The sequence below is a fragment of the Streptomyces goshikiensis genome (genome assembly GCF_014650555.1).
Taxonomy (GTDB): Bacteria; Actinomycetota; Actinomycetes; order Streptomycetales; family Streptomycetaceae; genus Streptomyces; species Streptomyces goshikiensis.
Map to the genome: position 1 here is coordinate 1 of NZ_BMVE01000019.1, position 113,212 is coordinate 113,212.

At 70.7% G+C, this 113,212-nt stretch carries 103 protein-coding genes and 5 pseudogenes (1 of these 108 cut by a window edge); 45 read left to right on the plus strand and 63 right to left on the minus strand.

Annotated features, from left to right (window positions below):
* From IE248_RS33980 to IE248_RS38335, 4 genes and pseudogenes are all read left to right on the plus strand, one after another.
* A partial coding sequence (locus IE248_RS33980; RefSeq protein WP_190032695.1) for a hypothetical protein occupies nt 1–324 on the plus strand: 324 nt, incomplete at its 5' end.
* A gap of 1,104 nt (nt 325–1,428) precedes the next feature.
* Nucleotides 1,429–1,785, plus strand: a complete 357-nt coding sequence (locus IE248_RS33990) for an STAS domain-containing protein (RefSeq protein ID WP_190032697.1) — start codon at nt 1,429–1,431, stop codon at nt 1,783–1,785.
* A gap of 112 nt (nt 1,786–1,897) precedes the next feature.
* Nucleotides 1,898–3,064 (plus strand): annotated as a pseudogene (locus IE248_RS38650) (PP2C family protein-serine/threonine phosphatase); the annotation flags it as partial.
* Between the two features lie 142 nt (nt 3,065–3,206).
* Nucleotides 3,207–3,539 (plus strand): PP2C family protein-serine/threonine phosphatase, encoded by a 333-nt coding sequence (locus IE248_RS38335; protein WP_268254116.1) that lies wholly within the window; start codon nt 3,207–3,209, stop codon nt 3,537–3,539.
* Between the two features lie 612 nt (nt 3,540–4,151).
* Here the strand turns inward: IE248_RS38335 and IE248_RS34000 are convergent.
* Complete coding sequence (locus IE248_RS34000; RefSeq protein ID WP_190032699.1) at nt 4,152–4,505, minus strand: PRC-barrel domain-containing protein; 354 nt, start codon at nt 4,503–4,505, stop codon at nt 4,152–4,154.
* 350 nt (nt 4,506–4,855) lie between these two features.
* Nucleotides 4,856–5,041, minus strand: a complete 186-nt coding sequence (locus IE248_RS37920) for a hydrophobic protein (protein ID WP_229895724.1) — start codon at nt 5,039–5,041, stop codon at nt 4,856–4,858.
* Nucleotides 5,042–5,926: 885 nt separating this feature from the next.
* On the opposite strand from IE248_RS37920, the gene IE248_RS34005 reads away from it, so the two are divergent.
* Nucleotides 5,927–6,103 carry a hypothetical protein gene (locus IE248_RS34005; RefSeq protein WP_190032700.1) on the plus strand — a complete coding sequence of 59 codons (177 nt, stop codon included), beginning with the start codon at nt 5,927–5,929 and terminating at the stop codon, nt 6,101–6,103.
* Between the two features lie 603 nt (nt 6,104–6,706).
* Here IE248_RS34005 and IE248_RS34010 read toward each other — a convergent pair.
* Nucleotides 6,707–6,982 carry an isoamylase early set domain-containing protein gene (locus IE248_RS34010; RefSeq protein WP_190032701.1) on the minus strand — a complete coding sequence of 92 codons (276 nt, stop codon included), beginning with the start codon at nt 6,980–6,982 and terminating at the stop codon, nt 6,707–6,709.
* Between the two features lie 196 nt (nt 6,983–7,178).
* On the opposite strand from IE248_RS34010, the gene IE248_RS34015 reads away from it, so the two are divergent.
* Nucleotides 7,179–7,382, plus strand: a complete 204-nt coding sequence (locus tag IE248_RS34015; protein ID WP_190032702.1) for a hypothetical protein — start codon at nt 7,179–7,181, stop codon at nt 7,380–7,382.
* Nucleotides 7,383–7,536: 154 nt separating this feature from the next.
* Here IE248_RS34015 and IE248_RS34020 read toward each other — a convergent pair whose 3' ends face one another.
* A complete protein-coding gene (locus tag IE248_RS34020) occupies nt 7,537–7,809 on the minus strand; it encodes a hypothetical protein (protein ID WP_190032703.1) in 273 nt (90 codons plus the stop codon).
* On the opposite strand from IE248_RS34020, the gene IE248_RS38655 reads away from it, so the two are divergent.
* A complete protein-coding gene (locus IE248_RS38655; RefSeq protein WP_350874826.1) occupies nt 7,711–7,917 on the plus strand; it encodes an STAS domain-containing protein in 207 nt (68 codons plus the stop codon). The genes IE248_RS34020 and IE248_RS38655 overlap by 99 nt on opposite strands.
* Here IE248_RS38655 and IE248_RS34025 read toward each other — a convergent pair.
* The 10 genes and pseudogenes from IE248_RS34025 to IE248_RS34070 all read right to left on the minus strand — a co-directional run bounded on the left by IE248_RS34025 (nt 7,914) and on the right by IE248_RS34070 (nt 18,560).
* Nucleotides 7,914–8,321 carry an STAS domain-containing protein gene (locus tag IE248_RS34025; RefSeq protein WP_190032704.1) on the minus strand — a complete coding sequence of 136 codons (408 nt, stop codon included), beginning with the start codon at nt 8,319–8,321 and terminating at the stop codon, nt 7,914–7,916. The genes IE248_RS38655 and IE248_RS34025 overlap by 4 nt on opposite strands.
* Before the next feature lie 622 nt (nt 8,322–8,943).
* Nucleotides 8,944–10,440 (minus strand): RICIN domain-containing protein, encoded by a 1,497-nt coding sequence (locus tag IE248_RS34030; RefSeq protein ID WP_190032705.1) that lies wholly within the window; start codon nt 10,438–10,440, stop codon nt 8,944–8,946.
* An 814-nt stretch (nt 10,441–11,254) separates the two neighbouring features.
* On the minus strand, nt 11,255–11,560 hold the full coding sequence (locus IE248_RS34035; RefSeq protein WP_229895725.1) for a hypothetical protein: 306 nt from the start codon (nt 11,558–11,560) through the stop codon (nt 11,255–11,257).
* Between the two features lie 197 nt (nt 11,561–11,757).
* On the minus strand, nt 11,758–13,494 hold the full coding sequence (locus IE248_RS34040) for a relaxase/mobilization nuclease domain-containing protein (RefSeq protein WP_190032707.1): 1,737 nt from the start codon (nt 13,492–13,494) through the stop codon (nt 11,758–11,760).
* Nucleotides 13,491–14,108, minus strand: coding sequence for a plasmid mobilization protein (locus IE248_RS37925; RefSeq protein ID WP_229895726.1), 618 nt, complete (start codon nt 14,106–14,108; stop codon nt 13,491–13,493). Before IE248_RS37925 ends, IE248_RS34040 begins: the two co-directional genes overlap by 4 nt.
* Before the next feature lie 126 nt (nt 14,109–14,234).
* A complete protein-coding gene (locus tag IE248_RS34050) occupies nt 14,235–14,426 on the minus strand; it encodes a hypothetical protein (RefSeq protein ID WP_190032708.1) in 192 nt (63 codons plus the stop codon).
* A gap of 986 nt (nt 14,427–15,412) precedes the next feature.
* Nucleotides 15,413–15,865, minus strand: a pseudogene (locus tag IE248_RS34055) (DUF2637 domain-containing protein); the annotation flags it as partial.
* Nucleotides 15,862–16,578, minus strand: coding sequence for a WhiB family transcriptional regulator (locus IE248_RS34060; RefSeq protein ID WP_190032709.1), 717 nt, complete (start codon nt 16,576–16,578; stop codon nt 15,862–15,864). The gene IE248_RS34060 and the pseudogene IE248_RS34055, both read right to left, overlap by 4 nt.
* 150 nt (nt 16,579–16,728) lie before the next feature.
* A complete protein-coding gene (locus IE248_RS34065) occupies nt 16,729–17,484 on the minus strand; it encodes an ATP-binding protein (protein ID WP_229895727.1) in 756 nt (251 codons plus the stop codon).
* Nucleotides 17,481–18,560 (minus strand): hypothetical protein, encoded by a 1,080-nt coding sequence (locus tag IE248_RS34070; protein ID WP_190032711.1) that lies wholly within the window; start codon nt 18,558–18,560, stop codon nt 17,481–17,483. Before IE248_RS34070 ends, IE248_RS34065 begins: the two co-directional genes overlap by 4 nt.
* A 557-nt stretch (nt 18,561–19,117) precedes the next feature.
* On the opposite strand from IE248_RS34070, the gene IE248_RS34075 reads away from it, so the two are divergent.
* Nucleotides 19,118–19,972, plus strand: a complete 855-nt coding sequence (locus IE248_RS34075) for a helix-turn-helix domain-containing protein (protein WP_190032712.1) — start codon at nt 19,118–19,120, stop codon at nt 19,970–19,972.
* Nucleotides 19,973–20,009: 37 nt separating this feature from the next.
* Here the strand turns inward: IE248_RS34075 and IE248_RS34080 are convergent, their stop codons facing one another.
* From IE248_RS34080 to IE248_RS34090, 3 genes are read right to left on the minus strand one after another with little or no spacing between them, the layout of a single operon-like run.
* Complete coding sequence (locus IE248_RS34080) at nt 20,010–21,185, minus strand: amidohydrolase family protein (RefSeq protein WP_190032713.1); 1,176 nt, start codon at nt 21,183–21,185, stop codon at nt 20,010–20,012.
* 25 nt (nt 21,186–21,210) lie between these two features.
* Nucleotides 21,211–22,320, minus strand: coding sequence for an MAB_1171c family putative transporter (locus IE248_RS34085; protein ID WP_190032714.1), 1,110 nt, complete (start codon nt 22,318–22,320; stop codon nt 21,211–21,213).
* A complete protein-coding gene (locus tag IE248_RS34090; protein ID WP_229895728.1) occupies nt 22,320–22,655 on the minus strand; it encodes a hypothetical protein in 336 nt (111 codons plus the stop codon). The genes IE248_RS34085 and IE248_RS34090 overlap by 1 nt, the downstream gene beginning before the upstream one ends.
* 911 nt (nt 22,656–23,566) lie before the next feature.
* Between IE248_RS34090 and IE248_RS34095 the strand changes: the two genes are divergently transcribed.
* Entirely contained in the window at nt 23,567–23,986 is a 420-nt protein-coding gene (locus IE248_RS34095; protein ID WP_190032715.1) for a pyridoxamine 5'-phosphate oxidase family protein, read from the plus strand.
* A 996-nt stretch (nt 23,987–24,982) separates the two neighbouring features.
* Here the strand turns inward: IE248_RS34095 and IE248_RS34100 are convergent.
* On the minus strand, nt 24,983–25,768 hold the full coding sequence (locus tag IE248_RS34100) for a class I SAM-dependent methyltransferase (protein ID WP_190032716.1): 786 nt from the start codon (nt 25,766–25,768) through the stop codon (nt 24,983–24,985).
* 168 nt (nt 25,769–25,936) lie between these two features.
* On the opposite strand from IE248_RS34100, the gene gltX reads away from it, so the two are divergent.
* Nucleotides 25,937–27,328 carry a glutamate--tRNA ligase gene (gene gltX, locus IE248_RS34105; RefSeq protein ID WP_229895738.1) on the plus strand — a complete coding sequence of 464 codons (1,392 nt, stop codon included), beginning with the start codon at nt 25,937–25,939 and terminating at the stop codon, nt 27,326–27,328.
* Here the strand turns inward: gltX and IE248_RS34110 are convergent.
* The 12 genes from IE248_RS34110 to IE248_RS38660 all read right to left on the minus strand — a co-directional run bounded on the left by IE248_RS34110 (nt 27,321) and on the right by IE248_RS38660 (nt 41,134).
* A complete protein-coding gene (locus tag IE248_RS34110) occupies nt 27,321–28,232 on the minus strand; it encodes a glycosyltransferase (protein WP_229895729.1) in 912 nt (303 codons plus the stop codon). The genes gltX and IE248_RS34110 overlap by 8 nt on opposite strands.
* Nucleotides 28,222–28,914 carry an HD domain-containing protein gene (locus IE248_RS34115; RefSeq protein WP_190032719.1) on the minus strand — a complete coding sequence of 231 codons (693 nt, stop codon included), beginning with the start codon at nt 28,912–28,914 and terminating at the stop codon, nt 28,222–28,224. Before IE248_RS34115 ends, IE248_RS34110 begins: the two co-directional genes overlap by 11 nt.
* Nucleotides 28,911–30,632, minus strand: coding sequence for a carbamoyltransferase C-terminal domain-containing protein (locus IE248_RS34120; protein WP_190032720.1), 1,722 nt, complete (start codon nt 30,630–30,632; stop codon nt 28,911–28,913). The genes IE248_RS34115 and IE248_RS34120 overlap by 4 nt, the downstream gene beginning before the upstream one ends.
* Nucleotides 30,632–31,429 (minus strand): radical SAM protein, encoded by a 798-nt coding sequence (locus IE248_RS34125; protein WP_190032721.1) that lies wholly within the window; start codon nt 31,427–31,429, stop codon nt 30,632–30,634. Before IE248_RS34125 ends, IE248_RS34120 begins: the two co-directional genes overlap by 1 nt.
* Nucleotides 31,426–32,547 (minus strand): hypothetical protein, encoded by a 1,122-nt coding sequence (locus tag IE248_RS34130; RefSeq protein ID WP_190032722.1) that lies wholly within the window; start codon nt 32,545–32,547, stop codon nt 31,426–31,428. Before IE248_RS34130 ends, IE248_RS34125 begins: the two co-directional genes overlap by 4 nt.
* Nucleotides 32,544–33,656 carry a radical SAM protein gene (locus IE248_RS34135; RefSeq protein WP_190032723.1) on the minus strand — a complete coding sequence of 371 codons (1,113 nt, stop codon included), beginning with the start codon at nt 33,654–33,656 and terminating at the stop codon, nt 32,544–32,546. Before IE248_RS34135 ends, IE248_RS34130 begins: the two co-directional genes overlap by 4 nt.
* Complete coding sequence (locus tag IE248_RS34140; RefSeq protein ID WP_190032724.1) at nt 33,656–34,651, minus strand: D-2-hydroxyacid dehydrogenase; 996 nt, start codon at nt 34,649–34,651, stop codon at nt 33,656–33,658. Before IE248_RS34140 ends, IE248_RS34135 begins: the two co-directional genes overlap by 1 nt.
* Nucleotides 34,648–35,946: a glycosyltransferase family 4 protein gene (locus IE248_RS34145; protein ID WP_190032725.1), complete on the minus strand. Its 1,299-nt coding sequence runs from the start codon at nt 35,944–35,946 to the stop codon at nt 34,648–34,650. The genes IE248_RS34140 and IE248_RS34145 overlap by 4 nt, the downstream gene beginning before the upstream one ends.
* Before the next feature lie 226 nt (nt 35,947–36,172).
* Nucleotides 36,173–36,544, minus strand: a complete 372-nt coding sequence (locus IE248_RS34150) for a hypothetical protein (protein ID WP_190032726.1) — start codon at nt 36,542–36,544, stop codon at nt 36,173–36,175.
* Nucleotides 36,541–37,746 carry an ATP-binding protein gene (locus IE248_RS34155; protein ID WP_190032727.1) on the minus strand — a complete coding sequence of 402 codons (1,206 nt, stop codon included), beginning with the start codon at nt 37,744–37,746 and terminating at the stop codon, nt 36,541–36,543. Before IE248_RS34155 ends, IE248_RS34150 begins: the two co-directional genes overlap by 4 nt.
* Before the next feature lie 572 nt (nt 37,747–38,318).
* A complete protein-coding gene (locus IE248_RS34160) occupies nt 38,319–40,292 on the minus strand; it encodes a Scr1 family TA system antitoxin-like transcriptional regulator (protein WP_190032728.1) in 1,974 nt (657 codons plus the stop codon).
* A 200-nt stretch (nt 40,293–40,492) separates the two neighbouring features.
* Nucleotides 40,493–41,134, minus strand: a complete 642-nt coding sequence (locus tag IE248_RS38660; RefSeq protein WP_190032729.1) for an ATP-binding protein — start codon at nt 41,132–41,134, stop codon at nt 40,493–40,495.
* Between the two features lie 202 nt (nt 41,135–41,336).
* Between IE248_RS38660 and IE248_RS34170 the strand changes: the two genes are divergently transcribed.
* A complete protein-coding gene (locus IE248_RS34170; RefSeq protein ID WP_190032730.1) occupies nt 41,337–42,737 on the plus strand; it encodes an NsdA family TPR-like regulatory protein in 1,401 nt (466 codons plus the stop codon).
* Between the two features lie 72 nt (nt 42,738–42,809).
* Entirely contained in the window at nt 42,810–43,298 is a 489-nt protein-coding gene (locus IE248_RS34175) for an SAM-dependent methyltransferase (RefSeq protein ID WP_190032731.1), read from the plus strand.
* 250 nt (nt 43,299–43,548) lie between these two features.
* Here the strand turns inward: IE248_RS34175 and IE248_RS34180 are convergent, their stop codons facing one another.
* The gene (locus IE248_RS34180; RefSeq protein ID WP_229895730.1) at nt 43,549–44,454 is read right to left on the minus strand and encodes a tyrosine-type recombinase/integrase; all 906 of its coding nucleotides are present in this window, start codon (nt 44,452–44,454) and stop codon (nt 43,549–43,551) included.
* Between the two features lie 119 nt (nt 44,455–44,573).
* Between IE248_RS34180 and IE248_RS34185 the strand changes: the two genes are divergently transcribed.
* Both IE248_RS34185 and IE248_RS34190 read left to right on the plus strand, forming a co-directional pair.
* Nucleotides 44,574–45,026 carry a DegT/DnrJ/EryC1/StrS family aminotransferase gene (locus IE248_RS34185; protein WP_229895731.1) on the plus strand — a complete coding sequence of 151 codons (453 nt, stop codon included), beginning with the start codon at nt 44,574–44,576 and terminating at the stop codon, nt 45,024–45,026.
* Nucleotides 45,023–45,466: an arsenate reductase/protein-tyrosine-phosphatase family protein gene (locus tag IE248_RS34190; RefSeq protein WP_229895732.1), complete on the plus strand. Its 444-nt coding sequence runs from the start codon at nt 45,023–45,025 to the stop codon at nt 45,464–45,466. The genes IE248_RS34185 and IE248_RS34190 overlap by 4 nt, the downstream gene beginning before the upstream one ends.
* Before the next feature lie 10 nt (nt 45,467–45,476).
* Here IE248_RS34190 and IE248_RS34195 read toward each other — a convergent pair whose 3' ends face one another.
* The 4 genes from IE248_RS34195 to IE248_RS34210 form a co-directional block, all read right to left on the minus strand.
* A complete protein-coding gene (locus IE248_RS34195; protein WP_190032733.1) occupies nt 45,477–46,652 on the minus strand; it encodes a UDP-N-acetylglucosamine--N-acetylmuramyl-(pentapeptide) pyrophosphoryl-undecaprenol N-acetylglucosamine transferase in 1,176 nt (391 codons plus the stop codon).
* Between the two features lie 426 nt (nt 46,653–47,078).
* Entirely contained in the window at nt 47,079–47,411 is a 333-nt protein-coding gene (locus tag IE248_RS34200; protein WP_190032734.1) for an STAS domain-containing protein, read from the minus strand.
* On the minus strand, nt 47,411–47,683 hold the full coding sequence (locus tag IE248_RS34205; RefSeq protein ID WP_190032735.1) for a hypothetical protein: 273 nt from the start codon (nt 47,681–47,683) through the stop codon (nt 47,411–47,413). Before IE248_RS34205 ends, IE248_RS34200 begins: the two co-directional genes overlap by 1 nt.
* Nucleotides 47,684–47,981: 298 nt before the next feature.
* Nucleotides 47,982–48,179, minus strand: coding sequence for a hypothetical protein (locus IE248_RS34210; RefSeq protein WP_229895734.1), 198 nt, complete (start codon nt 48,177–48,179; stop codon nt 47,982–47,984).
* A 205-nt stretch (nt 48,180–48,384) separates the two neighbouring features.
* On the opposite strand from IE248_RS34210, the gene IE248_RS34215 reads away from it, so the two are divergent.
* The 3 genes from IE248_RS34215 (at nt 48,385) to IE248_RS34225 (ending at nt 49,835) form a co-directional block, all read left to right on the plus strand.
* A complete protein-coding gene (locus tag IE248_RS34215) occupies nt 48,385–48,660 on the plus strand; it encodes an isoamylase early set domain-containing protein (RefSeq protein WP_190032737.1) in 276 nt (91 codons plus the stop codon).
* 340 nt (nt 48,661–49,000) lie between these two features.
* Nucleotides 49,001–49,420: an SRPBCC family protein gene (locus IE248_RS34220; protein WP_268254117.1), complete on the plus strand. Its 420-nt coding sequence runs from the start codon at nt 49,001–49,003 to the stop codon at nt 49,418–49,420.
* A 175-nt stretch (nt 49,421–49,595) separates the two neighbouring features.
* The gene (locus IE248_RS34225) at nt 49,596–49,835 is read left to right on the plus strand and encodes a hypothetical protein (protein WP_190032739.1); all 240 of its coding nucleotides are present in this window, start codon (nt 49,596–49,598) and stop codon (nt 49,833–49,835) included.
* Nucleotides 49,836–49,998: 163 nt separating this feature from the next.
* Here the strand turns inward: IE248_RS34225 and IE248_RS34230 are convergent, their stop codons facing one another.
* Nucleotides 49,999–50,448, minus strand: a complete 450-nt coding sequence (locus IE248_RS34230; protein WP_190032740.1) for an SRPBCC family protein — start codon at nt 50,446–50,448, stop codon at nt 49,999–50,001.
* 255 nt (nt 50,449–50,703) lie between these two features.
* Here IE248_RS34230 and IE248_RS34235 point away from each other — a divergent pair.
* The 3 genes and pseudogenes from IE248_RS34235 to IE248_RS34245 form a co-directional block, all read left to right on the plus strand.
* Nucleotides 50,704–51,355 (plus strand): annotated as a pseudogene (locus IE248_RS34235) (transposase); the annotation flags it as partial.
* Nucleotides 51,356–51,419: 64 nt separating this feature from the next.
* Nucleotides 51,420–51,782 carry a hypothetical protein gene (locus tag IE248_RS34240; protein ID WP_190032741.1) on the plus strand — a complete coding sequence of 121 codons (363 nt, stop codon included), beginning with the start codon at nt 51,420–51,422 and terminating at the stop codon, nt 51,780–51,782.
* 783 nt (nt 51,783–52,565) lie between these two features.
* On the plus strand, nt 52,566–53,486 hold the full coding sequence (locus IE248_RS34245; protein WP_190032742.1) for a SigB/SigF/SigG family RNA polymerase sigma factor: 921 nt from the start codon (nt 52,566–52,568) through the stop codon (nt 53,484–53,486).
* Nucleotides 53,487–54,180: 694 nt separating this feature from the next.
* Here the strand turns inward: IE248_RS34245 and IE248_RS34250 are convergent.
* Both IE248_RS34250 and IE248_RS34255 read right to left on the minus strand, forming a co-directional pair.
* A pseudogene (locus tag IE248_RS34250) lies at nt 54,181–55,140 on the minus strand (ABC transporter transmembrane domain-containing protein); the annotation flags it as partial.
* A gap of 75 nt (nt 55,141–55,215) precedes the next feature.
* Entirely contained in the window at nt 55,216–56,724 is a 1,509-nt protein-coding gene (locus IE248_RS34255) for an immunity 49 family protein (RefSeq protein ID WP_190032743.1), read from the minus strand.
* A 97-nt stretch (nt 56,725–56,821) separates the two neighbouring features.
* On the opposite strand from IE248_RS34255, the gene IE248_RS34260 reads away from it, so the two are divergent.
* Nucleotides 56,822–57,475: a M15 family metallopeptidase gene (locus IE248_RS34260; RefSeq protein WP_190032744.1), complete on the plus strand. Its 654-nt coding sequence runs from the start codon at nt 56,822–56,824 to the stop codon at nt 57,473–57,475.
* Nucleotides 57,476–57,506: 31 nt separating this feature from the next.
* Here the strand turns inward: IE248_RS34260 and IE248_RS34265 are convergent, their stop codons facing one another.
* Complete coding sequence (locus IE248_RS34265; protein ID WP_073794298.1) at nt 57,507–58,982, minus strand: MFS transporter; 1,476 nt, start codon at nt 58,980–58,982, stop codon at nt 57,507–57,509.
* A gap of 99 nt (nt 58,983–59,081) precedes the next feature.
* On the minus strand, nt 59,082–59,357 hold the full coding sequence (locus tag IE248_RS34270) for an isoamylase early set domain-containing protein (RefSeq protein ID WP_190032745.1): 276 nt from the start codon (nt 59,355–59,357) through the stop codon (nt 59,082–59,084).
* Nucleotides 59,358–59,622: 265 nt separating this feature from the next.
* Here IE248_RS34270 and IE248_RS34275 point away from each other — a divergent pair, with 265 nt between their 5' ends.
* The gene (locus IE248_RS34275) at nt 59,623–59,814 is read left to right on the plus strand and encodes a CsbD family protein (protein WP_073794299.1); all 192 of its coding nucleotides are present in this window, start codon (nt 59,623–59,625) and stop codon (nt 59,812–59,814) included.
* 415 nt (nt 59,815–60,229) lie between these two features.
* On the opposite strand, the gene IE248_RS34280 is transcribed toward IE248_RS34275, so the two are convergent.
* Nucleotides 60,230–60,637, minus strand: coding sequence for a PPOX class F420-dependent oxidoreductase (locus tag IE248_RS34280; RefSeq protein WP_037792536.1), 408 nt, complete (start codon nt 60,635–60,637; stop codon nt 60,230–60,232).
* A 259-nt stretch (nt 60,638–60,896) separates the two neighbouring features.
* Between IE248_RS34280 and IE248_RS34285 the strand changes: the two genes are divergently transcribed.
* Nucleotides 60,897–61,214 carry a hypothetical protein gene (locus IE248_RS34285; protein WP_047960405.1) on the plus strand — a complete coding sequence of 106 codons (318 nt, stop codon included), beginning with the start codon at nt 60,897–60,899 and terminating at the stop codon, nt 61,212–61,214.
* 120 nt (nt 61,215–61,334) lie between these two features.
* On the opposite strand, the gene katG is transcribed toward IE248_RS34285, so the two are convergent.
* From katG to IE248_RS34305, 4 genes are all read right to left on the minus strand, one after another.
* On the minus strand, nt 61,335–63,530 hold the full coding sequence (gene katG, locus IE248_RS34290) for a catalase/peroxidase HPI (protein WP_190032746.1): 2,196 nt from the start codon (nt 63,528–63,530) through the stop codon (nt 61,335–61,337).
* Nucleotides 63,531–63,674: 144 nt separating this feature from the next.
* Nucleotides 63,675–65,387: a glycerol-3-phosphate dehydrogenase/oxidase gene (locus IE248_RS34295; RefSeq protein WP_190032747.1), complete on the minus strand. Its 1,713-nt coding sequence runs from the start codon at nt 65,385–65,387 to the stop codon at nt 63,675–63,677.
* Between the two features lie 70 nt (nt 65,388–65,457).
* Nucleotides 65,458–66,975, minus strand: coding sequence for a glycerol kinase GlpK (gene glpK, locus IE248_RS34300; protein ID WP_190032748.1), 1,518 nt, complete (start codon nt 66,973–66,975; stop codon nt 65,458–65,460).
* A gap of 51 nt (nt 66,976–67,026) precedes the next feature.
* On the minus strand, nt 67,027–67,872 hold the full coding sequence (locus tag IE248_RS34305) for an MIP/aquaporin family protein (RefSeq protein WP_100581702.1): 846 nt from the start codon (nt 67,870–67,872) through the stop codon (nt 67,027–67,029).
* A gap of 236 nt (nt 67,873–68,108) precedes the next feature.
* On the opposite strand from IE248_RS34305, the gene dhaK reads away from it, so the two are divergent.
* The 3 genes from dhaK to IE248_RS34320 all read left to right on the plus strand — a co-directional run bounded on the left by dhaK (nt 68,109) and on the right by IE248_RS34320 (nt 70,588).
* Nucleotides 68,109–69,113 (plus strand): dihydroxyacetone kinase subunit DhaK, encoded by a 1,005-nt coding sequence (gene dhaK, locus IE248_RS34310; protein WP_190032749.1) that lies wholly within the window; start codon nt 68,109–68,111, stop codon nt 69,111–69,113.
* A gap of 185 nt (nt 69,114–69,298) precedes the next feature.
* Nucleotides 69,299–70,033: a GbsR/MarR family transcriptional regulator gene (locus IE248_RS34315; protein ID WP_190032750.1), complete on the plus strand. Its 735-nt coding sequence runs from the start codon at nt 69,299–69,301 to the stop codon at nt 70,031–70,033.
* Between the two features lie 90 nt (nt 70,034–70,123).
* A complete protein-coding gene (locus tag IE248_RS34320) occupies nt 70,124–70,588 on the plus strand; it encodes a hypothetical protein (RefSeq protein ID WP_190032751.1) in 465 nt (154 codons plus the stop codon).
* A 12-nt stretch (nt 70,589–70,600) separates the two neighbouring features.
* Here IE248_RS34320 and IE248_RS37935 read toward each other — a convergent pair.
* Nucleotides 70,601–70,920, minus strand: a pseudogene (locus IE248_RS37935) (hypothetical protein); the annotation flags it as partial.
* Between the two features lie 155 nt (nt 70,921–71,075).
* Between IE248_RS37935 and IE248_RS34330 the strand changes: the two are divergent.
* Nucleotides 71,076–72,143 carry a chitinase gene (locus IE248_RS34330; protein ID WP_190032752.1) on the plus strand — a complete coding sequence of 356 codons (1,068 nt, stop codon included), beginning with the start codon at nt 71,076–71,078 and terminating at the stop codon, nt 72,141–72,143.
* 35 nt (nt 72,144–72,178) lie between these two features.
* On the opposite strand, the gene IE248_RS34335 is transcribed toward IE248_RS34330, so the two are convergent.
* Together IE248_RS34335 and IE248_RS34340 are read right to left on the minus strand one after the other, a co-directional pair.
* On the minus strand, nt 72,179–72,613 hold the full coding sequence (locus IE248_RS34335) for a hypothetical protein (protein ID WP_073780323.1): 435 nt from the start codon (nt 72,611–72,613) through the stop codon (nt 72,179–72,181).
* A gap of 170 nt (nt 72,614–72,783) precedes the next feature.
* On the minus strand, nt 72,784–73,344 hold the full coding sequence (locus IE248_RS34340; RefSeq protein WP_100581697.1) for a DinB family protein: 561 nt from the start codon (nt 73,342–73,344) through the stop codon (nt 72,784–72,786).
* A 425-nt stretch (nt 73,345–73,769) separates the two neighbouring features.
* Between IE248_RS34340 and IE248_RS34345 the strand changes: the two genes are divergently transcribed.
* Both IE248_RS34345 and IE248_RS34350 read left to right on the plus strand, forming a co-directional pair.
* Entirely contained in the window at nt 73,770–76,103 is a 2,334-nt protein-coding gene (locus tag IE248_RS34345; RefSeq protein ID WP_190032753.1) for a bifunctional serine/threonine-protein kinase/ABC transporter substrate-binding protein, read from the plus strand.
* 164 nt (nt 76,104–76,267) lie between these two features.
* A complete protein-coding gene (locus tag IE248_RS34350; protein ID WP_190032754.1) occupies nt 76,268–77,110 on the plus strand; it encodes an SDR family oxidoreductase in 843 nt (280 codons plus the stop codon).
* Nucleotides 77,111–77,153: 43 nt separating this feature from the next.
* Here IE248_RS34350 and IE248_RS34355 read toward each other — a convergent pair whose 3' ends face one another.
* Nucleotides 77,154–80,258, minus strand: a complete 3,105-nt coding sequence (locus IE248_RS34355) for an ATP-binding protein (protein ID WP_190032755.1) — start codon at nt 80,256–80,258, stop codon at nt 77,154–77,156.
* 191 nt (nt 80,259–80,449) lie between these two features.
* Here IE248_RS34355 and IE248_RS34360 point away from each other — a divergent pair, with 191 nt between their 5' ends.
* Together IE248_RS34360 and IE248_RS34365 are read left to right on the plus strand one after the other, a co-directional pair.
* The gene (locus IE248_RS34360; RefSeq protein ID WP_190032756.1) at nt 80,450–80,587 is read left to right on the plus strand and encodes a hypothetical protein; all 138 of its coding nucleotides are present in this window, start codon (nt 80,450–80,452) and stop codon (nt 80,585–80,587) included.
* Between the two features lie 64 nt (nt 80,588–80,651).
* Complete coding sequence (locus tag IE248_RS34365) at nt 80,652–81,257, plus strand: hypothetical protein (RefSeq protein ID WP_190032757.1); 606 nt, start codon at nt 80,652–80,654, stop codon at nt 81,255–81,257.
* Nucleotides 81,258–81,313: 56 nt separating this feature from the next.
* On the opposite strand, the gene IE248_RS34370 is transcribed toward IE248_RS34365, so the two are convergent.
* The gene (locus tag IE248_RS34370) at nt 81,314–81,667 is read right to left on the minus strand and encodes a hypothetical protein (protein ID WP_073794514.1); all 354 of its coding nucleotides are present in this window, start codon (nt 81,665–81,667) and stop codon (nt 81,314–81,316) included.
* A 169-nt stretch (nt 81,668–81,836) separates the two neighbouring features.
* On the opposite strand from IE248_RS34370, the gene IE248_RS34375 reads away from it, so the two are divergent.
* A complete protein-coding gene (locus IE248_RS34375; RefSeq protein WP_190032759.1) occupies nt 81,837–83,144 on the plus strand; it encodes a hypothetical protein in 1,308 nt (435 codons plus the stop codon).
* A 14-nt stretch (nt 83,145–83,158) separates the two neighbouring features.
* On the opposite strand, the gene IE248_RS34380 is transcribed toward IE248_RS34375, so the two are convergent.
* Nucleotides 83,159–84,052, minus strand: coding sequence for a LysR family transcriptional regulator (locus IE248_RS34380; RefSeq protein ID WP_229895739.1), 894 nt, complete (start codon nt 84,050–84,052; stop codon nt 83,159–83,161).
* Nucleotides 84,053–84,100: 48 nt separating this feature from the next.
* The gene (locus IE248_RS34385; protein ID WP_073794319.1) at nt 84,101–84,718 is read right to left on the minus strand and encodes a TetR/AcrR family transcriptional regulator; all 618 of its coding nucleotides are present in this window, start codon (nt 84,716–84,718) and stop codon (nt 84,101–84,103) included.
* Between the two features lie 56 nt (nt 84,719–84,774).
* On the opposite strand from IE248_RS34385, the gene IE248_RS34390 reads away from it, so the two are divergent.
* From IE248_RS34390 to IE248_RS34400, 3 genes are all read left to right on the plus strand, one after another.
* Complete coding sequence (locus IE248_RS34390; RefSeq protein ID WP_190032761.1) at nt 84,775–85,455, plus strand: SGNH/GDSL hydrolase family protein; 681 nt, start codon at nt 84,775–84,777, stop codon at nt 85,453–85,455.
* Nucleotides 85,456–85,538: 83 nt separating this feature from the next.
* Nucleotides 85,539–85,733 (plus strand): antitoxin, encoded by a 195-nt coding sequence (locus IE248_RS34395; protein WP_190032762.1) that lies wholly within the window; start codon nt 85,539–85,541, stop codon nt 85,731–85,733.
* Between the two features lie 260 nt (nt 85,734–85,993).
* Nucleotides 85,994–86,971 (plus strand): virginiamycin B lyase family protein, encoded by a 978-nt coding sequence (locus tag IE248_RS34400; RefSeq protein ID WP_308438206.1) that lies wholly within the window; start codon nt 85,994–85,996, stop codon nt 86,969–86,971.
* On the opposite strand, the gene ligA is transcribed toward IE248_RS34400, so the two are convergent.
* Nucleotides 86,959–89,049 (minus strand): NAD-dependent DNA ligase LigA, encoded by a 2,091-nt coding sequence (gene ligA / locus IE248_RS34405; protein WP_190032764.1) that lies wholly within the window; start codon nt 89,047–89,049, stop codon nt 86,959–86,961. The two genes, IE248_RS34400 and ligA, sit on opposite strands and share 13 nt — an antisense overlap.
* Nucleotides 89,050–89,107: 58 nt before the next feature.
* Nucleotides 89,108–89,689: a TetR/AcrR family transcriptional regulator gene (locus IE248_RS34410; protein ID WP_190032765.1), complete on the minus strand. Its 582-nt coding sequence runs from the start codon at nt 89,687–89,689 to the stop codon at nt 89,108–89,110.
* Between the two features lie 107 nt (nt 89,690–89,796).
* Here IE248_RS34410 and IE248_RS34415 point away from each other — a divergent pair, with 107 nt between their 5' ends.
* From IE248_RS34415 to IE248_RS34430, 4 genes are all read left to right on the plus strand, one after another.
* Entirely contained in the window at nt 89,797–90,225 is a 429-nt protein-coding gene (locus IE248_RS34415; RefSeq protein WP_190032766.1) for a winged helix DNA-binding protein, read from the plus strand.
* A gap of 144 nt (nt 90,226–90,369) precedes the next feature.
* The gene (locus IE248_RS34420) at nt 90,370–90,798 is read left to right on the plus strand and encodes a pyridoxamine 5'-phosphate oxidase family protein (protein ID WP_008740740.1); all 429 of its coding nucleotides are present in this window, start codon (nt 90,370–90,372) and stop codon (nt 90,796–90,798) included.
* 66 nt (nt 90,799–90,864) lie between these two features.
* Complete coding sequence (locus IE248_RS34425; protein WP_190032767.1) at nt 90,865–91,521, plus strand: class I SAM-dependent methyltransferase; 657 nt, start codon at nt 90,865–90,867, stop codon at nt 91,519–91,521.
* A 54-nt stretch (nt 91,522–91,575) separates the two neighbouring features.
* On the plus strand, nt 91,576–92,460 hold the full coding sequence (locus IE248_RS34430; RefSeq protein ID WP_190032768.1) for a DUF3626 domain-containing protein: 885 nt from the start codon (nt 91,576–91,578) through the stop codon (nt 92,458–92,460).
* Between the two features lies 1 nt (nt 92,461).
* On the opposite strand, the gene IE248_RS34435 is transcribed toward IE248_RS34430, so the two are convergent.
* The 6 genes from IE248_RS34435 to puuE all read right to left on the minus strand — a co-directional run bounded on the left by IE248_RS34435 (nt 92,462) and on the right by puuE (nt 101,499).
* Entirely contained in the window at nt 92,462–93,949 is a 1,488-nt protein-coding gene (locus IE248_RS34435) for an alpha/beta fold hydrolase (protein WP_190032769.1), read from the minus strand.
* 76 nt (nt 93,950–94,025) lie between these two features.
* On the minus strand, nt 94,026–95,393 hold the full coding sequence (locus IE248_RS34440) for a carotenoid oxygenase family protein (RefSeq protein ID WP_190032770.1): 1,368 nt from the start codon (nt 95,391–95,393) through the stop codon (nt 94,026–94,028).
* A 44-nt stretch (nt 95,394–95,437) separates the two neighbouring features.
* Nucleotides 95,438–96,931, minus strand: a complete 1,494-nt coding sequence (locus tag IE248_RS34445; protein WP_190032771.1) for an MFS transporter — start codon at nt 96,929–96,931, stop codon at nt 95,438–95,440.
* A 116-nt stretch (nt 96,932–97,047) separates the two neighbouring features.
* Nucleotides 97,048–99,039, minus strand: a complete 1,992-nt coding sequence (locus IE248_RS34450) for a P-loop NTPase family protein (protein WP_199848683.1) — start codon at nt 99,037–99,039, stop codon at nt 97,048–97,050.
* A gap of 132 nt (nt 99,040–99,171) precedes the next feature.
* Complete coding sequence (locus tag IE248_RS34455; protein WP_190032772.1) at nt 99,172–100,392, minus strand: cytochrome P450, cyclodipeptide synthase-associated; 1,221 nt, start codon at nt 100,390–100,392, stop codon at nt 99,172–99,174.
* 198 nt (nt 100,393–100,590) lie between these two features.
* The gene (gene puuE, locus IE248_RS34460) at nt 100,591–101,499 is read right to left on the minus strand and encodes an allantoinase PuuE (RefSeq protein ID WP_190032773.1); all 909 of its coding nucleotides are present in this window, start codon (nt 101,497–101,499) and stop codon (nt 100,591–100,593) included.
* 367 nt (nt 101,500–101,866) lie between these two features.
* Here puuE and IE248_RS34465 point away from each other — a divergent pair, with 367 nt between their 5' ends.
* Genes IE248_RS34465 through IE248_RS34485 form a run of 5 tightly spaced genes read left to right on the plus strand, consistent with a single transcriptional unit; the run spans nt 101,867 to nt 106,285 of the window.
* On the plus strand, nt 101,867–103,495 hold the full coding sequence (locus tag IE248_RS34465) for a sensor histidine kinase (RefSeq protein ID WP_190032774.1): 1,629 nt from the start codon (nt 101,867–101,869) through the stop codon (nt 103,493–103,495).
* 28 nt (nt 103,496–103,523) lie between these two features.
* Nucleotides 103,524–103,910, plus strand: a complete 387-nt coding sequence (locus tag IE248_RS34470) for a roadblock/LC7 domain-containing protein (protein ID WP_174261790.1) — start codon at nt 103,524–103,526, stop codon at nt 103,908–103,910.
* Nucleotides 103,907–104,266 carry a DUF742 domain-containing protein gene (locus tag IE248_RS34475; RefSeq protein ID WP_008735527.1) on the plus strand — a complete coding sequence of 120 codons (360 nt, stop codon included), beginning with the start codon at nt 103,907–103,909 and terminating at the stop codon, nt 104,264–104,266. The genes IE248_RS34470 and IE248_RS34475 overlap by 4 nt, the downstream gene beginning before the upstream one ends.
* Nucleotides 104,247–104,867 carry a GTP-binding protein gene (locus IE248_RS34480; RefSeq protein ID WP_190032775.1) on the plus strand — a complete coding sequence of 207 codons (621 nt, stop codon included), beginning with the start codon at nt 104,247–104,249 and terminating at the stop codon, nt 104,865–104,867. The genes IE248_RS34475 and IE248_RS34480 overlap by 20 nt, the downstream gene beginning before the upstream one ends.
* Nucleotides 104,864–106,285, plus strand: coding sequence for a cytochrome P450 (locus IE248_RS34485; protein WP_229895736.1), 1,422 nt, complete (start codon nt 104,864–104,866; stop codon nt 106,283–106,285). Before IE248_RS34480 ends, IE248_RS34485 begins: the two co-directional genes overlap by 4 nt.
* Nucleotides 106,286–106,344: 59 nt before the next feature.
* Here IE248_RS34485 and IE248_RS34490 read toward each other — a convergent pair whose 3' ends face one another.
* The 3 genes from IE248_RS34490 to IE248_RS34500 form a co-directional block, all read right to left on the minus strand.
* The gene (locus IE248_RS34490; protein ID WP_229895737.1) at nt 106,345–107,448 is read right to left on the minus strand and encodes a terpene synthase family protein; all 1,104 of its coding nucleotides are present in this window, start codon (nt 107,446–107,448) and stop codon (nt 106,345–106,347) included.
* On the minus strand, nt 107,448–108,296 hold the full coding sequence (locus IE248_RS34495; RefSeq protein WP_190032777.1) for an SAM-dependent methyltransferase: 849 nt from the start codon (nt 108,294–108,296) through the stop codon (nt 107,448–107,450). Before IE248_RS34495 ends, IE248_RS34490 begins: the two co-directional genes overlap by 1 nt.
* 293 nt (nt 108,297–108,589) lie before the next feature.
* Nucleotides 108,590–110,056, minus strand: a complete 1,467-nt coding sequence (locus tag IE248_RS34500) for an APC family permease (protein ID WP_190032778.1) — start codon at nt 110,054–110,056, stop codon at nt 108,590–108,592.
* Between the two features lie 741 nt (nt 110,057–110,797).
* Here IE248_RS34500 and lanKC point away from each other — a divergent pair.
* A protein-coding gene (gene lanKC / locus IE248_RS34505) for a class III lanthionine synthetase LanKC (RefSeq protein ID WP_190032779.1) crosses the window boundary here: on the plus strand, nt 110,798–113,212 show its 5' portion. 198 nt of this gene lie beyond the right edge of the window; 2,415 of the gene's 2,613 nt are visible here — the first part of the coding sequence; the start codon lies at nt 110,798–110,800; the stop codon falls past the right edge of the window.

The following is a 113,212-nucleotide window of genomic DNA, read 5'->3' on the forward strand; positions in this document are numbered from 1 at the left end:
CACCTCTACGGCTTCCACCAGCTGACCGGGACGGCGGACTTCGAGCTCGGTGACGCGGTCCGGCTGCTGCGCGAAGCCGGGCACGAGGAGCAGGCGGCGCGGGTGGAGTACGAGATCGTGGGCCGCAACGTCATCCCGGGCCACTGGACCTTCCAGATCATCGAGGCCTACAACGACACCTACTACCGGCCTTTCGCCGCGATGGAGCGTGACATCGTCGACGAGCTGGCCGATGGACGCGACCACCTCTTGGAGGCCGCACTCAAGACGGCCCGCCGAACCAGCCATCACCCAGACCACACGCCGACGCCCACCGACACCTGAGGGACGCTCCGCCGTGACTTTGGGCTCACCCCATGTCTTCTGTTTGCCTCCACTTTGTATATACATCCTGTTTTTCGCGTTTTTGTTGACGTAGGTCATGTGGGTGTCGACGATGCTGCTAGGCAGCAGCGATAGCCCCAGAACGTGGGGAGGCCGCCATGACCGTCATTGTGTCGGCCGTCGCCTACGCCCCCCGGAGGCAGCGAACCTAGAGGCCGGGGTGGTCCTCGGCTCCCGGCCCGGGACGGTCCGGGTGGTGGTGAGTGGCGAGATCGACTTCGACAACCCCGCGTCCCTGAGTGAGGTTCTCCTGACCGCGCTTGTCTCCCATCGCGCCATGCTCCTCGTGGATCTGGAGCGTGTGACCTTCTGTGACTGCGCCGGCCTCAACAGGCCGCCCGCCACGCGTCCCTGCGGGCTGGCCGCGGCCTGCGCGTCACGGGGCCGGCCGCCAGGTGGAGCGGCTCTTGAACCTCACGGCCACCCGCTCCCTCTTCGTGTGAAGACGTGTGCTGAAAGCAGGTGATCCTCATGACTGCGTCCGTCTCCCTTGCCGGGGGCGACCAAGCCAGCCACCGCACCGCCGCGACCGGCACCGCACAGGTGCCGTCCGATCGGGTAGTGCTGTCGGCGGTGGGTAGGCTGATGGCGACGCCCCCGGCTACGGCCCGCGAGGCCGAGCGCATGCTCTCCACAGCGACCTTACGGACCGGCCTGCCCGAGACTGTCCTGGCCGCCGCCTCCCGCGGCATACCCGTCCTGGCCCGTGCTGAGCGGGCACTGCGCCAAGCCGTCCGCACAGTGCGCACCTCGGATCACGCCCCGTCTTTGGGTCCGTACCTGCTGCCAGTGCAGGAGGACGCCGAGAAGGCGCTCGGCCGGTTCTTCGAGGCCCGCCTGCGCCTGACGGCAGCTCCTGCGGACCCGAAGGTACGCCGTGCGTTCGAAGGCTCCCTGTTCGCCCTGTGCGTCCGCATGGGCAGGCCCTGCCCCGCCAACCCAGCCCCGTCCGGAAGCCGAGCAGGTGCAGGTCCTGCATGGCACTGGTACTCGCCGTGCTGGATGGGTGGGATGATCGGGATATTCAGGTAAGGAGGGGCCACCATGCTGGTTCCGGTGTCAGGTGTGGAGCGTTCCTCCGATGCCGGGGTATGGGCGGTGCTGACCTTGTCCGGGGAGATCGACCTGGATGTGGTGCCGCAGGTCCGCGAGGCAGTTGACGAGCTCGTCGCCGAGGGACGGGTGAACCTGGTGTGGGACCTGGCGGACGTGAGCTTCATGGACTCCGCCGGGCTGGGAGTTCTGGTCTACACGACGCGGTCGGTGGAAGCCCGGCAGGGCCGGGTGCGGCTGGCGGGAGCGCACGTGCAGGTATGCCGACTGCTGGAGCTGACTGGGTTGGACGCGGTGGTCGAGCGGTATCCCGATGTCGCGTCCGCGGCGGAGCAGGCGCCCGCGTGAAGGGTTGCCGGTCCCTCCTGGCAGCCATGGTCCCGGATTGGGCAGAATACGGCGGGTGGAGAGCTTCCTTGACAAGGACATCCCCGCTGTCCCGCTGGCTGGTGACGCGCTGATGTCCACGCTTTTCGACGCCGCGGGCGCCGGCGTCTACGCCGTGGACGCCCAGGGCGCTGTGATCGCCTGCAACCGATGGGCGGAGCAGCTGCTTGGCTACCAACCGGGAACCTTAATCGGGGTCAACGCCCACCACGCCCTCAACCCCCAGGTCGCGAACACGGCCGGACTGCGTGAGCAGCGGCCGATCCTCACCGACGTCGCCCAGGGTAAACGGATCAGCGGCGATCGCGCCGTACTGCTCCGCGCCGACGGCACCGCGCTGCCGGTGTGGTGGTCAGCGGCCCCTCTGCCGCCCGAGTCCGGGCACGGTATCGGCGCGGTGGTCGTCTTCCACGACGCGTCCGCGCAGCGTGAGCGTGCGAACCGGCGGGCGGACCGCTACGCGCACAGCGAGACTATGCGCGAGCAGGCCGAGTACGACCTCGCGGAAATCACCTGGCTCGGCGAGATCACCCTGGCCATGGTCAGCACCCTCGACGCCCAGCAGGCCTTGGGGCGCCTGGTGCGCCAACTGGTCCCGCGTCTCGCGGACACCGCCGTCATCGATCTCGCCGAGGGCCACGCCATGCGCCGGGCCGCCTGGGCGCACCATCTGCCCGGCATACTGCCGGTTTCCCCCGAGTACACCCACGTCCCGGACAACACCGCGCACCGCGAGGCGCTGGGGCAGATCCGGCGAGGCGCCGCAATGCGCCATCTGCCCACGCCCGCCGCCGGAACGGGACCGGATCTGCTGAGTCTGGTGGAGGCCGAGGACGTTTTGGTCGTGCCCCTGCGGCTATGTGCCAGCACGCTGGGCGCCCTCACTCTGATCCGGACAGCGGGCAGCCCCCCGTTCAACGAGGGCGACCGGGTCCTGGCCGAAGAAGTTGCCCGTCGTACCGCGCTCGGGCTGGAGAACACCCACCTCCATGCCGCCCAGGCCGACATCGCCGCCACCCTCCAGCGCGCCCTGCTCACCGCCCTGCCGAGCGTGCACGGTGTGGAGCTGGCCGCCCACTACCAGCCGGCCCAGCGGGCCGCCGAGATCGGAGGCGACTGGTACGACGCCTTCACCCTCCCCGGCGGAGACCTTGCACTCGTCATCGGGGACGTCACCGGCCACGACATCCAGGCCGCCTCCCGCATGAGCGAACTGCGCAACATGCTCCGCGCCCTCGCGGTAGACCGCCCCGAGGAGACCCCTGGCCAGATCCTCAAGCGCCTGGACACCGCACAGGCCCGCCTCACCCTTACCGATTCCGACCGTCATCCTCGCCCGCCTGCACCCCCAGCCCGACGGCAGCTGGGAACTGTCCTGGTCAGTGGCTGGCCACCCCCCACCCCTCCTGCTGGCCACCGGACACACCAGCACCTACCTCGAAGGACCCCACGCCCTGCTTCTGGGAGTACGGCCCACCATCGACCGGCCCACTGCCCGCATCCCCCTGCCCGCCGGAGCCACCCTCGTCCTCTACACCGACGGGCTGATCGAATCCCGGACCCAGAGCATGGACACTGGCATGACCCGCCTACGCCAGCACCTCGACACCCACCAGCACCTGCCGCTTCCCCGCCTGTGCGCACAACTGGCCACCGAACTCGGCGACACCCGCGACGACATCACCCTCATCGCCATCCGCACTCCAACACCCTGAAGCAGCAGACCGGACCCGCCCCGGCCCCGCGTATTCCTCATCCCCCTCGCCGCGTACAGGCGTGTCCGATCGCATCGGCGCGTGGTGGAGTCCAACGACCGCCCATATCCGGGTGCCGAGGACGGGGCGCTTCAAGATCATCCCTGCATCTTCTGGGCGCACCTGGGCTGGGCCCCAAGCACGACGGGAGGGACGGGGCACGTGGCAGCGGACGCTTTACTCCTCATCGACCGTGTCCTCAAGGCCGCCGCAGCATCCTGTGCCCCGCGCTCGATACTGACCTCCAACAGCAGGGGCTGAAACAGACACACGCGGGTACCGCAGCGGGCAGGCGCCCGCCTGTCCCTGGGGGGCACGCCGGGGGGCGCGGTGCCGGCCCTGGTGTGTGCTCCCCAGGGGGCGCCCCGCTATGCCCATCCCTCAGGCCAGCAACTGCCTAGCTGACGCCGGAGGTGTCGCCAGTGGCTGTGTGCAAGGTGAGGAGCCCGCTGTCGGCAGGACGGGCTGATCCTTCAGATGAATGGCGAAGACCAGCTCAAAGGCACAGCAACGGGGTGGGCCGGCAGCCACATGGCTGCCGGCCCACCCCGGGGTGCTGTTGTCCGCGTGTGTTCAGGCGCGGTGCTGGCCGCCGTAGTAGCCGCCGACCTGGTTGTGGTATTCGGCGTTGCCGAGGTGCTTGTCCTTGTCGAACTCGGGAGCGTTCTTGATTTGCTCCTTGGTCCGGTCCACGAAGATCTTCTTGTCGTCGGGGTCGACGCGGCTGACGGTGCCGGCGGGCAGGAGTACTTCCTTGCCGAAGATCCAGGGCCCGGTGTCGACCACGATGTACGCGGAGCCGACGTCGTCGGAGTGCTTGTCGACCTTGCCGATGGAGCCGTCTGTCGCCTCGACCTTGTACCCGGTCAGATCCGCACCGGCCAGATGGCCGGACGTCTCACGGTAACCCCACACATTTACAGTCATGCGAAAACAACTCCTTCGGTAAAGCAGGAACGCAGCGGGAATTCAGGTTCCCCGCTGGTCTTCCGTTTTCCGTATTGCGTACATGGTGGAACTTGCGTTCCGTTCTGACCTCCGCGTGCCCCACATTTATGCCGCTACACAGCCGAGATCGGATTCGGGCCGGGATGGCCGCCGATCTTGGAGGTGAGCAGGTCCCCTGCTGCGTCACGGCAGCCACCCCGGCACCCTGCGGGTACCCCCGGTAGCCGATTTCACCCGAAAAACGCGACATGACGGTGGCCTGCCACCCCCGCGACCGGGGGTGGCAGGCCACCGTCGGACCGTGCCTGAGCTGCGTCAGGTCCGGCTGTCTACCAGCGGTACCAGCGGCCGCTCCCGCCCTTCGGACGGGCGACGAATCCGATGAGCCACAGAACCAGGACCGCGGTAGCGACCCACCACAGAATTTTCACCGCGAAACCCGCGCCGAAAAGGATCAGAACCAGCAGAAGAACGAGAAGCAGGGGAACCATAGTTATCAACCTCCGACGCACCATCTGCCCGACCGCGTTCCGAACATGCGCATGGAATTTAGGTGTTTCTTATCGGTGCAGGCGGGCAGCAGTGCTGGCCGCTTCTATGGCGGGAGCTGGATCATTCACAGGGGCCTTGATCCCATGGCCAGACCGCTGGGGTCGCCAGGCTGTGATGTTCCGGCTGAGGGCCGTGGCGATGCTGGGCAGACGGCGGTGCAGGCGGGCTGAGAAGACGCTCTTCGCGGTGGCGACGACGTTCTCGCCGTCGGGTCAGCGCGGTGGTGACGTTGCCAGCGCGCAGTACTTTGCGGGGCGCACCCCTCCGCATCGGTCCAGGACTCGCAGGACAGTCAGAAGCCGGTGGCGGGACGGCTCGGCGGATGCATATGGGGCGCTGATCAGTCGGTCGGCTCCTGGGGTTTGGCGTTTCCCGGGCCGGATGCGGGCTGCTCGCCCTCCTTACTTCCGCCCATCGCTGAGCCCTCGCGCCGCGGCTGTTCGCCTGCGGAGCCCGGGACGTCGGGTGCGTCCGGGCCAAGTGGCGGCAGGTCAGGGGTATGGGCGTCGCGCTTCTCCGGCACGCGTGCCGGAAGTTCAGGCTCTGGTGGGGCGTTGTGCATGACGGGTCTCCTTGCGCACGGGCTGGGACGGAGACGGCCGGCGGCGCCAGCGAGGGTGTTGCCTGCCGTCCTTCATTTGCGCCTGCCCCGCTTTCGACACCGCAGTCAGTCGAGCGAGGAGAAACCAACCTTGGACGGTGACGGAGCTCGGTGAGTCCACGAGGACGGCCCTCGCCGGGGGCACTCGACCGTACCGGCCATAAGGAGGAGCCGGGGCGGTTGGACCTGCGCCTGGACTCGCCTGTGTACGCCAGACCGAGCCTCTGGTGCGCTTCGTCCTCTCCCCGTGCTCCGCGAGGAATTGGAGATCCCGTCCCGCCCGACCGTGGCCCCGACCGCGCGTTGTGGCAGCGGCACCGACCCGGAGCTGATGGAGCGGCTCACCCGGCAGGTGCTCGACCCGGCGAGTGACGAGGTGATGGAGTCGTCGCGCGCTCAGCAGGAGCATGGAGACGTCGAGTGATCCCGGTGCCGCCGCACCGCAGGCAAGGCCGGCACCGAGTAGATCCTGCATGCGGTCCGTGTCGGTGACGGCGTCCGCATCCGCGCGCTGATGGCCGACCTGGCCGCCGTCGCGGACACCGACGTCCTGCTGTACCTGCGCGAGCGGCTGTACGTACCACGGTGACCGGAGGGGTGCGCCCTACGCCCGGAGCAACAGGTCGTCGGTGCTCGCTGCGCCCCGCATGCTCCAGGACTCCGGGGCGCGGGGCACTGCGCGGCCTCGGGCCAGCCACTCGCGCTCGACGGCGTCATAGATGGGCGTGTCGGTGATGTTCCTGGCCCCCCAACAAAGGTCTGAAGGTCGCGGCTGGCTACGGAGGCGAAACGGTTTCCTGCTCCATGCCGGGCCAACGATGCCCGGGCGGCCGATGTGGCGGCTCGTGACCGCTTTGGCACCGAATCCGCTGCGGACTCGCCGGGCCTGGAGCGGACGGCGGCCCCCGCCGCCGGGCGCGGTAGCAGGGGCCGTCACACGGTTCCGGCTCCAGATGGTGGGGCCGGGGGCGCGTGTCGGTACCCCCAACGCCCGTACCCGGCTGCCGGTCACGCCGGGTTCGGCCGTTCAGGTGCGCAGGCGGCTGTTGACGCCGTCGTGGCCGTCCGCGCTCTCCTCGTTGAACCAGTAGTCACCCGCGGCCAGGTACCGGAAGGAGTGCTCGACGCCTCCGGGCAGGGCGAGGGTCACCGCGCGGGTGTCGTCCCGGCGGGGCATGAGGGGATGGGCGCCGGGTTGCCACTCGTTGAAGTCACCCACCACGCTGACCGGCCCGGGCGGTGCGTCGGCGGGCAGGACGAAGGTGACCTCGGTGCGGTCCTTGCGCGGCTTGCGCTCCAGCATGGCAGGAACTCCTCACGGCGGTACAGACGGTGTGGCACCCATCCTCGTGGTCCCTCCCGAACGGCGCCTTTCGAGGCGTACCGTTCCTCTGCGCGTGTTAACTCGCCCGCCGCGGTCCGCTACGGAAATGATGCAATCGGTGACAGACCGTGTGAGCGTGGACGAAGGAACCCCACACACTGAAGAGTCACCTGTCATGGGCGGTATAGAGGACAAGCGCCAGGAACCCGGCAAGGGCCGCGAGGAGCAGCAGCGTTTGCGCCGCCCCGGGCAGGACCCGGTCCACCCCGAAACCGCCCAGCCGTCCCGATACAGGAGCGGCGAGGCCTCGGAGCGCAAGCGGCGCCGCGAGGAGGACCCGGTCCGCGACGAGCGTGACCTGCGCGAGGAAGACTCCTGAATCAGGCGGCACCCCACGCACACAGGGGCTGGCCGGGCCGGCTCACTGTCACATCCCGGCGCCGCGTACGCCCGGCACCCGGCTCGCGGACGGTGTCGGCGCAGCGAGATGATCGATGTGGGTCAGTGCTCGCCCAGATCCGGGCGAGCGTGCCTCAAGCCAGCCGATCATGGCGGGGTGAGACGGTATGGACTTCCGCTTGGTGGTGCGGCGCTACGGGCCGACCGCTCACCTCACCCCGGCCGGTGAGCTCGACCCCAGCACCTGATCCGCCCTCGACCAGACGCAGGCCGCCCTCGACGATCGCGTCGCCCTGGTGGCCTGCGACATGCGGCACGTGAGGTTCATCGACGTCACCGGCCTGCGCGCCCTTCTTGAATTCGCCCACCGCCTCGACTGGCGCGGCATGGAAAGCCGCGCTGCGCACCCACCCGCATCCTGCGCCGCAGCCTGCGGGAATATGCCGCATTCCGCCGGAGCGCGGGCCGGGGAAGGCATGCCCTGCGGGACGAGCGCCGGCTTACGTTCGCGCTAGACGCGAGGCAGCCAGCTGGCATTGAAGTCCGCGAGGTCACGGGCAGCCTGAGCACGTTGCTCGATCAGCCGGCGAAAGCCCACCAGCGCGAACCGCTCCCCGGTGGCCGAGCCGGGCCCGGGGATGCCGGCGACCTCGGCCATGAACCGCTGGGGCTGGGGCTGCCAGCCGACGACCAGGACCCGCAGCCCCAGGCACTCCGCCCGCCGATGCAGCTCCAAGAGCTGGAGCAGCCCTTCGCCGTCCATGTGCTCCACGCCGTGCAGGTCGACCATCAGGACCCGCACGTCGGCGCTGAGGTCATCCATCACCTGCTCTAGCGCGCGCCCCGAGTTCCCGTCGAGTTGCCCGTTGGCACTGACCAAAACCGACCGACCGCAGTGCTGGACGTCCGTGGTGATCAATACGGCCTCCTTCCCTCTCCGGAGGCATTGGAGCCTGCGGGCCACCATCCTGGCCTGACTAGTTCGGCGCTGGTACGAGGCACGCTGACCGGGGCCCAGGAAGCAACACGCCCTGCACGCTCCTGAGGACACTGCTGCCCAGCGGGCTGATCCCTCATGCCGAGTGACAGTGGCCAGGACCAGAGCGAAGCGGCGGTTCGCACCGAGGACGGCAAAGCTGCCGTCGCGGCCGTAGCGGGCGAACGCCACCCGTTTTGATGTTCTCCCCGAACGGCAGCACCATCGTGGGAGTCAGCAGCTCGCCGTCGGCGACATCCATGATCGCCGCGACCACGCCGATGCCGAGCCCGCCACGGCACCGGCGGGTACCTGCGCCTAGGGCGGCAGATCGAGGGTGCCCGGTGTGGTGTGGATGACCATCAGAGGCGACGTCCTGGACGAGGACGTCGCCCGCCTCTCTCCGCTCAAGCACGCGAACCTCAGCGTGCTGGGCCGCTACGGCATCCGTGCTGCGGTCCCGGCCGACGGCGGTGTGCGCCCGCTGTGCGACCGGTCGCAGCTGTCCTCGACGCCGAGGACGGCGTCGAGGACTGAGTTTCACGTTGCATTCCTGGGGGGCCGCTTACTCCAGGTACTTGGCACTGATCACGACGGGTCCACCGACCTGGGGAACGATGGTGAAGCTTTGGGCCGGGCGGCCGTCGTATGGCCTTGCGGACAGGTCTCCGGACCCCGGGTCCAGGGTCAGGGCGACATCTTTGTACATGCTGCGGACTCCTGTGGAGCCATCCGCCTGCGGGACCAGGCGCAGGCTCTGGGACGGGTTTCCGTCGTAGGGGCGTAGCGTCACCTGTCCGTCAGGCGTCAGCTGCAATGCCCCTCCGTAGCGCATGCCGCGGAATCCGACCGAGCCGTCGGCCTGGTCAATGGCGTAGAACTGCTGATAGGGGTCGCCGAGATACGGCCTGACGGACAGCCGACCGTGCTCGCCGGGGCTCAGGGTGAGCCCGCGGTTCTCCATTTCGGTGACGCTGATACGTGCATACAGGTCGCAGGAGCCCTCCTGCTTCGAGGGGTCTTCGAAGAGCCCCACTTTGAACTCGGGGCCGGACAGACGGTTCAGCGCGGCGCGGTCGTAGGTGAAGACATGCCCGGCGACCCAGTCGTCCGCAGATGCCTGGATGAGCGCGTGGGCGAGGTCGGCGAGCATGCCGGCCATCGCGGAATACGCCTCGGAGGACTGCCATTCACCCAGAGGTAGCAGAGCCAGCTTCTCTGCGGTGGTGCGCAGGGAGGTGGTCATCTCGTTGAGCATGCGCTGAATGGTGGCCTGGCTGCCCTGGTCCTTCTCCCAGCACTCCAGGTGCACGACCAGCGCGCCTTTGACCGGCCCTTCGAAGACCGTGGTGTCCGCGTCGAAGTTGTGTGTCTCGTGCTTGTCGACGTCCCCGAAGGTGCGCGTCGCCATGGCGCGTTTCGCGCCCTTGTCCGCCGCGGTGCAGGCCGCCCAGAAGAACTCGTCCGAGCCGCTCCACTCATTGGACTCGCGATTGCAGTGGAACTTCGTCAGGTTCAGGGTGGCGTGGACCGTCGCCGCACCGTTCGGAACCTGTTCCTGCGCCGAAGCGGTCACCACCGTCGCGCCGCACCCGTGAGCCGCCGCTCCGCGTGTGTAGTCCTCCTCGGTCCGCACCCCGGGGTACTGTGCGCCCTCGGCGGCGTCGAGATCAATGACGCGTACGTTCGCCTGGGCCGCTATCTCTCCCGCCAGAGCGGGCAGGTCGCTCTCCAGGTCCGCCTTCGAGTACCCCTCGCTGATCTCACGCCCCGCCAGACACGGCGGGAACACCGCAGCGAGCCCGCCCTTCTCCTCGGCGTAGACACGGCCGAAGTCACCCACCTCGTCCACCTCAAGGACAGTCCCCAGAGCCTGGACCAGCTCTGCCTCCAGGTCCGTCAGCTCCAGACCCTGCGCCTGGCGTGCTGCCCCGTGCAACGCCACCCCGTACAGCAGCCGCGCCCCCTTCGAGGACTTCGCCCTGCCGGACTTGGCCGTGCCTCGCAGCTGCTCCCGCAGATGCTCAAGGCGCTCCTGCCGGGAAAACACCGTGACAGTCATCGACAACCCTATCGAAGAAGTATCCGCGCAAAACGGATATATGATCCCACGGCGAGCGCGATACGCGTCATATCATCTACAGACAGTGATGACGCGGTTTCTGGCCACTATCCAAAAACCGCGCGGCTAGGCTCTGCCGGCCCCCACCAGCCGCCGCGCTGCACGGCCAGCTCAGATCACCACTCCGGCCTGGTCGCCGGGACGCACCACAGGCATCCCCCGCCACAAGTTCTTCGCCGCGAAGACCAGTACCCGGGTACCGAACCGCCCGAAGTTCGAGTACGGCCTCGCCAGTGCCCGGGAGATCAAGGCCCACGCCCCGCACTGCCGGGTCACCTTCACCGTGTACGAGATGAAGCGGCTCGGTCGGAATACCGCATTACTCAACAATGCCTCTTCACCAGTACTTCGCCTTGTTCGGGAAGTTCAGGGTCCCGCCGGCGGCTGCGTCACCGCCGATCTACTCCAGGGCCGGGCAGGCGATCACCGTCACGTCATCGTGATGGGAGGTGTCTCAGGCTTCCGGGTGTAGTCCTGGCCGAGATCGGCCTCGGTGAGGAGCCGCCCGGCGAGCGCGGAGGAGGACAGAGGAACGGAGCGGGGGACGCCGGACTTGCGCTGCCCCGATATTTCCCCGAGGGGCGATGCGGATGGGCGGGGGGCGCTGCCGGAGCACCCGGACAGAGCGAGGGAGGAGGCGACGGTCAAGCAGGCGCCGATGGTGCGCATAAGCATGTGAACCCCAGGGCTGGTCGATCGAGTCTGACGGCCGGACCCCCGTGGGCCTCTCCTCCGGCGTTATGGGTGGCGGGCGTCAGCGGCCGAGGAAGCGCAGGCATTCGTCGTACGTGGTGTGCTGGCCGGTGAAGGGCCCGCTGGTGCGGTTGAACCAGGCGGCGTCCAGCCGGGGCTCTACCTGCTCGTGCCCGGCCGGGCATCGCAACCACACACCCTCTTTGGTGCTCGCAATTACCCACTTCCGGTACGCGCCGCAATCGCAGCAGGCACGGACCTCTCCGTCCAGGACGAGCGGACTGTCGTGGGCCATCAGGATTCCGGCCAGCTCCTCGCGCGTCGGCAGGCGCAGGTCGGCGGGCAGGAAGTCCTCGACGACCGGCATGGTCGCCGGCTCCTGATGGTTCGGTCCCAGCGGCGGCTCAACGTATCCCGCACTCCATGCTTCCCACCGCTGCTGGGCTTCGAGTCGTTCTCTTCGTTCTCGATTGCGTCCGAACATGTAGTCCCTCCTCGCCCTTGTCCTGCCGGGCACCATAGATCGTGCGCCATGCCCCTGTCGTCGTTCTACTCTCGAATCTCTCAATGCCCACGGGCCTGGTTACGGCTGTCCTGGCGGGTACCGGCGGGGCCGTTCGTGTGCGAACGCGACGGCCTGTCGGTGGCAGTCCTGTGGGTCGGCATTGCGGACGCGTCGGCGGGCAGGCCGGCCAGACGGCGCAGCCGCCACACCAGCACGTCGCTGACGGAGGACGCGGTGTCCAACTCCCTTCGGCCAGCTGCCTGAACGAGGAGTCCAGCGGGATCGTGGCCGGCCGCTTCGGCGTCGGCGAGGGTGGAGGCGAGCGCAGGCCACCCGGCCTCGGCCAGGATCTGCCCGGCGAGCTCGGGCATCGCTGCGTGTAGGACGGTGGCATGTCGCCGGTGGAGGGCAGACGGCAGGAGGCGGCCCCGCTCGCGGAGTACGGCCATGGGGCGGTCGGCCGCGGCCTGGTAGGCGGCGCGCAGGTGTTCGGCTGCCTGCAGGGCGGCGGCGGCCTGCTGCGCGTGCTCCTTCCGTCCGTGCCAGGCCGCCGCGGCGGTGACGAGGAAGAACACCATGTCGATCAGCATCGCGGTGCTGGCCCCGTCCTCCCCGCGACCGAGGGCTGGTCCGCTGTGGACGAGGTCGCGGGCGGCCTGGCGCAGGGCGCGGTCGTGCCCGCGGACGGCCCGGACGTGGGAGCGCGAGGCCCGCTCAAATGCGGAGGCGGCCTTGCCGAGTTGCTTGCGGGTGTGGGCGGCGGAGGTCTTGGCGAGCGCGTCGAGCACTTCACCGGCCGCCGCGATGTGCGCGGCGATGGTGCCGTCGTCACCGTCGTCGAGTACCACGACCGCCTGCCAGGCAGCTGTGGTGGCGGCCCGCCGTGCGGAAGCGGGCCCGGGCGCGGCCCGCAGCGGAGCGTCATCCGCGGTGGTTTCGGCCACCGGGTCGGACGGGGTCGCGGAGGTCCAGCGTTCTCGGATGCGCGGCAGGGACAGATCCGGGGCGAGCCGCGCACCGGGGTAGAAGACCGGCTCGTCGTCCTTGTTGCGGTCGTCGGGGAGGGCGACCTTGTACCCGAGGAGGGCACCGGACGGGGCTACCCGCTTGCGGACGAGTAGGCCGGCGGCGGCCAGCCGGTCAAAGAACTCCGCTTCGCTGTTCGTACCGGCCACCGCGCGGCGTACGGTCTCGCGCAGTTCTTCCCGGGCAGTGCGCTTGCGGCCCTGGCGCTCAGCCTTGTGTCGTTCGGCGCTGGTGGGGCGCTGGGCGCCGGTGCCGTCCCCGGGAGCGACCTGGTGCAGGCCGAGTTCCTTCTCGATGAGGCGACACTCGGCCTGGGCGCGCTTGCCGGAGCGGAAGTCGTCGGGGCGGCTGCCGTCCTCGCACACCAGGGTGGCGATGATGTGGATGTGGTCGTCAGCGTGCCGTACCGCTGCCCAGCGGCAGGCTGGCTCATCGCCGCCGGGGTCGATGCCGGTGGCGGCCACAATTCGCCGGGCGATCTCGCCCCACTCCTCGTCGGACAGGGGCCGGTCGTCCGCGGTGGCACGTACGGAGGTGTGCCACACGTGCTTGGCGGGGCGGGCGTGTTCGGGCAGGGCCTCGACGGTCTGGTCGAGGAGCTGCTGGAGGTCCTTCAAGGTGGCGTTCGGGTCCCGGCCGGGGTCGGGGGCCATGCTGTCGAAGGATGCGACGAGGTGCGGGTCGGTGTGTTCCTCGTGTTTGCCCGGCCCGTACAGGTAGGCGAGCAGGCCGATGGTCCGCGATCCGGGTGCGTTGACGCTGGGAATCACGAAGTGCGCTGCGCGATCAGCCGCGAGGCAGCGTCGTGAACTGTCCTGGCGGCCCGGTGGACGGCGGCGACCGCGGCGTCGAGCTGCGGGGCGTCAGCACCGGAGTTCAGGACTTTGGAGACCTGGTTGAGGTTGCTGCCGGCCCAGCCGAGCCTGCGCCGGCTCTCGAACAGAGCGGTGATCACTTCGCGCTCGTCGGCGATTTCGGCGCTGGTGCGGTCGAGATCGCGGGCGGCGGCGAGGGCGGCTCGGGCGAGAAAGCCGGCGACGGACAGCTGACAGCGGGTGGCAGCGGACTTGATCAGGGCGAACTCGTCCTCGTTGAAACGGGCATTGGGCTGATGCAGACGCTTCTTCTCGCGGGGCTGTCGCGGGCGCTGTCGGGCGCGGTCAGCGCGGTCACGGCGCTCGGAAGGCTTCTCCTCCTGCTCTGGCTTCGATCCGCCCCCGGTCGAAGCCTGATGGACCTGCGCCCCCTGGTGCGGGTCCTCGCTCGCCCCGTCGGGGGCGGGTGTGACGGAAGCTACGCTTCCGTCCCAACTTGCTCCCCGCGAGAGCGAGTTGTCGTCCAGCTGATTCTGGTCGGTGGTTGCGCTGTTCGGAGGGTTCGTCATCGGGTCCGGTTCCTCGTGGAGCTGGTGCGGTCTGGGGCGGTGGAAATGTGGCAGGGGGCCCGGAAAGGAGCCCGGGCCGCCCTGTGGAGCGTCTCAGGGGGCGCTCCGTCTGCCGTTACAGGTGGTTCAGCCGCATTCGACGCAGCGCTCGTAGTGCCGTGTGAGGGCTCTGGCCATGCGCTGCTTGGTGCCGAGCGCGGTGCGGGCGCTGACTTTTGCCGGGACGGTGCCCGCGTGGCGGCTGGCGTGGTTACCGAGGTAGCGGATGTCCCGCTCGAAGTCGGCGCGAATGCGGGTGAAGCGGGGGCAGGTCTTCATCGGTGGCTCCTCGTCTTGGTGTTGTTGTCGCGCAGTCGGGCGAGGACCGGGGTGAGGCGGTCGTTGCGGATGGGGATCTGCTGGGCCCGCATGATGGCGCGCAGCTGCACGCGGGTGATCGCTTCGTTGCCGTCCCGGTCAAGTGCGTGCCGGACGTGGGGACGTAGTCGGTCGACGATCTCGTCCTCGGTGAGGCGGGGACGGGACCGCGCTTCCCGTCCGGTGCGGGACCGGCTCAGCACGTTCTTCCCTGTTCCCCGCTTCGGGTTGGGGACCGGTCCCCGGCGCGGGTTCACCGGCGGATCCTCGGGGTCAGCGCTGGCCCGGTCCCCGGCATTGTCCTGGTCCCCGTCCGGGGCGGGGTGGGGACGGGGACCGTCCGGTTCGGTCCCGGGGACCGTCCCTTCACGGTCCCCGGTCCCCGAGACCGAGGAAGGACGGTCGTGGCGCGGACGGTCCCCACCGATGCCGTTGCTCCGCACCATTGCGGGCGCGTGTCCCGGTCGGTCCCCGCCTGCTGCCTTGGTGTTGGGGACCAGGTCGGGGACCATACGGAGATCGTTGCCGGTCCCCGCAGAGATCGCGGTCCCGGGACGGTCTCCGTGCTGGGGACCGTGGGTCCCCTCGGGACGGTCCCCGGGCGGGACGGGGACCGTGGGGGGACCGGGGTTCGGTGTGGGGACCGTGTCGGTCCGGTCCCCGTTGTGGTGGCCCCCGGCCCCCAGGTCGGGGGCGGTCCCCGATGGTCTTAGCGTGTCGGCGTCAGCGGGGACCAACAGGTCGGGGACCGTGTGGGGGCTGTGCCCCTGCTCGGGGACCGTGCTCGTCCGGTCCCCGCCCGCACGTGCCCCCGCATGACGGTCCCCGCCGGTGGGGACCGCGCTCCCGTCGCCGTCCCCTGACTGCGCGGAGGCCTGGTCCCCAGTGGTCGTTTCGACGGCCATCTCGCCTCCGGGGAGGCCCTCCGTGGGGAGCGGAACTTGGCCGGCGGGGGTGGCTACGTGCTGGTGAATCTGGCGCATCAGCACACCGAAAGCCAACAAGGCGGCGGTCGGCGGGACGGCGGCGACCACGTAGTCCAGCACGGGAACTGGGCCGGCGCCGGTCCCGCTGACGCCAGCCACGTTGAGCGCGATCGACCCCACCGATCCGATGGCGGTCAGGGCCACGGCCCACCAGTCGGTGACCTTGCGCAGTCCCGCCCGCAGCATCAGCAGCTCACCGATGACGATGAAGGCATCCAAGGTGCCCGGCCAGGCCCACTGACGCTCGGGCGACTTGGCCAGGCCGTGCTGCCCGGCGACCTCGGCCAGGTGCGCGTACGACAGCCAGAACGCGGCGGCGGTGAGGGCCGCGATCACGGCCCCGGCGGCGCCGAGGGTGAACCGCTCGGCGGACTTGGTGCTCTTCGCGGCCCTAGGGTCCGCGCCGGTGCTCATACTGCCTTCCGGAGGCTGTCGATCAGTGCCTGGGTCTGCACATGACGAGCCACCGGCTTCGGCTTCTGGAGCACGACCTTGCCCCGCCTGTCCTTGCGGGGAAGGCTGCGGTTGCGTTCGGGGCCGTCACCGTCGTGGACCTGGCCGGAGCGCGGGGGCTGGTGCCCGTCGAGGATGGCCTGCCGGGCGGTCTCTGCCGGATTGGGGTCCGAGGCGAGGTTGTGGTTATCGCGGTTCTCGATGGCTCGGGCCTCCACCCGGAGCAGGTCGCGGGCCCACTCGACGCCGATTTGGAGTGTGTGGGCGAGTCGGTTCGGGCTCCAGCCCCGGGCGCTCGCGTAGCGGGTGAGGGTTCTGCGCTCCAGCCGGCTCAGCTGGACGTCCCGGCCTTCAAGGGCCGCCTTCACCCGGCTGTAGTCCAGCCGGTTCTCGACTTGGTCGTGCCAGGTCAGGCGCTCGGCCTCGCTCAGGCCGCCCCAGACGCCCTCCTTGACTTCGTTGTCCAAGGCGTAGTTGAAGCATTCGCGGCGGACCGGACACCAGCTGCAGATCTCCTTCGCCTCCGCGATGGCGTAGTCGTCGTTGGGCGTGTGGAAGAACAGCTCGTCTGCGGTGGAGGGGTCGACTCCGTTGCAGGCGGCTCGGGAGTGCCAGCTGATATCCGCGACCCCGTGGAGGGTGGTGGGCGGGGTGTTGGTGGTGATGTAGCGCATGGGGATGATCTCCGGGTACGCCTGATGGGCCGGCGGGCGGGCAGCGCAGCACACCGGCAGTGAAGCGGTGTAGGTGCAGCTCGGCGGCGAGGCAGGGCAGGGGGAGCGGTTGCGGCACCGCGCCGAAGTGGGAGGGGTGGGGAAGGTCGGTCAGGCGCGCTGGAAGCGGCGGTCCGGGCCGTCGAACTCGACAGATGTGCACATCCCGGACAGGCGGGAGAGGATCCTGTCACCGACCTTGTCGCGCAGCACAAGCTGACGTCGGTCCATGCTCTCGGTGCGTACGGGCGGCAAGTTGCTGGTGATGATGGTCGGGAGCTGGTTCTCCGCCCGCCAGTTCAGCAGCCGGAAGTTGATCTCCTCGTTCCACTCGCTGGACTTGGGGGCGCCGAGGTCGTCCAAGAGAAGCAGGGGCGCGCGCACGATCCGCCGGAGCATGAACTCCAGGTCCACACCGGGGCGCGGGCGGGTCTGGGCGTAAAGGTCGGCGGCGGTGATCGCCTGCCAGTCGACCCCGCACCCAGCGGCGGTCAGGGCCCGGATGGCCCCGTACGCCTCGTGGGTCTTTCCGGTCCCGGTGTTGCCCCAGAGCAGCAGTGAGGGGCCGTGGGCGATCCGTCGGCGGCCGCTTGAGCCCCACTGGGCATGGCGGTCCTCGGCGTTCGGGGAGACCGCAGCGTCCCTGATGGTCCGCACCCAGGCAGCGACCGCCGGGTGCTGGGGGACCGCGTTGCGGTAGGCGTACGGGATCCGCCGCTGGGCGGCCTCCAGGGCCGGGATCGGCTCCGGGGTGTCCGGCACGGTGGCAGCCGGGTCGACGCCCCGGGCGACGAGCTGGGCCTGCAGGCGGTTGCGCAGACGGTCGGAGACGGCGGGCTGCGGGTCGGCGAGGCGGGTGCGGGTCACAGGCTGCCTCCGAAGGTGGTCGGCTCGGATGCGGCCGGGTTGAAGTAGGGCGAGTAGGCGGATCCGGTGCTGGCCCATGGCCCCGCGCCGGAGGCGGAGGACGGCGGAGAGCTTGCCTGTGGCGAGGCGTTGACAACCTGGTTCACCAGGCTGGGCAGGACGCTCGGATGCAGGCCCTTGTCCCGCAGCAGTCCCATGGCGACTCGGATGTCGCTGGGCGCGAAGTCCTCGTCGAGGAGCATCTTGATCTTCCGGCCCAGCAGCCCGCGTGTATCGCTCGGAGGCTTCTGCCCACAGCCCTTTACGTACTCGGCCACCAGATCCTTGGCGGACACCTTCTCCGAGGCGCTGCGAGATGCTGGCGCCTGGCGCCCCGTAGGTACAGATCCAGGATCCAAGATCCTAGATCCAGACGACGAGCCCTCGCGTATTCGTGTCGAGGCCTCATCGAATTCCTCCTGACCTGCGGTTTCTCCGGGCAGGTCGGAAACCGGCTCCTGAAGGGCCTTCGACGCGGATCGAGGGGCCGTACCGATGCCGACGGCTGCGGGGTCCGGATGGGCCGCAGAGGCAGAATCGGGCGAAACCGGCTGATCTAGTACTCGACGAGTGTTCGTCGAATCCTGCGAGGCGCCACGGGTAAGCCTGGCCGTGGCCGGCGCCGAGGAGGTGGCGGGCAAGGAGGGGGTGGGGCAGGCCGTGCTGCCGCACTCGCTGCACAGGCGCTGCGCCTGGTGCACGGGGCACCGCGGCATGCGCGAAGCGGAGGGTCGGTCGATCTTCTGGTGCTTCTCCCACTTCACGACGTGCAAGTAGTCCTTGTCGTCGCACCCGGTGTAGCGGCAGATGATGCCGGTGGCGGCCAGCTGGTCGAGGTCCCTGGCCACATGGGCCGGAGTGTGCTCGATACGCAGCGGCCACACGAGCCCGGCGATGATCGCCGGGTGCCCAAGGAACCGCCCGCTGTCATCGGCCTGTGTGAGCAGCCCCTGGAAGGTCACCATCGCGGTGACATCGCATGCAGCGAGGTCCTCCGACCAGAACATCTCGGGCTTGATCGTGCGGATGCGGGCCATCAGGCGACACCCCCCTGACTGCGGGTTGCGGGGTCGGCCTTATGCTCCGCTCTTTCGCGCGGGGCGGTTGCCATGCGACACTCTCCTCTGGTGTGACCCGCCGTACCGGGGTGCCCGTGAGAAGGTCCGGTTCGGCGATGTTGGGTGGCTGTCCGCTCATTCGTGGGCGGTCGTGCTGCCAGAAGCGTCCGGCGCCTGAGAGTTCCCGCTCTCGGGCGCCGTCGCTGTTTTCTGGCTCAGCCAGTCCGTAAGGTCCATCTGCTGCGCATCCAGCCCCCCTCCGAGTCTTCCGCCGGGCCTAGTGACCGGCAGGCGATGACGAACATATGCACACCGTGCTGGAATACCTAGACATCGCTCTGGAACTCCTCACAGGTCGCGACACGCACCCTGACCAGCTCAGATCCCTCGGGTGGCAAGACTGTCACGGGGCTACACGACCTTGCTGGCGGCTGGTTTCGTTCGTCGAGTCGAAGTTATCTGCGTTCGGCGAACCGCGCAAGTGGCTAAAATCAGGTTTCCTGAATACAGTGAACCCAAGACGGAGGAGGAGGGGCATGCCGGCACGTATCTTCGATGGACAGCTTGTGCGCGAGCTCCGTCGCTCCGCCGAGCTGACGCAGGAGGCCGTGGCCACCGTCGTGGGAGTCCACGCGAGCAGCGTGACTGCGTGGGAGAAGGGCAGCAGTCACCCGGATCTGGAGCGGCTTCCCGCTCTCGCCCGCGCGCTTGGGCATCCCCTTGATGACCTGTTCCCCCGGCGTGGTCTTCCCACTCTGGCGGACCTGCGGGCCGACGCCGGGTTCTTCCAGAACGAGGTCCCGGGACTCCTGGGCACCAAATCCGCCGGGCCGGTGGCGAACGCGGAGCGGGCCAAGCGGCGGCTCTCGGGCGTCTATGTCGAGCCGCTGGCCAAGGCGTACGGCGTGAGCGTCGAGCAGCTGCTGGCAGCACAGGAAAGGTCATTTGGGATCGAGGTTCCGGAGCCTCACCCCGAGGTGCCCACGAGCCTCGCCGACAAGATGCGGTATCTCCTGGAGAACCCGGACGGCGACAGCGTGCCGCCCTCGGATGCGGAGATCGCCCGTGCGGTGAATGCTTACGTCGGCGCCCAGGTGATCTCCGCGGCTGGTGTCGCGGACCTGCGGAAGGGCGAGGTAACCGAAGCGTCTCCGCCGGTGCTGGAGGGGCTGTCGGCTGCCTTCGGTGTCAGCGCCCTCTTCTTTCGCAGCCGCGACGTGGTCAAGAGGCAGGTCGCCGAGGGGCTGACTTTGCTCGCGAATGTGCAGGCCGGGAAGATCCGCGGGCTGAAGGGCAGGCAGATAGGGCCCGAGGGGTTGCCCACCGAGGTCATGGCCCTGATCAACAACATGGTTGCGGAGATCGAAGAGCGGGGCCTGCCCACCGCCTGACGGCGCCGGGCGAAGCCCCGCTTGGTCGCTTCGGTGTCTATGCGGCCTGGTGCTGGCGGCCGTTGGTGAAGACAGCGCGTACGGCGCTCAGGGCGGACAGGTCTTCGAGCGGGTTGCCGTCGACCAGGAGCAGGTCGGCGCTGTGGCCGGGGGCGATACGGCCTATCTGGTCGCCTACGCCGAGGGCTGCTGCTGCTTCAGTGGTGGCCATGGCCAGGATCCGGTCGCGCGAGACCCCGAGGTGTTCGTAGAAGCTGAGGGCGCCGACGATCCCGTCGAACCCGGCGCGCTGGACACCGGCATCGGTGCCGGCGATGAGGCGGGCTCCGGACTCGGTCATCCGCTGCACGAGCGCGAACATGGCGGCGGCCTTCTCCTCGCCGAAGAAGCGGGGCAGCATCCGCCAGTGCGGACTGACCGCCGGGCAGACGTAGATGCCCTTCTCGACGATCTGCGTCAGGACGTCCTCGCGGAGGTCGAAGCCGTCCTCGGTCATCCAGGTGCAGTGCTCGATGGTATCGACCCCGGCGGTCACCGCGTCGGTGATGGCGTCGGTGCCGTGCGCGTGCGCGGCCACCTTCAGGCCGGCCTGGTGAGCCTCCTCGACGACGACGGCGAGCTCCTCCGCGCCGAACTGGCTCTTCCAGCTGGGTGCTCCGCCCTTGGTGAGGCCGCCGCCGCCGGCCATGACCTTGATGACCTTGGCACCGTCGGTCGTGTTGCGGCGTACGAGGGTGCGTGCCTCGTCGGCGTTGGAGACCTCGCCTCCGAGGAACCAGCAGTGTCCGCCGGGCGGCGTGACGGGGGCCCCGGCTCCGATGATGCGTGGGCCCGTCGCGGCACCGGCGGTGATCTCCCGGGCGAGGCGCAGCCCGAGGCCTCCTCGGTCGCCGAGGTCGCGGACTGTGGTCACACCGGTGGCCAGCAGCTGGTCGGCGCGCTTACGCATCCCCTCCAACAGGTCCTCGTCGCTGGCTTCCTGCATGGTTGCCACGGGGTCGGCGCCGGCGTCGAAGACGAGGTGGACGTGGGCGTCGATCAGGCCGGGCAGCAGGGTCGAGTCCGGGAAGCCCTGGCGGGTTTCGCCGCTGCTTGTCTGGGCTTCGATGTCGGGGCGCGGGCCGACGGCCGCGATGATGCCGTCCCGTACGAGTACGGCACCGTCGGTTAGGTCGGCGTTTCCGGTGAGGACGCGACCAGCTGTGATCAGCATCAGGGCTCTCTTTCGTGAAGGTTGGTCAGGCGGCGCGGAGGGCGTCGGAGAGGGCAATCAGATGGGCGGCGTCAGCGCTCGCGCTGTCGATCTTGGGTACAGCCAGGGGAATGACCGGCTGAGCCTCCTCGGGTGCATGCACGTCGGAAGCGGCTGCCGAGCGGAGCCGGTTGGCCAAGACGGCCGTGTCCATGGACAGCAGCTCCTCCGTGGTCAGGTCGCCCATGAGCGGGCTGATGCGGACCAGGCCGTCCCGACACTCGACCACGCGGCGGTGGTAGAGGTGGTGCACGCCACGCACACCCCAGGTTTCGAGCACGGTCGGCTGAGAAGCGAGGACGGTCTCGGGGAACCGGTCGGACAGCAGAACCCAGAGTGGTTCGAGGCGGAGGTATCCGCAGCGGTGCTGCCGCCACACCCGCAGAGCGGACAGGCGGCTACGGGCGCCGGAGTAGGAGACGCCGACGACGAAGAGGAGAATGGACAGGACCAGCAACATCGCGACGGCGGACATCAGGCCCTTCGACACGGTGCCGCCCTGCCACCGGGTTGCCACGAAGACCGCCCGGACCGCACAAGCCGCGGCCATGGCCAGTAGCCCGACCGCTGTGATCCAGAGACCGGTGGAGTGCGGGCGCGGCGAAAGCCGGGCGTAGCGGACCGTCCAGATGCCGGCAGCACCCAGCGTGTAGGTCAGGTAAAGGCCGGCGACGCCGTAGAACGCGGCGAGCTGCGTGATCGTCATATCCGCCGACGAGAAGGACCCGGCGAACACATCGTGCGGCACCGTCGTGGCCGAGACGACCAGAACGGCTGCGACGAAGAGAACGAGGATGGCCTCGCGACGCGCGCGTCGCGTACTCGTTGCCCGGTCGGCAGATGAAAAGAGGTAGAAGCACATCAGGAAGTACACCGTGCCGAGCAGCAGGATGTTCTGCACGAGCTTGGCCGTGCCGTGGCCGGCAACCGTGTCCACGCCGCTGGCCCCGCCCGGCATGGCCATCGGATACGACAGGGCCGCACACACGAGGCACAAGGTGACGGAGCGGAGGGCGCCGTCCCGGGGCGCCTTCGTGAGCTGGTAGACCTTCCACGCCACGGCAGCAGCCAGGACGAGGAGGAACAGGACCGTCATCACAGCCACCCCTGCCGGTCGCCCAGGGCCAGATTCACGCTACGCACGGCCGGATCGGCGGCCGGCGGAGGTCCTGCCCGCTCCAGGACGGACGCCCACTCCATGATGATTGTGGCGGCCTTCTCCACCTGACACTCCTCCTTGTCGAGGTACGAGCATCGCTGTCCGCCCTCCGTTCCAACTCCCGACGCGAAGTTTGCCCGCCCGGGGCCATGCGGGCCGTCGGCCTTCAGATGACACAGCTCGTGCAGGATGATGTGGTCTTGGTGGAGCCGGGTCGTGCGCTCCTGGACGAAGATGACGTCGGCGTCCGGAAGATCGAGCCAGAACCCCACGGGCCCCGGCATCGGTAGCGGCGCGCGGCGAATCAGGATGCGCCGATCGCGCTGGATCTCAAGTGCGAGCCGGAGCTCGTCGATGCGCAGAGGGGGTTGGACGCCCAGTTCCTGGAGCTCTAGGCGGATACGCCTACGAAGCTGCCGGTCGGCTATGCGTGCCGCCCGCGCTGCAGGGGTGAAGGCTCCCGGTCGGCGGAGCGGCCAAGGGCGTGCCCGGCGCTCGGTGTTGCTGTGGGGACCCGTGTCCCCGATTCGCCACCACATAGGTCCCTCGTCAGCCTGCGGCCATCCGGCACGCCCTGCGGGAGATGACGGACGACCATCGGCGAAATCGTTCGTGTGTTCGATATGCGAGACGGATGCCAGAGCGCTGGAGATACGGCTCGGTTTGTTCTGCTGTCCGGCGGGTGGGGCTCGCCACCCATCAAGCGGTGCCCCTGCACCCCGCGAGTCGTCGCTACCCGGCGACTCCGCTGGGCTCATGCTCGGGGCAGGCGCCCCCGCATGGCCTGGCCGGCGGAAGGGTCGCGAAGGGAATCCCTGCTGAACCCCTAATTCCGCCTGCTTGATCGAACCGTACGCCATCCCCGGAGTGGGTTGATCACGGGCATTGGACGGGCCGATGGGGCGCGAAAAGCTGTTCAAGATCGAAAATGCCTTAGCGATCAACGACTTTCGTGGCATGCATTGCCATGAACCCCGTCTGACCTGCCGCTATCCGCTTACGTGGTTGACAGGTTCGCGGAAAATGCTCGCCGGTAGATCTGTTATGAATCCGAAATAAACCACCCGTGGGGCATGCTGCCGGAGTGGTGCGATTCGGGCATATCGGAACCATTCTTAATGATCTTGATTTGCGTGACATAGGTCGCATTCAGGTGAATGTCGAAGTGAATTAGCCTGACGTCATGGCTACCGCGATCACAGAAACCGAAGCCTTCGCGAGCTTCTGGTCCGAATACCACTTGGCTACGCTGACTACGTTGCGTCCCGACGGAACTCCGCATGTGGTGCCAGTTGGCGTGACTTACGACCATGAGGCGGGCGTCGCGCGTGTCATCACGCGAAAAAGCAGCGTAAAGATCGCCAACATCCTTGCGGCCCTCCCGGGCGGCGCGCGAGTCGCGATATCGCAGGTGGCGGGCCCAAGGTGGTTGACCATCGAGGGTGTGGCAGAGGTTCGAACCGCAGGCGATGAAATCTCAAACGCTGTCGATCGCTATGCGGATCGCTATGGTCGCCGCCCCGCCCCAGACCCTGAGCGCGTACTGGTCGAGATAACACCTGTGCGTGCCATGGGTGTGTTGGAGGTCCCATCCCGTCCGTGAAGTTGCCTGGACTCTCTCTTCGGGCGAAGGCCGCATGCCTAAATTCCCATACGGATTCCGCAACTCTCCTGCCGGGCGCTGGGTTTCAGAGCTCATGGTGCGGTGTGATCCGTAGCGGCAGTCGGTGAATCCCCAGGCTTCTGGGACCACTTGGTCGTGCAATCGGTTCATCGCTGATGGGGTCCTGGATGGGGTATCCCTTCCCGGGCAGGGCGCGTGCGTGGGAACCGTCGCGTGTGAACTCGTGTTGAAGGGCGATTAGGAGAGGTCCTGGCTCGCCATCAAGGTCACTCATCGGCAGGTTGTCGAGTGCACCGGACGCCGAGCAGGGTTCCTGCTGGTCCTCTCAAGCGCATTCCCAATGACGGATGTTCTGTCAAGGCCCGGTGATGCGATCCCTGTGGCGTGCCCCGGTGTGGCAGACCCAGGCCTGTTTACTTGATACCCCGCCCTGGTGTCCTGGGCATGGAAGGTGCCGGGTTTGGTATCTGAGGCTCGCATCGACATGTGTGCCGTCCCGCCTGCCCGGATCAGGGCGGGTGCGACGGTCGGTCCGCGCACGCCACGTAACGGGAGCACCCTGTGGCCTTCCTCGCCGTCATCCTCGAACCCCGCGACTACGACGGCCTGTCCGACCTCTCCAAGAGGGCGGTGATCCGGTGCCAGCGGCGGAGGGATCCGGGGCTGTGGAGTCTGGCCCGGCTTGCTGAGCAACCCGGGTACCTGTCGCCGTGGTCCGGCAAGCAGTCGCGCAGGGCGACCATCCGATCCTTGACCGAACCTTCCTGGGTGTCTCTTGGGCCGCTGGGCCAGCATCTCGGCCAGGGTGGACGCCCATGTCCGGCTGGGCACAACCAACGAGATGATCGGGATGTCCCTGCCCCCGGTTTACCTGGCCACCGCTGGCCGTTGCTGACTGGGGCAATGTCTGGAGCGGGATATGCCGCGGCTGCAGCCGGTGCAGGAGAAGGTGGCACACGCAGCGCTGCGATCCGTCTATGCCCTGACGCGACGGACAGCGATCATGCACTCGACCTGACGGGCGTCGCGAAATACGCCTGAGGTATCCAATCCGGCGAGTGCCGTGCGGAGGTCTGCCGTAAAGGCGTCCTGGCGTGCCCCCAGTACGGCTGGGCTCGTGTAGGAGAGGGAGAGCTGGAATCCGATCAGCTCCTCCAGGGTGAACTGCACAGGCTGGTCGAGCAGGACGGTGTAAACGCTGCCGAACGCCGACGCGCCCATCTGGTCGCGCAGGGCCCCGGCTCGGCCTACGGACACTCCTTGCGGGTTCCGGTAGTCCGCGCCGAGGTGTGAGGCTGCAACGTCCTCGATGACGGGCAGCCACGGTGGAGGCTCGGAGGCGGAGACAGTGGAGACGAACACGACTCCTCCTTGGGGAAGGATCAGCCGGTCGAGATCCGCGAGAAGTCTGCGGAGGTCCATGCGGTTGAACGACTTGCCCAGGGTGGCCACGCTGATCGGCGGGAGCCCCAGCGTCGGCAGCTCGGCGGCGTCCGCGACCTGCCAGGCGACGTTGGCCGTTCTGCTCGCGGCAGCGAGTCGGATGCCCTCGGCCAGCATGGCCGGCTCCGAGTCCACCGCGTGTACCACGGCTGCGAACGGAGCGAGGGGGATGGCGATTGTCCCTGGCCCGCAGCCGAGATCCAGCACGTGCTGCGTTCCATCAAGGAAGAAGCGGTCTCGGAGCAGGGTGAAAAGAGCGTCGGGGTAGGGCGGACGAAAACGCGCGTAGTACGGGGCGGCGCTGGCGAATGAGGTCACGCAGCTCTCTACATCGGGCCTCACCAGCGATGATGCCTACCGGGTCGGCGCGGCGCGTGTTCCATCCAGTAGGAGGACATGAATTCGGCGTTTCTGACGGTCTGTCGAGGCGGCTAGGCTTGGTGGATGAACCCGATCCGCGTTCGTTTCGCCCCTTCGCCCACAGGCATGTTCCACGTCGGCGGAGCCCGCTCCGCGTTGTTCAACTGGGTCATCGCTCGACAGCAGGAGGGCATTTTCGTCCTGCGGATCGAGGACACCGACGAGGCCCGGAACCGCCCCGAGTGGGTGGAGGGCATCATCAGCGCGCTGGCCGCGATCGGCATCAGCACCTCCGATCGCGCGTTCGAAGGCCCCTACTTCCAGTCGGCGAACGCCGAGGCACAGCGCGCGGCCGCGCTGCGCCTGCACGGCGAGGGGAAGGCGTACTACTGCGACTGCACCCGCGAGGAACTCGTCGCCCGTACGGGGTCCCAGCACCTGGGCTATGACGGGCACTGCCGACGGCGGGGTCTGGAGCATGCTGAGGGCCGGGCGCTTCGGTTCGAGACCCCTGACGAGGGCGCGACAGTCGTCGATGACGTGGTGCGGGGCCACACGGAGTTCCCGAACAGCGCGCTGGAGGACTTCGTGATCGCCCGCGGGAACGGGAGCCCGGTCTTCATCCTCGCGAACGCGGTGGACGACATCCGGGAGGGCATTACCCACGTCGTCCGGGGAGAGGAGCACCTGTCGAACACCCCGAAGCAGCAGCTGCTGTGGGAGGCGCTTGGAACTCCGCCGCCGGTCTGGGCCCATCTGCCCGTGATTGTCAACGAGAAGCGGCAGAAGCTGTCGAAGCGACGCGACAAGGTGGCCTTGGAGGACTACCTTGCCGAGGGCTATCTTCCAGAGGCCCTCGTGAACTACCTGATGCTCCTGGGCTGGGGCCCCTCCGACGATGTGGAAGTGCGGCCCTTCGCCGAGCTGGAGAAGTTGTTCCGGCTGGAGGATGTGAACAAGGCGTCCGCGTTCTTCGACGTCAAGAAGCTGTCGTCGTTCAACGGGGATTACGTGCGGGCGCTTTCCGAGGAGGACTTCGCCCTCGCCTGCCAGCCGTGGCTCTCGGGCGATGTCGCTCCGTGGGATCCGGACGCTTTCGACGAGAGCGTCTGGAAGATGGTCGCGCCCTACGCGCAGACTCGCATCACAGTGCTGTCGGAGATCACGAACTACGTGGACTGGCTGTTCCTCGATGTCCCGGCCCGCGACGAGGCGTCCTGGGCCAAGGCGATGAAGCCGGGCGCCGACGCCGTCGTTGCCGCTGCCCGGGAGCGGTGGGCGGCTCTGGAGACTTGGACGGCCGAAGGCCTGCACACGAGTCTGGAGGAGGTCGCCACCGGTCTGGGCCTGAAGCTCGGCAAGGCACAGGCGCCGGTACGGGTGGCGGTCACCGGTCGCACGGTCGGGCTTCCGCTGTTCGAGTCCGTCGAGATCCTCGGTCGGGAACGGACGCTGGCCCGCCTCGACGCCGTGAAGGCGGCGCTGGCGGACCAGGTGTCGGCTGACGTGGTCAGGTGATCTTGTTCAGAAGGGTGTTCCAGGCGTCGGCGAAGTAGTTGGTGTCGAACTGGGCCAGGGCTGCTGCCGCGGCCCTGGCCTCTTCCGGCGGTGTGGTGGCGCGCTCACGTACCTGCTGCGCCAGCCGCGGGATGTCCGGGGCGGGTTGTCCGGACAGGGCTGCCAGGTCTCTGAGGCCGGCGACGGGTTCGATGAGGCAGGGCATTCCGACAAGGACCGCCTCGGCGGCACACCTGCTCCAGCCTTCATGCATGCGCGGTACGAAGACGCCGACGTCGCAGGCCCGCAGGAGCCGAAGGTACCGGTCGCGGGGCAGGTTGAGATGGGTGCCGGTGAACCCGATCGTGTTGTTGCCGGTGGCGATGACCCGCAGCTGCGGTGCTTCGGCGAGCTCGCACGCCACGCGCTCGGTGCCCTTCCAGTGGACGGCCTTCCCGGCGTAGACCGCGACTGTCCCGGGCGTGATGCCGAACTCGTCTCTGCACGCGTCCCGGTCCAGACCCTGGGCGTGGTTCATCTCGTCAAGGTCGAACGCGTTGTAGATGACATGGACGTTGTCCACCCCGCGCCTCTGGAGGAAGTCGGCCCAGTAGGGGGCGACGCACACCACGGCCGCGCACTCCGGCAGGACCGCGAACAGCTGCTGCCACAGCACGGCCTCCAGGGGCGCCGAGTCGTGTTGAAGCGGCTCGTAGTGGTGGAGGATGAAGACGGTCCTGGCCCGCATCGCGGGGCTGAACAGCAACAGGCTCAGGTCGTCCCACACGAAGCATGCCCCAGGGCGGTCCAGCGTCCGTAGGACGGGGGTGAGCTGTTGGAGGTGCCTGATCTTGCGCCACCGCCGTACGGGGTCGACGCGCTTGTGATCGGGCACCGTGTGCCAGCGGACGTGCTCAGCCGTCACACTGTGGACCATGCGGAGGTAGACCCTGCCGCCGGTCCGTCCGATCGGCTCCATGGAGTACACGGCCTTCGCCACAGCGTTCCTCCTGCTGGTAGCGGTCGTACTCGGAGAGCAGCAGCGCATGGGCTGCCGCGAGGTGGGGGTCGAGCCCCCGACGTGCCTCGGCGAGCGGAAGGTGGAACTCGGCCAGGTCGGCGACGAACCGTGCCCGGCGCCCGGTGTCAGGGGAGTTCGCGAGGTCCCGCAGGTTGTGGATGCGGTCGGCCAGCCGGATCGTGAGGGAGACCGGCGGCATCTGCTCGGTCTTACGGTGCCACGCCTCCTTGTCGCCGGGCTGTTTGGGCCTGTCGGCGAGCCGGTGGTCGGGCGTGATCGCGGCGAGGCGGGAGGTGAACTTGTCGCCGAGCTGGCTGCTGATCGTCTCGGCGGCGCCGGGATCGATCTCCAGTGCGTCGTGGAGGAGGCCGGTCATCAGCGCAGTGGGGCAGGTGATGCCGAGCTCGTCGCGCAGGATCGCCACGACGGCCACGGGGTGGTGGATGTAGGGGGTGCCCTGGTCACGGGTGTGATCGCCGTAGACGGCGAGGGCGACGGCCACGCAGATGGTGGCCGTCTTCTGCTGGTCCGGGTTCCAGGCGTTGGCGCCGAGGGAGTCCCAGACCATGAGGGCGGTCCGGGTCATGCCGACCGTTCCAGGGCGGGCTCGCTGGGGGCGAGGGAGTCCGAGATCAGCAGGGTCGTGCCGACGGCGAGGGCGTCGAGGCCGAGTACGGCGGCGGAATGGGCGGCCTGGGCGGCGGTGCGGAGGATGGGTGTCCCCTTGAGGTTGAAGCTGGTGTTCAGCAGCATCGGCACTCCTGTCCGCTGGTGGAAGGCCTGGAGGAGGGGCTCCAGGCCGGTGTGGCCCGTGTGCACGATCTGGGCCCGTGCCGTTCCGTCGTGGTGGACGATCGCCGGTACCTCTGCGGCGCGGTCGCTTCGGACGGGGGTCACGCGGTTCATGAACGGGTCGCCGTTGCCGGTGAACCAGGAGGGTGCGTGCGTGGCCAGGACGGCGGGCGCGAACGGGCGGTAGCCGGCGCGCTGCTTGATCCGGTTCAGCCGGTCGCGGGTCTCGGCGCGCCCAGGGTGGGCCAGGATGGAACGGTGTCCGAGTGCGCGGGGCCCGAACTCCATCGGGCCCTGCACCCAGCCGAGGATTCGGCCTTCCGAGAGCAGCCCGGCCACGGCGGGCGTGAACTGCCGGTCGAGGTTGGGCAGCATGTGCCAGCCCTCGGGCAGGTCGCCGTGCGACACCTCTCCCGGCAGCGGCCCCCATCCGGCGTCCGTGGGCGCGGGCAGGGGGTCGTGGCCTAGATGGTGGTGCCATCCGTACAGCGCGGCCCCGACCGCGGTCCCGGCGTCGTGCGGTGCGGGGGCGATGAACACCTCGTCGAAGCCGGCCGCTTCGGCGAGGCGGCCGTTGAGATGAGAGTTCAGGGCGCACCCGCCGGAGAAGACGAGGGCGCGTGCTCCGGTCAGCTGCCGCAGATGACGGGCGATGTGCACGACGGCAGCCGCGAAGGCCTCCTGCACGCTGGCGGCCAGGTCGGCGCGCTCGGCAAGCGGGACTGTCCCGGCGCTTTCCTGCGTCCAGGTCCGGCTGCCCAGGGGCAGGGGCGTGCGGGTGTCAGCCGATCCGTAGGGGGCGGTGATCCGGATCGTGCCGTCGTCACCGTGGCGGATCAGCTCGCCGATGGAGTGCCGGTAGCGGGCCGGATCCCCGTACGCGGCCAGCGCCATCATGCTTCCCTCCGCCTCGTCCCCCGGAGGGATCACGCGGTGGGCCATGTTCCGGTAAAAGTGCCCGAGGGAGTGGTGGATGCGCTCGATGCCCCCCGGGCCGGGGGTCAGGTCGGGCATTGCCTGATGAACGCGTTCGATGTGGCCGGGCCGTAGGTCGAACCCGGTCACCCTCTCCCTGCCGGTGCCGAATTCGAGGCCCAGCGAGGAGCCGCCGGCATCGATGACCAGCCCGGCCGCGTGATCAAGGCCGGAGATCAGATACCCGGAGAGGACGTGCGCGGTGTGGTGGGACATCAGCCTCAGGCGGCGTCCGAGCGGGTCCGGCAGCAGGGCGGCGAGCTCCTGGTGCTCGGTGGCCAGCCACTCGCCGCCGGAAGGAGTCGGGCGCATGCCGGCGGCCCAGACGCTGTCAACCTGGTGAGGGTCGATACCCGCGGCGTTCAGACACCAGTCCAGCGAGGCGGCGGGCAGGGTGAGAAGCCCCTTGTGTCGGCCGTGCGGGCGGTGGTGCTTGAGGCCGGACCAGCGTTCCTCCTCGGCGGCGTAAAGACGGCCGTCGACGAGTAGCGCTGCGGACGTGTCGTGGTGGAAGTTCAGGCCCAGGGCGACGGCCATCAGGCACCTCGGGGGAGCGGGGGCACAACGGCGTGCCCGGAATCGGTGTACTCGTGACACTTGAGGCAGAACCGGTAGTGGGCTGCCCGGCTGGCGAACACCCGCTGCGCGAAGTCGGTGTCCCAGACGCTGAACTCGCTGTCTTCCTTGGCCATCGCGTTGAAGCAGCGGTAGCAGGAGCCATCGGTCTCGATCATGAGGTGCTGATCGAGGTAGCGGGCGCACAGGCCGCCGAGCGGATTGTCGGGCTGACCCACATCGATGTGGTGGACGTGGTTGGTGACGTGGATTGCCCCGGTGGACGCGCACAGGGCGGCGACCTGGGCCAGACGCTCGCTGCTGATGCCTTCGAGGACGCTGTTGAGAACCACGGTCTTGCCTGCGGCGCGAAGGGCCGGCACGACGAACTGGACTTCGTCGTAGTTTCCGTGCTCGTCGTCGCAGCCGATGAGGACCTGGTCATACAGCTCGCAGGTCACGTCGAGGAGCCGCTGGTTGCGGGCGAGCGTGATGGCGTTGGTGCCCAGCACCATCACGGCCTCGGGCAGCCGGGCGCGGGCCAGCCGGGACAGCGCGGGGAAGTCGCGGTGCACGGTCGGCTCGCCGCCGTTGATGTGCAGTTGCCGGAACGGGATGCCCTGGAGCCGGTCCAGGACCTTGGCGAACACCTCCAGGCTCATGTTCTCGCCGTTGGCGCCGTCGGCGAAGATGCAGAAGCCGCACGACCTGTTGCACTTCGTGGTGATCTTCACCTTCGCGGTCTTCAGGATCCGCGGGGGTGGGAGCGTGCTGGTCACGTTCGTGATCTCCCACTCTCCTGGTAGGGGCCGGTCAGGAAGGCTTCGACGGCCGGTCCGGCCGCAGTCCATCGCTCCAGGAGCGCCCGGAGAACCTGGGGGGTGGTGTGCGCTCCTGCGGGGGGCAGGAGCGCGGCCATCGCCGCGGCCGACCGGCGCTCCTCCACTGGGCCTCCCCGGGCCAGCTGCTCCAGCACCAGAACGGCGGAACGCAGCTCCTTCGCCTCCCGGGCGATCAGATAGCCGGTGGCGACGCCGGCCGGGGGGTCTAGGTAGTAGAGCCATCGTGCGGGCTTCGCCCGCAGCATGCCCGCGGTCATGGTCCACGCGCGTGCCCGCCAGGCGTCGTCTGCTGGCGGTATGCCGCCGGAAGCGCTGCTGGTGTGCCGCAGTGCGGCGTCCACGGCGATACGGGCGAGTCGCAGTAGTTCGTGCAGCGCGACGCCGCCGTCGGCGTTCTCCGGGCCAGCATGCGCGGCAAACCGTTCCGCGTGGGGGCCGGTGGCGCCAGGTCGCCACAGGGTCAGGGCGTCGAGCTTCCCCGGAAAGCGGCTGCGCGTGGCCAGGCAGGCGGCGGCGAACCAGCAGGGGGCGACGTAGTGCCAGGCCACGCAGTGCCGCCGGTATCCGGCGATGTCGTGGTGCACGTTGTCGATGGCGTCGGCGGTCAGCCGGTAGCGGCCTCCGACCCTGCCCTCCAGGAGAGAGCGGTAGAAGCGGGCGTCGGAGGCAGTCCAGGGTTCGTCCACGGCGTGCTTTCGCCACATCTGTAGCGTCTCCTGCTCGCCGTGGGTCAGCGTCCAGGTGGCGACCTCCGCCGGCTGCACGAGGGCGGAGTCGAGTTCCGCCCTGGTGAAGACGAAGCCGGGAGGATGTTCCAGCACCCGGGCGTAGGTGGAATCTGCCTCCACCGAAGCGTGGTGCGCCGCCGCGAGACGCTCGTCGACCCCGCTCCACGATGTCGGAGCGGTGTCGAGGATGAGCCGCAGGTCGAGGTCCGAGTACGGGGCGATGAGGTCCGGGCGCCCCCACTTGTGGACGATGCCCACCCGACCGATGCCGGCGCGCGCGAGCTCCGCCCGGTAGAGCCTTCCCGTCTCCTCGTACAGGCTGCTCACTGGTCCGCCCCGTGCGTGGCCTGCCGCACCGCGCAGCCGCCGTCGTCCCCGGTGCCGATGACCGGCAGGAAGACTGGTGCCCCCTGGGGCCGTTCCATCCGGTCCCACCGAAGGTCGTAGTCGACGTAGTGGAACCCGCCCCAGGCAGGGTTGCCGTTGCGCTCCAGCATGGCCGTGAACAGGTGGGCGAACGCGGCGTCCAGCGTCCCGGCCTCCACGTGCGGCGGGAGCTGGATGTCCCGGTTGTGCAGGATGCACGGCCGGGCGACCCCGGAAGGGGTGATCTTGATCCGGTTGGCGTCCGAGCACGTCGCGCACGAGGAGTTGGAGATGAACCCGATCGAACCCGCCCAGCCCTCCGGCTGGAGGTAGCGGCCGGGACTGCGCACCCCCAGACCGGCACGGGAGACCTCTCCTGCCCCGGTGAACCAGTCGCTCAGAAGAGCCTGGACCTCCGCTTCGGGGATGAATTCCGCGTCGAACATCTCCTTGGCCGGGCCGATGTTCTGCAGCTCGATCAGCCGCACCGCGACCGGAAGGCTCCGGGCCAGGGAAGCGACCGCGAACGCGTCCTGGACATAGGACCGCATGAGCACACAGTTGATCTTGACTTTGAGCCCCAGGGCGAGGGCTTCGCGCGCGGCGTCGAGCGTCACCTGCGGGTCCCCGCCGCCCATGATCTCCGTGGACCGGCCGGGATCGAGGCTGTGCAGGCTCAGGTTCAGATAGGTCAGGCCCGCTTCCGCGAAGCCCTTGACCGACAGACCCTTGCGGAAGTTGCCGTGGCTGGTCATGCCGATCTGCGCGCCGCCCCCGAGCCCTTGGGCGAGGGAGCCGATCACGCCGAGGACGTCCTTGCGCAGGGTCGGCTCCCCGCCGCTGCAGTGGGCTTTTCGCACCCCCCAGCGGCCTGCGGTCCGGGCGATCTGCGCATACTGCGGGACGGAGAGAGTCTTGTCCTTGTGTCCGTAGTCCGGCATGCAGCGCGGCTTGCAGAACACGCAGTCCCGGTCGCAGATCGAGTTCAGGGTGAACGTCAAGTACGGGTGATTGCGGCCGGATAGCCTGAACCGGTCGAGGAGGTCGTGGTGCTCGGCGGCGAGCGCCATCAGCTGGGTCCTTCCGTCGGGATGAGATGGACGGCTTCGGCCGTGCCCCGCAGGGGGAGGCCGGCCAGGTAGCTGTGCATGTTGTCGGCGAAGAACCGCACCGCGCAGTCCATGTAGCTGTGCGAGAACACGCCAGTTTTCGGTGTGAGCAGGACCCGGGGGTGCTTCCGGAGCGGGTGGCGCCGGGGAAGCGGCCTGGGGTCGGTGACATCAAGGCCGGCCCCGCGCAGGCGTCCGCTGTCCAGGGCGGCAAGCAGCGCGGCATGGTCGACCGTGGCGCCCCGTCCGAGGTTGACGAACACAGAGCCCGCCTTGAAGGAGGCAAAGGAGGACGCGTCGAACAAGTGGGCCGTCTCGGCTGTGGCGGGGAGCAGGTTGACCACCACGTCGGCAACGGGCAGCGCGTGCCTCCAGCGGGTGGCCGGCACCCAGTCGATTCCCGCACGAGGTCCCGTGGGCAGGGTCCGGCGGACACCGATGACGTTCATGCCGAACGTCCGGCCCATGGCGGCGAGGTGGGTGCCGACGCTGCCGCACCCCACGATCAGCATCGTGGCACCGGCAAGATCAAAGAACTCGGCAGCGAGTTCGCCTTTCCACCATCGCCGCGTGCGCTGGAGACGGGAGCTGAGGAGCAGCCCACGGGAGAAGGTGAGGATCATGCCCATGGCGTGCTCGGCCATGGGCTGTCTGTGGAAGCCGTACGAGCGCGTGAGGATGGTCCCGCACCGTGTGACCTCCTCCACCGGCAGGTGGTCGGTGCCTGCCGCCGGGGTGGCGATCCACTTCAGGCGGGGCGCCTGGGGGAGCCAGTGCGGCTCGAACCGCCACCCGAAGTACACCTCCGCGTCGGCAAGGGCTCCGGGCAGTTCGTCATCTGCGACAGCTCGAACATCGAGACCGGGGAACTCCGAGCGGAGCCGGGCGAGATGGCTCTCACCCAGGGACCAAAAGCTGTGCGGCGAGTTCAGCGAGATGACCACGGGCCCGATCACCTGGGACCCCCGTCACCAGTCGTGAGCGTCCACGGAGCGCACTGGCCCACCACAGTGCGGATGGTGACCGCGTAGTCGTGATGCCGGGCCACCAGCCGAGCCCCCGCCCGGGCAAGACGCCTCCGCTCGCCGGGCGCCGCCTCCAGGGCCCGCCGCAGGGCAATAGCGAGTTCCTGGGGAGCGTGAGGAGACGCCGAGTACCCGGTCTCGCCGTCCCGCACGGTCTGGGCGAGCCCCCCGGCGGTCGTCGCCACGACAGGCCCGGCCCCGGCCGCGAACGCCTCCAGCGGGATCCGGCCGAAGGGCTCCTCTCGCGAGGGTACGACCACTGCGTGCAGGGACGGGTCGCGCAGCCATCCCCGAGCAGCCGGATCGAACCGGGTCAGCAGCGTGGCGTTGACCCCGAGGGAGCCCACGAGGATCTTCAGGCGCCGCTGGCAGGCGTTCAGCACGCCGGCGGAACTGCCCGCGACCAGTACGAGGTGCGGAACGGCGACCGCGGCATCGGCCAGCAACCGCACCGCGTGCAGAAGATCCTCGAACCCCTTGGACGCCTCGGCTCTGCCCATGGCCAGGATGAAGCCCGCCCTCGCGGCGGGCGGCAGCGGTGGCGCCTTCCGATGCCCGGAGAACTCCTCGCCCATCAGCAGGCCGTTCGGCATGTCGACCACAGCGCATTCCGGCAGCCCGTATTCCTCACACAGGTGCTCCCGCATATGGTCGGAGATCGCCGCGATCCGGCCACCACGGCGGGCCGCGCCAGCCAGGCCGCGACGCTCCCACTCGGCCTGCTCCTGGGACGTCGAGCCTGAGAGCAAGGCGGTGGACCGCGGCACGAGCAGTACGGCCGTGCCCTCGGGGGCGTAGGAGCCCACTGCGAGGAACGGCACGTCGCAGCCGACGAGCAGGCTCCCGGTGCCCAAGTAGGGGACCGCGCGTCGTACCGCCATGTAGCAGAGGGCCTCGCGGTCGACGGGGCCGGTGAGCAGCGAGGCACCGTGGACGGGAAGCACCCGGGCGCCGGCCCGCTGCAGTATTCCCTCCATGTTGGCGGCCCAGCCCGGGTCATAGCCGGGATGGTCCGCGGGCAGGAGGACGGGCACCACCACGAGTCGCCCGTGCGGGACGATCCCGGCGAGCGCGATCAGGAAGGTCCGATTGCTGAACCCGCTACCGGAGACCGCGCCGTACATGCCCTCGTGGACGAGGACCACCACGTGACCGCCCACGGGGTCGGCGACCGGGGTGCACCCGATGTCACGCGAGGCGCGGGTGAGAGGGGCCGAGGCGTTCACGGGTTCCTCCAAGGGGGAGTTGCGGCGGTGGCGGCCGGAGGCAGGTCGGGTAACGCGAGAGCCGTGTGTACGTCGGCCGCGGCTGGGGTGGCTCCGGTCGTCGCCGACCAGGCGGTCAGGGTGAGCCCCAGCAGGTTCGCGGCGATCATCAGGAGCCCGGCGACTGCCTCCGGATCGGGCTTCGCAGGTCTGCCGAAGTGGCGGCGGCTTCGCCGTGCACGGGTGCTCACGTGCAGTCCCGCCGGGCGTCGGCGCGAGGAATGCGGGTCTGGCCCTGATCGCGCAGATAACTGCGGAGCGCGGCGAACTCCTTTGCCGATGGGGCGAGCTGGGCCGCGGCTCCGACGACGACACCACAGATGGTTCCGGTGGAGAGAGCGCGGTCTACGGCGGCCCATCCGGGCCTGTCGTACAACCGGACCTGATGCAACTGACCGCCGTAATCACCCAGATCCGGGCTGATGTGCTCGAACGCCAGCACCAGCAGTTTGTCCGCGCGCTCTGCCAGCACCACCGCTTCCTGCAGGTGGTAGCGGGAAGCGGCGAGCGTCGGCAAACGGTCACCCGGTGTCATCTCTATGCCGCGAAGGGTCCTCATCGGACCTCCCGACCAGCGGGAGCCCATCCGTCAAGCTGTGTCCGTGGCCTCGCCGGCGGTTTGCCCGGCTGGGGCGGAGCCTGTCCGGCGGTGCGTACAGCGCGACTGAACTCCGCGAGCCGCTGTCCGGCGTTTGCCCGAACGGCACTGGTCCCCGCCCCATCAATGGCGGATCCGTGCTGCTGTGGTTCGTCCGCGACGGGCGGGCGGACGAGAAGGTGCTCGGGGAGGTAGAGCACCGCGCGGACGCCGCTGCTCCAGTTCGGGTCCAGCCACACCTGGAATCCGTGCCGGCGGGCCAGGACGCCAACGGCGGCAAAGCCCAGCCGTCCGCCGAGCCCAGTGAGGCGAGGCCGGGACTGCCCGGGAAGCAGAGCAGCCGCCCGCTGGTATTCGTCCTTGCGCAGCATGGGGCCGGTGCTGTCGATCACCACACAGAGGCCGCCCTCTACGTCCATGACCTGTACCGCGACCGGCGTCTTCGGGGTGGAGTGGCGGGCACCGTTCTCCGCGAGCTCACCCAAGGCGACGGTGAGAGGTCTGGCCACCCGCCCTCGGACGAAGTCCTGCCTGCTGGGGGCGATCTGCATACGGCGGTATTCCCGTACGCGGGACTGTGCTCCGGCCAGCACGGTCGTCAGAGGGAGGTCGGGGTGCTCGCTGGTTACGTCTTCGCCGAGCAGGACGCGGATGAGATCCATCCGCTGGGCGAGCAGGGTGCCCATGTGGTCGACTACGAAGGCGTGAGCGAGCACGTTTTCGTCTGCTGTGGGCCCAAGCGCCTGGACCATCGCGCTCTGCAGGCGGTTGACCATCGCCACCAGCGGTTGCAGGAGGGATTGGACCTGATCGTGCGCTGCGGTCTCCGCGCGGTGTTGAACATCGCCGACTAAAGCGGCTGTTTGCCTTACCAATCCCTGCAGGGCCATTCCGAACGGGGTGACGCCCAGTTGCGGGTGCAGAAGCGAGCCGGCCTGCGTTGGGTCGGCAGGGGTGGGGGAGGCCGCGAGGGCGGGCAGGCGTCGCGTGGCGAGGTGCAGGACTTCCTCGTCGCGGATCTTGACCCGGGCCAGTCCCTCCTGGAGGGCATGGTTGGCTCGGAGGGCAGCCCGCCTGAAATACCAAGCCGCAGCTGATGCGGCGCCGGCAGCGGCCAGGCCGGTCGGCGCCAGGACCAGCGGCGCTTCCTGTAAGAGAGCCATGTCATTCCTCACGGAAGGGAAGGGAACAGGTGAAGGGGCGTTGGCCGTCAGGTGGTCGAGGGCGTGTTCAAGAGCCGCGCCGGCATCAGCCGGGAGCCGTTCGTCCTCGACGTCCGTGGGGGCTTGAGCCAGTGGTCCCGGAGGGGGCGTCCAGGTGATGCGCAGTGCCTCGGCGAGTCGGTACGGGTCCAGCAGTTCACCGGAGCCATCCGGGGGAACCGACCAGAAGCGGGGTAGTTTCGCCGGTCGCCCGGGCATCGGGCACCGCAGCACCTCCTCCAGAGCACCGGTCAGAAGCACACCGCCAGGAATCTGGCGACCGTCATGAAGGGTCGGCTCCACGAGGAACGCGCGGACGTGGCCGAGGCTTAATACGGGCCCCAGTGCGCCTTGCTGGGCCAAATGGTCGGCCGCCCGGGATGCGGCAGCCTCCGGCACCCGCACTACCGCGAAGTCGATACCGATCGGGATACTTGCGAGAGGCCCCTGCGACCACGGATGGCGAGTAGCGGTCGGGCGTGTGTAACCAGCCTGATGTGCCAGCCAGCGTGCGCCTGGAGATAAGCGGGCAGTCATCCGTGAGCCCCGCTTCCGTGCGCCGTGCGGCCGATCAGGGGACGGTGCGGCGCGATGGTCTGCCTGACCAGCGGCGTCTGTTCCGTGGCGTGCATGCGGTCGCGGGCTTCTTCGAGCAGGGCCCGGCTCTCGGCAACCGGTGCGGCGTGCTGGATGGCACCGTCCAGCATCAGCTGGTATCGCGTGCCCATGCCGAGTCCGTTGTAGGTGAATCCTCCCGACCGCCACAGCATCGCGCCGTGGAGAACGTGCTCGGTGAGGCTGGAGACCGGCATGGGGAAGGGGCTGTCGAGCCGCAGCACACGGACGGTGATGTGGGGGAGGGTATCCAGGTAGAGCAGGTGGGTGAGCTGCTCGGCCAGGATGTGGGGATGACCGAAGTCGCGTTCGAGGAGCACTTCGTCCAGGACGAGATCCCAGGTGCAGCCGTCAGCATCCTCCGCGCGTGGAGCGGCAACGGGCGGCAGGAGACCAGGTTCGAGCTCAATGAGATGGCCGGGCGGGAACAGCTCGGCATAGGCAGGGGTGTGGAAGGGGTCGGGGATTTTGTCGAGGACGTAGGCTCGGACGCCTGTCGAGGCTCGCAGTACCGCGAACGCTCGATCCATGTTCCCGGGGTACGTGTCGCTGACGTGCTCTCGGTCCCACGGCTGGTCCGTGGTCGGCAGCAAGCGCTCCAGCAGGAGCTGTGACTCGTGATCGTCTAGGCCGAGTCCGCGGAGAATTCGGCTGACGTGCTGAGCCAGTTGGTGACTGCCGGCCTCCCACAATCCGATCGCGCGAGACGTCGTGACCAGGCTCTCGGCGAGGGAGTCGGTGGAGATGCCCTTCTTCTCCCGGAGCGCCTTCAGCGCGGCACCGACCAGGAGATTTCCGGGTGTGCGAGGGGGCTCCGTGCGCAGGAGGTCGATGATGGTAGCGGTCTCGGAGGACGTCATCTTGGGCGCTGTCACGGCTGCGTACGCGTGGGAGTCGCTCGGCGGGAGACGCCAGGTAGTCCGCAGGCGCTGCGGGATGTGCGGGGGCTGGCCATCGCGCCACCGGGCAGTCTGCTGGATGCCGGGGTCCAGCACGTTCCACGGCCCGAGCAGATCGGCGACCTCGGCCAGGGTTCGGGGCCGATATCCGACGCCCGCCTCGGCGTACCGCTGGACAAGGGCGGCCATGGCCTTGGGGTCATCGTCACCGGTGGCGTGGGTGAGGGAGACGGCGCTGCTGGCGGGAAGTAGCTCGTGCAGGTGCCGCATGGTGAGGACGGCTTCGTCGTCCGTGAGCCAGGGCAGGACGTCGTGCAGGATGACGCCGAGGGGTTGGCCGAGGTCAAGGAACTCAATGATCTCGTCCCTGGCCAGCAGAGCGGGAATGTCCCGTGCGTCCGCCTGCATCGCCCTCGTGCCCGGGTGTTCGTCCAACGTGGTTTTCGCGTGTCCGAACACGGAGCCGTCGATGTCCGCGTACATGACCCGGGCGTTCTCGTGGACAGTACGGACCACGTCGAACGTGTGCGGGGGGATGTATTCGCGGCCCCTCTGCAGGCCGGAGCCGCCGGTGGTGCCCCAGTGGGAGGGGTAGCCGCAGCCCAGGTCGATGAACTGCGTGATGCCCAGCTCCTGGGCAAGGATCAGAGCCGCCTTCGTCCGATGGACTTTGTTGATCCACATCGAGGCCTGCAGCCATGGGGCCGCCTCGAAGAGCTGCCGCCCGAACTCCGCGTCGGCGGCGTAGTGATCGGATCCCCACGTGAGGAAGTCGTATACCCGCGGCGGCCAAGGCCGCGAGATGTTCGAGGTGCCGGGAGCCGGCGCAGGCTTGTCGGCCGTGGGGAGGACGTCATCGTCGACCGGGGCGCCTGATCGCTGCGGGTCGACGACTTCGGCGGCGGGCGTGGGGCATCCGGTGTTCTCGACCGAACGGACGGCCTGGCCATCCAGGCAAGGCGTGCCGGAGGAGTCCGGGTCCTGCTTGCACATCGTCAAGATCTCTCTTCTGAATGACGCCCTCGCCGTCCGAGACGAGCTCAGGACTCTCCTGGGGAGGGCGGGTGACAACGGCGAGGGCGCCGATCTGGGCGGAGATGAAGGTTCGTTATGTCCCGGCGGACGATTGCCTCTCGTCGCGCCGATGCCTCGCGGTACCGCTCAGTCGCTGCCACAAGGCCATGAGCCAGGCGTTATCCCGGTTGCCGGGTCCTGGTGACGGGATGGGGGTCGGCACGGTCGAGCATCGGCAACTCGGGTTCGTACTCAGAAGGGAGTGCGGGAACCGAGGGGGCTGGCGCAGGTAGGGCGGCGGACGGTGCGCAGAGCGGCAGGCAAGGTTCCACGGCTGCGGTCTCGCTCGGACAGCTGGTGTCGTGCCCGGTCAGCAGATAGGCGCTGATGACTTTGCCCTTCCCATCAGGTCTGGGGGAGGCACTCCAATGGGCAGACAACTGCGCGACGATGGACAGTCCGCGGCCGCCTTCCGTCAGAGCGCCGGAAACGGTGATCCGCGGAACCGGGGGTGAAGGATCGTGGTCCGAGACTTGGGCGATCAACGCTTCCCCGGGGACCAGGGTGAGCGCGACCAAGCATCCGCCCGCTGAGAGGCCCGGCGCGGGATGCGTGACGGCATTGGTGACCAGCTCACTGCAGACGAGAGTCGCGGAGCCCTCCAGGTCCGGATGACCCCACCGGGCCAGCTGGTCCGCGACGAAGTCCCGGGCTGCCCTAACGGATTCAGGCCTGCTGGGCAGCGACAGACAAGCCGAGACAGCGGTCGGCGAGGCCAGTGCCTCAAGCAGGTCGCCGCGCGTGATCCGGTGGGAGTTCATCGCTTCACCTCTTTCCTTTACGCGGTCGTGGACGCTCCTGCGGACCGGTGGACAAAGCCGATGGCTGAAGTGCAGCCAGGGCCACGGTCCTTGGGACTACCGTTACGCTCAGCGAACCGTGATTTACCAGGCGTGGGTATCCCATGGACGGCACGGTGCCGCGTAAGACGCGTAAAGATCGTTTCGTGGACGGGAGCTTCCGGTGCCGCGTGAGCGCAACACCTTGCTGGAGGGCGTGCTGCAGCAACTGGGCTGGTCGCAGGCCACCACCGCCCGGCATCTGCAGCGAGTGGCAGTCGAGGCCGGTGCGGAGGAACTGAAGGCGGTGTCGGCCTCGCACGTCAACCAGTGGGTCCGCGGGGCGCACCCGGCGGGCCCGGCGACCCGTATCTTGTGCGAAACGCTGTCGCGAGGACTGAGCGGCCGAGGAATCCCTCAGGTCGTCACTGCCGCCGACATTGGGCTCAAGGATCCCGATGATCAGGCAGGTTCGGCCCTGCGGGACATTGACCCAATCGCACAACTCGTCGATCTCGGGGGGACCGACTTGGACCCGGAGCGCCGCCGCACCCTCAAGGGCGCAGCCTTCTCCCTCGCGGGCATGTTCCTGCCGTCCGATCACTGGTGGCAGGACACGGCCACTGCAGCTCACACACGCAGGACGTCCGCCAGCTGGCAGGTCGGCCCGGACGACGTCGCTGCCCTCCGGGAAATGACACAGCTGCTCTCCCAGCGCGAACAGCGCCGTGGCGGCGCGGACGGCCGGTCCGCCCTCGTGGCATACCTGCGCACCGACGTCGCCAGCTACCTCAGCGCCCGATTCCCCAACCAGCGCACGCGACAGGAGATGTTCACCGCTGCCGGCGAATTGGCATACCTGGCAGGCTGGACGGCCTTCGACTCCTCCGAGCACGCCCTTGCCCAGAAGTGGCTCGACGTGGCCCTACGGCTGTCCGCCGAGGCCGACGATGCTCCCCTTGCCGGCCACATCCTCCGGGCCCAGGCACACCAGACCCTCGACCTCGGGCACCCTGTCCAGGCCCTACGACTGGCCGAGATTTCCGTCGCTCAGCGCCGATACACCGATGCGAGCCCGCGTGAACGCTCCCTCCTCGGGGTCGTTCACGCGCGCAGCCTGGCGGCTGCCGGCCACAAGCAGCAAGCCATCGCCGCCCTGCTGAGGGCCGAGGACGACCTGCGCCACGCTGAGCTCGGGGACGACGAGCCCGCCCGGGTCTTCTTCTTCTCCGAAGCATCTCTCGCTCACGAAACGGCCCGCACGCTGCAGGTCCTCGGAGACCTCCGTGGAGCCGAGCGCGAGTTCCAGCGCAGTGTCCGCACCCGCCGAGCCCAACCCTTCGCCCGCACCCACGCGGTCACCCTCGGCCTCCTGGGTGCGGTGCAGATCCAGCGAGGAGCCGTCGAATCGGCCTGCGCCACATGGTCCCAAGCCCTGGATGCCATGCAGGGAGTCCAGTCCGGCAGGGCGCTGGACACCGTGATCCAGATGCGCCGCTCCCTGTCCCCTTACCGCGGCCGCGGGGGTACGACGCTGGCGCGGCTGGACGACCGTGCCCGTACGGTGATCGGCCGGGTACGCTGACCGCGCCATCACAGAATCGGTCCGTTCTGGAGCAGGGGCCAGGCCGGGGCGGTATTCGTAGGGGAGGATTGCGTGCAGGACACGATCACGCTGGAGGCCATCGGCCATGTCGTAGGCGGCCACGAGAAGCCGGCTGATGACTACCAAGGCGGAGTCGAATCGATCATCCGCCTGCGTCCGGAGTTTCCTCTGGACACCCTGCAAGGCCTTGACGAATTCTCCCACTTGATCGTCACCTGGCGCTTCCACCTGGGCTCCGACGCCGACCTCCACCTCGGAGCCCGCAGTCCACGGAACAACCCGGACTGGGGGCCCACCGGCACCTTCGTGCACCGAAACCACCGGCGACCCAACCGCATGGCGACGTCGTTTCCCCGACTGCTCAAGGTCGACGGCAGGGACCTGCACGTCACCGACCTCGACGCTGTGAATGGAACCCCGATCTACGATCTCGGCCCCTACTTCGAACAGATGGGGCCCCGAGGCCCCGTTACCGCCCCGGCCTGGCCGGCAGTGATGCTGGCGCACTATTGGGACCCCGCGGCCAAACGACCTGAGTAGGCCCTGATGTCGGGATGCCTCGAAGGGCTGCTGCGCAGCGGTTGCGGATGGCCGGTTCTTCCTCAGTAGTTCAATTTCTGTGGTCCTTGCGTGGTCTACGAACCCCGGGAGGATCGAGCCGGCTCCTCTGGGCGGATGGTCATGGTCCACGAGACGACCGGGGAGGCATCGCTCGCAGGACCTGTTGGCGTGTCCCGACCTCGGTTGGTCCAGAGCAGGGCAAGCCGATCGGCCGCGTGAGGTGCTGAGTTCAGGCGGCCAGCCCCAGGTCCAGGACCCTGGCTGCCTTCCCGAGCGTCCCGGGCGTGAGGTGGCGGTAGGTCTTGAACGTGACATCGATGCTCTTGTGCCCCATCCAGTCGGCAACGTCGGTGATGGGGATGCCATGGCTAAGACAGTTCGAGGCGAAGGAGTGGCGGAGACTGCAGATGACCACGCCGTCGGGAATGCCGAGTTCTCCGAGCCGCATGAGCCGCTGCCATTGGTTCTGCAGGAGGTACGGCTGGAACGGGCGGGTGGTGTCCGTGGGGTGCCGAAGGAGGTAGCCGTCGGTGCTTCCGTGCTTGTGGGTGTACTGCTCGATGGCGTCCCTGATGCGCAGAGGAAGGGGGACGTCGCGGTACTCGCCAGGATTTCGGTGTTTGAGCGGGCCGTACCTCTTGGTGGTCTGGTTGACCTGTTCGGTGACCCGGTAGACATCATCGGCGACGATGTTGCGGATGTTGTCCGCGGCGGCTTCGCCATTGCGCATCCCGCAGCCACTGATCAGACCGACGAGCAGTTGGAAGGAGTCGTCGCCGCTGGAAGGTATCCCCGCAAGCTGGCTTGGAGTTGGGATGATGCTACGACTCGGCGTGTACTGGGGAGGTTTGACGCCTCGGATCGGGTTCTCGTCGAAGATGCCCATGCGATGTGCGTCAAGCAGGATGGAAGCAAGTTTATCGAAGGCATTCGATTGTGTGGCCACGCCGACGCCGGCAGTCTCCATATTGCGTACAAAGTCTTCGACCACTTTGTGGTCGAAGCTGTTCATACGCCTGCTTCTGAGGTTCGGTAGAAGGTGGTTCTCCAGCAGGGAGTCGAGTTGCCTGACCGAAGACTCGGCCAGATGGCGCTGCCCTGTCCGCCACTCGGCAACGTACTCGCTGAAGGACATCCGCCCCAATTTTTCGATGCGCTCGGCTTTCGCCTGACTGTGGGGTTTCTTCGGTCTTGAGGTCGTAGACCTCAGTGAGCCTCCAAATGGCCTTCTCCTGTCGGCAGGAGCGGAAGCATGTGTGCAGGGACGTTGATGTCGGCCGGGAGCCCGGCCGCCGGAACGCGGCGGTGGGCCTCGCTCAGCTCGCCCACTTCGACCAGGCGCAGAACAAGCGCAAGGCCCTGTGGCGGACCTACGCCGATGCCCTCGCCGGCATCGATGGCGCGACCCTCATCGACGTCGACGTGGACCGCTCTGTGCCCCACCTGTGTGTCGTCCTCGTCGCCGCCCGCGACCGCGACCACGTCTTCCGTGCGCTGCGCCGCCAGGGCGTCGGCGTTGGGGCGCACTACCCGCCCAACCACCTGCAACCGGCCTTCGCGGCCTGGCGCCGGGACCTGCCCGTCCCCGAGGCCGCAGGTGCGGAGCTCCTGACGCTGCCGTTTCACCAGCATGTGACGGACGCTGAAGCTCGCCGGGTCGTCTCCGCCCTCGACACGGCTCTCGGCCAGGCGCGGGCGGCCCGGTGAACCGTCCGTGCCGCATCCTCACGGTCTGCCTCGGCACGGTCTGCCTCGGCAACATCTGCTGCTCGCCCCTGGCCGCCGCCGTCCTCGCCCAGCAGGGCGGGGCGGACGTAGAGGTCCGGTCGGCCGGTCTGCGCGACAAGTGGGCCGGAGGGCCCGCCCACCCGCAGATGGTCGCCGCCGCGGCGGCACGGGGCTGCGACCTGGCCGGCCACCGTGCCGCCCAGGTCACCCCGGAGTCGCTGATCTGGGCCGATTCCGTCCTCGCCATGGACACCAGCGTCCTGGACACCCTCGAAGAACTTGCTCCCGATGAGGAAACCCGCCGGAAGATCCGCCGGTACCTCGCAGACCGGGACGTCCCCGACCCGTACGGCAAGGACGCAAGGGCGTTCGCCGAGGTCGTCGAGCACGCAGCCGCGGCGCATCTGCCCAGCAACTGACCAGGACCGCTCAGCCGGCCGCCGCGGTGAGGAGAACGTCCACGAGCCGCTCTGCGGCGTCCGGCCGCCCATACGCCCGGGCCCGCTCCACCATCGCCGCCCGCAAGGCGGGATCACTCAGGAGCGGGCCCACCGCATTTTGCAGGGCCTGCGGCGTGACCTCACCCAGCAGCGCCAGCGCCGCGCCAGCATCAGCCAGATGCCGGGCGTTGTGCGCTTGTTCATTCCCCGCCGAGGTGGCCAGCGGCACGAACACCGCGGGCTTGCCCAGCGCCGTCAGCTCCGCAACCGTCCCGGCCCCGCTCCGGGAGATCACCAGGTCGGCCAACGCCAAGACGTCCGGCAGCTCCGCTCCGAGGAAGCCGGTCAGGTGATACCGGCCGACGAGTACCGGATCCAAACCGGCGGCAGCCGCACGCAGCTCCTCCGTGTTCGCCGGCCCGCACTGGTGGATCACGTTCGCGTGGCCCAGCAGCCAAGGGAGGACGTCACGGACGACACCGTTGATCTGCTGCGCTCCCTGGGCCCCGCCGGTGACGTAGACCGTGGGCAGGCGCCGGTCGAACCCCGCCAGGTTCAGCGCTTGCACAGCCTTGTCGGCTTGTCCGGACAGGACCTCCGGCCGCACCGGGTTGCCGGTGACGACCGCCAGCCTCCGCAGTTCGGCGGGCAGGAGGGGCAGCGACGAATCGGAGGACACCGCGATCCGGGTGGCCGATCCCGCGAGTTTCCGGTTGGCCAGGCCCAGCCGGACGGTCTGCTCATGCAGGACCAGCGGGCGACGGCACAGCCGCGCCGCGAGACCGGCCGGGACCGCGACGTACCCGCCGGTGGCCAGGACCACGTCCGGCTGGAACTCCGCCACGATCGAACGGGCCTGCGCCACGCCTAGAGGCACCCGCGCCATGTCCTTCACGTTCGCCGCGGACAGCATCTTCAGCGGATTCGCCGACCGGCGGATCTTCCCCGTGGCGACCGTCCTGAAAGCGATGCCCTCCGCCGGAGCAACACGTGCCTCCAGGCCATCCGCCGTCCCGATCCACAGCACCTCCAGCGATCTGTCCGCAGCCGCCAGACGGGCCTGCATAGCGCGAATGGCGGTCAGGGCAGGGTAGGTATGACCGCCCGTCCCTCCTCCCGTTACGAGCAGCCGGAAGGAACGCTGGAGCGCGGAATCTGTAGTCACTTGGGCACCATACTGGCTCCCCGAACCCTGACGGTCGGCAGTAACCCGGGAACGGCGCGGCGCTGTGGCGGCTGTCTCCGTGCGAGGTCGACCGCGTGGCCGCCCTCACGGCGACCACCGAGGTCCGCGGGGTGATCGGCTTCTCTTCCTTCGGCACCTTGGCCTGCTACGCCATCGCCAGCGCCTCGGCGTGAACCGTCACCCGTGAAGAGGGCCGCCCCGACCGGCTGGTGCTTCTACTGGGTCCGGCCGGCTGCGCGGCCGTCGCCTTCGCGCTGTCGGCGACTGCCGTCATCACCGGTGTCGGCGTCCTGGTCCTGGGGGTGGCGGTGTACGGCCTGCGGAAGGAAGGCTACGGCCAACGGCTCAGGCGGCCCCGTGGGCGAGCAGCCGCAGGCCAGCTCTCCCCACGTTTGACTAAGCGGGTCAGGCCGCGGCGCGCCCCAGTCCGAAGAGGGGCCCGGCGTCGGTCAGGTCGAGCAGCCGAATCACGGTTGGGTCGTGCACGTGGACCAACACGAAGTCGGCTCCGGCCTGCCGTGCCGCGGCCCGGGCCCTCAGAAGGGTGTTGAGCCCGGAGCAGTCACAGAAGGTCACGTGGGTGAAGTCGACTTCGAGGTGATGAGGGCAGCTCACCATGGCTTCTTCGAGGGCGGCATAAAGGATCGGGCTGGTCGTCACGTCTACCTCGCCGGTGACGGTGACCACCGCTTCGCCGTGCGTCGCGCACATCTCGGTCCGGAACTCCTCGGCGGTCATCAGGCGGCTCCGTCCAGCAGGCTTGTCCGTGCAAGCCGGTGGCGGACCGTCTCGTGGGACAGGTCGGCCGCTTCGCCGATGCGCCGGAGCCCCCAGTTCTCGTTCCTGGCCGCCTTCATTCCTTCGTCCAGGGCCTGCCCGGTCACATCCTCCAGGGAGGTCCGTAGCCGGGTGAGCTGTCGCAGCCGCTGCCCGGGCGCCAGATCGGCACTCTCCGCGCAAAACCGAGCCACGTCCGCTGTCAGGTGCCTGATCCTCGCGTCATTGCTCATTCCTCCACCATGCCCCCGGCCACCGCTGTCATGTCAAAAGCGTTGACAGGGGGTACGTGCGGAGCGGATTGCCTTACGGCGTGCCCCCTGGCCTTGGGGCGCGGCCGTTGGCATCCTGTCCGCGTATTCCCTCAGCATCCCGAGGCGCGGGTCGGCTGAGTGCGGCCCCCGGATTGTCCTGCCCGGGGGCCGCACTGTGCGGTGCCGACGCGAGTCTGCCCGGGGCGTCTGCACGTGACAGCGCCCGGCCGGGGTGACTACGGACCCGGCCGGGCGCTGCGTGCGTGGGCCTTGCGCTCTAGAAGTCGTCGTCGCGCTCGCGCTCCTCGCGCAGGCGGTCTTCCTCTCGGCGCCGCTCCGTCTCCTCGGGCCGCTGGCCGCCGCGGGAGGGGGTGCGGGGCTCGGGGTGGACCGGGTCCTGGCCGGGGCGCTGCGGGCGCTGCTGCTCCTCGCGGCCCTTGCCCGGCTCTTGGCGCTTGTCCTTCATACCGCCCATGACGGGTGACTCCTCGATGCGTGGGGTACGGGGTGCCTCGCACATCAACCTGACACGAACCATGACAGATCGCATCACCTCGGATGCGAAGCGTGGCGAGAGGGTGGTGCGTGAGTACCTTCCCGCTGCGTCGGAATGCGGGCGGACCTCCCGGTACGCAAGATGGGCGGACCCGCCCGACCCGCGCCGTCAGGAGCCGATTCCCATGCTGGAGCGCAAGCCGCGCAAGGACCGCACCGAGGTCACCTTCGTCCTGCCCGCCGACACCCCGCCCGGGCCGGTCAGTGTGGTGGGCGACTTCAACGACTGGCAGCCCGGTGTCCATACCCTTGAGCCGCGCCAGGACGGCAAGCGGGCCGTCACGGTCGCGCTGCCCGCCGCGAGCACGCACTCCTTCCGCTACCTGGCCGCCGGTGACTACTGGTTCAACGACGAAAGCGCCGCTGATCACGACGGACCCAACAGCCGCGTGCGCACCTGAACGGCCCAACCGGCGTGACCTGTGGCCTGCGCAGGCGTTGAGAGCGACGACACGTTGCTCGCCCGCCCGTCCATCCTGGGCCGGCCTCCGTGTGACGGTCCCGCCACCGCGCCCGGCGGCGGGGCCGTCAGTCAGGCCCGGGAACTGCATGCTCGCCCCGGCCACAGGACTCCGCGGGAGTGCGCCAGACGGGTCGACTTCGCTGCCCCGCTATTCCTGCCGGCCTGGCCGCGCCACACCCCTGGAGCCAGGCTGGGTGCGGTGCCGCCGGTCGTGGTTGCCGCATCGCCGGTACGGTTCGTCCGTTTTGCTTCGCGTGGTGCGGGGAAACGGGATGCCCATGGGTGACTACGACACTTCGACTACCGTGGCGGTTTCCCCGCCCACGCTGTTCGGTTACCTCGCCGACGTACGGAACCTCCCCGCCTACATGCCTAGGCTGACCTCCGCCAACCCGCACGACGGCGACAAGGTCACCGTCACCGCCCATGTCGAGCCGCCGGGCGAGCCGGAGCAGGACGTCACGAGCGAGGCGTGGATACGCGTGCTGGAGGAAGGCAAGTCCCTGGAGTGGGGCGCGCCGGGCCCGCACGACTACCGCGGCCGGCTGCACGTCGCCGCCGACGACGACCCGGAGCACTCCCGCCTCTCGGTGGAACTGCACACCGAGCGCGTCGAAGGCGCCCAGGTCGACGACGGGCTCACGGAGGCGCTGGAGGGCATCAAGTCCGCCGTCGAGGCGGCAGAAGCCGGACGGTAGCCCGCGCGCCGGGTATCGCCTTGCCGTATGTGACCGCTGTCCGGTGTCCCTCGCGCCGACTTATGGAAAACCGCCGTCCATACCCGGGACGGGAGAGTGAGGCCGATGCCCCGGATGCGGGCGGCCGGTGGGTGGGTGACGGTGGAAGCTCAGCCGTCGATCCGCGAGGAGCGCCATGATCGTCAAGTTGCTGCACGACAAGGGCCTGCGAAGCGAGCACGCGAACACCATCGCCTGCCTGACCATCGGTCTGTCCGTCGCCTCGTGGGTGACGTCGATGAAGGTGGAACCGGCAGGCATCGACAGGGCGGACCGGTGGGGCATCTTCATCGCCACCTGGCCGGCGACCTGGTTCGGCCTTGGGCAAGCTCTGGCCCAGTACGAGCGCGCCGACGAGCTCCTCGGGCACACCTGACCCCTGCCGGGTGTGCCTCCGGCAGGGGGCGACGGGCAGGGCCCGACCGTTCCGAGGGTGCGGCTCGGGTCGGGCCCTGGCCGATGCGGCGACCACCGTCGCATCAGCGGCGGCAAAGTGCCCGCGTCAAGATGTCCGAGGGGGGAGAGTACGCCTGCCGGGGTCAGACTTCGCCGCGCCAGGAACCGGATTCCGCCCCGCGGGACTCCATGTACTTCTTGAAGTTCTTAAGGTCGCCGGTGACCTGCCGCTTGACGAAGCCGAGCTTGTCACCGAGGTTCTCGGCGAAGCCCTCGGGGTCGTAGTCGAGCTGGAGCATGACCTTGGTCTTGTTCTCGGCCAGGCGGTGGAAGGTGACGACACCGGCCTGCCGGGTCTCACCGCCGACGGTGGTCCAGGCGACGCGCTCGTCGGGGATCTGCTCGGTGATCTTGGCGTCGAACTCCCGCTCAACACCGCCCACCTTGGCCTTCCAGTGGGTCAGGGTGTCGTTGACCTGGGTGATCTTCTCCACCCCGTCCATGAACTGCGGGAACGTTTCGAACTGCGTCCATTGGTTGTAGGCGGTGCGGACGGGAACGTCGACCTCGATGGACTCTTCTACCTGTGACACGTGAGCGCCCTTCACTTCGTACGGCCACACCAGCGCGAAACAGCGGTGCGGGGGGACAGGCATCATGGATGCCCCGCCCCGTGCTGCTGCCCACGCCGGCGCAGTCTATGACCCCCGAATGGGCGCCCTACCGTGGCCAGCCGCGGCAGCATGGCGCCCCTGACCGGCGAGCTGGTCCCGGCTTCGTACCCGTGAGCTCGCGGTGAACCTGCCCCCCACACCGGCCCTCAGCAGGTAAGCGGCTCAAGGTCACGCTGGCAGCAGCCCGCCAGGTTTGCGATCGAGCGCGATGACGACGCGGTCGAGATGTGGGAGAAGGAGACCTGGCCGCGGGTAAGAGCACCGCGGCGGAGCGCGGGGCCTGGATCGTCTTCGAGGATGAGGCCGGGCAGTTGATGACTCCGCCGTGCGCCAGGACCTGGGGCCGGATCGGCCAGACCCCGGCCGTGAGGGTGAGGGGCCGGGGCGCGTGTCGATGGCGGGTATGGCCTGCTACAAGCCGGGCCAGCGGTCCCGGCTGATCTACGCGATCCGCCAGTATCGAGGCCGCAAGGACGAGCCGAAGGGCTTCGGCTGGCGCGGCTTCCGCGACCTGATCGTCCGCGCACGCATCCAGCTCGACGGACCCGTGCTGGCCTGCGACAAAATCCGCCTGCACCTGACGGCTGGCATGCGCGAGTTCATCGATGCGAACGCCGAGTGGCTCACCGTGTTCCAGCTGCCCACCTTATGCCCCGGACCTCATCCGACCGAGGGCGTCTGGTCGCTGGTCAAGCGTGACATCGGCAACCTTGCTGCGGTCGACCTCGGCCAGGTCACCCGAGCCGTGAAGCGCAGACTGAAGATGCTGCAGTACCGGCCGGAGGTCACCGACGGCCGCCCCGTTGGCACCGACCTGGCCCTGTGAGCGTCGGGTCGACGGACCCGAAATTGGTCGAAGCCCAAACCTGTTGGTCAGCTACGGTGGCGGCATGACTGAAAGTCTGCCCGAGGACGTAGCCGACGCGCTTGACCTCGTCCTGAACCCGGACGAGCCTGTTCATGCCGCCCTCCGACGGCAGGTGCCCCGACTCAGAGTGCAATCCCGCTGCAAGTGTGGGTGCGGCACTGCCTACTTCGACCTTGACGCCGACGCGGTGGAGCCCGCGCCAACGGGCTCCGGCACCGTCGTGGCTGCCGACGTACAGCTGTTCACCGAAACCGGCGAGTGCCCTGGCGAGGTCCTCGTCTTCGCGCAAGGCGGCTACCTCTCATGGCTGGAGGTCTGCTCTTGGCGCGATGACGTCGAGGTGAATCTCGCCGCGGCGCGGCGCTGGCTACAGCCATCGTCCTGAACCCGAGCCGGTAACAGCCGGCGTCTCGGACCCTGACGCCGCCACCACGAGTCGACCGACATCACGAGTTCAAGTTCAGTCGTTGATCGACGGGCTTTGGACTCGGCAGTATCGGGAGTCCTGCCGGAGCGGCTGGACCGGGCTACCGGAGCCTGGCGCGCCGCGACCGCGCGCATGCCGCTGCGGCGGCGTGGTAGTCGGATACGGGTCAGGTGCTTCGCTGGCCGTGGGTGTCCTGGCGGAGTTGTCCGGTATGCCTGGCCAGGGTGTCGATGCGTTCGTTCGGCGTCCTGGGGTCTCAGGTGGGGCCGGGTGGCGGTCAGGGGCTTGACGAGGCGGCGGCGTCATTATCGGCGAGAGCCCAGTTCGGTTTGCCGTCGGGGAGGTCATTCAGGGCAGTGATTGTCCGGCAAGTCCTCGCCGCACGCACCGGCGTGAGCCCGGCTGCCGCCCGCTGAGATACCGATCTCGTCCTCGCCACTGTCACTCCCTCGCCGGATCCGACCTCCTCGCCAGCCTGCGTCGGCTCCCCGACGGCTACGCCCTCCTCTTCGGCCACGCAGAACTGCGCCAGCCCCAGCTGCGCGCCGCAGCCGCCTGAGGACTTGATACAACGCCCGGATGCACCGCGTGGCCGGGCCGCAGTTCGGTCCGGCCTCCGCTTGAAGCACGCGGGCCGGTGATGCTGGGATCAGGCCCACGACGTGAAGTCCGTCTGATTGGGATTCCGCTTGGGCGGGCACACGTTCGCGCAAGCCATCCGTGCATGGGAGGAACGCTTTCATGTCTCACGTCGCCACAGCCCCCATTCCCGCCCGGGAGACAGCCCCGGACGCCTTCACCCGCGCTGAACCCGCAGCCGCCACCGGGCAGCTCACGGGGCCCCTGCCGCAGATCGACAACGCCCGCGAGGTAGCTCCCGCGGACGCGCGGGAGCTTTCGCGCCTGTTCCTGGTGCGGTTGCGGGAGCTGGAAGAGGGGACGCGTGACTACCAGTACGCGCGCAACACCCTGATCGAGATGAACATCTCGCTCGTCCGCTTCGCCGCCCGCGGCTTCACGGCCCGCATCAACGCCGGTGTTGAGCTCGACGACGTCATCCAGGTCGGCACGATCGGCCTGATCAAAGCCATCGACCGCTTCGACCCCGACCGCGAGGTCGAGTTCTCCACTCTCGCTCTCCCTTACATCACCGGCGAGATCAAGCGGTACTTCCGCGACACCACCTGGGCCGTGCACGTCCCCCGCCGCCTCCAGGAACTGCGCGTCCAACTCGCCAAGTGCCAGGAGACCCTCACCGAGGTTCTCGGACGCGCACCGAGCGTCAAAGAGCTCGCCGAGCACCTCGAACTCTCCGAGGATGAAGTCATCGAGGGACTGGTGGCCGCAAACGGCTACAGCAGCGCCTCCCTGGACTCGACCGCCGGCACCACCGACCGCCCGGCCGCCCTTAGCGAGGGCAGGACGCTTGCGGACACGGTCGGCGACATCGATCCGGCGATGGTCCTCTTCGAGGACGTCCACACCCTCGCGCCACTTCTGCGCGAACTCGACGAGCGCGACCTGCGGATCCTTCGGATGCGTTTCGCCCGTGAGATGACCCAGGCCGAGATCGGTGCCGAAATCGGCATCTCGCAGATGCAGGTGTCCCGCCTGCTCACCCGGATCCTGACCCGCCTGCGCAGCGGCATGCTCGCCGCCTAGGTTCCGCGGTGTCCGCGACACTCGGCCCGCCGTCCCTCCCAGCTGATGCCGTGCGCAAGCGTCGAGGGGACCTGCCGCCGCTTAGGTGAGACGAACCCGCTTGCCGTGCCGGCAGGGCAAGTGGAAAGCGGCGAGCAGCCTCCACCCGACACTCATGGCCTTGCGCTCCGATCAGTCGATCTGCTCCAGCTAACCGAGGATGGCCACGTACTGCTTGTCCACTCTCCACAACTGCGACCTCCCGCGGACCCTGCCGTGATGACGCCCGGCACGTCCTCGGAAGGGGACCGTCGAATGCTGCCGAAAGGGGCAGCGGCGGAGTCCCTCGGTGGGGTGCATGGAGGTAGGGCGTCTCACGCCGACTCATGTGACTACTGGTCAGTAAAGTCAGTGAAGGGTCAGCATTCGTCCGAGCAGACCCGGTCGCAGCCTGATCCATATGAGACTCAACGGCGAGATCCACAAGTACCTCCAGAGGAGGCAGCGACAGTCGGACGATGCAAGAAGCGGAATGGACGACTCCTTGCCGGGGTCAACTCACATTCGACCTCGTCATCCTAGGTGAACAGCCCATTACCCATACCATGCGGGGAGGTTGGGAACAGCTCTGGCGCCCCATGCGGAAGGCTGAATCGGCCGTTGGTCTTGCTGTACCAAGTCGCTCCGCTCGCCTCCCTGGCGGGCGTGCGATAGGCTCGCTGCGCCGTCCGATCCAGTTGAACTCGAACATGATCCGCGTGGCGCTGGAGTAGTACGTGAACGCCACCACGACCGCCTCCACGCCGTGCCCGGTCCCGGCGATCGTGACGGCGAGCAACAGCCCCAGCGCGTTGGTCAGTACGGACATCGGCGCGACGAAGGTGTCGATGCGCAGATTGCCGTAGTCCCACGACCGCAGCGTGAGCTCCCGCGAGCGCGCCACCCGGGACCGGTGCTCGACGGCCTCGCGCTCCTCCGCGGCGAAGGCACGGACCGTGTCCATGTTCATCAGGCTGTCGGAGACGTGCCCCGACACCCGGGCGATGGCCTCCTCCCGCCGGCCGACGAGCGCCTGACGGCGCCGGATCAGGGGCAGTACGCACACCCCCGTCACCGTGATCATGACCAGCAGCGCCACGACCAGCAGCGGTTCGTAGAACCAGAGCACCACCGACCCGAACAGCAGCGGCACGAACCGGCCCACGACCGAGAAGGCCAGCGCGTCCACGAACTCCTCGAAGCGGGAGGCGAAGCTCAGGACCCGCTTGGTGAGCGACCCGGCGAAGTTGTCGTGGAAGAAGGCGGCGTCCTTCGCGAACAGCTCGTCCATGCCGATCACGTACAGGCGCTCGATGCCGAGGGCGTCGAGCCGGTTCAGGCAGTGCAGACCGCCGCGCCACGCCGCCTCGGAGAGCAGCAGCACACCGGCGAACCCGAGGACGTACGGTAACGCCGCGCCGAGGGTGAGGGCAGCGGAGCCGCCGGCGATGCGGGCGACGAGCTTCGCGATGACCAGCGGGGCGATGTAGTTGATACCGATGTTGCCGATGGCAGGCAACAGCATGGCGGGCGCGGTGAGCCAGCGCAGCCGGGCCAGCTCCCTGCCGTAGTAGCGGAGCGCGAGGGCCACGGGGCCCTTGCGGGGTGGAATTCCTCGTGATGCAGACGATTCCATCGCAACCCTGTGATGTCGTGTCAGAACGGAACCCGCAGTGTCTCGCGCCCGCATCCGCGCCGTCCAAGCGTTTTCTTAGGGGATGTCCTCGATCCGTTCGCGGTTGAGGAGGTGGGTCGGCAGGTGGGGCTGCCGCGGGTCCACCGGGAAGCCGTGGTCGTAGGCGAGGCAGGCGATCGCGAGGGGGCCCAGCGCCGCCCGGGCGCGTGGAGCGGCCGAGTCGCCCCAGTAGCCGGCGTGATCGGCGAGGGCTTCGGCGAGCGCCTCGGCGAACGCGGCGTGATCGCCCGCCACCAGGCGGTGGAAGAGGGCCACGGGGTGGTAGTCGACGCGGTTCACGAAGTCCGTCGGCGCGTGGGTCACGGACTCGGGCGCGGACGTCTCGATGGTGGCGACCAGCTTCGGTACGACGTCGTCGACGGGGCGGTCGGAGAAGTAGGTCCGCAGGGTGTCGACCCAGTGCAGTACGTACGCGTCGACGGTGTCGTCCTGCCGGAGCGTCGCGAGCGGTACGGCGCACAGACGGCCGATCCGGTCCTTCTGGCGGCACGCGATCGCCAGGTAGAGGGCGTCGAGCCAGGCCCGGGCGTCGGCCGGCGGCTCCGCGGGCACGGCCGGCAGCTTCAGGACGAGGTCTTCGCCGAGGTGGCACTCCTGCGGGGGCGCGCCGGTGAACAGCGCGGAGCCGAGTTGCACGGCGGTGGCCCACGCGTCCCAGGTGTCGATGCGCGCGACGCCGGAGTCGGCGGCGCAGTGGGCGTGCGCGAGGGAGACGGCGGAGGCGAAGGCATCGGCCAGAGCGGCCGGGTCCTGCGCGAGGCGGCCGATCGACTCGGCGACGGCGTGCGTGAGAGCGGTGACCTCCGGGACGTCGGCCGCGGCGGCCGTGTCGATCCGCCCGGCCCGGTCGAGGCGGACCAGGCCCTTCATCAGGCCGAGCAGCCGCGGCGGCGGCCGAAGGGAGAAGGTCCGGGTGTCCTCGTCGATGACCGTGAGCGAGGTCAGCCCGCCCTGGTGCCACCAGTAGACCCGCGGGGACAGCGCCCCCGGCCCGTCCTCGTGAGCGCCGAGGGCGTACGAGGCCAGCCCGTTGAGGGCATCGACGACCGAGCCGTCGGTGATCGGGTGGTACGCCAGCAGGTGCCGGGTGGGTACGACGACGAGGGCGCCGCCCTCCGGCAACGCGGTCCCGGTCACCTGCCGGGCCGCCTCCGACAGGAACAGCGCCTTGCTCGCGACGAAGTGGGAGTCGCCGTAGAGGGAGTGCAGCCTCGCCCGCCCCGCCACGGTCACTTCCTCGTGCTCGACGGGCACGCGCATCAGGTTGGCGTACGCCGCCCGCCCCAGTGCTTCGAGTCCGGCGCGCTCCACGTCCGCGTCGGTGAGGATCCGCACGCTGGTGGGGCCGTCGAGGGCGTAGGCGAAGACGAGCCCGTCGGCTGCCAGGCGGGCGTAGCGCATCCCGTCGGCGATGTCCGGCGTCAGCGAGGCGAGGGGCAGCAGCCGTGCGTGCGTGCCGCGCAGGAGTTCCTCCGCGCTCTCGCCGCCGTGGCCACGGGTGTCAGGGGTGTTGTCTCGTATCACCCCGGGACTCTACGACGAGCCCGGACGAAGGCGTGCACCTCACCCGTTCGGGCGTACTCCAGGTCTGCGGGGAGGAGGGCCGGACGTACCGTGAAGCGTGCGCCATCCGCCCGTCCTGCTGGCCGCGGCCGCCGCCCTCTGCGTGAGTACGACGTGCGGCGCGGCCCAGCCGCCCGCGCCGCGGCCCCCGTTCGCGGCGGCGGTCACGGACGTGCCCGGGGCGAAGCTCGGCGCGAGCCACCGGCCCGGCTGTCCCGTCGCGGCGGAGCACCTGCGGCTGATCCGGATGAACCACTGGGGCTTCGACGGCAAGGTGCACCGGGGTGAGCTGATAGCGCACCGCGATGCCGTGGAACCGCTGCTGCACGCTTTCGGCCGGGCCTTCGAGGACCGGTTCCCGATCCGGCGGATGCGGGTGATGGCCGAGTACGGCGGCGACGACCTCAAGGCGATGGCGGACGGCAACACCTCCGCGTACAACTGCCGCCAGGTGGTGGGGGACCCCGCGAAGCTGTCGCGGCACGCGTGGGGCGACGCCGTGGACATCAACCCCGTCGAGAACCCGTACGTCGACGTGCGCGGAGTGGTGCACCCGCCGACGGGCCGGGAGTTCCTGCGGCGCGACAGGTCCCGGCCCGGGATGATCGAGGACGGCGGGGCGTTCGTGACCGCGTTCCGCACCGCCGGCTGGTACTGGGGAGGGCGTTGGGGCAACCCGGACTACCAGCACTTCTCCGCGAACAGCGGCTAGGACGGCGGGAGGTAACCGGAGGGCGGTCCCCTCAGACCGTCTTGGCCGGGGCCGGCTCGGCGGTGGAGAGCGGGGCGGCGATCTGCTCCAGGGAGCGGCCCTCCGCGGCGACCGCGTAGAAGACGGCCACCAGGCCGGCGGCCACCATCAGCGCGGCCCCGACACAGAAGGCGATCACGGCGTCGGACACCACCCCGCTGGAGGTCAGTCCGGCGAAGAGCAGCGGGCCGGAGATGCCGCCCGCCGCCGTGCCGACGGCGTAGAAGAAGGCGATCGCCATCGCGCGGGTCTCCATCGGGAAGATCTCGCTGACCGTCAGATAGGCGGAACTGGCCCCGGCCGAGGCGAAGAAGAGCACCACGCACCAGCACGCGGTCATCGTCACGGCCGTGAGCCGGCCGGCGCCGAACAGCCAGGCCGTGCCGAAGAGGAGCAGCCCGGACAGGATGTACGTGCCCGAGATCATCGGCCGGCGCCCGACCGTGTCGAAGAGGCGCCCCAGCAGGAGCGGGCCGAGGAAGTTCAGGAAGGCGACGACGGCGAAGTAGTAGCCGGTCACCCCGCTGGACACGCCGAAGAACGTGACGAGGATGGAACCGAAGCCGAAGGTGATCGCGTTGTACAGGAAGGCCTGGCCGACGAAGAGGGACAGGCCGAGCACGGCGCGCCGCGGATAGGAGCGGAAGACCGTCCTCGCGATCTCACCGAAGCCGATGTCCTTGCGCCGGGTGACGCTGATGGCCTCCTCCGGATCGGGAAGGCGTACGCCCTTCTCCGCTTCCACCCGCCGCTCCACGTCCGACACCAGCGCCTCGGCCTCCTCGGTGCGCCCGTGGACCATCATCCAGCGCGGGCTTTCCGGTACGTGACGCCGCACCAGCAGGATGACCAGTCCGAGCACGACCCCGAGGGCGAAGGTGAGCCTCCAGCCCACCGACGCCGGGAAGATCTCGGTGTTCAGGGCCAGGACCGAGAGGAGGGCGCCGGCGACGGCGCCGATCCAGAAGCTGCCGTTGATGATCAGGTCGACCCGGCCGCGGTACTTGCTGGGGATCAGCTCGTCGATCGCGGAGTTGATGGCCGCGTATTCGCCGCCGATACCGAAACCGGTGAGGAACCGGAACAGGAAGAACCACCAGGCCGAGAAGGACACCGCCGTCAGAGCGGTCGCCGCCAGATAGACGCCGAGGGTGACCAGGAACAGCTTCTTGCGCCCGTACAGGTCGGTGAGCCGGCCGAAGACCAGCGCGCCGGAGCAGGCACCGGCCACGTACAGGGCGGCGGCGACCCCGGTCACCTGGGCGTCGGTGATGGAAAGCCCGCTGCCGTCCTCGGAGATACGGCTCGCGATGCTTCCGACGACGGTGACTTCGAGACCGTCGAGGATCCAGACGGTGCCCAGCCCGATGACGATCATCCAATGCCACCGGGACCAGGGCAGTCGGTCCAGCCGCGCCGGCACCTTGGTGGTGACGGTCCGTGAGTGCGTCTCGGTGCGTTCCGGCATGCTCCGGCGTCTGCCCGGGCCGCCGCACCACAAACTCGGCCGACCGGGTGGACGGCCGTCAGGCCGCGCGGGGACCGGTGACCGGAGCCGCTTCGCCGGTCAGGTGTGGAGACGGCTGTTGTGGCCGTCGTGCCCGTCGGCGTTGTCGTCGTTGAACCAGTAGTCGCCCGCCGCGAGGTAGCGGAAGGCGTGGGCGCGCTCCCGGGGCAGCGCGACGGTGACGGCACGGCTGCCGTCCTTGCGCTCCTTCAGTTCGTGGGCGCCGGGCTGCCAGTCGTTGAAGTCGCCTACGACGCTGACCGGTCCGGGCGGGACGTCGGCCGGGAGCACGAAGGTGATCTCGGTACGGTCCTTGCGGCGCTTGCGTTCGAGCACGGGAGCCTCCTGTCGCGATGTACAGACCGGGCACATCCTGGCCCGGGGGCCGCCGCCGCGCACGCCGACGCAGCGGCGGGACATCCCCGCGGGTCCGGCAAGCCCCCGGAACGGCCTAGCGCCGGCCTGAGTCGACTGGCGCAGCTCCGGATGCGGACCACCGCCACCGCGGGCAGGATCGCAATCGGGGCCGAGCCGGTCCACCGCCGCCAGCGGCGGCGTACCGGCGCAGCGGTTCCCATCCCACGAGCGACAGGAGTTCACCATGGCTGACAAGGGCAAGATGGACCAGGCGAAGGGCAAGGCGAAGGAAGCGGTCGGCAAGGTCGCCGACAACGACCGCATGAAGGCCGAGGGCAAGATGGACCAGGCCAAGGGCAAGGCCAAGGAGGCCATGTCCGACGCCGCGGAGCGTGGCCGGGACGCCAAGGACTCCATGCGCGACAAGCACAGGTAGCCCTGGGCCAACCCGCCCCCCCCGCGTGTTATGCGCCGCCCGCGCCCCGTCCGGCCACGTGCCGGGACGGGGCGCGGGCGCGCGGCGTGCCCGTCGTACACCGCTCGGGGCGCCGCCGGCGGATCCAGGGCCCGGGGGCGGCAGCTGAAGTACCGTCGCCGGGGGCTTGCCCGGGTCGTCCGCGCCCGGCCGGAGGGAGCGCCGGGGCGCGGGACGGCCGCGGGGTCCGGTGGATCCGGGCGGCAGCCCGTGATGCGGGCGGGTCCTGCCGGAGGGCGCCGGGGGGAGGGGCGTCACGGCCTGGACCCGCTCGGAAGGCCCGCTTTCCAGACGCCGGGCTTTCCGGTACCTCGCGTGTGACCCGAAGGAACGTACGTAAACGTGCCCGGGCGAGGAGAACTGAGCGGGCGTCGGATCAGAGGGAGCCGACGACCTTGCGGGGGGTGATGCGGACGACGACGCGCTCGTTGTCGTTGGCGGACGAGGGGTTGAAGTCGGCGTACTCCTTGCCGGTGTACTTGCGGGAGAGCTGGTTGATCAGGTCCTGGCCCCCCTCGGTGGTGAGATGCGCCGTACCGCGGACCTCGGCGTAGGTGTAGGGGGCGTTGTGCGGGTTGATGAGCACGGTGACGCGCGGGTCGCGGCTCAGGTTCTTCTCCTTGCGGCGTCCGACGGTGGTGGAGAAGAGCAGGTCGTTGCCGTCGCGGGCGAGCCAGGTGACGGACACCTGGGGGCTGCCGTCGGGCTGGATGGTGGCGATGGAGGCGAAGACCGGGGTGTCGTCGATGAGTTTCCTCAGGTCGTCGGAGAGCTCAGCGGGCACGGTCGGGTTCCTTTCCTCGGCCGCCCCCGGGGGACGGGCGGCGGCAACGGCTTGCGGAAACCGTGGCACTCCGGGCGAAGGGGGAGACCCCGCGCGCGGTCGGAGCGGATCCGGTTCACCCGGACGGGCCAGGAGGGCAGGGCCGCGGACGCGCGCACGCCCCCCTCGCGCACCGCTCGCGGCGCGCCGGGGTTCGGCCGAACGCCGGGATGGGGCGACGGGGGAGAATTTCCCGGCGGTGTCGGGGCACCTGTGTTTCATGACCCTTTACGTCGTCACCATCCCCGGCACCCTTCTCAGCGGGCTCACGCCCGAGGCGCGCACGGAACTCGTCCGCGCGCTGCGCGGATCCGATCCACGGGAGACGGAGCTGGGCGCCGCCGAGGACCTGGACCTCCTCACCTTCTATCCGGACTCGTCAGCCTTCAGCCTGCGGCTGGAGGTGGAGGCCGCCGACACGGCCGCGGCGGAGGCCCAGGCCCGGGACCTGGCCACCGGGGCCCTGCGCAAGGTCGGGCTGTCCGCCGATGCCGCGCCGCTGGGAGACCCCGTGATCACGGGGATCGCCGGCGCCTGAAGCGGTGGGGCGCGGCGGCTTCCGCCCGCCCGCTCCACCGGCCGCGCGTCCCGGTGGTGTCCCGGCCGGCCGATCCGCGGCCGGCCGGGACACCACTCCCAAGCCCGGGCCGGGCTCAGCTCAGGCTCGGGCCAGGTCGAACCGGTCCAGGTTCATCACCTTGTCCCAGGCGGCCACGAAATCGCGTACGAACTTCTCGCCCGCGTCGGCGGCCGCGTACACCTCCGAGAGGGCGCGGAGCTGGGAGTGCGAACCGAAGACGAGGTCGACGGCGGTGGCCGTCCACTTGGTCTCGCCGGTGGCGCGGTCCCGGCCCTCGTACACGTTCTCGGCCGACTCGGACGCCTTCCACTCCGTGCCCATGTCGAGCAGGTTGACGAAGAAGTCCGTCGTCAGCGTCTCGGGCCGGTCGGTGAACACGCCGTGGGAGGAACCCTTGAAGCCGGTGTTCAGGGCCCGCATGCCGCCGATCAGCACCGTCATCTCGGGAGCGGTGAGCGTGAGCAGGTTGGCCCGGTCCAGCAGCAGGGTCTCCGGCGGAAGCTTCTCACCCTCCTGGAGGTAGTTGCGGAACGCGTCCGCCGTGAGTTCGAGCACGGCGAAGGAGTCCACGTCGGTCTGCTCCTGCGAGGCGTCCGTGCGCCCCGGCGAGAACGGCACCGTGATGTCGTGCCCGGCGTCCCGCGCCGCCTGCTCGACAGCCGCGCAGCCGCCCAGGACGATCATGTCGGCCAGCGAGATCCTCGTCGCGCCGTCCCGGTTGAAGTCGCGCTGGAGCTGCTCCAGCTTCTGCACCACCTGGGCGACCTCGGGCAGGTCGTTGACCTCCCAGTCCCGTTGCGGCGCGAGCCGGATCCGGGCCCCGTTGGCCCCGCCGCGCTTGTCGGTGCCGCGGAAGCTCGCCGCCGCCGCCCACGCGGTGGTGACCAGCTGGGACACCGACACGCCCGCGCCGAGGATCCAGCGCTTGAGGGTGGCGACGTCCTCGTCCGTGACCAACGGGTGGTCGACCGCCGGGACCGGGTCCTGCCACAGCTGCGGCTCGGGGATCCACGGCCCGAGGTACCGCGAGAGCGGCCCCATGTCACGGTGCAGCAGCTTGTACCAGGCCTTGCCGAACGCCTCCGCGAGCTTGTCGGGGTTCTCGTGGAAGCTCTTCGCGATCGGCGCGTAGACGGGATCCACCCGCAGCGCGAGGTCCGTCGTCAGCATCATGGGCGCGTGCCGCTTCGCCGGGTCATGGGCGTCCGGCACGGTGTCGCGGGCCGCGGGATCCGTGGGAGTCCACTGCTTGGCGCCCGCGGGGCTCGTCGTCAGCTCCCACTCGTAGCGGAACAGGTTGTCCAGGTACCCGTTGTCCCACTTCGTCGGCTCGGTGGTCCACGCACCCTCCAGCCCGCTCGTGAGCGCGTCCACGCCCTTGCCGCTGCCGTACCTGTTCATCCAGCCGATGCCCTGCTGCTCGACGGGGCAGGCCTCCGGCTCCGGGCCGATGTACTCGGGATCGACCGCGCCGTGGCACTTGCCGAACGTGTGGCCGCCGACGATGAGCGCGAGCGTCTCCTCGTCGTTCATCGCCATGCGCGCGAACGTATCGCGGATGTCCCGGGCGGCGGCCACCGGATCCGGGTTGCCGTTGGGCCCCTCCGGATTGACGTAGATCAGCCCCATCTGCACGGCGCCGAACGGGCCGGTGAGTTCCCGGTCGCCGGAGTAGCGCTGGTCTCCGAGCCAGGTGTCCTCGGGCCCCCAGAAGATCTCCTCGGGCTCCCAGATGTCCTCCCGGCCGAAGCCGAACCCGAAGGTCTTGAACCCCATCGATTCCATCGCGCAGTTGCCGGCGAAGACCAGCAGGTCGGCCCAGGAGATCTTCCGACCGTACTTCTGCTTGACGGGCCACAGCAGACGACGAGCCTTGTCGAGGCTGGCGTTGTCCGGCCAGCTGTTGAGGGGGGCGAAGCGCTGTGCGCCGCTGCCGCCACCGCCCCGGCCGTCGGCGATGCGGTACGTTCCCGCGGCGTGCCAGCTCATCCGGATGAAGAGCGGACCGTAGTGGCCGTAGTCGGCGGGCCACCAGTCCTGTGACGTCGTCATCACCTCGAAGACGTCCCGCTTCAGTGCCTCGACGTCGAGGCCGGCGAACTCCTGCGCGTAGTCGAAGTCCGCACCCATCGGATCGGCCATGGGCGAGTGCTGGTGCAGGACCTGGAGGTCCAGCTGGTTCGGCCACCAGTCCCGGTTCGTCTGGGGCCGGGCCGGTCCCGGGGTGGGAGTGGGGGAGGGGATTGCCGGGTTCTCGCTGTCGCTGCCGGACACGTCTGCCCTTCTTCCTGTCGCGGTGTTTCGGCCGGCGAGAACTCTTCCTCACGCACGACGCCGATGTCTGTGCCTGTGTCGGCGTCCGTATGGTTGCGCAATGCGGGCCGTACGGCCACGAAACACGCAGAGCGGGCCCGGGGTTCAGTACACGGGGATGATGTCGGGGGCGCCGAGGCGGACCGCGTCGGCGGTCCGGTCGTCCGGCTGCTCCTGGGCCTCGCGTTCGGCCGCGACCCGCTTCGTGTAGTGGTCCACCTCGCGGTCCTGGTGCGACTGGTCCCAGCCCAGGTGCGGTGCCATCAGTTCAGCGACGGTCCGCGCCGCGTCCACCCCGCGGTCCCACGACTCGATGGAGATCCGGGTGCGCCGGGCGAGTACGTCCTCCAGGTGGCGGGCTCCCTCGTGGGTCACCGCGTAGACGGCCTCGACCCGCAGGTAGTCGTCGGAGCTGGGCAGCGGCTCCCCGAGCGAGGGGTCGGCCGCCACCATGTCGAGCAGCTGGTGGATCAGCGAGCCGTAGCGGTTCAGCAGGTGCTCGATGCGGGCCACGTGCAGTCCGGAAGCCTCGGCGAGACGGTGCCGGGAGTTCCACAGGGCCGGGTAGCCGTCGGCGCCGAGCAGCGGGACGCGGTGCGTGGTGCTCTCGGGCACCTTCTCGTCCAGGCCCCGGACCGCCTCGTCCACCGCGTCCTTGGCCATCACCCGGTAGGTGGTGTACTTGCCGCCGGCCACCACGACCAGGCCGGGTACCGGATGGGCGACCAGGTGCTCCCGGGACAGCTTGCTGGTCTCGGCGGCCTCGCCGGACAGCAGCGGGCGCAGGCCGGCGTAGACGCCCTCGACGTCCTCGGGGGCGAGCGGCGTGGCCAGGACGCTGTTGACGTGGTCCAGCAGGTACGTGACGTCCTGGGAGCTGAGGGCGGGGTGCGCCTTGTCCAGGGTCCAGTCCGTGTCGGTGGTCCCGATGATCCAGTGCCGGCCCCAGGGGATCACGAAGAGCACGCTCTTCTCCGTGCGCAGGATCAGCCCGGTACGGGAGTTGATCCGGTCGCGGGGGACGAGCAGGTGCACCCCCTTGGAGGCGCGGACGTGGAACTGGCCGCGGGTGCCTGCCAGGGCCTGGGTGTCGTCGGTCCACACCCCGGTCGCGTTGATGACCTGCTTGGCCCGTACCGGCCGCTCGTCGCCGGTCTCCAGATCGGTGACGACCGCCCCCACCACCCGCTCGCCCTGCCGCAGGAAGCGGCTGACGCGGGCGCGGTTGGCGGCCAGCGCCCCGTAGGCCACCGCCGTACGGGTCAGGAACATGGTGTGCCGGGCGTCGTCGACCTGGGCGTCCCAGTACTGGATGGCGCCGACCAGGGCGTCGGAGCGCAATGCGGGCGCCTCGTGCAGGGCGTGCCGTTTGAGCAGGTGGCGGTGGTGGGGCAGCCCGCTGGAGGTGCCGGAGGCCGCCGCCATGGCGTCGTACATCAGCACGCCCGCGCCCACGTAAGGGCGCTCCCAGAGCCGGTGTTGCAGGGGGTAGAGGAACGGGACCGGGCGCACCAGGTGCGGGGCGAGGGAGCGCAGCAGGAGGCCGCGTTCCTTGAGGGCCTCGGCGACGAGCCGGAAGTCGAGCATCTCCAGGTAGCGCAGGCCGCCGTGGATGAGCTTGCTGGACCGGCTGGACGTACCCGAGGCCCAGTCGCGGGCTTCGACGAGGCCGACCCGAAGGCCCCGGGTGGCGGCGTCCAGGGCGGCCCCGGCGCCGACGACACCGCCTCCGACGACGAGGACGTCCAGTTCGCCCTCCGCCATGCGGGCGAGGGCCCGGGTGCGGGCTTCGGCCGAGAGGGCCGCCGGATCGGCCATGGTCTTCTCCTCTTCTCTCCTCCCCTCCGCGTCCTGCCCGTGCGGCCCGGCCCGTTCGATGCGGGCCGGGCTATTCGACCTTGGCCCAGTCGAGCGTGCGCTCCACCGCCTTCTTCCAGCCCTCGTAACCCTCCGCGCGCTGCTCCTCGCTCCACTGGGGCTCCCAGCGCTTGGACTCCTGCCAGTGCGTGCGCAGTTCGTCCGTGCTCCGCCAGAAGCCGGTGGCCAGACCGGCGGCGTAGGCGGCGCCCAGCGCGGTCGTCTCGGCGACGACCGGGCGGCTGACCGGTACGCCGAGGACGTCGGCCTGGATCTGCATGCACAGGTCGTTGGCGGTGACACCGCCGTCGACCTTCAGCACGTCCAGGTGGACGCCGGAGTCCTGTTCCATGGCCTCCACGACGTCGCGGCTCTGGTAGCAGATGGCTTCCAGGGCGGCGCGGGCCAGGTGGCCGTTGTCGTGGTAGCGGGCGAGCCCGACGATGGCGCCGCGGGCGTCGGAGCGCCAGTACGGTGCGAACAGGCCCGAGAAGGCGGGGACGAAGTAGATGCCGCCGCTGTCCTCGACGGTGCGGGCCAGGCGTTCGCTCTCCGCCGCGTCCTTGATGATCTTCAACTGGTCGCGCAGCCACTGGATCGCCGATCCCGTGACGGCGATGGAACCCTCCAGCGCGTACACGGCGGGTTCGTCGCCGAACTGGTAGGCGACGGTGGTGAGCAGTCCGTGCTGGGAACGGACCAGTTCGGTCCCGGTGTTCAGGACGAGGAAGTTGCCCGTGCCGTAGGTGTTCTTGGCCTCGCCGGGCGCGTAGCAGACCTGTCCGACGGTGGCCGCCTGCTGGTCGCCGAGGACGCCGGTGATGGGAATGGCCTCCCGCAGCGGCCGGGAGGTACGGGTGTGCCCGAACGCCTCCGCGTGGGAGGACGGGTTGATGGAGGGCAGCATCGCCCGGGGCACACCGAAGAAGCCCAGGAGCTCCTCGTCCCAGTCGAGGGTCTCCAGGTTCATCAGCATGGTGCGGCTGGCGTTGGTCACGTCGGTGGCGTGGATGCCGCCGTCGGGTCCGCCGGTGAGGTTCCACAGCACCCAGCAGTCCGTGTTGCCGAAGAGGGCGTGGCCCTGCTCGGCGGCCTCCCGGACCCCGTCGACGTTCTCCAGGATCCACTGGATCTTGCCGCCGGAGAAGTAGGTGGCCGGTGGCAGGCCGGCCTTGCGGCGGATGACGTCTCCCTGGCCCGAGCGCTCCAGTGCCGCCGCGATGGAGTCCGTACGGGTGTCCTGCCAGACGATGGCGTTGTAGTAGGGGCGGCCGGTGCGGGGATCCCAGACGACTGTCGTCTCCCGCTGGTTGGTGACCCCGATGGCCGCCAGGTCGGAAGCCGAGAGGTTTCCGTGCCGGAGGGCGTTCTGTATCACCGAGTTGGTGCGTTCCCAGATCTCGACCGGGTCGTGCTCGACCCACCCCGAACGGGGGAGGATCTGGGAGTGCTCCAGCTGGTGCTTCGCCACCTCGTTGCCCGCGTGGTCGAAGATCATGAAACGGGTACTGGTCGTCCCCTGGTCCACTGCGCCGACGAAGTCAGCCATGGGTTGCCGCCTCTCTTGGCTCGGTCACGTCGCTCCGGCACGTCTGTCCGGTCACGACTCCGGTGCCGGGATCCGGCCGGCAGGCTCCGGCTCGGCGGTCGGCAGGAACCGGCCGATGAAGAACTTGTACAGAGCTGCTCCCAGCACGCCTCCGATGAACGGGCCGATGATCGGGACCCAGAAGTAGAAATTCCCGTACTGATCGCGCCACGCCCCTCCGTAGCCGGTGAGGAAGCTGGCCAGCCGGGGGCCGAAGTCACGCGCCGGGTTGATCGCGTAGCCGGCGTTGGTGCCCATGGCCATGCCGATCGCGACCACGATCAGGCCGACGATGAACGGGGCCAGGTTGGCGCCGGGGGGTGTGTTGAGGAGGTCAGTGACCGCCAGGATCAGCAGCAGCAGGATCGCCGTGCCGATGATCTGGTCGCGCAGCGCGCCCCACTCGGTGACCGGCAGGTTCGGGTTCCCGTTGGCCGGCAGCGTGGAGAACACGCCCTGGGTCTTGATGGTGTGACCGGGGTCGGCCTTGGCCAGCGCTTCGGAGTAGTTCCACCGGATGATCAGGGCCGCGACGAAGGCGCCGGCGACCTGCGCCGCCATGTACGGGGCCACCCTGCGCCACGGAAAGCCCTTGAACGTCGCCAGGGCGAGGGTGACCGCGGGGTTGAGGTGAGCACCGCTCAGCCTCGCCGCGACGTAGACGCCCAGGGTGACGCCGAGGCCCCATGCCCAGGCGATGCTGTCGTGGTTGCCGAGGCCGCCCGCCGGGTCGGTGAGGGCCCCGCCGGCGACCACCTGGGCCACCACGCCGCAACCGAAGATGATGAGGATCATGGTGCCGGCGAATTCTGCCGAGAGCTCGCCGACGAGTCCGGATGCCTTGAGTCGCTTGGCCATGGAGGCCTCCTTCTCGCCGGCCCGGGGACCGGCGTCGACCGTCTCGCACGGTTGGCAAAACAGCTCAATACTGAACACTTTCCCCTTTATAGGGAGCATATGCACCGAATCGATCTCGTGCGCGACGGCCGCCGCCAGGGCGCGGCATGCTCGCCGATGTGCTGGGTGCGGCGGCACACTTGGGGATACGGCGGGCGAACGCAGCCACCCGCCACCGACCACCCGGGAGGTACCTGATGAACATGCTGATCAACAGTGCGGAAACGGTGGTCGCGGACGCCCTGCGGGGCATGGCCGCCGCCCACCCCGAGCTCGACGTGGACGTGGAGCGCCGGTTGGTCGTACGGCGGGGCGCCCGGGAAGGCGGTCGCGTCGGCCTGGTGTCGGGTGGCGGATCCGGGCACGAACCGCTACACGCGGGGTTCGTGGGGTACGGGATGCTGTCGGCCGCGTGCCCCGGTGAGGTATTCACCTCGCCGGTGCCGGATCAGATGACGCGGGCGGCGGCGGCCGTCAACGGCGGGCAGGGAGTGCTGTTCGTCGTCAAGAACTACACCGGGGACGTGCTCAACTTCGACATGGCGGCCGAGCTCGCCGGGGAGGACGGCATCCGGGTCGAGCGCGTGCTGGTCAACGACGACGTCGCCGTCACGGACAGCCTGTACACCGCCGGACGCCGCGGCACCGGGGCCACGCTCTTCGTGGAGAAGATCGCCGGGGCGGCCGCCGAGGCGGGGGCTCCCCTGGAGCGGGTCGCGGAGCTCGCCCGGCGCGTCAACGACTCCTCGCGGAGCTTCGGCGTCGCGCTCAGCGCCTGCTCCACCCCCGCGAAGGGCAGCCCGACCTTCGACCTGCCGGACGGAGAGCTGGAGCTCGGCGTCGGGATCCACGGCGAGCCGGGCCGCGAGCGGCGCGCGATGATGGCCTCGCGGGAGATCGCCGACTTCGCGGTGTGTGCCGTACTGGACGATCTGGAACAGGTGGCTCCGGCCGATGGCCCGGTGCTGGCGCTGGTCAACGGGATGGGCGCGACACCGCTGCTGGAGCTGTACGGGTTCCACGCGGAGGTCGTGCGGGTACTGGCGGCCCGGGGCGTACCGGTGGCGCGCACGCTGGTCGGGAACTACGTCACCTCGCTCGACATGGCGGGATGCTCGGTGACGCTGTGCCGGGCCGATGACGAGATGCTGCGCCTGTGGGACGCCCCGGTGGAGACGCCCGCGCTGCGCTGGGGCCGCTGAGGGTGTTCGTACGGAATTTCTGAATGCGCAAACGCTATGTTGCGTTCGCGTGCGGGGTGAGCGGTGTGTGGCGTGGGAGGGTGCACTGGTTGCAATGACCTCAGCTCGGTGCGTTGTTGCAATGGGCTGAAGCGAGCGTTACGGTGGCCCCTCCGAACGCCGTGAAGATCACGAAGGGGACCGCGATGCCGGGAGGCAGACTCACCCAGGCCGAGCGCCAGCAGATCGCGTCGGGGCTGGCCGACGGCCTCGCCTACGCGGAGATCGCCAGACGTCTCGACCGTCCGACCTCCACGGTCACGCGCGAGGTGCTGCGCAACGGGGGCCCCACCGCCTACCGCGCCGACCTCGCGCACCGCGCCACCGAACAGCGCGCCCACCGCCGGAAGCAGCCCGTCCCCCGGGACCCGAAGGCGGCGCCGCAGCCCCACGGGCGCGACCCCGAGGCGGTCCGCGAGTACGAGGAGACCTTCACCACCGTTCTCATCCAGTCGGGCATGCCCAGGATGACGGCCCGGGTCCTCGCCTGTCTCATCACCACCGACGCGGGCAGCCTCACGGCGTCCGAACTCGTCGAGCGCCTCCAGGTCAGCCCGGCGTCCGTCTCCAAGGCGATCGCGTTCCTCGACGGCCAGGGCCTCGTCCGCCGGGAACGCGACGAAGGCCGCCGCGAGCGCTACGCCGTCGACAACGACGTCTGGTACCAGTCCATGATCGCCAGCGCCCGCTCCACCGCCCACCTGGTGGAGACCGCCCGGCAGGGCGTAGGCGTCCTCGGCTCCCATACCCCGGCCGCCGTCCGCCTGGAGAACATCGCCCGCTTCATGGACTTCGTCTCCGAGAGCATCACCCGCGCCGCGGAGCAGGCGCGCGAAATACTCCACGCGAAACCCGGGACTCCCTCGGACGGCAACGGCTGACGCCCGGACTCCCGCCGGGCCTGCCGGTCTCGGCGGGGAACCGGGTGGGTTCGTTCCTCCTCTGAGAGGGTGGACGCGAAGGAGAAGCGCATGACGGGTACCGCGGGCAGCAGCACAACGGGCGCGCGCCCGAAGGAAATAGAGGCCGCGTGGCTGCTCACGCTGGCTGCCGTCGTCGGGCAGGCCGTGGTCTGGGTGCTGGGCGCGTTCGTGGTCGACCCCACCGGCCTGGGCGACATGACCTCCGTCTCCGGAGCCGACGCCGCCGCTCGCCAACTCGCCCTGTCGGGAGGGGGCCTGGCCGTGGTCCTGGCCGGCTGGCTGGCCGTGGCCGTGAAGATGCGGGCGGGCCGGGGCTGGGCCCGAGCGGTCCTCGGCGTCGCCGGCGCCCTCTGCCTGGTCGCCGCGGCCACCGACTTCAGCATGAGCGGTACGGGGCCTGCCGCCTGGCCGCTCCTGGCCTGCCTCCCCGACCTGGTCACCGCGGCCGCCGTCGTCCCTATGTTCCTGCCCGCGGCCCGCAGGCACTTCCAGGCCCGAGCGCGCCGGGCCTGACATAGCCGGGGCTCATGCCTGCGCCGCCGCCGTCGCCGGGCGGCGGCCCCACGCGGAGATCATGGGGGCCGTGGCCAGATCGAGGCCCCCGGCCGCCAGGCGCCCGCGGATCTGGCGCACCGTCGCGTCCTCCAGCAGCGCACACGCAGGGGAGGTGATCGGGAAGTACGCGTCCGGACCGCAGCCGGTTCGGCCGCGACGTCGTGGCGGAGCACCTCGATCGCACCGCCCGCGATGTCCCGGGTCCAGGAGACGTCGATGTCGGTGGCGAGCACCGCACCCGCCGGGCCGACCCGCTCGGCCGGCCCGCGTGACACGGAGGGCCCACCGGCCCGACCTCCCGGCATCGCTCGCACCGCGGCGCGTACCGTCCGGCGGAGTCGGGGCGCAGGTACCGCATGTCTTGACGATTGGTCTGGACCTTCCTAGCGTGAGGTGCGGCGCAGCCCGTTCCAGGCCCCCCACACCCACCGCCCAGGAGCCCCGCATGGTCCTACGTCACGTCTTACGCGTCGCCACAGCCGGCCTCGCCCTCGCCCTGGCCCTCACCCTCCAGCCGCCGGCCGGGGCGGCCACCGCGCCGCAGGCGCCCGCGGCCGACACCTGCCCCGTCAAGCCGAGGCCCACCGGCAAGGTGCTCCAGGGGTATTGGGAGAACTGGGACGGCGCCGCGGCCGGCGTGCACCCGCCCTTCGGCTGGACCCCGATCACCGACAGCCGCATCCGGGACCACGGCTACAACGTCATCAACGCGGCCTTCCCCGTCATCCTCTCCGACGGCACCGCCCTGTGGCAGGACGGCATGGACGCCACCGTCAAGGTCGCGACCCCGGCCGAGATGTGCCAGGCCAAGGCGGCCGGGGCGACGATCCTGATGTCCATCGGCGGCGCGGCCGCCGGCATCGACCTCAACTCGGCGGCGGTCGCCGACCGGTTCGTGGCGACCCTCGTACCGATCCTGAAGAAGTACAACTTCGACGGCATCGACATCGACATCGAGACCGGACTCGTCGGCAGCGGAACCATCACCCGCCTCTCGCTCTCGCAGACCAACCTGATCCGCATCATCGACGGCATCCTCGCCCAGATGCCGGCGGGCTTCGGCCTGACGATGGCCCCGGAGACCGCCTACGTCACCGGCGGCAGCGTCACGTACGGCTCGATCTGGGGCGCGTACCTGCCGGTCATCAAGAAGTACGCGGACAACGGGCGCCTGTGGTGGCTGAACATGCAGTACTACAACGGCAGCATGTACGGCTGCTCCGGCGACTCCTACGCGGCGGGTACGGTCCAGGGCTTCACCGCGCAGACGGACTGCCTGAACCAGGGCCTCGTCATCCAGGGCACCACCATCCGGGTCCCGTACGACAAGCAGGTCCCCGGCCTGCCCGCCCAGCCCGGCGCGGGCGGCGGCCACATGACCCCCGCCCTGGTCGCGCAGGCCTGGAACCGCTACGCGGGCGGTCTGAAGGGTCTGATGACCTGGTCGGTCAACTGGGACGGCGCGAGGAACTGGACCTTCGGCAACAACGTCAAAACCCTCCAGGGCCGCTGACGCCCGGCTCCGCCCCGCCCCGCCCCGCCGGTCACTCACGGCAGGTCGCGCCACCGGCGGGACCGGGAGACGAGCAGCAGGGGCAGGCCCACGATCCAGACCAGCCCGCCGATGACGATCACTCCGCTCCAGAACCCCGACCCCCGGCCGAAGTCCGGGGCGGCCCGGGCCATCAGGAAGAACGGGCCCAGCACCAGGGCGGGGCCGACGATCCACCAGGCCAGGTAGGTGGCGAGGACGTCGAGCACGCGGACCGGCGAACGCCCCAGGACGCGGTAGGCGGTGGTCGACGTACTGCCGCCCACCGCGCCCGGGGTGTACTCCGTGGTCCCCACCACCAGCCGGTACCGGCGCAGCGGGACGACCGGCATGTAGCTGATCACGAACCACTCGGTCGCGTGATGACTGCCGTCCGGCTGCCGCCGGCTGAAGCCGAGGTACTTGGTTCCGATGCCGTTCCACGTGGACATGCCGCGCCCCCTCGCTCACTCCGGCCGCGCCGCGCCTCGTCGCGCGCGTCGGCGGCCTCGTCCGTCCACGGTAGGGGCGCGGACCGGTCAGGGCAGGAAATCGGCCATACCCGGACCCGATCGCGCACGCCCTCCCGGCGGGGCGTGACGCCGCACGGGGACGGGCCGGGTCACTGGCCCACCCTGCCGTCTACGCACTCGCGCAGCAGGTCGGCGTGCCCGCAGTGACGGGCGTACTCCTCGATCCGGTGCACCATCAGCTCCCGGACCGCGATCCCGTCCTTCCCCAGACGCTCGCCCAGATCCGGGTGCTTGGCCAGCGCGGCGTCGGTCGCGGCCTGCTCGCGCGCCAGATCCGCGAACGCGGCGTCGACCGCCGCCTGCTCGGCGACGACTCCGTCGAAGTCGGCGTCCCGCGCTCCGTACAGCTTCGGCAGCGGATCGCCGTCGCCGATCCAGTTGTGCCAGTCCCGCTCCACCTCGACGAGGTGCCGCACCAGGCCGAGCAGCGACATGGTCGACGGCGGAACCGACCGGCGGGCCAGCTGCTCCGCGTCCAGACCCTCACACTTCATCCGCAGGGTCATGCGGTAGTCCGTCAGGAAGCCCTGGAGCGTGGCGAGCTCGCCGTCGGGGCTGACGCCCTCGCGGTCGCGGGGGTCGTCGGCCGGGTCCGCCCACATGTCGGGGTAGGTGGTCGCCTGGGTCCATCGCTCGGGTTGATCGGTCATGCCTGCCATGATCACCCGCCAGGGCCCGGACCCGCCATGGAATTGGCGCCGGCCAGGGGCGGTGCGTGACGGCGGGCTCAGCCGGATTCGGGCGCGGCGGCGGTGGATTCGGTGCGCACGAGGCGGTAGGTGAAGGGCTTGGCGCGGCGCTGGGCGGGCTTGCGGGCGAGGTCGTTCGCATGCAACGGCCCCGGCCCGGCAACAGGTAGTTTGCCCGGTACGGGGCGGGGCGGGTGGGACGGGGGGTGTGCGGGGCGGGTGGCGTCCCCTCGGGAGAGCGGCATCAGAGGGCCGCGAGGCTCCGGGTCCAGCGGCGCAGTGTCCACGGGGCCGACCCCGCGTGAGTCCGCCCCCTCTCGCCGGGGCCCACGGGCATGTCCGGGATCGTCACATGATCGGGCCGAACAGGTCCTAGAGTGTGACGAGTGACACAGGAGAACCCCGAACTCATCGCCGGCCGCTACCAGTTGGTCGAACGGATCGGCCAGGGCGGCATGGGCCGGGTCTGGAGGGGCCTCGACCAGCAGCTCTTCGGGCGCGAGGTCGCCATCAAGGAGATCCTCTTCCCTCCGGGGCTGGAGGAAGCCGACCGCGTGACGCTGCTCCGGCGCTTCACCGGCGAGGCCCGCGCGGCGGTCACCCTCAGCCACCCCGGGATCATCACCGTCCACGACATCGTGGAGCACAACGGCGCCCCCGTCATCGTCATGGAGTTCATCCGCGGGCAGTCCCTCGCGGCGGCGATCCGCGAACAGGGCCGACTGCCCGTGCGGCGGGTGGCCGAGATCGGCTCCGCCATGCTCGACGCGCTCGCCGAAGCCCACGAGGCGCGGATCGTCCACCGCGACATCAAGCCGGACAACGTGCTCCTGAGCAAGGACCGCGTCGTCCTCACCGACTTCGGCATCGCCCACCTCGCGGACGTCACCACCAAGCTCAGCCACAGCGGCATGGTCATCGGCACCCCGCAGTACATGCCGCCGGAGCAGCTGGAGGGCAAGCGCCCGACACCGGCCAACGACCTCTGGGCCCTCGGCGCCACCCTCTACCACGCCGTCGAGGGGCGTCCGCCGTTCGACGCCGAGGGGCTCCACGCGCTCGCCATCGCCGTGTTCACCCGCCCCCACCGGCCGCCGACCCAGGCCGGTGCGCTGGCCCCCGTACTGGACGCGCTCCTCACCAAGGACCCGGCACTGCGCGCGAACGCCGCCGAGGCCGCCGCACTCCTGGAGTCGGTCCTGCGGGGCACCGGGGCGGGGGCGCCGACCGCCGAGGGGGTTCCGCCCCGGCCCGTCCGGGCACCGGAGCCCGCGCCCGTTCCCGTACCGGAGCCCGTTCCCGTACCGGAGCCCGCTCCCGCGCCCGTTCCCGTACCGGAAGCGGTGACCGAGGCCGGCCCCGCCCCGGCGGAGCCGGAACCGGAGCCGGTTCCTCCGACGCCCACGGCCGAGGAACCCGGCTCGCTCGGCGAGGTGGAGCACCGGGGGAGCGGCGAGGTGGCGACCGCCCGGCGCGGCGCCCTGACCCGGCGGTCCACGGTACTGGCCGTGGCACTGGCCACGCTCGCCGTCGCCGGCGTCCTGACCTGGACCCTGAGCGGCGACGACTCGCCCGACGACAAGGGCGGCTCCGCGGCGCCCTCGGTCACGGTGGTGATCGGTGTGGACGCACCGCTCAGCGGCGACCTGTCCGTCTTCGGCGCCGGCATCAAGAACTCCGCCGACCTCGCCGTCAGGAACGCCAACCGGACCCGGCACGTGCCCGGCGTGAACTTCGAGATCAAGGCCCTGGACGACCAGGCCCAGGCCGGCAAGGGCCAGGAGAACGCCACCCAGCTCATCGCCGACGACAAGGTGCTCGGCGTGGTCGGCCCCCTCAACTCCAGCGTCGCGGCGGCGATGCTGAGGCCGTTCGAGCAGGCGAACCTGGTCAATGTCTCGCCCGCCAACACCAACCCCGCCCTGACGTACGGTCCCGACTGGGTCAAGGGCGCCAAGTCCCGCCCGTACCAGACCTACTTCCGTACCGTCGCCACGGACGCGGACCAGGGACCGTTCGCCGCCCGCTACCTCCACGGCGAGGCCAAGAAGACCAAGCTCTTCGTCATCGACGACAGCAGCGACTACGGCACCGGCCTCACCACCGGCTTCAGGAACGAGTTCAGCAAGCTCGGCGGGAGCATCGTCGGCGCGGACCACGTCGCCCCCACCGGCGGCGACTTCGCCACCCTCGCCGCCCGGGTCCGGGCCTCGGGCGCGGACGCCGTGTACTTCGGCGGCTACTACACCACCGCGGCGCCGCTCTCGAAGCAGCTCAAGCAGGCGGGCGTGAACGTCACCTTCATGGGCGGCGACGGCGTCTTCGACGCGCAGTTCATCACCACCAACGACAAGGCCGAGGGCGATCTGGCCACCGGCATCGGAGCGCCCGCCGAGGACCTGCCCGGCGGCCCGACCTTCCTCTCGCAGTACCAGGCGGCGGCGTACCCGGAGCAGGCCGGTTCGTACGGCGCGTACGCGTACGACGCCACCTGGGCCGTCATCGAGGCGGTGAAGGCCCTCACCGCGGCCAACGGGGGCACCCTGCCCCTGAACGCCCGGGCCAAGATGCCCAAGGCCGTGGCAGGGCTGGCGTTCGACGGCATCACCGGGCGGGTCGCCTTCGACCAGTACGGGGACACGACCAACCGCGAGCTCACGGTGCACGCGGTAACGGGCGGCGTCTGGAAGAGCGTGAAGAGCGGCCGCTACACCCCTTGACCTGACCTGCGGCGTCGCCGGAACCGCGCCCGGACGTGCGCCCCCGCGCCTCCGCACGCCCCCGCCGGAGGGATGGCCGAGGGCCGGAACCGCCCCGACGATGAACTGCCGCCACCACCCACCACCACGGTCATCACGCGCATCACTGTCATCAAGGGGGAACGATGGGACGACGCTGGCTGGTCACGGGATGCTCCTCCGGCCTCGGGCACGCGCTGGCCACCGCCGCCGCCCGGGCCGGGGACGAACTCGCGGTCACCGCACGCAAGACCGCCGACCTGGAGGAACTGGCCGCCGCCTGGCCCGGCCGCATCATCCCGGTCCCGCTCGAACTGCGCGACGCCGCCTCCTGCGAGGAGGCCGTCCGCACCGCGGCCGACCGCCTCGGCGGCATCGACGTCCTCGTCAACAACGCCGCCGTCGGCCTGTTCGGCGCGGTCGAGGAGGTCTCGGACGCCGAGCTGCGCGACCAGCTGGAGACCCTGCTCGTGGGGCCCTGGCGGCTCACCCGCCTCGTCCTGCCGCTGATGCGGGCCCAAGGGCACGGCCACATCGTCAACGTTTCCTCGATCGTCGGCAGGATGGCCTTCCCGGGCCTCGCCGCCTACGTCGCCGGGAAGCACGCCCTCGAAGGCATGAGCCAGGCCCTGGCGGTGGAGGCCGCTCCGCACGGCATCCGCGTCACCGTGCTCGAACCGGGCATGTTCGCCACCCGCTACGGCACCTCCATGGCCGAGGCGCGCCACCGGGTACCCGCCTACGACGGGATCAACCGGGAGATGCTCGAAGGCGCCCGAGGCCTGGCCGACAACCCCGGGACCGGCCGCCCCGAGGACTTCGCGGCGCGCGTCCTCGACATCGTCTCGGCCGACGCCCCCACGCCCTTGCGGATCCCGGTCGGTGACGACGCGTACGGGTACCTGGACCTGGACGAGCAGGCGTCCCGCGCCGAATACGCCGCCGCGCGCTCCCTCGTACAGGGGCCGCCCCGGCCCGCCGGAGACTGACCGCGACGACCGCCCCCGTACGACCGCCCCGTACGCCCCCGGCTCAGGCCTGGTCGAGGCCCGCCTCCGCCAGCCGGCGGCGTACCTCCTCCGCCTCCCGCGTCCGGTTCAGCAGGTCCAGTACGCCCGCCCACTGCTCCAGCGCCAGCCGCAGGGACGCGGCGTGCACCTCGGGCCGCGCCACGGCCAGCGGGGTGAAGAGCTCGGCCGCCTCCTGCGCGGCCGTGAGACCCCCGGGGAGGTCTTGGCGCAGCTCCACGCGCAGCATCACGAGAAGTAGGAGGGACCGGGCCAGGACGCCGGAGTGCCCGGCGGGGTCTTCCGCTGCGGCGCGCCGGTTGTGCTCCACCGCGGACTCCGCCGCCGGGAGTGCCTCCTCCGCCCGGTCGGCCCGCACCAGCGCGGCCGTGAGGTCGGCCAGCGCCCAGCCGGTGCCGGAGCTGCCGGCCAGCTCGAACGCGGTGGCCGCCCGCGCGTAGCCGGTCGCGGCCTCGTCCGGCAGGTCCAGAGCCTCCAGGGCGGCGCCCAGCCGCAGCAGGGCCGAGCCTTCGAGCTCGTGGTCACCGAGCCCGCCGTGGAGCTCGGCGGCGCGGGTCAAGGCATCGACGGCCTCGCCGTATTCGCCGAGCTCCAGCAGGGCCTCCCCGAGGCTGTTGACGGCCCTCGCCTCGTACGGTCCGGAGCCGGCCTCCCGGAACAGGGCTGCGGCCCGCGCGTAGGCGGCGACGGACTCCTCGGTCCGGCCCGTCTGGTGGAGCGTGTCCCCGAGGTTGGTCAGGACCGAGGCCTCCCGGTACCCGTCGCCGAGTTCGCGGAAGACTCCGGCTGCCCGGGTGTGGGGGGCGACCGCCTTCTCCGTACGGCCCGACAACTGCCAGGCGCCGCCGAGGTTGGCCAGGGCCGAGGCCTCGCGCGCCGGATCGTCGAGGCGCGCGTGGATCCGGGCGGCCCGGATGTGGGCCTCGATGGCCTCCTCGTACCTGCCCGCGCACTGCAGGGCGGCGCCGAGCCCGGTGAGGGCCGACCCCTCTTCCCGCTGGTCGTCGATCCGGTGGAAGAGCTCAGCGGCACGGCTGTGGGCGCCGACGGCCTCCTCGTACCGGCCCGCCTGCCGTAGCGCCACGCCGAGGTTGCCGGCGATCGAGGCCGCCAGGTGCGGATCGTGGCGGAGGAGTTCGAGGACCCCGGCGGCCCGGTGGAAGGCGTCGATGGCCTCCTCGGCCCGGCCCGCCTCCTGCAAGGCGATGCCGAGGCGGTTCACCGCCAGTGCCTCACCACCCCGGTCGCCCAGCTGCCGGAAGATCCCGGCGGCCTCGGTGTGTGCGGCGACGGCCCCGTCGAACGCCCGCAAGTACCCCAGGGCGAAACCGAGGTTGACGAGCGCCGTGCCCTCGCCGGAACGGTCTCCGTTCGCACGGCCGATGTCGCGGGCGAGGGTGCTCAGGGTGATCCACTCGTCGAAGCGGCGGCGGTGTTCGAGGTAGCGGGCGAGCGAGAAGGCCAGGGAGAAGGCGACGGCCGGGTGGCCGAGCCGCGGCGCCGCGGTGGCGGAGGCCACCAGGTTCGCCCGTTCCCCGTCGAGCCAACGCAGGGCCTGGCGGCGCCCGTCGAAGCGGGGGGAGCGGTTGCCGGGCCTGCTGATCAGATGGGTGTCGGCCTGCGCCGCGGTGGTCACGTAGTGCTCCAGCAGCCGGGTGAGGGCGGCGTCGCGCCCGTCGGCGTCCGCGTGCGCGTCGGACTGCTCCGCCGCGTACAGGCGGATGAGGTCGTGCATCGACCAGCGCTCGTCCGCCCCCGTCAGGAGGTGCGCGCGGGACAACTCGGCCAGCAGCCGCCGGCTGCCGGCAGTCCCGAGCAGAGCCGCGGCGGCGGTGGTGGAGATGTCCGGCCCCGGAGCGGCGGCCAGCAGCCGGAACGCGGTGGCCTGGGGCTCCGTCAGATGCCGGTACGAGAGCTCGAAGGAGGCCCGTACCGCCATGGGGCGGCTCTCCGCGTCGGTCTCCTCGATCTCGATGAGGCCCAGCCTGGTCCGGGCGGCGGTCAGCTCCTCGGCCTGGCTCTCCAGGCTCCGGCCGGGTTCCTCGCGCAGCAGGGCCGCGATGATCTCCAGGGCCAGGGGCAGACACCCGCACAGCTGCGCGAGCCGCGCCGCCGCCCCGGGCTCCGCGGCGACCCGGCCGTCGCGGACCCCGCCGGCGTCCAGCACCTGCCCGATGAGGTCCACGGCCTCCGGCGGTGTGAGGGGAGGCACGTCCACGCGGTGCGCCTGCAGCAGGGCGAGGGACTGCCGGGAGGTCACCAGCCCGCGGTGCGGGGGCTGCGGAAGCAGCGCCGCGACCTCTCCGGCGCTCCGGACGTTGTCCAGCACCACGAGCAGCGGAAGGTCCTCGGCCGCCAGGTGGTCCAGGGTGATGCGCCAGGTGTCCAGCTTGCCCTGGAGCGTCACCGGGATGTCCGCGCTCCGTACGCCCAGCGCACCGAGGAACTGGTCCACGACCTCGCCCGGGGTCCGCTCCCGGTGGGGGCTGTAGCCGTAGAGGTTCGCGAAGAGGACCCCGCCGGGGAACCAGCCGCGCTGCCGGGCCTGGTGGGCGGCCCGCAGGGCGAGCGCGGTCTTGCCGACCCCGCCCATGCCCATCACCGCCGAGACGACGACCGTCGCCGGGGCGCCCTCGGACGCCCCGGCGGGCCGGGGGCTGTGCGCTGCCGGGTCGAGCCGGCCGAGGATGTCGCGCAGCTCCCCGGCCCGGCCGGTGAACCCGCCCGTCAGCGGCGGCAGCGTCACGGGCCCGGTACGGGCGGACGGCTTGGAAGGGGCGGGTGGCATGAACGCCCGCTCCTCGCGGGCCAGTCGCAGCAGCTGGCTCCACTGCGCCTGCGAGGGGGCGGCGTACGTCGTGCCCTTCTTCTTCGCCGCCTCACTGCCCAGGAATCGCACCAGCACCAGGAAGAGCCGGGTGTTGCCCTTGCCGGGCAGGCTCTTCCCGCCCAGCCAGTCGCTGACCGTCGCGTCGGACACCGTCAGCGGGGGCCTCTGCTCGCCGGCGACCGCGACCAGCCGGCTCAGGGTCGGCTTCCCGGCGGCCACGTGCACCGCCTTCAGCTCCGACCACAACCGGTTCGCGTGCCGTCCCGGCACCGTCGTCATCGCCGTCTCCCCACCTCGCCGAGCGTGGACTTCCGGTCGGCAAGGCTCCCGGAAAACCCGTAATACCCCTTCCCGCCAGGCTAGTTGGAGGCGGCCCCGTCCGGTCCCGTTCGCCGGAAACCCTCCGGAAAGCGCTCCATGGAGCCAGCGCCGGCCGCACCAGTGGCCGGTACGGACCCCAGGGAGCCGACATGCCCCGCACGCCCCGCAAGCTCCGCCCAGCCGACCGGACCGACCGCGAGCACGCCCTCACCCTGCTCGGCCGGATCGCCGCCGGAGCCGTATCCGGCGCGGTACGCGCCCTGACCGCCTGGCTCCTCGAACACTGACGCTTCCCCCCTGCCCCGGCGGGGTAGGGGTGCACCACGACACGTCTATGGGGGCAGGGGGCTCATGGCGTCGAGCGGCGCGGGCTTCGTCGCGGCGGGTGCGGTACTGCTGGGTGTCCCGGCAGGGATGTACCTCGCCGCGCGCACCGTCTGGGAGGGGCGCCCCAGCCCATGGGCGGCGCTGCTCCTCATCGCCGTCGTGGTGCTCCACGGCGTGGGGTTCTGGTGGGCCGCCAAGAACGCCGGCGCGGGCCCGGCGCTGGCCGTGCTGGTCCTGAACCTGTCCTGGATGCTGCTCGTCTACCTCCGGGTCGACATGCGGGACGACCAGGCGATGCACGACCGGGGCGTCACCGAACAGGCCGTGGTGACGGGGTGGATCCGCACCTCGGACCCGTTCGCCGGGGTCGACGACGAGGTCACGGCCATCGACGTGACCTTCCCGACCGGCGCCGCCGCCCGCCTCCAGCTGGGGGGCGCCCACGCCCCCCAGATCGGCGAGTCCGTACGGACAACCCGCGACCCGGACGCCCGCGTCCCACCCCGCCTCGGCCCCCGCCCCGATGCCCCGGGCACCATCCCGGCGACGATCACCCTCGTCTTCATGATCGCCAGCAGCCTGCTCGTCTCCACCACCATGGCGTCCGCCACGCGCGATTCCCTCAGCTGAAGACCGCCCCGGCGCCGCAGCACGGTGGACTCAGCCCTCTGAACGGGGCTACCGCCTCAGCGGAACTCGTGGACCACCTGGATCTCGCCGACGATGTGGGCGTTGAACTCGTCCAGCTCCTCGGCCGGAACCCAGAGTTCGAGGATCGTCTGCCCGCCGGCCTGCTGGACGGGATACCGGCTCAAGAACTCCGTCTCGACCTCGAAACGAGTGACGAAGCCCGCGCCGTCGTGCTTCACGTTCCAGTCCCGGGCGATCCTGATCGCGTAGTCCTCGTTGAGGACCGGGTAGAAGATCGGCTGCTCGGGCAGCCGGGGCGGCCATGCACGCCAGTTCAGCTCCCGGACCAGATCCAGCTCCTTGGGGCCGGTGGGGCGCCACAGGATCGTCGTTGCTCGCCGGCTGGTCATGTGCATCGCTCTCTGTACGTGAGCCGCTGGTGTGGCGGGTCGGGAAACCGGACGATACCGGCACCCCAGACGCGGTAGCTACGCAGTTTCCGCAGCCCGGGCAGCTCCCTGACCAGCAGTATGGAGCGACCGCGACAACCCTGCCCCCTCCACGAGGAGTTCTACGACCATGCCCCTCATCTGCGGCCACGACGCCCCCGCCTACGGACTACCCCTGTGCGAGCACCTCCGGGCGGCGACGGCGACCGGGTCGCCGCTCGACCACCACACCTACTACGTGGGCGAGGGAGTGGAGCGGTACCGGATATGCGGTCCGTGCCGGAACGAGGAGACCGTGACCGCCTCGCCGGTGTGCGAGGAGTGCTTCGACGCCGCCGAGGGAGCTCCCGCGGGCGTCGTGGGTCTGCCGGAGACGCTGGAGGCGCCCCGTCCCGTGGGCGGCGAGGTCGAGACGACGGACCTGCCGTCGGGCGCGGGCCGCGTCATCGACGTGGCGCCGACGCGCGGCGGTCTGTTGCTGCTGAGCGAGGAGGGCCGGATCCTGCTCTGGGAGACCGGGGCGCGGACCTGCCGGGAACTGGCCCGCGGTTCGGTGACCGTGCCCGACGGCAGCGAGCCGTGGTGCGGGCGCGAGCAGACGCGCCGTCTGCACGCTTCCCGGGACGGCGCGTTCGCCGCCGTCGTCATCGACTACGGCCGCCACGGCGAGGTGTACGACCTCTCCTCGGGCGCGGTGACCCTCACCCTGGAGAACGACGGGTACCACAGCGACACCGTCCCGTTCTCGCTCGCCTTCACCGAGCACGACGGACGGAACGTGCTGCTGCACCGCAGGCAGTGGAGCCTCATCGAGGCCGTCGACCCCGCGACGGGCGAGGTCCTGGCCGCCATGCCGGTCGAAGAGGAGAGCACCGACTGGTCCGGGTACTTCCAGGGCGCCCTGCACCTGAGCCCCGGCGGCACCCGGATCGCGTCGGACGCCTGGTGCTGGCACCCCGCCGGCCGGCCCGTCGCCTGGAACCTCGGCCAATGGCTGACCGAGGGCGAAGGGGCCTGGAGGACCGGCAACGGCTGGGCGGCGCTGCCCCCGTGCGAGTACTACTGGAACCGGCCCATGGCATGGTTCGACGAGGACCGCATCGTGATCGGTGGCCTCGGCGAGGACGAGGAGGAGATCGTCCCCGGCGCCCGCGTCTTCGACGTCAGCCGCGTCGAAACCGACCAGTGGGGTCACCGGAACCCGGTCGAGGTGGCCACGTTCGGAGGTCCCGAGGGCGCCTTCTTCAGCGCGGACGGTCTGCTGTTCTCCGCCGGCGCGGACGGTCTGGACATCTGGGACCCGGTCGCAGGCGCCCGCACCGGCTCGGTCCCCGGTTTCGTCCCCACCCACCACGACGCGCTCGCGGGCCATCTCCTCGCACTCGACCCGGCCCGGGGCGCGATCCGCCGCTGGCCCACGTCCGGCTCGCGCCGCTGACGGCCGTACCGGGGTCAGTCCGTGACGGGCGGGGACTGCGCCGGTATGTCGAGGACGGCGAGGAAGGCGGCCGCCGCGGGCGTGCGGTCGGCGCGGCTCCAGACGACGTACTCGACCCGGACGGGCGCGTCGGTGACCTCGATGGTCCGTACGCCGGTGAGCTGGTGCACGTAAGTGGAGGGGAGCAGGGCGACGCCGAGGCCCTGGGCCACCAGCCGGGACAGATAGTCCGTGTTGGTCACCTCGAAGGCGACGTCGCGGCTGAAGCCGGCGTCGGTGAAGGCCTGGTCGGACTGGGCCCGCCCGGCGGTCTGGGCCGGCAGGTCCACGAACACCTCGCGGGAGAGCCGGCCGAGGTCGACCGCCGGTTCACCGGCGAGGGGGTGGTCCGGCGCGACCACGGCGACCAGGCAGTCACGGGCGAGTTCCCGGGCCTCCACCCCCTCGGGGCGGGCCGTGGTGGGTAGATCCAGGAAGGCCACCTCGATGGCCCCTTGTCTGACCTGCTCGACGAGTTCGTCGCTCGCGCCCACGCGCAGGCTGACGCGCACGGACGGGTACTGCTCGTGGAACTCGCGCAGGGCGCCCGGGATGTCGACCGCGGCGACGGAGGGGATCAGGCCCACGGCGAGGCGGCCGCGCACCTCACCGACCGCCGCCGCCACCTCGGCGGCCGCACGCTCCGCCGCGTCCAGGCACTGACGGGCGGCGGGCAGGAACGCCGCACCGGCCGAGGTCAGCCGCACCCGGCGGCTGGTGCGCTCGAACAGCCGCGCGCCCAGCTCCCGTTCCAGGCGCGCTATCTGGTGACTGAGGGCGGACTGGACGACAAGACACCGCTCGGCGGCCCGGGTAAAGCTGTTCGTCTCGGCGACGGCGACCACGTAACGCATCTGCTGGAGCTCCATGGACGCATCCTGTACGGCGATGGATGCGGTGACAAACATGCACCGGGCTCATCGATCGCCGAGCAGGCCCTCGATGGCGCGGCGCGCCTTGCCCGTCGCGCCGGTGTCTCCCGCCTGCAGGGCCGTGTTCGCGGCGCACAGCAGGGCGTCGATCTGGAAGACGGCGAGTTCCACGTCCAGCGCGGCGATCTCACCGGTGTCCAGCGCGTGCCGCAACTCGGTCGCGAGGCAGGCGCGCCACTCCTCCTGGTCGCGGAAGAGGGCGTCGCGGACCGGACCGGGGTGGCTGTCGAACTCCGCGAGGTTCGCGACGCGGAAGCACCCGCCGGCGAAGAGCGGGGTCTCGGCGTACACGGTCCAGTGGTCGAGGAGCGCGCGCAGCCGGGCGGCGCCGTGGGGCGCCGTGGCGGCCGGGCGGACGACGGCGTCGACGAACATCCCGCGCGCGAACTCGACGGCCGCGAGCTGCAGGTTCTCCTTCGTCTTGAACAGGGTCTGGATCCCCGCCTTGCTGAGCCCGGTATCGAGGGCGAGCCGGCCGAAGCTCACGTTGCCGAGACCGTCCAGCGAGGCGACGTCGACGGCCTGGCGGAGCACGATCCCGCGCGTACGGGCGCCGCGCAGGAGGCGCTTGTCCGTGATCTCCGGATCCTTCGCACTGTCCATACGGCCGATCGTACAGCCCTTGTTTCTACGTACGGTCGACCGTATTGTTGCTCTTCATGGATGCCATGACGCCCCTCACCGAGGATTCCGACCCTTTCTGCCTGCCGCCGCTGGATGCCGCGGCCCTGCTGTTCGCCGCCCCGTGGCGCCGGTTCGCCGTGATCGGCGACAGCCTGTCCGCGGGCACCGGGGGCCCCAGCCCCGGCTACCGGCACCGGGGGTGGTCCGACAGACTCGCGGACGTCCTGCGCGCCGTGCGTCCGGATCTGGAGTACCTGAGCACGGCCGAGGACGGAGCGACGACCGCGCGGACCCTCGACAGTCAGATCGGGCGCGCGCTGGAATTCGAACCCGACCTCCTCCACCTGCCGTGCGGCGCCAACGACCTCCTGCGGCGCGAGCCGGACTTCGCCGAGATCGGGCAGCGGCTGCGGCGCATGTACGAGCTGGCATCGGAAAGCGATGCCCTGCTGACGACGTTCACTCTCGGCAAGGCGTACGTCGTTCCCGTCTTCCCGGATTGGAGCGCGCGGGTGGCCCGGTGCAACGACCTCACCCGGGGACTGGCCGCCGAGTACGGGGCCGTCGTGGTCGACATGTGGGACCACCCCGTCAACGCCCGGGACGGCCTGCTGAGCGAGGACCGCATCCACTTCGCCGCCTCGGGGCAGGCGGTGATGGCGACGGAGATGGTCAAGAGCCTGAGCCACGTCCTCGCCCGGAGCACGCACGTCTGACCGCGGCTGCCCCGCCTGAGGTGCTGGCTCGCCCGGATTCGGAGATCATGGGGGATATAGCAGCATCTGAAAGGAGTTCCGCCATGTCGATGCTCGACAAGCTCAAAGGCCTCCTCAAGGGGCACGAGGACCAGGTCCAGCAGGGGACCGAGAAGGCTGGCGACGCGTTCGACGCGAAGACCGGGAACAAGTACCAGAGCCAGGTGGACACGGCTCAGCAGAAGATCAACGAGCAGCTCGGCTCCGACAAGCCGAAGGACGAGCCCCCGAGGATCTAGGCGGGCTCCGAAGTTCGTTTCCCGGTGTGCTCCGGGGTGCGGCTCCCTGACGCCCGGTGCCTGAGGTTCCGCCGCCGGCCGGCGAAGCCCGTGGCGCCGGGCGTCCACGTGTGCGGCCGCACCCGGGCGTGGGGCATTGGAGTGGCGCGGGGGCGGGTCGGTGGCGTGTCTACCGGGGCGGCCGGGGCGGCTTCCTAGGGTCGGCGCAGGCGCGGCAGCGGGCCCGCCGGTTCAGATCAGGTGGGTAAGTCGTGGAACGCATGACGGCCAGGCCGGGCACGCTCGGTACCCCGGCCGGCGCCGGTCGAACGAAGCGCGGGCGGCGGGCCCGGTGGCAGGCGCTGGCGGCGGGGCTGCTGTTGCTGGCCGCGCTCCCCGTGGGAGCCGCGGGCGCGGCGCAGTCCGGTGACCCCCGGTCACCCGTCGGCGGCCCGCCGCTGTACGTGTCCGACTACGGCAACAACCGCGTGGTCGCCCTGCCCTCCGACGGCGGCGACCAGACGACCGTCCCGTTCGACGGCCTCGTGCGGCCGACCGGTATGGCCTGGGACGCCGCGGGGCGGCTCTACGTCTCCGATACCGGCAACAACCGGGTGGTCGTCCTGCCCCCGGACGGCGGGGAGCAGTCCGTTGTGCCCACCGTCGGCCTGTCGCGTCCGCTGGGGCTCGCCGTCGGCCGCACCGGGGACCTCTACATCGCCGACAGCTTCAACGACCGCGTGGTGAAGGTCTCCGCGGCCGGCGGGGGCCAGACGACCGTCCCCACCACCGGGCTGCTGCACCCCTGGGGGCTGGCGCTGGAGCCCGACGGGGACCTGTACGTCTCCGACTTCGTCAACGACCGGGTCGTCAAGGTGGCAGCCGACGGGAGCGGCCAGTCCACCGTGCCCACCGTCGGCCTCTCCCAGCCGACCGGGCTGGCGCTGAACGCGGCCGGGGACCTCTACATCGCCGACAGCGGTAACAACCGCGTGGTGAAGGTGCCCGCGGGCGGCGGCGGCCAGAGCACGGTGCCCACCACCGGTCTCAGTGACCCGCTGGGGCTGGCGCTCGACGGCTCCGGCAGCCTCTACGTGGCCGACGGGTTCAACAACCGGGTGGTGCGCCTACGGGAAACGGGCGGCGGGCAGGTCACGCTTCCCTTCACCGGGCTGAACACGCCGACGGGCCTGGCCTTCCCGCCGGCGAGCGCGCGGCCATGGGAGGCCCCGGACGATGCCCGGGGTCAGGGCAGGTAGTCGGCGACCAGCTCGGCGAAGGCCTCCGGCGTGAGGACCTCGACACCGAGCTCGGCGGCCTTGACCGCCTTCGAGCTCGGCTTGCCGCTCGCGGACGGCGCGCAGACGAGGACGGACGTCCGGGCACTGACGCCGCTGCCCGCGCGCCCGCCCGCCTTCTCGATCAGGGCGTTCATCTCGGTCCGGCCGAAGCCCTCCAGAGGCCCGGCCATCTTGCCGGTGACCACGACGACCTTGCCGTCCAGCGGGCCCCCGGCGGACGCCGTCGCGGAAGTCTCGGGCTCGTGCAGGGTGACGCCCGCCGCGATCAGCTTGTCGATGACGGGGGCCAGGGCGGCGACCTGCTCGACGATGACCGGGGCCTTCTCCGGGCCGATGCCCTCCACGTCCTGCATCTCGGCCGCGTCGGCCCGGCGGATCGCCTCCATCGTGACGAAGTGCCGCGCGATACGACGGGACATGCTGCGCCCGGTGCCGAGCACCCCCAGGGCGCAGAAGACGCGGCTCAGCGGGCGGGCCTTGGCCGCCTCGATCTGCTCGGCGAGCTTGGCGGCCCGCCTGGAGCTGCCGGACGCCGCGGTGAGCTGCTCCAGGGTGAGGGTGAAGAGGTCGGCGACGTCGGTGACGTCCCCGGAATCGACCAGGGCCGCCACATACGTCTTCCCGAGGCCGTCTATGTCGAGCATCTCGCGCCCGGCGGCGTACTCGATCAGCGCCGGGAGCGCGCACGAGGTGCCCTTCGCGCACCGCCACCGCTCCTGAGCGGTGTTGATCTCGCCACCGCAGCGGGGGCACGCCTCGGGCAGCGGTACCGGCTTCGCCCCGGCCGGTCGGAGCAGGGCCACGGCCGCCTGGACGCGCGGGATGATGTCGCCGGCCTTGTACACCGTCACCGTGTCACCGATGTGGAGGTCGCGGCGGCGGATGTCCGCGGGGTTGTGCAGCGTGGCCCGGGTGACGGTGGAGCCGTCGATCTCGACCGGGGCGAGCACCGCGGTCGGGGCCAGGACGCCGGTGCGGCCGACCTCCCACACCACGTCCTCCAGGACCGTCTGCCGCTCGACCGCGGGCAGCTTGACCGCGATGGCCCAGTACGGGAACCGCGTACCGGAGCCGATGGCCTCCTGCTCGGCCGTGTCGTTCAGCTTGATGACCACGCCGTCGATGCCGACGGGCAGTTCCGCGCGCATCGCCGCCATCACGTCGACTGCCTGCTGCGCCCCGGCGAGGTCGTCGACGATGTGGAGTCCGGCGCCGGCGGCCGCGGTCGTCCGCACCCCGGCCGCGGCCACGGCGGCCAGGGCCTCGGCCTGCGTGGCCCCGGCGGGCAGGAAAGGTACGCCCTCCAGCTCCACCGCGCCGTAGGCCCAGAACGTCATCCGGAGCCGGTACGGCCGGTCCTTCGCCCGCAGTGTGCCCGCCGTGCCGTTGCGGGGGTTGGCGAAGACCGGTGCGCCGTGGGCGACCCGGACCGCGTTCGCCACCTCGAACTGCTCCTGGGTGAAGGCCACCTCGCCGCGCACCTCGACGGTGGCCTCCCCGGCCAACCGCTCGGGGAGGCCGTCGATCTGGCCTATGACGTGGCTGATGTCCTCGCCCTGACTGCCGTCGCCGCGGGTGACGATCCGCACGAGGCGGCCGCCGCGGTAGCGGGCGGCCACCGCCGCGCCGTCGATCTTGGGCTCGACGGTGTACCCGCCGGCCGGGGCGCGCCCCAGCCGCCGCTCGACGGAGGCGCCCCACGCCACCAGGCCCTCGGCGTCGAAGACGTTGTCCAGGCTCAACAGGCGGGTGGTGTGCGCGACATCGCCGGCCGGCGCCGCCCCGTCGGCGACCAGGGTGGTGGGGGAGCCGGGCGCGACCTCGGCGGGGTTCTCCGTCTCCCAGGCCAGGAGGGCCAGCCGGAGCCGGTCGTACGAGGCGTCGTCCATGGCGCTGTCACCGTCGCCGTAGTACGCCTGCGAGGCCTCGCGCAGGCGCCGGAGCGCGGCCTCGTACTCGCTGCGGCCGGTCAGGGCGGCGGGGCCGGACGTGCCGGACGTGCTGGACAGCGCCTGGGCGGCGGTAAGTGTCGTCATGAGAGTGATCCTCTCGTGGGGCACTGACAATGGCCGCCGGGCTCATCGGCGGGACGGGTCAGCGTTCCGCGGTCGCCCCGATGCCGGCGATCAGCGTGTCCAGGCCGCGCTTGATGCGGGCCACGTCCCAGCCGCGTTCGGTGCGCTGGAAGTCGAACAGGCCCGGCGTGTAGGGCATGAGGAGCAGATCCGCCAGGTAGGCGGCGTCCACGCCGGGGGCGAGCTCCGCGACCATGCCGAGGATCTGCTCGTGGTGGCGGCGGAACGGGGCGCTGCGGTAGCGCCCAGCCGGGGCGCTCGCCTCTGCCAGGAGCAGCAGTTCCCGGTTGTCCTCGACGAGGTCCGCCATGCCGTGCAGGAAGGCGCGCAGCCGGTCGCGCGCCGAGGGCGCCCCGTCCGTCGCGCAGTACCGCGCGAACGACGCCTGGAAGCGGGCCTCGTTGTCCTCGATCAGCGCGTAGACCAGCCCCGGTCGGTGCTGGAAGCGCCGGTAGACCGTGCCGACCCCGACTCCGGCCTCCTTGGCGACCGCGTCCAGCGACAGTTCGGCGAAGCCGTCCGCCGCGAGCAGGCGCCGAGCGGCGTCGAGGATGCGGATGCGGTTGCGGGCGGCGTCGGCGCGCTCGGTGGGGGCGGTCATGCGGAGCAGCTTAGCGGAGGCCTCTCCGTTTCCTCTTGAAAACCGGAGAGACCTCCGCTTAGGCTGCTTCCCGGTCAACGCACCTCGAACCCAAGGGGATTCACGCCATGAGCGCCACCTCCGCCGTCCCACCTCTCAACGGTCAGTCCATCGGCATCGCGTACCACGCGATCGCCGCCGTGCGGGACCGTCTCCTCGCCGCCTCCGGCCTGACCTTCCACCAGTCCGTGGCGCTCAAGGCCGTGGCCGACGGGCTCGACCGCGCCGGCGCCGCCGACCGCGTGAGCGCCACTCTCAAGATCGACGGGCCGCGGGCGCACGCCCTGCTCGACGAACTCACCGCCGCCGGGCTGCTCGACGGCGCCGGCACGGCCCTCACGGACGAGGGCGCCAGGATCCAGCGCGGGTTCACGGACGCCGTGTCCGGCCTGACCGAGCGGCTGTACGGCGGTCTTCCGGCGGCCGAGCGCGAGATCGCCGCCCGCGCGCTCGCCCATGTCGCCGCCCGGGCGAACGCCGAGCTCGGCGCCCCGTAACGACGGCCCCCGGCGCGGCGCCACCCGTTCGGCCGCCCGTGGCGCCCGCGCGGGCGTGTCGTGCCCGCCGCTTGGAAGGCACCGGGCGGGGAAGACGAGAGGATCGAACGGCCCGGCCCCGCCCACGGAAGCCTTGGAGACGACATGCCCCTGTCCGAAGCCGAGCGTCAATCCTTCCTCGCCGAGCCCCACATCGGGGCGCTCGCCGTCACCCGGCCCGAGCCCGGACGCGCGCCCCTGGCCGTCCCGATCTGGTACGGGTACGAACCGGGCGGCGAACTGTGGATCACCACCGGCCGCGAATCCGCCAAGGCGCTGGCCCTGGCCCACGCGGGCCGGTTCTCCCTGCTCGTCGAGCGGGTCGAGCCGACCGTGCGCTACGTGTCCGTCGAGGGCACGGTGGTGTCGACCGAGCCGACCACCGAGAAGGAGTCGCGGGACATGGCCGCCCGCTACCTCCCGCCCGAAGCGGTGCAACCCTTCCTGGACTTCGCGGCCCGGGAACACGGCGCCCAGCTGACGATCCGGATGCGCCCCGACCACTGGCTGTCGGCGGACCTCGGCGGTCTCTGAGCCGGGCGCCCGCTCCACCATCCCGGTCGCGGTGCACTGTCAGTGCCGGCTGCCATGCTCACTGACATGTCTGATGCCACCGCTGCCATCACCGCGTACTGGGACGACGCCGCCGCCTCGTTCGACGACGAACCGGACCACGGGCTGCGCCAGGAGCACACCCGCGCCGCGTGGGCCCGGCTCCTGAGATCGTGGCTCCCCGACGCGCCGGCCGACGTGCTCGACGCCGGCTGCGGCACCGGCTCGCTGTCCCTGCTGCTGGCCGAAGCCGGGCACCGGATCACCGGCGTGGACCTCGCGCCCCACATGGTGGAACGGGCCGAGGCCAAGCTCGCCGCCGCGGGACGGGCAGGGCGCTTCCTCGTCGGCGACGCCGCCGCCCCGCCGACCGGGCAGGGGCGGTACGACGCCGTCCTCTCCCGGCACCTGCTGTGGACACTGCCCGACCCCCACGCCGCGCTCCGGGAGTGGGTCGCGCGCCTCAACCCGGGAGGCAGGCTGGTCCTGGTCGAGGGACGGTGGCGCGCAACGGGAGAGGCCGGCGCGCCGTACGTCGCCGGAGCCGAGTCGCTTCCCTGGCAGGGCGGTGTCACCGCCGGGGACCTGGCCGCCGCCGTAGGGCCCCTCGTCTCCACCCTGCACGTCGAACCGCTCAGCGGCGAAGCCGAGCTGTGGGGCGGACCCGTCACCGACGAGAGGTACGCGCTGATCGCCCGTACCTGACCCGGCGCGACAATCGAGGTGCACCGGGGGACCGGCCTGGTGGACACTGCGCGCATGAGTCCGGCAGCCTCCCCAACGCGGCAACAGCGAGCCATCCGTCATGTCCGCGAGCTGTCGTCGGGCCCTCCGGTGGATCCGGTGCTACGGGTGACCCTCAACTTCCATCCGGACCGCGAGGCCCACGGCCGGCCGGTCCTGGAGGCACTGGCCGACGAAGGCGTCTACCGCTCGCAGTTCGTCACCGGAACGAGCAACGGCGGCCTGACCGCACATCCCGGCGGGGACCGGTGGCGCTGGGAGAGCCGGATCTTCGACGCGGCGTACGACGACGCGCCCGCTCATGAACGACCCGCCTACGGAGCGCTGAACTTCCGCCGCAAGCCGGTCGGCGCGGCTCCGCGGTTCGGCTCCGCGCACTTCCGGCTGACCGCCCGGACGCTGACGCGGACCACCTTCTGCTACCCGGACAGCTTCCTCGAACCCTCGGACTTCGGCGTCGCCGCGCGCATGCGGCTGATCGAACTCGCCGAGGCCGACCGCCAGGACGCCCTCGACGACTACATCGAGGCGCAGGTGCACGGGCCGGTCCGGCTGGACCGCCATGTGGAGGCAGTGGTCCTGGACCCCTGTTACCGGGGCACCGCCGTCGAGGCGGCGGCCCGGCGGCTGACCTGCCCCGTGGAATGGCACCCCGGGTTCCGGCTCACCGTCGGCGAACTGCGCCGCCACCCCGACTACCGCGGCCGGGAGTACGTCGAGTTGGGCGCCCGGATCGCCGTCGACGGCGTGCTGGACCCCCGTGTCCTCGGAGAGGCCGCCCTGACCGGCGACCACGACCCACAGGCGGTCAAGAAGGTGTGGCACTGTCTGGCGCGGTTCGGGGCGCCCCCGCAACCGGGACCGGACGGATCCGCGAGTCCGGCCACGGTCGCGGCGTAGCTCAGTTGGTGCAGGTGGTGCCGGGGGCGGGCAGTGCGCGGGTGGTCAGGTAGCGGTTCGTGGCCTCCCTGGCGCACCGGGAGACCAGGAACATGCTGTAGTCGTCGCCTTCCCGGGCGAGGACGACACTGCCGGGCAGCTGGGCGGCCATCGCCGGGCCCGCCTGGTACGGGGCGAGGGCCTGGTGGGTGGACTGCAGGATCAGTGCGGGCGGAGCGCCGGTCACCCGGGCGCCGGCCTTGACGGGCACGGCGGGCTCGGGCCAGCCGAGGCAGCCGGCGAGCGCCTTGTAGGACCGCACCGCGCCGCCCAAGTGCGGGGACACGCGGACGAGTTCCTTCCGCAGATCGGTGAGCTGGGCCAGCGTACGCACCGGGCGGGCGTTGTCCAGGCACGCGGGCACCTGGACCTGCACGGGGTCGAGGGTGTTGTCCGGGTCGCGGGTGAAGTCGACCGCGTCACCCTGCTGGGCCAGGGCGACGGCCTTCGCCAGCTCGGGCCAGAACAGACCCGACATGGTCAGGTAGTCCTGCGTCGCCTCGCGGATGTCCTCACCGGTCAGCGGCCGGTGGGCCGTGCCCCCGGTGCGGATCGGCTCGCGGTCCGCCCGGGCGACGAGGGCGTCGTACTCGGCCGCCGCGTCCTTGCCGTGCAAGGCGCAGTCCTCGGACGCGGCACACCAGGCGGTGAAGCGGTTGAAGGCCGTCTCGGCGGTGGCGGCCTCCTCGACGGTCCGCCGCAGCGGGGAGCCGGTGTCGTCCAGGGCGGTGTCGAGGACCATGGTGCGCAGCCTGCCCGGGTACAGGTCGGCGTACGTGCGCCCCAGCAGGGTGCTGTAGTGGATGCCGTACCAGTTCAGCTGCCGTTCGCCCAGCCCGGTCCGGACCGCCTCGAAGTCCCGTGCGGTGCTGGTCAGGTCGACGTGGGCGGCGAGGGGGCCGTTGCGGCGCAGGCAGTCCTCGGCGAACGCCCGGTTGTGGGAGACGAGTGCGTCGAAGGCGGCCTTGTCCTGCGGGAAGTGGCTGATCCCGGCGGGCCCCGGCTCCTCCCCGCACACGATCGGCGTACTGTGCCCCACCCCGCGCGGGTCCACGGCGACGACGTCGAACTTCCCGGTCATGTCCCCGGCGAACTGCGGGAGGTGGCTGCGCATGGCCAGCCGCAGCTGCTCGATCGAAGAACCGCCCGCACCGTCGTTGAGCAGCAGGGTGCCCTGGCGGTGTGCCTGGTCATCGGCCGGCCGGCGGACCAGGGAGAGGGAGAGGGAGAGGCTGCCGGAACCCGGACGGGACCAGTCGATGGGTACCCGCAGCGATCCGCACTGCATGCCCTTGAAGTCGGCGTCGGCACAGGCGTGCCAGTCGATGCCGCTCGCGGAAGCCGGGCGGTTTTCCGGCTCGGCCCGGGCGAGCGCCGGGGCGGCGAGGGTGGTCGCGAGCACGCCGAGGGCGACGGCGGTCCAGCCGGCGCGCGTGCGGAATCTTGTCATGGCGGTGTTCCTTGATTGTGTATGCGCCGGGGCGGCGCTGGTGGTGGGGGGTGGGGAACGGCGGCGGGTGCCGGGATCAGCCCGCGGTGCCCGCAAGGGCGCTGTCGGGGACCCAGGAGCCGTGGATTCCGGCGGTCACCCGGTGGGGCAGGTGGACGGTGGCGATCCGTTCGAGGCCGGAGGCGTCGAGGACCAGCAGCTGCGAGGCGTCCTGCTTGAGGTCGGAGACCACGGTCAGCAGATAGCCGTCGTCCTCGCAGGTGGCCCGGGCGGCGGGGACGAATACCGCTTCGCTGGGCATCCGGGCGTCGCCCACCTGGTGGATGCGGCGGGCGCCGGTGGTGCGGTCGTACTTGACGACGCCGTAGCCGCCGAAGCCCTTCTCGTCGGGGAAGGAGATGGCGTACTGGTAGCGGTTCTCGGCGCCCAGGTAGTCCTCGTTGAGGGTCGGGAACTCCACCGGCAGGTCGTCGATGATCTGCTCGCCCACCGTGCCCTCGGTCATGTCGATGACCCAGCGCCGGGTGTAGGAGCGGGAGCCGGGCTCGCTGCCGCGCCCGGGCGCGCCGACCCACCAGTTCCAGGAGAGCCGGAAGCCCTCGCGGTCCACGGTGGGGCCTTCCAGGACGATGCGGCCCTGGCCGTCCTCGTAGGCGTTGGCGACGTGGAGCATGTTGCCCGGTTCGATGGAGAACCAGCGGATCTGTCCGGCGCCGTCGCCTCCGCGCGGCATGACACCGATACGGGCGGGCTGCCGGTCACTCCAGCTGTAGGGGATGCCGGAGTGTTCGGCGGGGTCGAAGGTGACGTTGCCCTCGACGAACACCACGTGGCGGCGGGTGAGGGCGAAGTCGTGCTTGAGCGAGGCGGTCGCTCCCGGAACCTCGGCGCTGTGGACGACCTCGCCCTTGGCGTCGGCGACGTAGTAGGTGAGGAACGGCGGGAACGGCGAGGACCCGAAGAAGTGGAGCTCCCCGGTCACCGGGTCCTCCTTGGGATGCGCGGTCATCGCCGAGGTCAGCTTCCCGTCGAAGTCGTGGGCGCCGACGGTCTCCAGCTCCGGGGTGAGTTCGAAGGGCAGGTTCGCCTCGCACAGGGCCAGGAGGCGGCCGCCGTGTTCGATGACGTGGGTGCCGGCGGTGCTGGCGGTCAGGTCGGGGCCGCGCTCGGTCATGTACGGCGCGCCGTCGAGGGCGGGGGTGTGCACCCAGCGGTTGCGGTACCACTCGGCGCGGCCCGCGCGCAGGCGGATGCCGTGGACCATTCCGCTGCCCTTGAACCAGTGGGTCGGGGTCACGCCGGGTTTGGGGTTGTGTCCGTTGCGCAGCAGCCGGCCGGTCAGCTCGGGCGGCAGGGAGCCCTCGACGGTGAGGCCGACGGCGGTGACCTCGTCGGTGAGCGGGGTGTAGTGGCCGGTCAGGTACGGCTTCTTGGTGGTGGTCATCGCAGGACTTCCTTCTCGTGGACGTGCGTGGAGGTGGTGCTCGGTCAGGCGGCCCGTTCGGCCCGGGCCTTGAGGGGAGTACGAGGGGTGGCAGTGGGGGCGGCGGAGGGGGCGCCCGCCCCGGTGCGGCGGGTGAGGAGCAGTGCGAGGAGGGCCGTTACGGCCAGGACCGCGGCCGATACCGAGAAGGCGGTGCGGTAGCCGGCGGTGAGGGCTTCCAGCGGGGCCTGATGGGCGGAGGCGTGGGCGGTGACCGAGCCGGCGAGGGTCGCCAGGGCCGCGAGGCCGATCGCCCCGCCGACCTGCCGGGTGGTGTTCACCAGCCCGCCGGCGAGACCAGCGTCCTCCCGGGGGACGCCGTCCACCCCGAGCGCGGTCAGCTGGACGAAGGCGATGCTGAGGCCCAGACCGATCAGGACGGTCGGGCCGAGGAGGTCGGCGAGGTAGCTGCCGTCGGCGCTGATCCGGGACAGCCACAGCAGTCCGGCGGCCTCGGTGAGCAGGGCCCCGGTCAACGCCGCGGTGGCGCCGACGCGCCGGGCGACCAGCGGGGCGAGGGCGGCGCCGAACATATTGGCCGCGGCGAAGGGAAGTTGCCCCGCCCCGGTGACCAAGGGGCTCGCCCCGAGGACCTGTTGCTGGTAGAGCGGCAGGAAGAAGAACAGCGCGATCCACACGGAGCCCAGCAGGGCCATCAGCAGGTTGCCCGCGGCGACCCGGCCGGCGGCGAACAGGCGCGGCGGAACCAGCGCGTGGGGCCTGCGGAGCTCGATCACGGCGAAGGCCGCGAGGAGCACGGCGGCGGCGCCGAGCGTTCCCAGCACCCACGGGTCGGTCCACCCGGCGCCCCGCGCGGTGGTCAGGCCGTAGACCAGGCAGGTCAGGGCGAGGGTGACGGTGGCGGTGCCCAGCAGGTCGAACCGCCCGGCCCGCTGCCCGGCATCCCTCGGTACGAGGACGGCCACGGCCGCCGCGACGAGCGCCGATCCGAGCGCGACCGAGTGGAAGATCCAGGGCCAGCCCCACGCCTGGGTGAGCACACCGCCCAGCAGGACGCCGCCGGCTCCGCCCGCACCCGAGACCGCCCCCCACACGCCCAGCGCCCTGCCGCGCCCCGGGCCGGAGGGGAACCGGTCCATCGCCAGGGCCAGCGCGGCCGGCGCGATGGCTGCGGCGCCGAGGCCCTGGAGGGCCCGGGCCGCGATCAGTACCCCGGCGGAGGTGGCCAGCCCCGCCACCAGCGAGGCCAGCGCGAACAGGGCGAGCCCGGCGATCAGCACCCGGCGGCGGCCGAAGAGGTCGGCCAGCCGCCCGCCCGCCAGGAGCAGCGCCCCGAACGCCAGGCCGTAGGCGTTGACGACCCAGGTGGTTCCGCCGTCCGAGAGGCCGGCCCCGGCACGGATCTGGGGGAGCGCGACGTTGACGATCGAGGTGGCGAGCATGACCGTGAACTGGGCCGCGGCGAGCGCCGCGAGGACCGCTCCCGGGCGGGGGCCCCGTCTCGCTGCCGGGCCCGTCTGTGTGCGTGCTGCGTTCATGGCGCACAGACTCGTACCGGGCGGTGTCCACTATCCAGGCCCGGCGGGGACGGGCGCTGTCCACTCCTGTCCGCCCCTGTCCACCCGGCCCCGCCGAAGGCGTACGGCAGCCACCCCTACCGGGGCCGCAGCTCCCGCTGCCACAAGGCCTCGCACAGCATGTCCAGCCCCTGGCGCAGGTGGCGGCGGTAGGTGCCGTACGGCAGCCCGAGGCGGCGGGCGGCGGCCTCCTGGGTCGGCGCACCGGAGAAGTGGCCCGCCGTCAGCGCCTCGCGGGCGCGCACTCCGCGCGGGTCACGAGCCAGGTCGTCCACGGCCCCCCGCAGCAGGGCCCGCAACTCCCCGGCGGGGTCCTCGAAATCGGCCGCGAGCCGGCTGCGCATCAGCGCGCAGGCGGCGAAGGCGTCCGCGTCGCGCCAGTGCGCCAGCGCTTCGCGCACCGCCTGGTCGAACGCGGTGCGCGAGACGGGCGACGGCCCGGGCGGCGGGACGGTCACCTCGGTGGCCGATATGAAGCGCTGGAGCCAGGCCTCCACGGGCACCTCGCGCCAGTCGACGCCGAACACCCCGTAGGTGTGCTCACCCACCCGCGGGCGCGCCCCCGTGTCGTGGAGGGTGCCCCGGACCCGCCCGGCCCAGGTCTCGGCGTCCTGGTAGACCGCGAACCCGTAGGCGCGGCCGCGGGCGCGGGCCGCCTCCGCCTGCGCCCGCGAACTGCTCAGGTCGATGACGCGCGAGGGAACCTGGTACCGCTCGGGGTACACCGAGAAGCGGCTGACGCCGATGTGCTCGCCGGGACTCACCGGCGCGGTGGCATCGGTGTACCGCCACGCGGCGGCCACCACGGGGTCGGTGGCCAGGTCCTGGGGGTCGGCGGGGGCCGGCAGGACCAGCCGCGCCGTGAACGCCACGATCCGGCCCGTACTCACGAGCCGGTAGACGCTGAAGGCCTGCGGCTGGCGCCGCGCCCAGTAGCGGACGAGTTCCGCGGACGCCGCCCCCTCGGTCTCCTCCGTCATGCGCAGTACGACATCGATGTCAGCCGGCTGGAGGGGACGGTCGTGGACCTCGTCCTCACGGGACCAGGAGCGCAGCCGCGACAGCGTCGCGCCCTCCCGGAAGAGGTAGAAGAGCTCGTCGGTGACGGTCCACACCCGCTCCTCGGGGGCCTCGCGCAGGAGGCGCAGGTACTCGTCCGCCAGGCGCCGGCGCATCGCCTCGAAGGCGTTGGGCGCCCGCCAGCGCAGGTCGGCGGCGAGCGTCTCGCGCGCGGCGTCGTGCGGGTGGAGCCCGCGGTGGGTGGACTCGATGAAGGGCAGGTCCCGCAGCCAGGAGAAGAGCTGATGGGCGTCCTCCCCGGGCAGCACCGCGGCGAGGAGCTCCTCCGACGTCGAGTGCGCCTGCGACGCCACCTCCAGGGCGCGCCGGTGGGCCGCCGTGGGCACCTCCCCGATCAGCCCCGCCAGCAGGGTGCGCAGGACGTCCGCCGTGGGAGCCCAGATCTCCTGCCTGCCGCAGCCCTCCGATCCCGCGGCGGCCGCGAGGGACAGGGCCAGCGGATTGCCGCCGGCGAAGCGGAGCACCCGGTCCCGTAGTTCGGGCCGGATCTCCGCCGCCACCAGCAGACTCCGGGCCTGCTCCTCGGAGAACGGCTCCAGCTCGCTCACGTGCAGGAGACGGGCCCAGGCGGGATCCGCGGTCCACTGCGGCTGCGGAGCGCGCCGCCCGGCGAGGACGACCAGGGTGTCGTCCGCGGCGCGGGGCAGGAAGTGGTGCCACAGCCAGCTCTCCAGCCACTGGCAGTGTTCGAAGGAGTCCACGAACAGGACCGTGCCCGGAACGTCCAGGAAGGGGCCGGCGGCCTGCTCGAAGTCCACCGGGTCCCGGCTGACGAACCGGCCGTCGAGTTCGACGAGCAGCCGGCCCGCCGCGCGGGCGTGGTCCGCCAGGCGCCGCAGCAGGGTCGACTTCCCTATGCCGCCCGGCCCGTACGCGTAGAACGCGAACGGCGCCCGCGGATCGCCCGCCAACGCGGCACCGAAGCGGCCGAGTTCCTCGTCCCGACCCACGAAGGCCCGTACGCGCGCTCTGCTGAGTCTTTCCCCCACGGACACCATGGCGGCTCCCATCCCCTTGTTCCAGCCCGATTCCGCCTCCGGGGCCGCTACTTCGTCGGTGATCCTAACGGAGCCTGCGGGCAGGCCGGTTGTGTCGTTCCGTGGGCCGCGACCGGCGCCGCGTCAGCGTACGGGGGTGAAGTCCAGCGACAGCGAGACGGGGCCCCGGGTGTACAGACCGGCCTCCCGGTAGCGGAAGCCGGGGCTGAAGCGGACCCGGTCGAGCCGGGGCAGGAGCATCGCGGCCACGGTCTCGATCTCGGCGCGCGCGAAGGCCGCGCCGACGCACTGGTGGAGTCCGCTGCCGAACGAGAGGTGCTGCGCGGCCGCGGTGAAGGAGCGGGCGGTGCCCAGGTCCGGGCGGTGGATGTCGAAGGCGTCCGGGGCGCCGAAGGCGGCGGGGTCGCGGTTGGCCGCGCCGATCACGCAGAAGACGGTGGCGCCCGCCGGGACGGTCGCGCCGGCGAACACGGTGTCCTCCTCCGCCTGGCGGGGAATCAGCTGGACCGGCGGGGTGTAGCGCAGGGTCTCGGCGATCGCGGCGGTCAGCAGCTCGGGGTCCTCACGGACCTCGGCCAGCTGCCCGGGGTGGTCGATCAGGTGCTTGAAGAGCAGGCCGAGGGTCTTGTCCGCGGGCTCGGTGGCGGCAGCCAGGACGTTGATGATCAGGGCGGTGACATCGCGATTGCTCATGGCGATGCCGTCGAACTCGGCGGTGCACAGCTTCGATATCAGGTCCTCGCCGGGGTGGCGGCGCCGGTCTTCGATGACGGGGAGGAGGTACGCCTCCAGTTGTTCGGCGCACTCCAGGCAGTGCCGGCGGCGCTCGGGGGTGAGGTCGAGACTGGTGATGAACTCGGCGACCCCGCTGTGCCAGGCGGCCACCCGCCGCGCGTCCCGTCTGTCCAGGCCGAGGACGTCGAGCGTCACGTTGACGGCGAAGGGCTTGCCGAAGTCGTTGACCAGGTCCATCCGGCCCCGGGCGAGGAAAGGGGCCATGATCTCCTCGGCGTTGGCGTGGATGGCGCGTATCTGGTCCTGGAGGGCCTGGCCGGTGAAGGCCCGGACGACGATCCCCCGCTTGGCGGTGTGCTCGGCCCCGGTCATCTGCGCGAGGACCGGCCCGCGCATCACCGGCTCGGCGCGCACCTGAAGCGTCTCGGTCGTGAACGCCTCGTGATCGGTCAGCACCCGCTTGACGTCCTCGTGGCGGGAGAGGAAGTAGCTGTCGATCGCCGGCTCGTAGTGCACCGGAGCCCGCTCCCGCAGCTGTGCGAAGTGGCGGTACGGGTCGGCGGAGAAGTCCTCGGACAGGACGCTGAAACGGGGGGTGACCTGGGGCATGGCGAGGAAGACCTCTCAGGAAGGAGCAAGAGCCGGGGAAGCCGGGAGGCTCACCCGCGCTACAGGATGAGCGAATGGCGGCACAGGTTCCGTTCGCGGCGGCAGGTGGCAGGCGGCAGGCGGCGCAAGGGGTACCAGACGGCCTCGGCCTCCGCTTCGGTAGCAGCCGGTGCCGTCGGTGGGCCCCTGCCGGGGTGTTCAGCCTCGCGGCGGGTGGGTGGCCAGCCAGTGGCGCGCGATCTGTTCGCGCGTGGCGATCCAGGCTCCGCCGCGCCGCGCGACGTGCTTCAGGAAGCCGTCGAGCGCGCGGATCCGGCCCGGCCGGCCGATGATCCGGCAGTGCAGGCCGACGCTCATCATGCGGGGGCGGTCACCGCCCTCGGCGTGGAGCGCGTCGAAGGTGTCGATGAGGTAGGCGAGCATGTCGTCGGCGGTCGTGAAGCCGTGCACCAGCAGGAACTTGCAGTCGTTCGCGTCGAGGCTGTACGGCACCACGAGATGCGGGCGCCCGGCCGACTCGACGTAGAACGGCAGGTCGTCCGAGTAGTCGTCGGAGTCGTAGAGGAAGCCGCCTTCCGCCGCGACCAGCCGCCGGGTGTGGGGGCTCGTCCGGCCGGTGTACCAGCCGACGGGCCGGCGGCCGACGAGCCGCTCGATCGTCGCGATCGAGTACGCGATGTCCTCGCGCTCGGTGTCCTGCGGTACGTGGCGGTAGTCGATCCAGCGCCGGCCGTGGCTCGCCACCTCCCAGCCGGCCGCCCCCATCGCCCGTGCCGCGTCCGGGTTGCGCTCCAGGGCCCGCGCCACCGCGTAGACGGTCAGCGGCGCGCCGTGCGCCAAGAGCGTGCGGTGGACGCGCCAGAAACCGGCGCGCGATCCGTAGGCGAACATCGACTCGACGTTCAGGTCGCGCCCGCCGACCACGGGCGGCGCGCCGACGAGCTCGTGGAGGAAGCCCTCGGAGGCGGGGTCGCCCTCCAGGACGTTCTGCTCGCCGCCCTCCTCGTAGTTGAGGACGAGGCTCACGGCGACGCGGGCGCCGCCGGGCCAGGCGGCGTGCGGCGGCTCGGCGCCGTAACCGACGAGGTCGCGCTGGTGCTCGGACACGGGCCGCACCCTATCGCCGATCGGTCGCCGGAGGTGCCGGGGAACGCCGGGAGACGGGCGCGCGGCGCTATATCGAAATTCCACGGGGAATACCACCCCGGCAGAAAGGAGCGCGGCCGAAATCGCATCGGAATTCTGTGCGAATTTCGATGAGGGTGTAAGGGTCCGCACGTCTCCGACCTCCGCCTGAACCGTTGTTCGCCCTGCGCCGGTTCGATTCGGCGGCCCCTCGCCGCCCTTTCAATGGCGCGTAATGCATCCTCCGGTCCGATGAACTACAACGAAATCGCCCTTCAGGTCAGTTGGCCGTAGTTAGGCTCCCGCCCACCGGTCAGAAGATCCCTCAATCCATGGTTCGAGGAAGTCGATGGCGCAAGAAAACATTCCACCTGAAGTCCGCCGCCCGGAGGCTCCGGCCCACTGGCCGCTGCTGGTGATCGCGGCCGTCACCGCCGCCTGCGTGGCCGGAACGCTGTTTTCCTCCTCGGAACCGGTCGTCTTCGTCTGGACGGCCCTGGGCGCCTCCTGCACCGCCGCGGCGCTCGTCGAGGCCATGCGGCGCGGCCGCGCCGCGGCGGACGGGCGCGCCCGCGTCGCCGAACTCCGGCACGCCCTGTCCAGGCAGGAGGACGAGGCCGTCCGCCTCTCCGAGGTGGTGCTGACCGAGGCCATCGCCCGCCTGCGCAAGGGGGAGTTGCCCGAGGAGGTGCTGAACTCCGTGGCCGGTCGCGCGGGGCGCAGCGCCCGCTGGGGCTCGGACGGAGCCCTGACGCCGCGCTTCCGGACCGCTCTGCGGACCGTACTGGCCCGGGTGGTCGACGCCGTCGACAACGAGGAGAGCCTGCGCGACTCGGCCCAGCGGGCGTTCGTGAACATCGCCCGGCGCGTACAGGCGATCGTCCATCAGCAGGCGCACGAAATGCGGGAGATGGAGGAGCGGCACGGCCGCAATCCCGACGTGTTCGGCGACCTCCTGCGCCTCGACCACGGCACCGCCCTCGTCGGCCGGCTGGCGGATTCCATCTCGGTCCTGGGCGGGGCCCGCCCCGGCCGCCAGTGGAGCAGGGCCGTCACGCTGTACAGCGTCATGAGGGGCGCGATGTCGAGGATCATCGACTACCAGCGGGTCGAGCTCCACTCGGTCTCCGAGGTCGCCGTCGTGGGGCCCGTCGTCGAACCGCTGATCCACGCCCTGGCCGAACTGCTGGACAACGCCACGCGGTACTCGCCGCCGCACACCCGGGTCCACCTCACGGCCGTCGAGGTGCAGTCGGGAATCGCCGTGGAGATCGAGGACGGCGGCCTCAGCATGAGCGACGAGGCCCGCCGCCGGGCCGAGCGGCTGCTCGCGCAGGCACAGTCCGGCATCGACCTCAACGACCTCGGCGAGACGCCGAGGCTCGGGCTGGCGGTGGTGGGGCGCCTGGCGCAGGCGTACGGCTTCCAGGTCTCCCTGCGTTCCTCCGCGTACGGCGGCGTCCGCGCCGTCGTGATCGTCCCGCAGCACCTGATCACCACGGCCTCCGCCGCCACCGGCCTCGCCCACGGCATCGGTTCCTCCTCGGGGCCCCGGGTGGTGTCGCCCACCGCGCGCGAACACCCCGCCGACCACATGGCGTCCGGCGCGCCCGGAGCGTTCGGTGCCCCCGCCTCGGCCCGCCCGTCGACCTGGCCCGGTACGCCCGTGAGCCGGCCGGCGGCGCCGCCGGTGGCAGGGCCGATGCCGACGCCCATGCCGACGACCATGCCGACACCGCTTCCGGAGCCGACCGTCACCGGCGAAGGCACGCCGGTCACCTCGCGCACCGCCACCGGTCTGCCGCAACGGCGGCGGAAGGACCGTGCCATCACCTCCGACGTCTCTCCCGCCACAGCGCCGCTCCCGACGGCGGACGCAGGCCCCGGCATGTGGCTGGAGGCGTTCCACAGCGGACTGTCCGGCGCGCCCGGCCAGGACGGCGAGGGCGTGTCGGGTTCAGCGACCGAAGGGGCGTAACACAGTGATCACACAGCGAAGCAGCAGCATGGACTGGATGCTCAAGGACCTGGCCGTGGGAGTGCCGCAGACCCGGCACGTCATCGTGCTGTCCGCGGACGGCCTGTGCGTGGCCCAGTACGGGGCCGAGACCGACACCGCCGACCGGCTGGCGGCGGCCTGCGCCGGCCTGCAGAGCCTGGCCGGCGCCGTCGCCGCGGAACTGCCCCACTCCAAGGGCCGGATGCGGCTGGTCGTCATCGAGATGGACGGGGGCTTCTTCTACCTCATGGCCGCCGGTGACGGCTCCTACCTGGCCGTCCTCGCCGACGAGGGCGTCGACGCCGGACTGATGGGCGCGCAGATGCGCAATCTGGTGACCCGTCTGGGCGACCACCTGAGCACTCCGCCCCGACATGACGGGCAACCCGAGTGACCGAGCCGCCCGGAAGCTGGGAGGACGGCGGACCCGAACGGCTCTACGTCATCACGGGTGGGCGCAGCGAACCGTCCATCGCGACCCGGCTCGACCTCGTGAGCCTGGTGGTCGCCAGGGCGGCCGTCCGGCCCGAGATGCAGCCCGAGCAGGCGGCGATCCTGCGGATGTGCCAGGCACCCCTGGCCGTTGCCGAGATCGCCGCCCACGCGGGTCTGCCGGTGAGCGCGGTCATCGTGCTCGTCGCGGACCTGCTGGCCGCCCAGCACGTACACGTCCGGCCACCCGTTCCCGCCGCCCAGCTACCCGACCTTGCTCTGATCGAGGCAGTGATCGATGGACTTCAGAGACTCTGACGCACCCGCCGGGCCCCGCGGCGCGGACGTGCTCCCGCAGACGGCGGCCGCCGCCGTCAAGGTGGTCGTCGTCGGCGGCTTCGGCGTCGGCAAGACGACGATGGTGGGAGCGGTCAGCGAGATCAAACCGCTCACGACCGAGGAGACCATGACCCGCGCGGGCATAGGCGTGGACGACACCCGCGGCGTGACCCGCAAGACCACGACGACCGTCGCCATGGACTTCGGCCGCATCAGCATCAACGACGAACTCGTGCTCTACCTGTTCGGGACCCCGGGCCAGGAGCGCTTCTGGTTCCTGTGGCGGGGTCTCTTCGAAGGCGCGCTCGGCGCCATCGTGCTCCTCGACACCCGCCGGCTGGAGATCAGCTTCGACGTGATCGGCCGGCTGGAGGAGCGGGGCGTGCCCTTCGTCGTGGCCGTCAACTCCTTCCCCGGTGCCCCGGAGCACCCGGTCGAAGAACTGCGCGAGGCCCTCGACCTGCCGCCGGCGGTCCCGATCCTCGTGTGCGACGCCAGAAGGCGGGACTCGTCCCGCGATGTCCTGCTGACCCTCATGCGCTACCTGTACTCGCAGGCGGCAACCCAGGAGGCAATGTGAGTACCCGTCCCACCCCGCCGCCGGAGTGCCCGGCCCACGCCCCCGGCGCCGCGGGCGGCCTGCACCGGCTGCACGGACCGGAGGCGGAAGCCGACCCGATGGGGCTGTACGAGAAACTCCGTGCCGAGTACGGTCCGGTGGCCCCCGTACTGGTCAGCGGGGACCTTCCGGCCTGGCTGGTCCTCGGCCACCGCGAGAACCTGGACGTGGCGCGCACCCCGTCGCGGTTCGCCCGCGACCCGCGGGGCTGGCGGGACATGCGGGAGGGCAGGGTCCCGGCGGACACCCCGCTGGGTCCGATGGTGACCTGGGTGCCGGTGTGCAACTTCACGGACGGCCCCGTCCAGGAGCGGCTGCGCGGCGCCGTCGTGGAGTCCCTGGAGCGCTTCGACAAGCGCGGCATCCGCCGCTACGTGACGCGCTTCGCCAACCAGCTCGTCGACAGGATCGCCGGGGACGGGCACGCCGACCTGGTGGCCGCCTTCTCCGACCAGCTCCCCATGCTGGTGATGACGCAACTCGTCGGAGCCCCCGACGAACACGGACCCCTGCTGGTCAACGCGGCCCGCGACATGCTCCAGGGCACGGAGACGGCCCTGCAGAGCGACCGCTACGTCACCGTCACGCTGGAGCAGCTGGTCGCGGACCGGAAGGCCCAACCCGCCCGGGACCTCGCCTCGTGGCTGCTGGAACACCCGGCCAACCTGAGCGACACCGAGGTGCTCATGCACCTGCGCGTCGTGCTGATCGCGGCGTACGAGACCACCGCGAACCTGATCGCCAACACGCTGCGGACCGTGCTGACCGACCAGCGCTTCCGAGCCAGCCTCTCCGGCGGCCACATGACCCTGCCGGACGCCCTAGAGCAGGTCCTCTGGGACGAGCCGCCGATCAACACGATCATCGGGCGCTGGGCCACCGGGGACACCGTCCTCGGCGGCCGGCAGGTGAAGGCCGGCGACATGGTCCTGCTCGGGCTCGCCGCGGGCAACGCCGACCCCCAGATCAGGCCCGACGCGAACGCCTCCGTGCGGGGCAACCGTTCGCACCTCGCGTTCAGCAGCGGCCCGCACGAGTGCCCCGGCCAGGACATCGGCCGCGCGATCGCCGACACCGGCATCGAGGTGCTGCTCGACCGCCTCCCCGACGTACGGCTGGCGATCGACGCGAGTGAACTGAGGTGGCACGGCACCCTCATGTCGCGCCACCTGCTGTCACTGCCGGTACGGTTCGCCCCGCGCCCCGTCAAGGACGCCCAGCCGCAGCCGCATCCGTACCAGGAGCAGCCCGCGGCCCACCCGCCGGTCCCATCGGCTCTGCCGGCCCCGTTGGTCCCGCCGCAGCCGGCGGTCGCGCCCGCGCCGGCCGGCCACCGCCGCAAGGGCGGCTGGTGGCACCGGCTCCTCGGCCGCCGCTGACGCGGGCGCGCTTCGCCCCGGGGGCCCGCCCGGCACGGGCCGGGCCCCCGCGGTTCCTCTCAGGAGCGCAGGTGGGTCCACCACGAGGCGAGGGCCGGCAGATCCGGTGGCCCCGTCCCGGGGTCGGCGGGCAGATCGGAGTACCGGACCGCGAACCGCGCGTGCTCCAGGGGCAGGTGGTGGCGGTTGCGCGGGCTTGCATACCGAGGCGCCCGGCTCTGCCAGGTGATGCACCCGGCCACGTAGTGCTCCAGCGCCTCCAGCCGGCGCCGCAGCGGGGCGTCCGCCCCGGCCGCCAACTGCGCCCGGAGCGCGAGGAAGAGGACCATCACCCGATCGCGCAGGGCCACCGCCGCCGGTACCGCCCCGGCGGGCGGACAGTTCTCCTGGTGGGCGATGACGTTGATCAGATTCACCTCCCTCGGCACCAGGTGGTCGTCCTTGTCGTACGAGAAGAGGTCGTTGTCGGCGCTGACGACGAAACCCGCCGCGTCGGTCAGCGCCTCCAGCGCGGGGGAGTAGAGCACGTCCGCCGGCAACCGGATGTCCCGCGCTACATCCGACCAGGTCAGCGAGAAGCGGGTGCCGTTCGCCAGGGACCCCAGGGCCGCGAAGTCGTTCAGGGTCGGCATCACCCCGCTCTCCGCCCCCGCCGCCTGCCAGGCCGCCCCGAGCAGCCAGTCACGCGTCCCCTCGACGAACCTGCGCAGCTGGAAGGGGGTCAGGAGCGCGTGGGTACGGCGTACGAGGTCTGCCAGAGCGCGTGTCACGGCACTGTCGGGGAGCAGGGCCGCGCCCGGATCCTGGAGGGTGCGGACCAGTCGCGCGCCGTGGTCGACGACGGCCGCGGTCCGTACCTCGGCGGCGCCCGAGTCCTGCCAGTCGTCAATGGCGTTGGCCCAGTAGTTCCACTCGGTGAACAGCAGCAGGGCCTCCACGTCCCCCTCGGGAATGAGGCGGCAGGAGAAGTCGGCGCTGTGCGTGGCGAGCCCCCACGCCCGCTCCACCGGGTCCCGGTACAGGCCGAAGGCGTCCAGCCATTCGACCGCGCGGGCCTCCACCTGCTTCGCCTCGGGATGTACGAGGCCCTGCGGCAGCGGGCAGTAGAAGGCGGGCAGTCGCGGGCCGAGGCGGGAGGGCCGCGGGCGGTGTGCCGTGGCCATCAGCTCCCCCCGAGCCGGAAGAGCAGGAGCCGCGTCTCCAGGGCGTGATCGCGCCAGAGGCGGAAGAGCTTGCTGTGCGCGATCGTCGACTCGCCGAGCCGCTCCCGGGACCAGGAGCCGCCCCGGCCGCCCGCGCGCAGCCGGTCGAGTTCGGCGGTGTTCCAGGCCATGGACTGCAACCAGAACTCCGCCACCGCGTCGGTGACGTCCTCGTCCCGCTCCAGCCCGAAGCCGGCCGCCTCCGCCGCCGCCAGGTACTCCGTACGGGTGCCGAGCCGGGTTCTGTAGTAGCCGTCGACGAAGTCGCGCCACTCGGGCCGACACACGAAGTGCTCCTGGATGCCGAACCACCCGCCGGGCTTCAGCGCCTTCGCGACGACCTCGAAGAGCCGGGCCCGGTCGGTGTAGCCGCTGCTCTCGTTGGCGTACGCGGCGTCGTAGACCCGGGTGGCGTCCAGGTCGTGCACGTTCCCCGGGACGGCATCGACCTTGTCCTCGACGCCCGCCCGCCGCGCGAAGCCCTGGATGATCGGCACGTGCTCCGCCGCGACCGTGAGCCCCGTGACCGAGGCACCGTGTTCCTGCGCCCAGTACAGGGCGGCGCCCCCGAGACCGCAGCCGATGTCGAGCACCCGGCCGGGCGGCGCCTCGTACGCCTTCCAGGAACGGGCCGCGTGCTCGACTATTCGCTCCTGCGCGTCGACCAGGCGGCGTCCCAGCGTTCTCTGGGAAACCGTGACGTGCGGGGTGGCGTCGGCGGTGAACAGCCCCACATGGAAGTGGACGCGGGGGCCGGGGCCGTACTTCTGGAGGATGTCGCCCGTCTTGCGGCTGTAGTAGAGCCGCACCCGCTCCTCGTCGCTCTCGCCCCGGTCGCTTCCTAAGGACGATACGAATGGTGTGACGCTCACGTGGTGTCCGTCCCTCCGGGCCAGGGCCGGTTCCCGGGCAGGCGTAGCCGCTCTCGCCCGGCGCGCACCGGCATTCTGTTGAAGCACGGATCATCGTGGCACCTCGTGGGCGTCGCGTCAGCCCTCACGGACAGCTCAGGGCACGTAGGACGCAGAAGAATGCTTTTTGCGACATGCCGTACGACGAACAGGCGTTGGCCCCAGGCGTCCCGTGCGCATCCCGCGCCCCGTCAGTGACGGAAGGCGCTCTCGTCCCCCGGCTCGGACTCCAGCACCTCGCGGTCGAACGTCAGCATGCCGAGGAAGAACAGTCCTCCCAGCAGGAGCAGCCCGCCGACGATCACGACGGCGGTGAGCGCCTCCGCGGGCGTCACGAGGACGAACAGAGCGATGAGCGTCCACGCCAGCGCGCAGACCGCGACCGGCAGTTCGAGGCGGCCGAGGTCGAACGCGCCCTTCTGACGGGCCAGATGCCGACGGACCGTCAGGTAGAGGACGATCGTCGCACCGTAGATGAGGGCCGGGAGGATCGTGGAGGCCGTGATCAGCTCCAGAAGGGCGGCGCCCGGCAGCGCGATCATCAGGACGACCCCGATCCCGAGGACGAGCAGCGTCGCCGGGACGGGCGTCCGGGTACGGGGGCTGACCCGGCGCATCGTGCGGTGCGCGGGGAACCGGGAATCGCGCGACATCGCGTAGACGAGCCGGGAGCAGGCGGTCATCACCACGATCCCGGCGCCGAAGAAGGCGAAGGTGATGGCGACCAGCAGCGTCCTCTCCGCCACCGCACCGAAGCGGTCCCGCATGATCGCGGCGACCGGTGAGGCCTCGTGGCTGATGCGGGGGACGTCCTCGATCGCGAGGGTGAGGGTGATGAGGAAGAGCATGCCCAGGACCCCGGCCGCCACCACCGACCCCACGATCGCGCGCGGGACGCTGCGGTAGGGGTCCTTGGCCTCCTCGGCCAGGTTGGCGGCCGAGTCGAAGCCGACGAGCGTGGCGAGGCCCATGATCATGGCGAGCATCAGCCCGCCGCCGACGGCGAAGTAGCCGGGAGCGTGCTCGGTGATCCCCCGGGAGGTGAGGTTGGCCGTGGAGCCGTTGCCGGTGACGGCGACGACGATCACGAGGGCGATCGCCACCACCACGACGAGGGCGAGTTCGAGTCCGACGGCAGCCGAGTTGATCCAGCCGACCAGACGCGTGGAGGCGATGGCCAGCACGGCTTGGACGAGCAGCACCACCAGGGTGATGACGCGCGCGGTGTCCTCGTCCGCCGCGATGCCGGCGAGGGGCATGAACGCCTGACTGGCGAGGGCGTTGTCGATCGCGACCACCGCGATCGCCAGGTAGCAGAAGGTGAGCCAGCCGAACCACCAGCCCACCTTGGGATCGCCCAGCCGTGAGGCCCACTGGTACGAGGACCCGCTGAGCGGGATGCGGGCCGCGAACTGCGCGACCACCAGCGCCACCAGGCTCTGTCCCACCGCTGCGACGAGCCACAGCCAGATCCCGACCGGCCCCGCCGTCACCAGCACCTCGTCGAAGGTCGCGAAGATCCCGACCGCGACCGAGATGAAGGCGAAGGAGATCGCGAACACCTGGAAGGAGCCCAGGGTGCGCTTCAGCTCCTGTCGGTACCCTCCCGCCTCGACGGCGCTCTCGCTGTCCGGCCCCTCCGTCGGAGCTTGCGTCACTGCGGCCACCTCACTGTTTCTTCAGGCCCCGACCAGTATCACCTTTGGGGTGCTCCATCACCTTTGCGGCATTCGGTACGAGCCCGTTCTGTCACCCCTCCGGGGCGGACCGTTCTGCGGATTTCTTCGGACATCCATCCGTGCGTCGATCGTGGGGGCGTTCCGGGCCGCTCTCGGCGCGATCGCGCCCCACCGCCCCGAGGCCCTCCGCGGCGCGGATCGACGGGGACGGCCGGCCGGAGGGAGGGTGGTGACGGAGCGACTGCCGGGGCTGCCGGTGTGTTCCCCTTGCACACGCTCCCCATCCGTGCCGGCGCCGCCGGACGCGGCGGCCCCGGTCCCAGTGATCCATCCCGGTCGGAACGCCGACGATCCCCCGGCGCCGGCAGGGGACACGGCCGATCCGCGAGGGCCTGCGCGCGCCTGCCGCGCGCCACCGGCGCGCCACGGCGCGGGCCGTCACGCCTACCGGCCCGTACGCCTGCCGGGGAGCGTTCGCGTTGCGCAACTGCCGTGCGCGCGCCGTTGCGTGGGGCGAGGGAGGCCCTGAAACTCTGGTTTGTCGCACGGCGCCCGCCGAGAGGGGGGTGACCCCCAGGCCGCCGATCGTGCACAGCTCTCTCCTTCTTCTTCTCTTTCCCCTTCTTCTCGCTGACGTCTGACGTCTGGCTGCTGCCGCTCGCTGCTCGCTGCTCGCCGCCTGTCCGTCTCCGTGTATGTCCCCGCGTCCAGGAGTCTTCGATGGACAACCAGTACGAGGCCTACACCTTCGCCGATCCGCTCTTCTACGAATCCCCGCGACGCTGGGGTGCACAGGAGGAGTTCGAGGCCGCCACCCGCCCCCTGCCGGCAGGCTGGGAACGCGGCGACCTGGAGATGTGGTCCGTGGTGCGCCCCGCGGGCGTCGTCCTGCCGGACCAGGGATGGAAGATCCACGTGTCCTCGTGCGCGGCGGACGCCGAAGCCGTGCTGGAGGCGCTCCACGCCTACTGCCTGAGCGAACGCATCACCTTCAAGTTCCTGCGCGGCCTGCCCATCCTCCAAGTACAGAACTCCAAATACGCCCCGCGCGGCTCCAGCGGCAAGTTCTGTACGGTCTACCCCGTCGACGACGCGGAACTGGAGCGATGTCTCGACGGCCTGGGCACCCTGCTCGCGGGCCGGCGCGGACCGTACATCCTCAGCGACGCGCGCTGGGAACAAGGCCCCCTCTACCTCCGTTACGGCGGCTTCGTCGAACGCCATTGCCGCGACGCCGCCGGTGAGCGCGTCCTCGCCCTCGCCGGACCAGACGGCGCTCTGGTGCCGGACGTACGCGGGGCGGGGTTCTCCGTGCCCGACTGGGCGCCGGTGCCCGACTGCATCGCTCCCGCCGTCGCGGCCCGCCGCGCCACCCGCGGACCGGACCTGCCGTACACGGTGGAGCGCGTCCTGCACTTCTCCAACGCGGGCGGCGTCTACCTCGCCCGGCGCGCGGAGGGCGATCCGCCGGTCGTACTGAAGGAGGCGCGGCCCTACGCGGGCCTGGACCAGCGCGGAGTGGACGCCGTCACCCGGCTGCGCCACGAGCACGAGGTGCTGACCCGGCTGGCGGGCATCCCCGGCGTCCCCGCGCTCCCCGGCGGCGACCCGGCCGTTCCCGGCGAGCAGAGCCTGTTCAGCGTGTGGGAACACGAGTTCCTCGCGCAGGAACACATCGACGGGCAGTCCCTCAGCCAGTGGCTGACCGGCCACTACCCGTTGATCCACCCCGACCCCGACCCCCAGACCGTCGCCGAGTACACCCAGGAGGCCCTGGGGCTGGTGGAGCGAATAGAAAGGACGCTGGCCGCCATCCACGCCCGCGGCATAGTCTTCGGGGACCTCCATCCCCGCAACCTCATCGTCCGGCCGGACGGCGAGATATGTTTCATCGACTTCGAACTCGCCAGTCCCGCGGACGCCTTCGTCCGGCCGGCCCTCGGCGCGGCGGGCTTCACCGCACCGGCCGGCTACAGCGGCTCCGACATCGACCACTACGGCCTGTCCGCCATCCGGCTCTGGCTGTTCCTCCCTCTGGTCCAGCTCACCGCCCTGGATCCGGCCAAGGCGGACGAGCTCGCGGACGTCATCGAGCGCCGCTTCCCAGTGCCCTCCGGCTACACGGAGCCCATCCGCCGGATGATCGCCGCCCCGCCCGCCCCCGCCCCGCCCGCCACCCGGACCGCCCGCCCCGGCATCGGCCACGGCCGGGAAGCGGCCCACGCCCTGCTCACCGCCACCCCGGCCGACTGGCCGCGGCTGCGCGACTCGCTGGCCGAGGGCATCACGGCGATGGCCACCCCGGACCGGACGGACCGTCTCTTCCCCGGGGACGTCGCCCAGTTCCGGCACGGCGGCCTCGGCATCGCCCACGGAGCGGCCGGCGTGCTCTACGCCCTGCACACCACGGGCGCCGAGGTGCGCGAGGAACACGTCCGCTGGCTCGTGGACGCCTCCCGCACCCGGATCACCGCCCCCGGCCTGTACTTCGGCGGACACGGCGTGGCCCACGTCCTGGACCTGCTGGGCGAACGCGAGGCGGCCCTCGCCCTGCTGCGGAGCCTGGAGGCGGTACGGGAGGAGTCCACCGGCCCGTCCCTGGCCACCGGCGCCCCCGGCATCAGCCTGACGCTCCTGCACTTCGCCTCCGTCACGGGCGAGGCACGGCTGCTGGACGAGGCACTCGCCCTCGCCCAGGGAGCCGCCGACACCCTGGAGAAGAACGGCCGCACCGACGGACGCCGGCCCGCCGGCCTCCTGGCCGGAGCCTCGGGAGCGGCCCTCGCCCTGATCCGCCTGTACGAGCACACCGGCGACGGCGCCCTGCTGGAGCGCGCCCGCACCCTGCTGGAACTCGACCTCGACCGCTGCCTCACCGTCGCGGACGGCACCACCCAGGTCGTCGACGGCCGGCGCGTGCTCCCGTACGTCGAAACCGGCAGCGCGGGCATCGGCCTCGTCCTGAACGCGCTCCTCGCGCACCTCCCCGACAGCCCGGCGGTGTCGTACGAGCCGAGCATCCGCCGGGCCGCCGAACCGGAGTTCATCATCCAGCCCGGACTCTTCAACGGGCGCGCCGGCCTGATCGGCTACCTGGCCCTCACCGCGGCCCGCGCGGACGCGCGGCACACCGGG

Coding starts and splice junctions, on each gene's coding strand:
- IE248_RS33990 (WP_190032697.1), top strand. CDS start 1,429: ATGCTGGTTCCGGTGTCAGGTGTGGAGCGTTCCTCCGATGCCGGGGTA.
- IE248_RS34000 (WP_190032699.1), bottom strand. CDS start 4,505: ATGACTGTAAATGTGTGGGGTTACCGTGAGACGTCCGGCCATCTGGCC.
- IE248_RS37920 (WP_229895724.1), bottom strand. CDS start 5,041: ATGGTGCGTCGGAGGTTGATAACTATGGTTCCCCTGCTTCTCGTTCTT.
- IE248_RS34010 (WP_190032701.1), bottom strand. CDS start 6,982: ATGCTGGAGCGCAAGCCGCGCAAGGACCGCACCGAGGTCACCTTCGTC.
- IE248_RS34015 (WP_190032702.1), top strand. CDS start 7,179: ATGGGCGGTATAGAGGACAAGCGCCAGGAACCCGGCAAGGGCCGCGAG.
- IE248_RS38655 (WP_350874826.1), top strand. CDS start 7,711: ATGCGGCACGTGAGGTTCATCGACGTCACCGGCCTGCGCGCCCTTCTT.
- IE248_RS34030 (WP_190032705.1), bottom strand. CDS start 10,440: ATGACTGTCACGGTGTTTTCCCGGCAGGAGCGCCTTGAGCATCTGCGG.
- IE248_RS34035 (WP_229895725.1), bottom strand. CDS start 11,560: ATGCCGGTCGTCGAGGACTTCCTGCCCGCCGACCTGCGCCTGCCGACG.
- IE248_RS37925 (WP_229895726.1), bottom strand. CDS start 14,108: ATGACGAACCCTCCGAACAGCGCAACCACCGACCAGAATCAGCTGGAC.
- IE248_RS34050 (WP_190032708.1), bottom strand. CDS start 14,426: ATGAAGACCTGCCCCCGCTTCACCCGCATTCGCGCCGACTTCGAGCGG.
- IE248_RS34060 (WP_190032709.1), bottom strand. CDS start 16,578: ATGCGCTACATCACCACCAACACCCCGCCCACCACCCTCCACGGGGTC.
- IE248_RS34070 (WP_190032711.1), bottom strand. CDS start 18,560: ATGGCCCGCATCCGCACGATCAAGCCCGAGATGTTCTGGTCGGAGGAC.
- IE248_RS34075 (WP_190032712.1), top strand. CDS start 19,118: ATGCCGGCACGTATCTTCGATGGACAGCTTGTGCGCGAGCTCCGTCGC.
- IE248_RS34080 (WP_190032713.1), bottom strand. CDS start 21,185: ATGCTGATCACAGCTGGTCGCGTCCTCACCGGAAACGCCGACCTAACC.
- IE248_RS34085 (WP_190032714.1), bottom strand. CDS start 22,320: ATGACGGTCCTGTTCCTCCTCGTCCTGGCTGCTGCCGTGGCGTGGAAG.
- IE248_RS34095 (WP_190032715.1), top strand. CDS start 23,567: ATGGCTACCGCGATCACAGAAACCGAAGCCTTCGCGAGCTTCTGGTCC.
- gltX (WP_229895738.1), top strand. CDS start 25,937: ATGTTCCACGTCGGCGGAGCCCGCTCCGCGTTGTTCAACTGGGTCATC.
- IE248_RS34115 (WP_190032719.1), bottom strand. CDS start 28,914: ATGACCCGGACCGCCCTCATGGTCTGGGACTCCCTCGGCGCCAACGCC.
- IE248_RS34120 (WP_190032720.1), bottom strand. CDS start 30,632: ATGGCCGTCGCCCTGGGCCTGAACTTCCACCACGACACGTCCGCAGCG.
- IE248_RS34135 (WP_190032723.1), bottom strand. CDS start 33,656: ATGGCGCTCGCCGCCGAGCACCACGACCTCCTCGACCGGTTCAGGCTA.
- IE248_RS34150 (WP_190032726.1), bottom strand. CDS start 36,544: ATGAGGACCCTTCGCGGCATAGAGATGACACCGGGTGACCGTTTGCCG.
- IE248_RS34155 (WP_190032727.1), bottom strand. CDS start 37,746: ATGGCTCTCTTACAGGAAGCGCCGCTGGTCCTGGCGCCGACCGGCCTG.
- IE248_RS34160 (WP_190032728.1), bottom strand. CDS start 40,292: ATGTGCAAGCAGGACCCGGACTCCTCCGGCACGCCTTGCCTGGATGGC.
- IE248_RS38660 (WP_190032729.1), bottom strand. CDS start 41,134: ATGAACTCCCACCGGATCACGCGCGGCGACCTGCTTGAGGCACTGGCC.
- IE248_RS34180 (WP_229895730.1), bottom strand. CDS start 44,454: ATGTCCTTCAGCGAGTACGTTGCCGAGTGGCGGACAGGGCAGCGCCAT.
- IE248_RS34200 (WP_190032734.1), bottom strand. CDS start 47,411: ATGACCGCCGAGGAGTTCCGGACCGAGATGTGCGCGACGCACGGCGAA.
- IE248_RS34205 (WP_190032735.1), bottom strand. CDS start 47,683: ATGAGCAATGACGCGAGGATCAGGCACCTGACAGCGGACGTGGCTCGG.
- IE248_RS34210 (WP_229895734.1), bottom strand. CDS start 48,179: ATGGGCGGTATGAAGGACAAGCGCCAAGAGCCGGGCAAGGGCCGCGAG.
- IE248_RS34215 (WP_190032737.1), top strand. CDS start 48,385: ATGCTGGAGCGCAAGCCGCGCAAGGACCGCACCGAGGTCACCTTCGTC.
- IE248_RS34220 (WP_268254117.1), top strand. CDS start 49,001: ATGGGTGACTACGACACTTCGACTACCGTGGCGGTTTCCCCGCCCACG.
- IE248_RS34225 (WP_190032739.1), top strand. CDS start 49,596: ATGATCGTCAAGTTGCTGCACGACAAGGGCCTGCGAAGCGAGCACGCG.
- IE248_RS34240 (WP_190032741.1), top strand. CDS start 51,420: ATGACTGAAAGTCTGCCCGAGGACGTAGCCGACGCGCTTGACCTCGTC.
- IE248_RS34245 (WP_190032742.1), top strand. CDS start 52,566: ATGTCTCACGTCGCCACAGCCCCCATTCCCGCCCGGGAGACAGCCCCG.
- IE248_RS34265 (WP_073794298.1), bottom strand. CDS start 58,982: ATGCCGGAACGCACCGAGACGCACTCACGGACCGTCACCACCAAGGTG.
- IE248_RS34275 (WP_073794299.1), top strand. CDS start 59,623: ATGGCTGACAAGGGCAAGATGGACCAGGCGAAGGGCAAGGCGAAGGAA.
- IE248_RS34285 (WP_047960405.1), top strand. CDS start 60,897: ATGACCCTTTACGTCGTCACCATCCCCGGCACCCTTCTCAGCGGGCTC.
- IE248_RS34295 (WP_190032747.1), bottom strand. CDS start 65,387: ATGGCCGATCCGGCGGCCCTCTCGGCCGAAGCCCGCACCCGGGCCCTC.
- glpK (WP_190032748.1), bottom strand. CDS start 66,975: ATGGCTGACTTCGTCGGCGCAGTGGACCAGGGGACGACCAGTACCCGT.
- IE248_RS34305 (WP_100581702.1), bottom strand. CDS start 67,872: ATGGCCAAGCGACTCAAGGCATCCGGACTCGTCGGCGAGCTCTCGGCA.
- dhaK (WP_190032749.1), top strand. CDS start 68,109: ATGAACATGCTGATCAACAGTGCGGAAACGGTGGTCGCGGACGCCCTG.
- IE248_RS34315 (WP_190032750.1), top strand. CDS start 69,299: ATGCCGGGAGGCAGACTCACCCAGGCCGAGCGCCAGCAGATCGCGTCG.
- IE248_RS34320 (WP_190032751.1), top strand. CDS start 70,124: ATGACGGGTACCGCGGGCAGCAGCACAACGGGCGCGCGCCCGAAGGAA.
- IE248_RS34330 (WP_190032752.1), top strand. CDS start 71,076: ATGGTCCTACGTCACGTCTTACGCGTCGCCACAGCCGGCCTCGCCCTC.
- IE248_RS34335 (WP_073780323.1), bottom strand. CDS start 72,613: ATGTCCACGTGGAACGGCATCGGAACCAAGTACCTCGGCTTCAGCCGG.
- IE248_RS34340 (WP_100581697.1), bottom strand. CDS start 73,344: ATGACCGATCAACCCGAGCGATGGACCCAGGCGACCACCTACCCCGAC.
- IE248_RS34350 (WP_190032754.1), top strand. CDS start 76,268: ATGGGACGACGCTGGCTGGTCACGGGATGCTCCTCCGGCCTCGGGCAC.
- IE248_RS34355 (WP_190032755.1), bottom strand. CDS start 80,258: ATGACGACGGTGCCGGGACGGCACGCGAACCGGTTGTGGTCGGAGCTG.
- IE248_RS34360 (WP_190032756.1), top strand. CDS start 80,450: ATGCCCCGCACGCCCCGCAAGCTCCGCCCAGCCGACCGGACCGACCGC.
- IE248_RS34365 (WP_190032757.1), top strand. CDS start 80,652: ATGGCGTCGAGCGGCGCGGGCTTCGTCGCGGCGGGTGCGGTACTGCTG.
- IE248_RS34370 (WP_073794514.1), bottom strand. CDS start 81,667: ATGACCAGCCGGCGAGCAACGACGATCCTGTGGCGCCCCACCGGCCCC.
- IE248_RS34375 (WP_190032759.1), top strand. CDS start 81,837: ATGCCCCTCATCTGCGGCCACGACGCCCCCGCCTACGGACTACCCCTG.
- IE248_RS34380 (WP_229895739.1), bottom strand. CDS start 84,052: ATGGAGCTCCAGCAGATGCGTTACGTGGTCGCCGTCGCCGAGACGAAC.
- IE248_RS34385 (WP_073794319.1), bottom strand. CDS start 84,718: ATGGACAGTGCGAAGGATCCGGAGATCACGGACAAGCGCCTCCTGCGC.
- IE248_RS34390 (WP_190032761.1), top strand. CDS start 84,775: ATGGATGCCATGACGCCCCTCACCGAGGATTCCGACCCTTTCTGCCTG.
- IE248_RS34395 (WP_190032762.1), top strand. CDS start 85,539: ATGTCGATGCTCGACAAGCTCAAAGGCCTCCTCAAGGGGCACGAGGAC.
- IE248_RS34400 (WP_308438206.1), top strand. CDS start 85,994: ATGACGGCCAGGCCGGGCACGCTCGGTACCCCGGCCGGCGCCGGTCGA.
- ligA (WP_190032764.1), bottom strand. CDS start 89,049: ATGACGACACTTACCGCCGCCCAGGCGCTGTCCAGCACGTCCGGCACG.
- IE248_RS34410 (WP_190032765.1), bottom strand. CDS start 89,689: ATGACCGCCCCCACCGAGCGCGCCGACGCCGCCCGCAACCGCATCCGC.
- IE248_RS34415 (WP_190032766.1), top strand. CDS start 89,797: ATGAGCGCCACCTCCGCCGTCCCACCTCTCAACGGTCAGTCCATCGGC.
- IE248_RS34420 (WP_008740740.1), top strand. CDS start 90,370: ATGCCCCTGTCCGAAGCCGAGCGTCAATCCTTCCTCGCCGAGCCCCAC.
- IE248_RS34425 (WP_190032767.1), top strand. CDS start 90,865: ATGTCTGATGCCACCGCTGCCATCACCGCGTACTGGGACGACGCCGCC.
- IE248_RS34430 (WP_190032768.1), top strand. CDS start 91,576: ATGAGTCCGGCAGCCTCCCCAACGCGGCAACAGCGAGCCATCCGTCAT.
- IE248_RS34435 (WP_190032769.1), bottom strand. CDS start 93,949: ATGACAAGATTCCGCACGCGCGCCGGCTGGACCGCCGTCGCCCTCGGC.
- IE248_RS34440 (WP_190032770.1), bottom strand. CDS start 95,393: ATGACCACCACCAAGAAGCCGTACCTGACCGGCCACTACACCCCGCTC.
- IE248_RS34445 (WP_190032771.1), bottom strand. CDS start 96,931: ATGAACGCAGCACGCACACAGACGGGCCCGGCAGCGAGACGGGGCCCC.
- IE248_RS34455 (WP_190032772.1), bottom strand. CDS start 100,392: ATGCCCCAGGTCACCCCCCGTTTCAGCGTCCTGTCCGAGGACTTCTCC.
- IE248_RS34465 (WP_190032774.1), top strand. CDS start 101,867: ATGGCGCAAGAAAACATTCCACCTGAAGTCCGCCGCCCGGAGGCTCCG.
- IE248_RS34470 (WP_174261790.1), top strand. CDS start 103,524: ATGGACTGGATGCTCAAGGACCTGGCCGTGGGAGTGCCGCAGACCCGG.
- IE248_RS34480 (WP_190032775.1), top strand. CDS start 104,247: ATGGACTTCAGAGACTCTGACGCACCCGCCGGGCCCCGCGGCGCGGAC.
- IE248_RS34490 (WP_229895737.1), bottom strand. CDS start 107,448: ATGGCCACGGCACACCGCCCGCGGCCCTCCCGCCTCGGCCCGCGACTG.